Consider the following 111481-nt stretch of genomic DNA (forward strand, 5'->3'; position numbering starts at 1 on the left):
CGTACGAGATAAGCGCCATTACCATCGCTGTAGAATAACTCACCCGTGAAGGGCTGCGACATCATTCCCGCCTTGGCATCGCCATCAACAGTCAGCCCCAGAAGCGTGCCCCAGACCGGCAGGCCGGAAATGAAGGCGCGGGTTCCGTCGATAGGATCGATGACCCAGACATGGCTGCGGTCGATATTCTCCGGCCCGTATTCTTCCCCAAGAATACCATGGTCGGGAAAAGCATTGCCGATAACTGCACGAATCGCACGCTCCGCCGCCCGATCCGCTTCGGTTACCGGATCGAAACCGACGCTATATTTGTTGTCGATTTCCGTCAGCTGACGAAAACGCGGAAGTGTTTCGCGCGCTGCGGCAGCAGCCACTTCAGAAAAAAATGCCTTGTCGATCAGCAACCCCGAACTCCTGTTTCCAAGACATGGCGCATACTTGTGCAAACCATGCTAATTTTGCCTACATAATGAGCATACTGAAATTAGCTCAAAAAATATGCGCATTTTCTTGACGTTAACGCCATTCAGACGTAACTTAATTCCCAGACAGGTTTTCCTGTCGATGCCTTTCGGGGCATTTCCTCCCTAGTCTTTGACCGCGCTCGTATCGTTCGGGCGCGGTTCTTTTTATCTGCGAGAAGCGCTCGACGGAACGAATTATTCCGCAGCCAGAGGCGGCGCGATAAAGAGATCATCCGGCAGGGATGTCAGGTCGCTCAGGAACCCGTGCAGATCGGTACAGAGCGTTTCGAAACCGGCAAGCTTGTGCAGGTTCTGCTCGTTCACATAGAGACTGCGATTGATCTCGATCTGCAGGGCATGACAGGCCATAGCAGGCCGTCCGTAGTGCTCCGTGATAAACCCGCCAGCATAGGGCTTGTTGTGTGCGACGGTGTAACCCAGATCCTGCAGCAGATCGATGGCAGCCTGCGTCAGCCTTTCGCTGCACGACCGACCGAAACGATCACCGACAATGAAATCCGGACGCGATTCGATTTCGCCGGGTCTTGCGCCGCCAGGCATCGAATGACAATCAATCAGCACCGCATAGCCAAAACGCTGGCGCGTGGACTGAAGCAATGCATCAAGCGTCTGGTGATAAGGCTTGTAGAGGCCCTCGATGCGATAGAACGCTTCGGCGAGCGGAATGCGCCCCGGATAGATCAGCTGACCTTCGCCGACCAGTCGCGGCACTGTGCCGAGCCCGCCTGCAACGCGCGCCGACTGGCTATTGGCGAAAGGCGGCAACGGCTCGGCGAACATGCGCGGATCGAGCTCATAGGCTTCACGGTTCACATCGAGAAAAGCACGCGGAAAATGCGCCTTGAGCAAGGGAGCACCGAGCCGCATGGCCGAAGCAAAAAGTTCATCGACATAGCAGTCTTCCGAATGGCGTATGCTCAAGGCGTCGAGACGCGAGGCCTCAACGAACGAATGCGGATAGTAACGCCCGCTATGCGGTGAATTGAAGACAAACGGAATACGCTGTTCCGCCGGAGCGCATATCTCGAAGGGCGGTATCAGACTAAAATCGCGCTCCAAACTCATTCTTCACCCGTTTTCGACCGGAACATTCAGGCCACCCGACAACAATCCACGTCAGTAACGCAATAAATTACGTCAGACAGCCCATGCGTGCAAATGGTCGGAAGACGAATCTTGCGCCCCTTGCACGGCGTGCATATGCGACAATCCTGTCACACTGAACAGCTTGTTGCCAAATACACGCCATAACAATTAACATTCGCGCGAGCATTCATTCCATATTTACCAAAGAAGCGTTTTCTACGGTGGATATTGAGTCGTTAAGGGTCAGCTTTTGGGCGATGAACACGACACAGAATTCGGACGGAACAATGAAGAGAATCCTTCTAGCTGAAGATGACAATGATATGCGCCGCTTCCTCGTCAAGGCGTTGGAAAAAGCCGGTTATCACGTAACACACTTCGACAATGGCGCGAGTGCCTATGAAAGATTGCAGGAAGAGCCTTTCTCCCTTCTGCTGACCGACATTGTCATGCCGGAAATGGACGGCATCGAGCTGGCGCGGCGCGCGACAGAAATCGACCCGGATCTGAAGATCATGTTCATTACTGGATTCGCCGCTGTCGCCCTCAACCCCGATTCGGATGCGCCGCGCGACGCAAAGGTGCTTTCCAAACCATTCCACCTGCGTGATCTGGTAAACGAAATCGAAAAAATGCTGATCGCCGCCTGAGGCGATCCCGCAGATTCGCGGCCCTTTGTTTTGTCATCAACAAAAAGACGAAAAAACTTCATAAAAGGGCATTGACGGGCGCAACGCGATATGGTGTATGCGCCACATCGAATGGGCGTGTAGCTCAGCGGGAGAGCACTACGTTGACATCGTAGGGGTCACAGGTTCAATCCCTGTCACGCCCACCATTCGATCTCCTTGAAATTGTTAAGATAATTTGTGCAAACTGAACGTTTGCGCCCAGAATGAGTTTAACTTAGCAACACGCTAGCAACTTGAAAATTATGATAGCTTTTTGGTACTAACGCAGACAAACGCCGACTCCTTAGCGCGGCTGATTTTCCCTGACGTTCCTTCTGACGATCGGTATTCAATCGTCACATCTCATTGCCAGTCGGGATACTACCCGTCTATCGTGAAATCCAGCAGTTGATACCGATATGATGATCCGGGAGCAAAGCTCGCAATCAGCACACGGCCTTTCTCATGAAATGCTGCATCACATTTGATTAGCGTAGTACTGATGCCACGCTCGCCTATGGGCCGTTCATTGGAACCATTTGGACGGGCCTTTCGTTTTTCCTGTTTCTCTGGCCTTGGTGCTGATGTCTACAGAGAATGGATTGGGTCCATTTCGACCCGAGAGAGCGACAATGAGAAATTTTGAGAAAGCTCGTGTCCAAATGGTGGAGCAGCTTGTCCATCGCGGTATCCATGACACGCGCGTGCTGGAAGCGATGGGCACGTTGGCTCGTGAGAAATTCATCGATGAAGGCTTTATCGAGTTTGCCTATGAAGACACACCTCTACCAATCAAAAATGGCCAAACGATCTCACAACCATATATGACTGCCTTTATGATTGCATCGGCGCATCTGGGTGGGGGTGAACACGTTCTCGAAATTGGAACAGGCTCCGGCTACGCTGCGGCGATCATAGCACAGATTGCCGGTCAGATATTTACTGTCGAACGGTATTCCACCCTTGCCGAAGCCGCGCAACAACGCTTCGAAGACCTCGGCTGCGATAATATCCATGTGCGCACGGGCGACGGCAGCAATGGTTGGCCAGAAGAAGCTCCTTTCGACGCGATAATTGTTGCAGCGGGTGCTCCGGAAATCCCCTCCCCGCTCAAAGAGCAGCTCAAACCAGGCGGGCGGCTCATCATACCGGTCGGCAGTATGGCGGGTACCCAGCGCCTTTTGTGCATCACCCGTAAATCTACGGAGGAATTCGACGAGGAAGATCTCGGCGGTGTGATGTTCGTACCGCTTGTGGGAAATAAGGCCTGGCCCGACATGAACTGATATGATTTTGGCCGCGAAGAACGGGAGAAGACCATGATAGAAAACGGATACAAACTTCACAAAAATGGCGATGGTACGTGGTCGGTGATTGACGCTTTCAAGGGTAATCCGATCACGTTCGAAGGCAAGCTGCAGATCGCATTGAACGAAGAAGAGGCAAAGCGGGTTCTCGACTGTCTCAACAGACAGAATCTCGAACGCCACCCCGAAGACGGCAGCGGACGATTACCTTGATCCCTCAGCGCGCTTGAAACACGAAGTGATCAAATGGGGCTATCTTAAATAGTCTGGAAGCGTATCGTCGATGCTTCGGAAAGGAGAAGGAGATGCCGCTCTTCAACGAAGCGAGCCGCATTTATAAGCCAGAAGAAGTGAACTTCATGCGCAGCTGCTTTTCCAACGCCGCGATCATTCTTGAAGAAAGCGACTGGGAATATGCTGCGACTGACCTTTCGTCTGCAATCGTTATGCTTTACCAGAACGGGCTGAGGGATTTGAACTACATCGCGGAACTGGCGGCGCGACTTGCTCACAAGAGATATATGGAGCGTCACCCTGATACGCCCGTCGCAGCGAATGTGAACGTTCTGCCCGGTTCGAAGGCTCCTTCCTGAATTCCGAACCGAACTAGGGTTTGCGGGTTAGTTGCAATCAGGAATTCTGCTCAGCATCTATAAACTTGTTAAAGCGGCTATCCTCCGTTTCTTCGTAGAGAAAAGCCAGCTTTCTATCGTCAAAGATGGCGAAGAAATCATCCCAATTGATTTCCTCCAGATTCTGGTCTTTTTCTGCGAAATCGATACGCAATAGACCGCCTTCACTACCGGTTTCCACCATTGCGGGCCGCCCATTTCGGTCTTCAACCCACTGGCGGATCTCATCGTGGTCACGTGTGATCTGAGCCATGGTTCTACCCTTCCGCTTTAAATTTCTTTGCTTCTTCAAGCAATTTTTGTCGATCTCTTCCAAAACGCTCGATCAACTGCCGAGCCTGCAGCGGAGAAATATCCGAGTTCTCGGCCAGGAACTTGATGTCTTCATCATCCGTCAGTGGGGTAGTTGATTTCTCGTTCATGATTGATCCTCATTTCTGGTGAGCGGGCGCCTGCACCGGCTGGTCGCCGCCCGTGCCGGTCTCTGGTCGGTCATTTTCTACCGGCGGCTTGGTCTTCTGGTCGGCGGAACCTATGGCGGGAGGTGTCTGGATGCCTTGCTTTTGCGTTACCGATCCACCACCGGTCAGGCTCCACCCGAGAAGGAGAAGGAGCAGAACTGCCACTATGACTAATACGAAGCGCGGAAAATATCGGAGCGCTCGCGGCGAAGCCTGTCTCTCCCCTCGTTCACGTTCTGATCGCTTGTTCATGACCACATCCATGAGACTATAAAATATCCGATGACAACCACGGCAATGATGAACCACCAGACCATGTAGGCTGGACCTTCACGCATCTGCGTAGTTTTTCTTGCGGATCGCGCATTCTCTTTCGGTGGCCATGCGCGCAGGCCGGACGCATGACTGGAAGCATTGCTATCATCGGGTTTTACCGGAGCCGCTAACGGCCGTGTCCCGTGATCTTCAGCCGGTTGAGCGCTGCCGCCAGCCTCTGCATCTGTTTCCATTGGCGCTACCGCAGGATCAAAGCCGGGAACCTTGTCGCCGGTTTTACCCCGTTGGATCGCGCCTCTTGCGCGAGCGCCAGAGCTTTTATCCGGTGGAACTGTTTTCATCATTATGGGCCTCTAAGCTCCAACCATGAGGAAAACCAATTGTTCCGCAGAATTTCATTGCTTCAACCTTGCCATTTCCCGCTCCATCATTCGGTGCTCCTTTTCACTCAATGAAACAATCCGAGGTTTGAAAGGTTGGGCCGCCGTCTCAATAAACGGAGGTTTCCATGAAACACGATCCGAAAACCGGCACCACCGATCAGAAGCCGAAATGGGAAGGCCCGCCGGAAAACCGGCCTCGTGGTTACGAACCCGCTGACGACGATCCCGCAAAGAAACGCGATGCCGCGGGGCACAATCTTGCCGATCCTGACCGCAAAAACCTTGCTGATGCGTTGAGTGAACCCAAGCACACCAGGAGAAAGGGAGGTGGAAAATGACAGTGTCTTCCCTTCCTCCCCTCAAAGCTATCGCGCTCAATGCCACCTTGAAGCGAAGTGCAGACCAGAATCCATCTTCGACCGACAGGATGCTACATTATCTCGATACACATCTTGTTCCTTATGGCGTGCAAACGGAGCATGTGCGGCTGAGTGAATTCAACATCGAACCCGGCGTTACATCGCGCGAAAGCGAAGACGACGAGTGGCCGGCACTCAGAACCAAAATCCTCGATGCGGATATTCTTATTTTCGGCACGCCGATCTGGCTCGGTCAACCATCAAGCATCTGCAAGCGCGTGCTGGAACGTATGGATGCATTTCTTTCAGAGACCGATGATGCCAACCGAATGCCGTCTTACGGGCATGTCGCCGTCGCGGCAGTGGTTGGGAACGAGGACGGGGCACATTTCGTGTCATCCCAGCTCTATCAGGCGTTGAACGATGTGGGCTTCACCCTGCCTGCCAACGGCGTAACCTATTGGGTGGGCGAGGCGATGCAATCAACCAATTTCGTCGATCTGGGAGAGGTACCCGAAACAGTCGTTTCCGCTACCAAAATACTGGCTGCCAATTGCGTACATCTGGCACGATTGTTGAAGGCCGCTCCTTATCCCGGTTCAGAATAACAGGAGGGTGGCGCGCAAAGCATTGTCGGCTGGCCCGGATTGACCGGCCCGGGTGATGGATGTTCAGGTATAGGAAGGGGCGGTATCTGTTCAGGTTCGTCGGGACTGAACGGCCCCTTATCTGGTTGCGGAATGGTCTCCGGCGGCTCAACCGGAATGCCTTCAGGTTCATTTTCAGGAATTTCCGGCGGGTCGGACGCTGCCCCGGAACCCGCAGATAAAGCGATCGTCCACCATTCAGCGATATAGATTTTCACTGGTCCCTCCCTTGTCCAAAGCAGGTTAAGTCCGATCTGGTTTGCCGTAAGCCTTGCGCAATTCTTCCTTGGCGGTTTCCAGCACTTGTTTGCGCGTTTCCGGCAAGTTCTTGCCAGCGCGGTTGATGTAGAAGGTCAGCATGGACATGGCCGAGCGAAACGGTTCCGCCTTGCGTTTGTGGCTCTTGTCAGCCGAGCGTTTCAGGGAAGCTGCGATTTCCTTCGGATCATCCTGCTCGAACACATGCGGTTCGATATCTAACGCGTCGCTGTGTTCGGTCACGTCGGCTGACCATTTCTTTGCCTGGACCATATCAAAACTCCTCTGTTGCAAGTTTCGATAACCGTCGAGGGCAGTTCATGTTCCCCTTTCACTGCTCTGCAGCCGTGACCCAGGATTACGCGCAGCTTCGCAAAGCTTCCTGCTCTTATGGAACAAAGTATCTGCCAGCTTGTTCCGGACCATTATTAACCACCCGGGTCTTCGCAATGGAGAAAGTACAATGTTCAATACTGACCCTTCAAACTGCGGGTTGCTCTTTTTCAACAAAGATCGAGTCGGCGCGGGCGAACCGTCCCAGCGCGAAACACGGGACCATCAAGCACGCCCGACGCATGAGCAGTCCAACGCACCTGGCAATCCACACCAGCCCCAACCGAACGATCCGCAAAAGAACTTCGATTTTGACGACCCCAATGGCGCACGTCCGAATGACCTTGCCAATCCCGGTCCGCGTGTAATGAGACGCGAACGCAGCGATCGAGACTGACCGACCCCTTACAGGAGATGTAAGATGCCTGCGAAATCCAAAGCACAACAACAGGCTGCCGGCGCGGCCTTGGCTGCAAAACGTGGAGACAAATCAAAAAGTCAACTCCGTGGAGCATCCAGGGAAATGGCCAAGTCCATGAGTGAGAAAGAGCTCGAAAAATTGGCCTCCACCAGACAGAAGGGCAAGCCGGAGCATAAGTCGAAGTCCTGACAAAACGGACAGGAAATAACGATGATTATCCTGAAGTGGCTTGCCGTCATCATGTTCGCCGCCGCATTGTTCGGGCTGGGAACCCTGTTCATCACATCGGACAAGGGGGACGTCACTCCAGAAAGTCCCACCCAACCGTCCAGCTCCCCGACGCAACCCTGATCGCGACTGCTCGCCTGTTTTTTTCGATCGCGCGAAACAAAATTATTCCTAGCGGGTTAGGTGCGCCGTCGTCGCAATTTTCAACCGCACGACAAGAACAGTTCATAACCACAAGGAGGAGCCGGAAATGGCCAGCACCAAGCAACGCAATCTCGATGACCTATTCTACGACACGCTCAAGGACATTTATTATGCGGAGCGTAAGATATTGAAAACGCTTCCCAAAATGTCCCGAGCGGCCACTGATGAAAAGCTCAAGAACGCGTTCGAAAAGCACCGGGAACAAACCGAAGGACATGTCGAACGTTTGCAGCAATGCTTCGAGATTCTCGGTAAGCGTGCGCAAGGCAAGACCTGTGATGCCATTGAAGGTATTATCGCTGAAGGAGAAGAGATCATCGAAGAGTTTTCGAATAGTCCCGCCCTTGATGCCGGTTTGATATCTGCGGCCCAGGCGGTCGAACATTACGAAATCACGCGTTACGGCACATTGAAGCGTTGGGCCGAAACCCTGGGCCACAAGGATGTGGCGAAACTCCTCGACCAGACCCTGCAGGAAGAAGGTCAGACCGATAAGGACCTGACGAAACTCGCGGAGTCCTCTGCCAATCCCCGTGCGGAAGCCGCCTGAGCGCAGACTTTTCAAGACCGCTAGCGAGGTGATGACATGGAAAGTGCCCTATTCCGGGGTGATCCTACGGGAAAAATTCGTGTCGTTTGCCAGTCTTCTGACAGTCCTCACAATGTAGCCAGCGTGGAAGCGTTGGCTGCCCGCCTATGTTCGCTGACCGGCAGGCAATTGCGGCCCACCCTGCAAAGCTTTGACGAGAACAACGAAACGTTTTTCGTACCGACTTTTGCTCTGGTCCGCCAGGACGGGCACCCCGAAATGAGCATTGAGAACTTCTACGGCGGCATCGTTCACCACGGTTTTATGGCTACGAAACTCGTTACCCATCCACACTGGCACGACGATGACAATTTGCCGGAAGGTTGGGCAGGAAACTTTGCAGCTTGTTTACAGGATTGTGTTCTACCCGGCTTTTCGGTCTTTTCACATGGCCATGCACTGGATGCCGCTGGTGCCCTGCTAAAAAAGCACAAGGTTCGATTCAAAAATCCCTATGCGTCCGGCGGCAAAGACCAGACCGTCATCGAAACCGTTCGCGCCCTCGACGGATTTCTGGAAACCGTATCTGATCGCGAAATTGCGAACGGGCTCGTCGTCGAAGAGGACGTTGAAAACTCTACCACCTATTCCGTAGGACAGGTCCAGATCGAAGATCACATCGGAAGCTATCTAGGCCGTCAATATACTTCGCACGACGAGGACGGGAGTAAAGTTTATGCGGGTAGCCGTTTGCGTGTGGTGCGCGGCGGCTGGGACGCTCTGCTTCACCAAGTCCAATCGCCCGTTGCACGCAGGATCGTAGAGAATGCCAGACGTTACGATGAAGCAGCTCTTCAACATCTCGGTCTCGTTGCGTCGCGCAGAAACTACGACGTTCTTGTCGGGCCGATAACGGAAAATGGCGTCCGCTGCGGCGTATTGGAACAATCATGGCGTGTGGGAGGTGCCTCCCCTGCCGAAGTTCTGGCATTGGAAAAACTGGCGCAGGACGAAACTGTTACCGCCGTACAGGCAGTATTGCGCGAGAGCTATGGTCAGCCATCTACATTCAACGAGGACGATTTCGTCGTTTACGTCGGCGACGACGATTTCGGACGACCTCTCCACAAATATGCGCGAATAGAGAAAATCTATCATGATCCGTAACGCCACCGCCGTCAGCGTCGACCAGCACGAACTGGCCGCGACTGTCATCTCTCCGGATACCACCATTCCGGGCGTTCTATTTCTGCACGGTTGGGCCGGTAGCCAGGAACGCGATATCGAAAGAGCAAATGCGATATCCTCGCTCGGTTGTGTTTGTCTTACCTTCGACATGCGCGGCCATGGGGAATTGCTGTCCAGCAACAAAACCGTAACGCGCGGTGAAAATCTTGACGATGCTATTGCTGCATATGACCGGCTGGCCAGCCTCAAAATGGTCGAAGACGGTTCGATTGTGGTCATAGGAAGCAGCTATGGAGGGTATCTCGCGACATTGCTGACCGAATTTCGGCCCGTCCGTTGGCTGGCATTAAGAGCCCCGGCACTTTATCGTGACCAGCTTTGGCAAGTCCCTAAAGCACGGCTCGACCGCAGTGACCTGCAATCCTATCGTTCGACACTCGTAAAGTTTGATGATAACCGCGCACTTCGACAGGCCCGAGAATTTCTTGGCGATGTACTGCTGGTCGAGTCCGAACACGACATCATCGTCCCACATCCCACGGTCGCAAGTTATCAAACTGCCTTCATCAATTCTCAATCGTTGACCGTTCGGATGATAGGTGGCGCGGATCACGCACTTACCGGAGACCATCATCAAAAGGTCTACAATCAGCTTTTGACCCGTTGGATCAGAGAAATGGTTCTCGGAGCACGCTAACGGAACAATGTAAGGGTTCATTGGTTGGGACAGTCCCTCAGAAACAAGGGAGCCAACGATGAAACGGTCTATTCGAAATCTCGCAGGCGCAGCCTTCTTGCTGCTCGCACCAGCGGCGTTTGCCCAAACTACACCTACTGAAGAACCTCAGACTCCCGCAGTTACCACGCCCGGAGAGAAAAATCCGAAGGCACCGGTGCCTGGGCAGAACAGTTTTACCGAGGATCAGGCAAAGGAACGCCTGACCGAAGAGGGGTTCAGCAACATTATGAATCTTCAACTCGGCGAAGATGGCATCTGGCGCGCCGAAGCCGCGCGTGACGGTCAGCCTGTCAAAGTTCTTCTCGACTTTCAGGGAAACATCACCACGCAGTGACCGGTTGTAGTCGCAACACCATAAAGGAGATGAAAATGGCTTATATCACGGGTCTATTCGACAATCACGACGAAGCCGTCGATGCCGTTAGAGCGCTCGAAGAAGCCGGGATTCCGGCTGAAAATATCAGCCTGATTTCGAATAACACAGATGGTCGATATGCAGGCGAGGCCCTGAAGGACGAAGAGAGCGCAGTCACAGGTGCTGAAACCGGCGCCGGTCTTGGTGCAGTAGCAGGCGGTGGTGCCGGGCTGTTGACCGGGCTGGGCCTGCTATCCATACCGGGTGTCGGTCCGGTCGTGGCGGGCGGTTGGCTCACCGCCACACTGGTCGGACTGGTCGGCGGAGCGACTGCCGGCGGCGTCGCAGGCGGTATTGTGGGCGCTCTCGTGGAAACCGGCGTGCCCGAAGAAGAGGCGCAGGCCTATAGCGAAGCCATTCGCCGTGGCAGTACTCTGGTTGCCGTTCGTTGCGATGAGACGGAGCGAGAGAAGGTCGAAGCTATTCTTGATGATTGGGCGCGGGTCAATATCGGCCAAAGACGCGATGCTTATATCGAAGAAGGATGGGAGAGCTTCAATGCGTCGGGCGCGCCCTACACTGCGGACGAAATTGAACGCGAACGTCAGCGCTGGGGCTAGGCGGATTGACTATGAAAGAAGTAGATCCGCGCAAGGCCCGTCAAGGTTTGAATGGACGGCGTATTCTAATGATACTCATTTCCAGCCTGATACTGGCCGTGATTGTCTGGGGCGCAGTCGAATTTTACGGGAAAATGCGCCCCGGTCGCGGTTTCATGGATGACAATAGCAAGCCGCCTGCATCCACGGAATCACAGACGCCGCCTTCGGCAACAGGTCGGCGATGACAGTACCAGCAATCACCCGTCGCCAACAGAATCTTGAACAAGTCTGCGCGGAAGCGCGGACTTGTCGGCGTTGTGAGCTCTATCAAAATGCAACACAGACGGTTTTTGGCGAAGGGCGCACCGGCGCCCGAGTTTTCTTTGTTGCCGAACAACCTGGCGACAAGGAGGATATTGGAGGAAGGCCCTTGATTGGCCCTGCAGGTCGGCTCTTCGATGCCTGCCTAAACGAAGTCGGTATCAAACGCGAGCGATGCTATATTACCAATGCGGTAAAACACTTTCGACATACACAGCGCGGTAAAAGACGCATTCACCAGCGCCCGTCAACCAGCCACATTGAAGCTTGTCGCTGGTGGCTCCAGCAGGAAATTGAACTGGTTGAACCCCACATCATCGTTGCGCTGGGCGCAGTTGCCGCCCGTTCCCTTTTCGGAAAGCCGATGAAAATCGCAGCGATACGCGGCATCCCTCTCGAGTTCGAGAACCACCTTATCCTTGTGACGATCCACCCATCCTACCTGCTACGCTTACGTGCCCAGAGCGGCTTTGATCGCGAACGGGCGATGTTTCTCAAAGAACTGGCCAAAGTCGCGGAGTTCGAGCGCGCCGCCGAAACGTGAAGTTTATTACAGTCATTTTCCCGGAACATCATTTGCTCTGTCTTGTTAGGCTTATGTCACGCGCGACAAATTCCACTCCCAACAATCAATGGTCTAAAACCACTGAAAGGAAAGAGAATGGCACAGAACCACACGCAAGGTGGCACACACGAACAACACGTGAAAGCCGGCCAGCAAAGCCACAAGAACGATGGCAAGCATGCGAGCAGCGGAGGCGGCGACAAGCAACAGCAGCAGACGTCTTCCCGTGGGGGAACCCATGAGCAGCATGTAAAGGCAGGTCAACAGAGCCATAAGAATTCGTAATTCAAAGGGGCGGTCTCGTGCCGCCCCATTCTCAAACCGGACTTTTGTTCGGAAAGGCTAAGACGATGTCTTTCAAGCCAAATCCCGACTACATGCTGGAGCCGGAACATCTCGTTGAGATGATACCGGCTTTGCGCGCGTTTTCCCGCACATTTTACCGTCAGAAAGAAGATGCTGAGGATCTTGTTCAGGAAACATTGTTGAAAGCACTGGCCAATCGAGAAAAATACGTTCCCTATTCGCCCCTGAAATCCTGGCTTTTCACCATCATGCGCAACACGTTCTGCACGCGTATTCGCATCCAGAACCGTGAAGCACCGGGCGTAAGCGAGTGCGTTTCACCCATAGCTTCAGTCAAAGCCTCGCAGGAGCTGACGCTCGAGGCGCACGACGTGCAAACAGCAATGGAAACCCTGCCTCACAAATATCGCCGCGTTCTGGCATTGGTAGTGTTGGAGGGCAAAAGCTATGAACGAACGGCCCAGCTTTGCGATTGCTCGATCGGAACGGTGAAAAGCCGCCTGCATCGCGCTCGTCATAAGCTCCACGATATCGTGGAACGCGCCTAGATGATGTTATCCAGGCATTTGCATTCGCAAAATCGCGTTGTGGTTCGTGATGCGAAATCAGCACGAGACATCTTGTCATTCGGTTTCAGACATGGCCAACTGTTTGTAATGATTAGATCTAGCGATGATACAATGCGTTTATTCTCAGGAAAGCGCATTTTGGTTTTTGAAGATGGTTTTCTGCTTTCAGAGGAAGCAGGAGCCTGTCTGACGAAGGCTGGCGCTGTCGTTCTCGGTCCGGTAAACACGGCTTATCAAGCACTGTATTATCTGGAACGTGAGAGGGTAGACGCTGTTGTTATGGATGTCACTCTGGAACCGGAAGCGGTGCTTCCGGTTGTCGCCGAACTGGAACAGAGCGCCATACCCTTCATATTCGCCCTATCAGACAACCCCATCCTGGACAGCCTGGGCTTCGCAGGATTTGTACTCAGCGCGCGCCACAGAGACCTGTCCACAATAGCGGAAGCATTGTTTCTTCATTGTAACGTGGAACATTAATAGTCCTCCCAAATCTATTGATCACTGTTTCTCCTTCAAATGCTTCTGAACGCCTGGAACAAGCAGCGTATTTCGTTGTTAGGGCGACAGGGTGAAAAGGAAGGACAAGCCGATATGGAAAGCCAATATCCCAAGCCACCATTCGAAACAAAGCAGCAACCGATGCCGGGCATAACCAATAAGATGAATCCGAAACCGGATCACGGCGAAACAACTTATAGCGGTTCGGGGAAACTGAAGGGGTTGAGGGCAATCATTACTGGAGGAGACAGCGGCATTGGTCGTGCGGTTGCGATTGCATTTGCACGGGAAGGCGCGGATATCCTGATTGCTTATCTGGAAGAGGATGAGGATGCACTGGAAACCAAAGCGCTTATCGAGAAAGACGGTCGAAAAGCCGTCTTGATGAAATGCGACATCCAGCATGCCCAAACCTGTCGCGACCTGATTGATCGTGCGGTAGGCGAACTAGGCGGAATCGATATTCTGGTGAACAACGCCGCTCATCAGGCAAGTTTCTCCGAACTCGGTGATATCAGCGACGAAGAATGGGAGCTAACATTTCGCGTCAATATTCATGCGATGTTTTATCTGACAAAAGCGGCCCTTTCTCATATGAGACCCGGCGCTGCGATCATCAATACGGCTTCCATCAATTCAGATATGCCGAATCCAACTCTTCTGGCCTATGCGACGACAAAGGGTGCGATCCAGAATTTTACCGCTGGGTTGGCCCAGCTTCTTGCAGAAAAGGGAATCCGTGCCAATGCGGTCGCGCCCGGCCCGGTTTGGACCCCACTCATACCGTCGACCCTTCCTGAGGACGCGGTACGGAATTTTGGCAAACAGACGCCAATGAAAAGACCGGCCCAACCAGCGGAACTCGCTTCCGCATATGTCATGCTGGCAGACCCGCTATCGAGTTTCACGTCCGGCGCTACAATAGCAGTCACTGGCGGCAAGCCGATTTTGTGATGCGTACTCGTTCGCTTTGCGGCCATGGCTCCATTGCATTGTTATTTTCGTGGATCAATCAGGGCTATGCCGCATTCCGGTCGATAGGTCCGCACCATAGTGCTGGTATTTTCCTTAATCATTACTTCGAGCGTCGGCCGCACCAAGGCTTCAATCAGGTGCCCGCCTTTCGCCTCACCGTTACGCATTCCCAAAACCACATGCAAATGAAGAATCGGACTGCCCTCTTCGCCCAAAGCGCAATCACCCAGCAAGCTGAGTACCTCGCACTGCTCGTCAAGTTCGATCCGGTGATAGTCTTGTCGCTCAAGGTCGAAAAATCCAAGCGTAGCGCGTCGGAAAGCTCCAATCGCGGTCACCGAGGCTGCCGTTAAATCCCTTTTCTGGACAAACCGGGTAAGTGTCGCGACCACCGCTTCTTCCGGAGCGAGAATGACGACGAGATCCGCTGCCCCGCTCCTTCTCCCAACAGTTTGAATTGCATTATCTGTGCCTCCTGTTTTCGAGTTTTGAAGATGCAACCAATAGCGGGACAAAAAGTTTCAGCTTGCCGTCAAAGGAAAATTCGGTCGCAACTCATTTCCAGATTTGTCCGCTACCGTACCAAAAATCATTTGCCGGATCAGAGTGTTATAGAACCCCAACCGTCAAAGAGAGTTGGGGGGCACAACGGCGAATAGCTGGTACTTTGCCCGAAGTAGCACAGATGTACGACGAATCTAAACTGCACAACCGCCTGTTGAAGAGCCTGCCTCCAGATATTCTCAATAGTATTTGTTCGTCCCTGGAACCTGTCACGCTTGAGCGTGGTCAAGTTATTGTCAGGGCCAATCAATCGATCGACTATCTATACTTTCTTTGCGGCGGGATCAGTTCGGTCATCGCCGTATCGACCAGAGGTCAGCTGGCAGAGGCTGGCATGGTCGGACGCGAAGGGTTTTCACCAACGTCAGGAGCGGTTGGCGCTACAACCAGCATTCATGAAATTATCATGCAAGTCAGCGGCTATGGTCATCGGATTGCCGTCAGTGCTGCACGAGAGGAAATCAATCGCAACAGCGTGTTTGCCAGTTTGTTGGCCCGTTACATTCAGACTTTTGCCTCACAGGTTTCTTATACTGTCTGGGCCAACGTAAACTTGCATGTTCACGAGCGGCTGGCGCGCTGGCTCTTGATGTCACATGATCGTGTTGACGGGGATGAAATTATCCTGACCCACGACTTCATCGCTCTCATGCTCGGTGTAAGACGCCCCAGCATTACGACAGGACTTCACCTACTGGAAGGCAAAAAACTGGTGCGATCAGAGCGAGGCCGCATCACAATACGTGACCGTAGGGGTCTCGAAGAATTTGCTGGCGAAGCCTACGGAAAACCCGAAGAAGAATATAGCCAGCTTTTCGGCGCTCAAAACTAGACGTCATCGACAGGTTCAAATCCCTGCATCAGCCGCACGTATTCCTTTTCCGGCCAGCCATAGGCATCTCGAGCATAGCGTTCCAGCCCGTGACGATTACGAATAAAGACAACTCCTCGTTCAGACTTGATCAAGCCCAATCCTTCAAGAACATGAAGAGAATTCGTGACACTTGGCCGACGAACTGCAAGCATTATCGACAGGAACTCGTGAGTGATTGCTATTTCTTTGCCTAATATTCGGTCATCACACATCAGCAACCATCGGGCCAATCGTTGCGTGACTTCATGAATGGCATTCGAGACGGCGGTATAGGCAAGCTGAACGGAAAACGCCTCGATAGAGCGGATCATGATCCTGGAAAAACTGCGGCTTTCGTCCATCCACCGGCGAAACTTCTCATAAGGCATTTCATAACCTTGCGCAGCAACCTGAACCAGGACGTCATAAGAACTGTTTTCGACACCAGCGATTGCAGACGTTGGAATATACCCATCGAAGCCGAAAATTCCCGCTTCTGCACGTTTTCCTTCGGCGGTCGTCACAATAACCGAGCCGATACCTGTCGTAAGAAAATAAACTTTCGCGATCGGTTTCCCCGTTTCTGCAAGCACCGTCCCACGCGGAAGTTCCACATAAGTAGTTTCCTGGATAAGGGCTTCATAATCGGAGGGCGGAAGCAAAGCCAAAAGTTTGTTAGCAATGGCATTCTGTGGAGGAAACGGCATTTCGTGATCCTCATTCCATCATCATGAAGTGGAAACACCGCGGAAGGATGGTTGGTTCCGAGAAGCAATCGGTAAACGCTTTTTTCGGTACGCTACCGCACCAATGCGAAAGAACAGGTTTTAAGACTATCTAAGTCCATTAAACAGCGTATCATTGAAGCTTCGTTTCTTGATGGAGGCTGACATGCCGTTATTTAATGAAGCCAGCAGAATTTACTCATCAGTTGAAGTTAATTTCATGCGTAGTTGTTTTGCTCAATCTGCAATAATTCTCGAAGAAAGTGACCGTTCTTATTCGGCCACTGAGCTCGCAGAGTGCATAATACGACTATATGAAAGCGGCTTGCGTGATCTTAATTACATTTCAGAGCTAGCTGCAAAGCTCGCTCACTCACGATTTGAGATCCGGCATCACGATTTCGCGGCCAACACCAATCACTCGCAGAAATTCGTTTAAGCTATCGTTTCCGAAGACTCTTTTCAGCCGGATACAAGTCGCTTTCGAGTTGCGCTCTTGCTCTGTTAAGCCTGCTCTTGATCGTTCCGACCGTGCAGCCTGCCGCCATCGCAGCCTTTTCGTAACTCAGCCCGCGAAATATCACTAGGTCAAGAACGCTCTTATATGCCGGCGACAGTTTACAGAAAGCCTCCCCGACATCCTGCAATTCCATGGCCCAATCCTGTGATGGGTTGATTGTCGGTCCCTCCCAATCCTCAATTGCATCTTCGCGGCGGGATCTCTTGATCCTGGTGCAGAATGTGTTCTTCATGATCGTGAACAGCCAGGATTTGAGCGATCCATAGGGGACGAACTTATCGCGATTGCACAGAGCTTTTAATAGCGTTTCCTGAACAAGATCCTCTACGTCGGAACGCTGGTGGTACATCGTTCTGGCGAACTGATGAAGCGCAGGTCCAAGTGCCAGCAACTCTTCTTCGAACTCGGATATCGAGGGCATGTGTCTCCTCCTTCCCCAGGTAAGGTAAGGCCCAGCCAGCCAGTTAGTTCCTCCGCAAGGTCTGTCTGTACGATAGCGTACGGTTGTGAAGCGGAGCGCGATGAGCGTGGGAATCAGCCGTATTCGGCTTCGCTCGTCGCTGAAACCTCGGGTATTTCAATCTGGAACGAAAGCAATTCTGGCGGGTTCGGCATATTTGGCAGGAGTTTGGCAAATGACTATGGAAACCCAAGTCGTTTCGATGGAAGACGATGAAGCTTATTCGGTTCAGTTTTTTGACGATGAAGGAACTGCCGTTTCTGTCTACTTCCAGAACCCGCAGCATGTTCACTTGTCAACAGCCGACGCGGTGAACGAAGCAACGGCGCGGATGTTGCGTCTGCTTGAGGGAGCCTGTGGGCAAATCGTCGTAGAAAGACTTGAAGGATAACATGCCTCTGGAAACCGGGCTTCTACGCGGAGATTTGCGAGGCGGCTGCATGCATCTATGCATAGACATGCAGAATCTTTTCGGACCTGCTTCGCCTTGGCACGTGCCATGGATTGAAGCGATCTTGCCCAATATCGTGGATATCTGCTCCCAGCGCAGTGAAGAAACGATCTTTACCCGCTTTATACCTCCAAGGTCACCCGACGCTGCCCTGGGAGCATGGAGAGGTTATTACCGCAAGTGGGAAACCCTTACTCTCAATCGTATCGATCCGTCATTCATCGACCTCGTGGACCCGCTAGGAGATTTTTCGCCGCCTGCTGTTGTACTCGATAAGACTGTTTACTCCCCCTGGACCGAAGGCTTCCTCCAGCGATATCTGCACAAAAGGCGCGTTCATACTTTAATCGTTAGCGGAGCGGAGACCGATCTTTGTGTTCTCGCAACACTATTGGGCGCCGTAGATCGCGGATATCGGGTGATCATTGTCCACGATGCAGTATGCAGCGTTTTCGATCAAACCCACGACGCAATTATCTCTCTTTGTCACCAACGATTTAGTGAGCAATTGGAACTCGTCTGCACGGATGAGCTGATCGACTCCTGGCGATAAGACTTGGCAAACCACGGAACTTTCAAATTGATGAAGGGTTTGACCTGCTCCCCTTGTTGTCCGCGATTATAAGCTCGCCATGGAAAATGGTACACCGGGATGACGCTTTGGTCATTAAAATTGCGGACGGCTTCACGCAGACGGTGAGAACAGTCGCAGATGCCGAGAATATATTGCTGTCTCAATGGAATAGGTTCAAACTAGATAGTCTCAGCGTCGCTATCACGGTCTGCCTTTTATGCACGCACGACATTGGGAGTACCGAAGACGCAAGACTTGCTTTCGAAATGCCGCTTCGATGTCAAGAATTCTGGCTTAACTCTTTGGCTGAGCATGACCTTTCAGAATCCATCTCAAAGCGACCTAAACACGTCAGATACCCATCTGTCAGCCGTTTAATAAAGCTCATGACGCGGGGGACTAGAATTAAGCATTCCTGAGCCAACTAAGTAGAGTCAAAAAGACGACCTTCACCCTGCAACTGGCGAAGAGGGGCAGAGAATTTCGCAACAAACCCTTCGGTTCCATAGTCAGCGTCAACCTCACCGGCGCCTAACAGTCCCATTTTTATGAGCTTGGAACCAAACCCGGTCTTAGTTGGCGCGATAACAGGTGGCCCGCCAAATTCAGCCCAACGCAACGAGAAAACTGCATCATCCTGTTTTTTTGACACAGCTACTTCCAACAGCACATGACCCTCATTGTTTGAAAGAGCGCCATATTTGATCGCATTGGTGGTCAGTTCGTGAATTAGAAGCGACAGCGTTGAAGCTCCTTTAGGGCCGATCAGCACATCCGGTCCGCTTATCTGTACGCGATCCGCCACCGCCAGCGCGTTTGTTATTCCGCTCACAATCTGACGAAGCGAACCTTCGGAGCTTTTGCCCAATCGTAACACATCGTGTGCATTTCCGAGTGCAAACAGGCGTCTGGTAAAGGTGTTGATCACTTCTTCATCAGCATTGTTATTGAAAGTCTGACCAGCAATCGCCGCTACTATGCTAAAGGTATTTTTGATCCGATGAGCGAGTTCGGCATTCAGTATGCGAGCATGTTTTTCCGCTTCAACCTTTGTCGTGGTCTCGATGACAGTATCCATCATGCCGGCTATTTGTCCCCGTTCATTATAAATCGGGCTATAGCAGAAGGTAAAATAACATTGCTCGGGGTATCCGTGCCGATCGATGACCAAGGGAAAGTCTTCAATGAAGATGGCTTCACCCGCATAGGCCTTCTGGACCATCGGTTGAATTTCATCCCAAGCCTCGGCCCAAATATCGCGGAATGAAGCTCCCATGCAGTTCTCTTTCTCACCGAGAATCTGTCGGAAGGCATCGTTATAAATCGTGGTGAATTCCGGTCCCCAGATAATGGCCTTTGGGAAATGCGAAGCCAGCATCATCTGAACCGCGGTTATCAGAGAGGTGGGCCAGTTTTCTGGCTTTCCGATTGGATTGCTGTTCCAATCCAACATCCGGATTTCATCGGCCGACTGTCCACGCGCATGCAAGAAAAGCACTGCACTATCCATAAATTTTTCCATACCGGTATGCGGAAGATTCAAAGGCGACCAAGGAAAAACATATTGGATTCAAAGCGTAAATGCCAGGCGAATGTTACTCATGAGACTTCGCAACAAAAAGGCGACCTCGTGGGCCGCCTTTTCATATCTCTGAGATAATGCTTGTCAAAACTTGTAAGCTACACCTAAACGAACGTCATGTGTTTTGAACTTGTCTTCGACACTTACATCCGTGCCAAAATCAAAGTCCTTCTTACCATAATCAGTGTAGCGATATTCAAGGCGCAGAATGAGGTTGTCAGTAGCAGCGTAGTCCACACCCGCACCGGCCGTCCAGCCAGTATAGGTTTTGCTTTGCGATACGCTGATTTCATCCACACCGTCCGTTGCTGAAAGCGTGTTTTTCACACTACCGAATGCAACACCGCCCGCGATATAGGGCATGAAGCGATCAAATGCGACACCGGCCCGTGCGCGAACAGCACCCGACCACCGCAACTTGCTCTCAAGGTCACCAGCAATATCTCCGTCAGTAGCGCTGTAGTTGTCCTTTAGATTATTATAAGTGATATCGCCGTCGACACCGAGAATGAAGTTATTGCCGACATCAAAGTTATAACCGGCATAAAGACCACCGAGAAAACCGTCCGGTTTCACACGGAAAGCATCTTCGAATTCCGATTTTCCCCACCCGTAGCCGATCTGCCCACCAATATAAGCGCCAGTCCAGCTAAAATTAGGTTCAGCAACGATTACCGGCGCAGGCTCCTCAACGATAGCGTCAGCAGCTTTCGCACCCGTTGTAGCAATAAGAGCAACAGTTGACGCCAAAAGAAGAGACTTAATTTTCATGGCATTTCTCCGTGACCTAATAGCCTAAGGTTATTTCGTTATTTAAAAGATAACTCATAGATGAAATATGTCTGTAGTATTAATGTCACAACCAGATCGAGAGCCGACATTTCGCCACCTACTGTTAAAAGCAGTTAATTAAGTCTTTCCGCTAACCTAAAACATGTTGATCTAGCCATCATGATGACCAATGGCGTTCTGTGCCTGCCAATCCATAACCGCATCGTGCCGCGAGATCGCGAGCCGTCAACAGCCATCGTCATCCGTTGGTCAGCTCTTTTCCGCATCGATGAAAAGTAGCCATTTCAAAGTGCGACGCTCGGCATCGCTAAGTTCGGGCGCAACTAGCCGGATAGCTCCAGCGGCATCGATCTGCGAGCCAAGTTTTCCGGCCAGCCAGTGTTCGGGGATGGCAGGATGTATGTAAGACTGCCGGCATACCGTTCTTGTATTGCCGAGCATGTGCGCAACCTTATCGATTGCGCTATTAAGCCTTTGCTTTTGCGCCCTGTCACTGTCGGGCAAATCGAGACAGCGTAGCAACTCAAGGGCAGTTGCCGTTGCAGCCCAAGTTCGAAAATGCTTCGACGTGAAATCGGACCGCATAGTCACTCGCAGATAGTCATTTATATCCTGAGAGGAGACGGGACAGCGATCACCCGCCCCGTCAATATATTGAAATAACTGCTGCCCAGGCAGTTCCTGTATGGAGCGTATGATACGCGCAATTCGTTTATCGGAAAGCTTGAGACTCCACATTTTGCCCGATTTGCCAGTAAATGCGAGCCGCAATCCGCCACGCTCATCCCGCAAATGCCGATTGCGAAGCGTAGTGACCCCAAAGCTCTTGTTGTCACGTGCATAATCTGGATTTCCGACCCGCAGCAATAGTCGATCCATCAGCCAGATGACGGTCGCAACGACCTTTTCACGACAGAGCGAGCGTCGCCGCATATCGATATCGACCACTTTGCGCAGTCGGCTGAGTGCACCGGCGAAATCTGGCAGACTTGAAAATTTGGTTTCCTCCTGCATCGCCATCCACGCGGAGTGATAACGATATTGCTTTCTTCCGCGCGTATCACGCCCGGTTGCCTGTATATGTCCGCGCTGATCGCAACATATCCAGACATCGTTCCAAGCAGGCGGAATGGCAAGCTTAGCAATCCTGTTTCGATCCGCGACTGAAATCGCCTTTTTGTCAAACCGAACATAACGAAACCCGGCTCCACAACGCAGGCGCCTAATTCCCGGCGCGGTGTCGCTGACATGGACCAACCCATGAGCAGCATTGTTTTGTAGCAGCGGAACAGCGGAAGACTTTTTAAGCAATTTGCAACCCCAGTCGTACTTTCCTTGCCGAATAACCACTACAAACCACAACAGGTTCCCAGACGGAAAAAATCTAATCGGGAACTATCGGGCTTCAAACAGGTTATCCTGTTCTTCCGGAGGATCAGTTCGTGCCCCACGCTTTCTGGAAAGGCTATCTCAAACTCTCGCTCGTCACCTGTGCAGTGGAGCTGACACCTGCGACCAGCGAAAGCGAGAAAGTGCGCTTCCACACCCTGAATGTTGAGACCGGCAACCGAGTGATCAGCCGATACGTGGATTCGGTTACGCACAAGCCAGTGCGGGATGATGACGAGGTCAAAGGGTTCGATAAAGGTGACGGAAGTTATGTCATTCTTGAAGAGGATGAGCTGGAGGCTGTGGCGCTTGAGAGCACAAGAACTATAGACATCGACAAGTTCGTACCGAGGGACAGTATCGGCTGGATCTGGTACGACAAGCCGCATTATCTCGCGCCTTCCGACAAGGTGGGCCAAGAAGCCTTTTCCGTCATCCGGGAGGCAATGGTTAAAAGCGCAGTCTTCGGTCTGGCCCGGCTTGTCATGTACCGACGCGAAAGAGCAGTGCTTCTCGAACCGCGCGGTCGCGGAATTGTTTTGTGGACGTTGCGTTTCGGCGATGAAGTGCGGAATGCCACCGACTACTTTTCCACTATTGAAGATAGCAAACCCGACAAGAAGCTTCTTTCCATGGTCCGCAGGCTCATCAAGGGCAAGACAGAAGATTGGAAACCCGATTTTCTTCAGGACCCAATGCAGAAGAACCTTCAGTCGATGATTGCTGCAAAGAAGAAAAAGAAAACGGCATCGGTATCGAAGCCGCGCAAGACGGCACCTGAAACCGAAGGCAATGTTATCAACATCATGGATGCCCTACGAAAAAGCCTTGCCGGTGAAAATACAAAAAGCTGATGCGAAGAGTTCTGCCTATTTCTTCAGCTTAGGCAGCGGCGTTTCCGCGCTGCGAAAATCCTGCCAGGGATCGCTATTCAATGCGGCCAGCCGGTTCGGCGTGTTGACAATAGTAAAATGGACGGGGCCTATTGCTGACGTCACTTCGTCCCACCCAAGCGGCATGGAAACTGCAGCACCAGGACGTGCCCGCGGCGAATAGGGTGCTACAGCAGTCATGCCGCGCTGATTGCGCAGATAATCAATAAGAATTTTGCCTTTGCGCTTGGCCTTGGAAATCGTCGAAACATAGCGATCAGGACTGTCTGCAGCCATCTGGTCGGCAATAGCCTTTGTAAAGCTCTTGAGGGCGTCCCAGTCGACCTTCGGCTTCAATGGCGCGACCACATGTAGTCCCTTGCCACCGGACGTTTTAACAAACGTCTTCAATCCGAGTTTTTCCAGACGTTCCTTGGTCTCGATTGCGGCTTCGATCACGCGCGACCATGGAACGCCCTCACCCGGATCGAGATCCATTGTCAACGTATCCGGTAGCTCCCAATTTTTGAGCGTAGAACCCCAGGGGTGAATTTCCAGCGTCGCGGCTTGCACCAGACCGATCAGCCCGTTGAAGTCCCGAATGCTGATATAAGGCTCCTCTTCCTTGTTCTCTGGATCTTGAACTTCGATAATATGTTCATTCAACCCCTTCCACGCGTGCCTTTGAAAGAAGTGTTCTCCGTCAATTCCGGTTGGGCAGCGTAACAATGCCAGGGGGCGGTTGACGATGAAAGGTTCGATGCTGGACCAGATAGCGGAATAATAATCTGCGAGACCCTGTTTTGTGACACCTTCGCCCGGCCAGTAAACCCGGTCGGGATGTGTGAGCTTCACGTCGATCTCCTCGGAGCCTTTACTGGAAATACGGGGTGACATGGTTTGCTTCTCCCATATGACGTCCTTGGCAGCCTTATCGTCTCGTACCCCCCTGAAGGACGCGTGACGCAATCGCTTATCGGCAGTCCAGGCACGAAATTCGATTTCCGCTACCAGCAGCGGCGTAACGAACTTGGCTCCGCGCCTTTCATCTGCCGTCAGCGGCACGGCGAATGGGCTCCCTCCCTGCCGCATGGCTTGCAGCCGTTTGTAAAGTTCTTTTGCAATCCTGACCGAAAAGCCTGTTCCCACCCGGCCTACGGGAACCAGCCCCTTCTTATCCTGTACACCCAAAAGGAGCGAACCGATTGCCGCTCGCGTTACCGTCGACGGAACATAGCCTGCAATGACGAATTCCTGTCGTCCAATGCATTTCGACTTACGCCAATCGTTGCTGCGACCGCTTCTATAAGATGCCTCCCTGAGCTTCGACACAATGCCCTCAAGGCCAAGTCCGCAGGCATTCTTCAGTACCGCAGCCCCATCGGCATCAAAGGCCTCGCTGAAGCGAAGTGTTGACGATGATGCAGAAATTAATTTTTCGAGCAACGTTTTGCGCTCAACCAGAGGCGTCTGGCGAAGGTCTTTGCCATCAACATGCAGTAGATCGAAGAGGTAATAAACGAATCGATCAGAACGTCCCTCCCTTAGATCCTCTTGCAAAGCTGAAAAGTCAGACAGTCCCGACTGGCTTTCGACAACGATCTCCCCATCAAATATGGCTTCGTTCACGCTCGTACCAACAAGATCTCTGGCAATCTGCTGGCCAAATTTTTCAGTCCAATCCAGTCCCCCACGCGAATAAAGGGCGACCTTGCCCCCCGCAATATGAGCCTGGATGCGATAACCGTCGAACTTGATCTCGTGAAGCCAGCGGTTTCCATCTGGAGCAACTGATACGAGCGTAGCGAGCTCAGGTTTGACGAAACTCGGCATCGGTCGCTTCTTCGCATTTTTGATATTTGCGCCCCCACCATCCCCTTGAGCGTTCGACTTTTTGTTGATCGAACCAGTTTTCGATGACCATCCTGGCGCTTCGTGTTCGACATCGGCGATGGCGCGGCCGGTTTTTACCGATTTCGGCATCTCTACAAGAATGTCAGGTTCACCAGGATTTCTGGAAAATTCGTCCTCCCCCTTGATGAGGAGCCAATTCTCTCGCTTCTCGTCTGGCTTTCCGTGCATCCGGATCAAATGCCAGCGACCTTTGAGTTTTTCCCCTGTGAGCTCGAACTCAAGATGCCCTTTCTTGTATTGCTGATGTGCATCAGCAGTGGATTTCCAACGCCCTGTATCCCAGACGATAACTGTACCACCACCGTACTCGCCTTTAGGGATCGTGCCTTCGAAGTCCGCATATTCAAGCGGATGGTCCTCCACATGCACGGCCAGTCGCTTTTCGCCAGGAACAAGGCTTGGACCTCGCGTCACAGCCCAACTTTTCAGCACGCCATCCATCTCAAGGCGAAAATCATAATGCAGTCTGCGAGCATCATGTTTTTGCACGACAAAGAGCTCGCGTTTTGTGCGCGAAGACTTACCGCGCGGCTCGTTAGTCAGGGTAAAATCGCGTTTCCTGCGATAGGTTTCGAGTGACTGTCCCATGATCAGCCGGCCTTTTTTCTAGACTTTGTTCCAGATGCCGCCCCGGACTTGGCTTTGCCTTTTATTGCTTTGGTCGCCGCCTGCCCGACCCGACCTAGGTTTGCACTCTTGCGAAGAGCCTCCTTGAGATCGATAACCTCGGCAGTCTTCGGCGCAGCCGGCTTCTTGAGCGGCTTCCCCTCAATCTTCGCCTTTATCAAATCTGCCAGTGCTGCATCGTACCGGTCATCGAAGCCTGCGGGGTCGAAACTGCCCATCTTGGTGTCGATAATATGCTGCGCCAGGTCGAGCATTTCTTGATCGAACTTGAAAATGCCCAAGTCGGCAAATGCCTCCGCTGCCGCTCGTACCTCATATTCGAAATTGAGCGTCGTGGCTATCAGACCATCATCGTCGGCACGGATCAGAACTTGTCGCGCGCGGCGGAAAAGGACAGTCTCGGCAATTGCGGCTACATTTTCAGATTTCATACCCTCGCGAACGAGTACGAAACCATCGCTGTCGCCGACTGGGGTAAGATAATATGGCCGGTCGAGATAGACATCGTCGATTTCGTCGCATTTGACAAATCGGGTGACATTCAGCGTCTTGTCGCTTTCGGGAATGGCCGCGGCGATTTCCGCTTCGTCGAAACTCAAATAGGTGCCCGACGACACTTCATAGCCCTTGACCTGATTTTCCCGCGGCACCGATTTGCCCGTGTCACCGTCAACAAATTCCCGGTTGAGGCGGTTTCCGGTCTTGCGATTTATCAGATTGAATGACACACGATCAGACGTTGATGCCGCTGTGAAAAGTGCAACGGGGCACAAAAGCTGATCAATTTTCAACTGCCCTTTCCAGTTTGCACGGCGTGCCATCGATTTAGCCCTTCTTCCGCTAAGCGCCATCTTCGCCTGGCTTGGTACCACCAGTGCGCTTCAGATAGTGTGCATATGCGAAGCCGCTTACGAGAAGCACTGGCAGTCCCACCAGAACAATCCAAAACAACAACTCACCCATCTCACTCTCCCCCTATGTTCGTTGAAGACATAGATTTTGCTGCGTGAGACAAACTCGGAGAACGCCGCAATTGTTCCGATATTGCTTAGCGACGCGTAATTATAAATATTCTATCTATAATGATAATTGAAGAATCCATGATGTTATCAGAGTTATCTAGAAAAAGCTCGATCACATCTAGCTTTTCAAAAGGGATGAAATCGATCCTTTTGGCAGATACTGAAAGAGCAAAGCCTTCAACAAATTACAACATATGGCAAAATCACGTTTTTGCCATATGTTGTTTCACGGTTGTGATTTAGACTATTTCAGTTTATCCAATTTAAACTTAAGCATCCGCTGCTTATCTAGTCCAGCTTGTAGAACAGTTTGAGTATATGCATCTCCCGCAGGTTTTTTATAGGCACCGCGCTGCGAAAGCTCATTTAAGATGCATCTATATTCATCAGAGTTTATGCGCGCATATCTGTCCATCGCCTTCGGATATACGAATAAGCACGCCCTTCCATTCTCGTCTCTCCTGAACCCGTGTTGCACCTCGCTTTGTGAAACCGGGCTACCCTTCGTGACTAGTGGAAATTTCTTATGATCCATTGCGAAATCTAGAAACGCGTTAAGCTTCGTTACAATCTCAGAATTCGGCTGAGACATGTTGCAAATAGCTACGCTACAGAGGTTCTTCATGGTTTGATAGTAATCTCCAGGCAATAGCTTGTGACGATGAGCCATACGAGCTGTCGCTGCAAGAAAAGCAAAATGTTCCGCAACGCGTAAATTTTGCGGAAGCATTTCTCTACCCTTCAATTTTGGATGGTTGCCCACATTGGCTAAAAACGCTTCTTCCGTTTTCCTTACAGCCGCTGCAACTTCCTCTCGTTTCTGCTGAGAGAGACTTTTAATCCAGCGTGGGAAAAGACGTCCATAATTCTTCTCGATAGTTTCTTTGACCTGGTTGAAGAGACTGATCGCTCCAATGCCGTCTTCGTCTTTCAGTAAATCAAATATTCCCTTTTCATTATCCGGCAGCGGCAGATCAATGAGACGAACCATATTTCCATTTTCAAATTTGAGCTTCGGTGATTTGAACATATCCTTCAGTGTCTCTTCGCTTGAGAAAAGCTGAATCGAATACAGTGGGCTTGTCGAGCTTGTTGAAAGCACGGTGTGCCGTGTCGCGCCATCATTGTTGTTGAACGTCAAAAGCCTCAGTTTCTTGAAAACCTCAGTTTCATCTCCCTGAATTAGCTTTAAATCCGCAAATGGCGTGCAGATGCCACTAAAAGCAGATTGATTTGACGTCGAAAAGACGTCGGAATTGTCTGGGTTGATGAGTGCGGATTCCGACGGATTGGTCACTGTTGAAAGGTTCACACGCAGCGCAAGCGTTTTGCCTCGACTGGATTCTCCAGAAATATTGAAGCTAACACCGCCCTCTCGCCCCAAAAACGCAGCAAGCGGTGGAGCCAGCGCCGCTACCAATGAGAGCCTCAAATAACGCGAGTATTTTAAAGGTTCTTTGAGCCCGGCCCAGTACTCACTGGTCTTTCCTCGAGCTGACGCACCGTGGTTTAGCTTATTGTCAGGATCAAATCGAACCTGTTGAACGGCTTTCGCATCCGCATTCTGCCCAGTGGGAAAAAAGCCGTAGCGACAAATGAAACCGTCAGGCCGCCATGACGCCTTTTTCACTATTGTGACTGTTTCCGAATCCTTTTGCTGAAGCATCCGCTCTACTTGGCTTCCAAAGTTTTTTATGTGTGGCAAGCCCTTGTTGGTCAGCACAGATTTCAACTTCTGGATGTTGCTCAGTAAGCCCCGTTCAACACGTGTCTGCTTGAAACCTTCGTGCGACGAGGTTGGGTGCTCAATCGTCACCATGATGTTTCCCGTGTCCTCATAAATTTCCTGTCGGACGATTTTCAGTTCATTACCTGCATTTTCGAGATTCATTTTTATGTCCTGTAAGTTGTGCACCCGTGCACCCAGTCGAAAAAGACCGGCTTTGCGGTGTCGTGCACGGGTGCACGGGTGCACGGGTGAAAAAACAGCAATGTGAGTGTTGTAATTTGATTGCGTGTGGCTAAAAACGACACGTTTCATAGGCATAGTGTACGGCCCATTACCTACACCCAGCACCAGTCACGGCCTCCTTAGCTTCACTCGTTTAGCTTTAGCCGTTCGGACGCGACGCTTTATCTTTTGCACAACCTTCAGTTTCACCTTATCGCTTAACAGAAATTGGTCATGCCTATAATTAATGCCAATAGACACCCATCGATCACCAGTTTTTATGTCGCCATAATTAGAAATTAGCTCGCCCAAAAGCTTCGGGTAAGGAAACTCGGGGCTACCGTACTGCGCACCCGGAGCACTTGTTTTGCGTCGCTGTTTAAGCGGCTGCTTACAGACGTAAGTGGCCGCGCGAAGAAACGAGGTGACAGACGGATTTACTTGTCGCACTTCTAGCGGCTTGTTAGCTTCATCACAAAGAACGCCAGTTCCCCCTATGGCCTTACGGATAGCGTTCCTAGCCAGCCCAGAAACCATCAGGTGAATGTGAAAAGGCTTGGCATAAGGTTCGTTATCGACCAAGTTGAAGACCGTTTCGACACTGCCGAAAGCCAACACGGGTGTGTTTGTTTTTGTGGATGAAAGAGCCTCGCAGATTTTCTCGACGACTGGGTGATCGTTAAAATATCCAAACCTTGTGAAATCTCCAGGAGCGATGTTCCAGTCTTTTACGATAACGGTCACCATGTACCATTTCAATTTTCGTAGTTTGTTCTGGGTCACAAAACGTACCAGACGCAAGCGAAACAGGCGCTCACACACGGGACAGAATCCGGAATTGCACCTGCCATTATCAGCGCAGGTTTCAAAAAACATTACTGGGTCAGTCACGTCATTTTGCAAACCGTCGACTGCATTGCAGATGAGCCTGCGTTCTCTACGCGCTTGTTCAAAGCTTTCAAAATTCGCTGGAACGAGCGTGCCCTTAATCCGACGCAGCCCGAGCTTATGCTCGCGCGACTTTATATGATCGATCATTTCATGGGCGAGTTTCACCGCTTCAGCGTTCTCGTAAGATGCCAAATGCTGAAGGAGCTCGTCCTCGAATTCGTCGATACTAACTTCGTTGGCTTGAGTTCGAACTGCTTTTTTCATCGTAACTTCCTTTTGGTTTGGCTTGCAAAAGGAAGGAGTTCGGTACGAAGAAGGCAGAGGCTTCATGGCGTATCGACCCACAATCCCATGCAAACTGTTGCATTTGATTGATGGTCGAAGCACCAACTCCATCTGCGACGCCCTCAGCGCGTCTATTGCGGATGAAGCAGTGTGTGAACTTGGCTTCGGTTATCAGTCCGTTGCGCTCACACAACTTGTGCCACCATGACAGTGGCTCGTTGTACCTCTGAAAAAGTCGTCACTGAGTTATTGGCGACTTAGATGATAGAGATATCGGTGTTCTTGTCGTTGCTGTCAATCGGCTGAGCCAATTATTTTTTGCCTTCATTTATTTTAGCTTTTACTGATATTCATGACGATAATGCTTCCCGGCTGAACATGAGCTCGCCGCTTGTGCGGTTCGATGAACTCTTGTGGCCGAAGCGCTGACCTCGGCAGTCGAAACAGACGATCACTGTCAAAAAGGTAAGCGTGTTGGTCATCGAGTTGCTTGACCACGCACCAATGGTCGAGCGTTCCATATATTGCAGCAAGCACCGCCGTGTCGGGCTGACACAAGCAGGCTTCGATCGTCCCAAGGGTTTCCTCAGCCTCAAGTGGCTTGCTCTGGGCAAACGGTCGTCGAAACAGCAGCTCGATTTTGTGGCGCTCACGCATGCGGTCACGAGCGATGTGCGTGAGTGCGATCATTGTATAGAGCGTGACCCCATGGCTAACTAACTCAAGGTCACCCCGGTTCTTAATGGCGTGATTGGTGAGTTTTCGAAACAGCCCTTCCCAATGCTCGCCTTTTGCAGAAAGCGGTTCATTGCGCAGGGCCCAACGAATGCCGTTGATGAGGGCGTAAACGCCGCAAAGTGAATCGAGGCTGCCCTGGAGATAAGGCCTGAGCTTTGACCGTTGATTATCCGCCATGATTGCGAGCCACTGCTTAATATTCATCAGCGAGCATGATGGTCATGACCCGGACCGTCACATTCGGGTCTGCCTTGTCAGGTGAATGCATCGACAAGCTCTCGTCGTAATAGTCGATTTTCCAAAACACCGAATGCTGGGCAATTTGAACAAAGCCGAAGTCATGCTCGGCATGGGGATCGTTTTCCTCGGTGAAACTGTCAAAGCTGCGAATAGCTTGAACAATGTCGTATATCTCTGTTTGCTGAAGTGCCGCGATCCCTTGTGTCATCACAATGCGACCGCCGATCCCGTATTTGCGCAAGCGATCATTGAGCGCTGTGACGATTTGAGATTGCAATATGTTCTTGTTTTGTTCTTTGTAGTTGATCATGCGAGGGTCTCCTCAATTTAGGATGTGGGTTCATTTCATGATTGATGGATATGGGTGACTGAGCGATACGCTCAGATCATGCGAACGAGCTTCCGCTGCGCATCGCTATCGCCGTCGATATAGGCTTGGGTGGTGGTGATCGATCGATGACCGGCGAGAAGCTGTACATCACGCAGGGATCCACCGGCCTTGTGAACAAGCCTTGCAGCCTGCGTGACAAAGGTTCGTCGCCCTGAGTGCGATGAGCATCCTTCCAAACCGGTGAGCGTATAAATATGCTTAAACCAGTTGACGACGGATTTTGCTGACATTGCCCTACCCCGCTCGCTCAGGATGACAGGGCCACTCAAATCGCCCCTACTCTTTGCGAGCTTTTGCAAAGCTTTTCGAAGATCAGGGTGTATCGGCACGCGCCGAGGATGAGCATTTTTTGTAATACGACCCGGCAGGTTGATGGACGTGCCGAGTTTGTTGTTGGCGTCGAGCAGCATTGACCATTCGATCTTGGCGATTTCGCCTGCACGAAGTCCAGCCTTGAAGCTTAAAAGCAACATGGCGGCATTTCGGTCAGGATGTCGGAGGGCATTTGCTGTTCGAAGCGCTTGTTTTATTTGAGTTGTATTCACCGTGCGGGCTTGCCGGTGCTGCGCCATGATGGGCCTCGACTTGACAAACGATGTCGGCATTAAAGCCAAAAAATCATCGTTTGTCAAGCCGACCATAAAAATATAGAAGTAATATCAATATCTTACGTATCTTCACTCAGTTAAAAACAACCCCATTCACCCCACACAATGCCGGGATATTTTCATGATTGGCCATCACAAAATAGGTGAAGGTTTTCGCGTCAGGACGGTAGTTGCTATAAAATGGCGTATAGCCGGTATAGGCGCCAAACTGGTTCTTGCCATTGACAAAGCCGCATACAACGTAGGTTCCGTCTGGCATTTCAGCAGCGGCAAGATTTCTGTAACGAGCGGATGTCTCGTCGCGAAGGCGTAGTCCGATCAGCTGTTTGACAGCGTTTTCGTCAGCAGAGCTCAACGTGATCGGCTTACCCCTGGCTATTCTCTCCATCGGGCTTTTGTGCTGATCTGCCAGTTGGCGCATTTCTTCAGACGACTTTTTACGGTCTAGCTCATACTCGGCTGCTCTCCGTGCCTCTTCTTCCTGCTTTTTCCGTTGGCGATTAGCCATACGCTTCTGCCAAGTAGAGCCATCATCCTCCGTAGCGACTGCAGCCGCATTCGTGCTCTGCAATGCAGTCGTCTTCTCTCCTGCTTGCGCGGATCCCAACTTTTCGACATGGCTGACCGCATCGATCCATTCCCGGTCCTCGTTGAAGTCCCCTTCAATCCGGCATTCATCATCCATTTGGCAGAATTTGAAGATTTCCCTGCCGACATTGGATTGGGTCAGGAAACCATAGGATTTCCCACCGTCATCGCCACTCACCTCTATAGCGCTGTCGGTCGAACCAACCACTATTCGTCCGATGGTGCTCTTTCGAACAATACCTTTTCCAGGGAATGGTTTGTTGACGCTTTGCTGGCGTTCACCAATTTTCCACGCACATATAGTTGCCGTTGCGCTTTTCCAACAAGCTCCGTCCTGCTGCATATAACCGATGACAATTTCAGGCTTACTATAGCTGCCTTTGCCCGCGTTCCAGTAGCCAGTATGAACAGTCGAGACATGGTCGACATTCACAGCAGCCGAGTACTTGCCCGAATAAACAGTGAAGCTGCCACTTTTATCGGCTCGCCAATGGCACGCGCCATCAGCATATGTTTCGCCGCCGACCGCAATGAGACAATCAATGGCGGAAAGATTGGGCGTTGAATTTGCAGTTTCTGTTGAATGCGGGGCGTTATCATCATCGGCTTCAATCTTTGATCGAGCGTATTCGGCGATCTCTTCAGCCGTCGGCAATGGATAGAATGGCGATGTGATCCCAGCGGTTTGCGGCAGGGTTTTAGGATCACATAGATTCAGCACTGTCAGCTCGCCGCCGCTTTTAAAGGAAAACCGCGTCGTACTTTCAACCATGTAGCTATCTTCCCCCATTTCGACGTCATCGAGATTGCGTCCGCAGGTTTGCTTCACCCGATATTGCGACTGGCCAGCTTTCTCGACATTTTCGAAGCGACAAGCGGAACTGGGCCAGTTCAGCGATTTACTATCCGTATAAATGACGCTCGGCCCCAGGCCGTCAGAGCAATTGCCGTCAGCAGTGGCATAGAATCCTGATTGTATCGGCAAGCTGAAGGTCGAAGCCCCCATACCGCCCTCGGCGCAGGACCAAAGCATATCCAGCGCATTGCTCGAGCCTTTGAGCGAAACGTCATACGTTTCCTTGTTGAAGGATATGCGAACTCGAGCCGCCGTACGGATACGGTTTTCAAGGCTGTCTTCCCCTGCCCCTGATGGCACGACCACTTTATTCTGGAACGACGCACTTACCGTTGTAGCAATGGGCTGATCGTTATCGAATGTGATCGTTCCCTTCCACTCCGTTCCTTTTTCAAGGCGCCAATCAGCTGACACCAACCCGATCTGGAAAGTCTCGTTATTGTTTACATATATAATGGCATGCACATTGTTCTTGACGTGACGCCCCATGACGCAGCCATTTTCGGGGTCTTTTTGCTTTGGAAAAGCAATCCAGCCGTTTTCCTGGAAGATAATTTGCGGTTCGTTGGCGTAGCTCACTGAAGGCACTAGGATGCTCGCAGCAAAACTCAGCGAGGCGATCAACGATCTGAACAAAGACCCATGACCAAGAGCAAGCGTTGACTCTTTTGGGTTTTGGTCGCGTTCAAGCGCTGGCACAGAGGGGTTCTGCTCCATATTCATGTCTACTCCGTTGTGTGAATGTAACGATTGAGGATGGGCGCTTTGAGTGCGGTATATTCTTCCGCCGATATCGCCCCGCTTTCAAATAGCGACTTCAAACGCCGCAGCTTTTGCACAATCTCGGCGTCAGAAAGAGTGTTCGGTGGGGCCGGATCGTTATTCGACCTGCCCGTCGAAAAAGTGCTCGCATTGCTGCCCATACTTGGATCGACGCGAACATCGACTGGGTCATTGACGAAGAGATTGATGCCGCTTTCGCCGCCATTGCTGCCATCTTCGCTGATGTGTGCGTAATGCATTGCCCACACCAAGGCTGCGACCCAACCGACAATCGTGCCGCCGAAAGCAAGATTGACGACGAAAATCAGCCAACGATTGGGATGCTGACGCCGAAAGGCAACAATGGTCGGAATGAATATGACGGCCAGAATGACAATAATCGCAGCGATGAATGCAAGCGCCAAAAGCGCGGTTTGCATATCGCCCTGCCCTGCCCAGGCGCGTTCTGAAAACGCTAGGGTTAATGTCGATGATAGGCCAAGCAGCGGCAATTGCCGCTGCAATGATCTAAAATATTTCCCCATGGCACCGCCTCACCGTGATGGGCGGGTGAGCACATTGGCTTTCAACTGCTTGAACTCATCCTCATCAATCGCCCCCGAGGCACGCAATGATGCGATTTTCTCCAGTTGATCGAGAGAATGTGCGGGAGTTGCTGTTGCTGGCTCAGTTCCAGCAGAACGTTCGTGCGGTTCATATCCCGGCATCGCGTCAAATCGGTTGCGGCCAGGCGATGATGGCAGGCACATGAAAATCAGCACAGCAAGCTGACCAATCAGCGGCACGAACACCGCCAGTAGCCACCAACCTGATCTGTTAGTGTCGTGCAGGCGACGAACGCCCACAGCGATCGATGGAACCAAGTGGGCCAAATACACCAAGCCGGTAATTGCCCCCGCAGGCTCATCAGTGGTCGTGTCGCCAAAAACCTGATCGATCATCAAGGCAACGATCAACATTCCGAACAATACCAGGCTGAACAGCCAGTACTGCGAGCGCGTCGCGCGCCCCGAAAACACAGCATACTGCCGCATGGCATTCACATAATGATGCATGATTACTCCCCCAAGATGGTGTCCAAATGTGCGAAACGGCACGCCTTCAGCTGTGCGTAAGTGCTGAAGGGTGCCGCCAATGATTAATATGTCGAATATATACGATGGATTAACGAGGATCAAGGTGGTCGCGTTCGGGCATGAACGCACGCACCCGAATTGCTTGGAATTTAAGGCAAATACGCTCGAGCCAGGGCATTACGCAGGAAAACCTGGCGGTCGATGCAAATGTTGATCGCACCGCAATTAGCGGCATCGAAACGGGTGACTATAACCCCACTATCGATTTGCTCGAGCGACTGGCTGAAGCGTTGTCGGTCGACATTGTGGATTTGGTTTCCAAAGTGCCAGAAGGAGCTGAAGCGCCCCGCCCCATGCGTGCAGGCCGTAAACCAAAGCGCAGTTAGCAGCGTAGTTGCACCGCAACTTTTACCCGCCCACTTGATCAAGCCCCTCCTCTCAGCACACGCCGCGACAGCACAAGCAGCCGCGCACCCCTTTGATGTCCGTTTTACATATTATAGTTGATAAACTTATAGTATGTAAAGTGCCAACAATTCACGCATGGATGTGCGAAAAATCGTTGGCGATAATGTTGCCCGGATACGAAAAGAAAAAGGGCTGACACAGGAACAAGTGGCGGAGCGTTCAGGCTTCAGCCAGCAGTATTTGAGTAGCCTTGAACGGGGACAGCGCAACCCAACAATTATAACGATTTACGAGCTTTCGTTGGCGCTTGGAACAACCTATTCCAATCTGATTTTGCCGGGAAATACCGAAGGTCATTAGTCTTATCATATGCAGTTTAGTCTGTAGGTATTTTCGATTTGAAAGCACTTTCAATTGGTTATGCGCCTGGTAATTCGTGAACAGTGCATTTTTAATTCGTATCTTTCGAACGCACAACCAAATGGCGTTGACGATTCTGAGCATTTGCAGTTTAGAGTCGTCAACGGCAGAACTTTTAGAGGTTGAGATGGCGGAATACGAAGTTTGGGCAACAAACGACCCCTTCGAGTGGACCCAATTACGTCTGGCGACTGACGACCGGGAGAAAGCCATAAACAAGGCGCATGAAATTCTAGAAAAAGGCCGCTTTCGATTTATCGCTGTCGACCACAATGGCACAACAATTTGGTCAAATGATCCCGAAACGCCAGCAACCTCTGAATAGCAGGCAGCATTATCACCGGGATGTGACAAAAGTCAGCTTTTGCCATATGTTTACTGATCAACAGTTTTCACGTCAGCTTCGCGCGCAATTGCAGATATTACCGTAGGATTTACACGCATTCCAAAGCGGTCATTCCGCTTTTTTGCTGCTAACGACCGTGAAAGGGTGGCTTGCTGCTAGTCCGCTTCTGGCCGCCCAAGCTGGAAAAGCTGTCGTTCAGTTGGCCGTCGAACTTCGGCAGGAATGCACCCCAAGTCCGGACAGCCAGCATCGCTGATACGCTTTCCAAAAAGCAGACGCTTGTTCAGGGAAATTTCCCGAGCGCTTAAACTGCCGGGGTGTTCACTGCGTTCGCCGGCATTGGCCGTATCGGCCCGAACCATGCACCGCAGGCAATTTTCAAGCATGAGGGCGGCCGCGCTCTCGCCAAGCACCATCGTCAGTTCGCTTTCCACTGCCTGGAGCATGTTGGGCGCTCGACCGACAAGGCTCTGATCGAGGTGTGGCGCGATGCCGGCGAATTAGGCCGCACATCCGTACCAACGCTGCGCGCGACTGAAGCGCCTCGGCCAACGCGAGTATATCCGGATATAAATCTAAAATTCCGACGCAATTCTATTGTCTGTTCTATCTATTTCATCCTAGTAAGCCACGGAGCTGCTGTATAATATCTGGCCATGATACGGCATCTAGATTTGAGGTTTGAAGGAAGTGGCTGCGCCGCCGCACATTGGTTGGATCAAGGACACGGGTGAACGTCGACAGACGGCATGCGGGAAAGAAATCCAAATCTGGGAACTCGATCCCGTTGACGACCAAGCCGTTCTGTCGGCGTGGGCGGCACATTTCCGACATCATTACTGCGCTGACGCTGATCTTCCGGCTCTCGTGGACGGCACGGGCAAGAGCAAAGCCGAGTTTCTAAACACGATATTGTTTCCCGATGCGAAGGTGGCACCCGGCCCAAGCCTTCGATCAGGTGACTTTAGCGAGATACTGGTCGCCGACTTTATCGAGTTCATATTGGGATATTGGTGCCCTCGGGAGCTTCGGTATCAGGATCGCTGGAATCGACAGGACTCCACCAAGGGCTGCGATATCGTCGGCTTCAAGTTTGTGAGTAACCAAGGCGAAAACGCGAACGACGAGCTCTACATCTTCGAGTCAAAGTCCGGGTTGTCAGCGACAAAAAACAATCGGCTTCAAGACGCGGTCACGGACTCGATGAAGGACCACCTTCGCGAAGCCATGACGCTGAATGCGATGAAGCAGCGCCTTCTGGTGCGCGGGGAGACCGCGCAGGTTGAGGCCGTCCAGCGATTCCAGAACGAAACCGAGCGGCCCTTCCGTCGCATCAACGGGGCAGCCGCAGTGTTGGACATCGATGTCCTCGCGACAACGAAGCTGGAGGAGACCGACGCGAACGGGCACAAGAACGCGGCAAACCTGCGGCTGCTCGTCATTAAGGGGCCCTCCCTGATGCAACTTGTCCAAGCCCTTTACGAAAGAGCGGCTAATGAAGCCTAGAGCAATCGCGACCAGAGTGCTTTCCACAACGCGGGCGCGGGCGAAAATGCACGAGTTCCGCGTCGCCCCGGAGGATTTCATTGAACTATACCGGGACCCATCGACGCTATTCGATCTGGCAGTGGGTATCCTCGGTGACGTGGCCGCCGTCACCGCCCATCAGTTTCGCGAAGCCGACGGCGTGGAAGGGTTCAATCCGGATGTCGAGCCGGTGAGCTGGGATGGCGAAGAGTTTACCGTATCGGAAGGTCTTCGCTTCGCTTCAACGTTCTTCGACGCCTACCTGAATGCCAAGCTGGACGAGACAATTTCGGTCGAATTCTCGCTTCTTTGCGCAAGCGCCTATTATCTCAACAACAGCGTCGGCAACGCGACTGTCATCGTCAACAAGATGGATGCACCACCGCCGGACTTTGCCGCCGGGTTGGCTCGCCTGGTCTACAAGATTTTGCTCAACGACTTTTCGCCGATCGATGCGGGCTCCGATCGGGTGAATGCCGTCCTCGCCGGCATGAACGGTTTCATGACCTTCGCATCAGGCGTACCAGAGGTGTCTGCCGCCTGCGACGCGCTCCGGGAAGTGGCTTATCAAAACGGCTCGCCCCGCGAGCTGCTCTACGCGGATTTGGCAGCCGCAGCTTGTGCAACCAAGCTCCGAAACGCGTCGCGCACGATCCTTCCTGACGCGTCGGGTCTCGATGCCGCCGCGTGGCAACCCGCGCTCGGAAAATCTCATTTCCCGATCGAACTGTGGCCTGCTCAGCAACGAATAGCATCCGCTGGCCTGCTGCAAGGCCGCTCCGCTGTCATTCAAATGCCGACGAGCGCCGGTAAAACCCGTGCAACAGAATTGATCATCCGCTCGGCCTTTTTGTCGCAACGGGCGTCGTTGGCCGTGATCGTCGCCCCCTATCGCGCGCTCTGTCACGACATCAGAGGCGATCTTGTGACGGCATTTGCCGGAGAACCCATCCGTCTGGACGAGGCTTCGGACTCTTTTCAATTCGATATCCAGCTAGAGCAAATTCTTGCGGTGAATACGGTCCTGATCGTGACGCCGGAGAAGCTGCTTTACATGCTGCGACGCGCGCCGGAGCTGGTCGATCGCATCGGCCTCGTCATCTACGACGAAGGCCATCAATTTGATGGTCTCACGCGCGGGCCGACGTATGAGCTTCTCCTTACGTCCCTGAAATTGACCCTGCCCGAGGCGACGCAGGTCATTTTGATTTCAGCCGTGATCGGGAATGCCAACACGGTTGCGGAATGGCTGGTTGGAGACCCGGAAGCCGTCATCGATGGCGCAGGCCTGCTCCCCACGTCGAAAAGCATAGCATTCGCGAGCTGGCAGGATGCCAGAGGACGCCTTGAATATGTAAGCCCGGCTGACCCCGAAGAAGGCGAATTCTGGGTTCCTCGCATCATTGACGACTTTCCCCTGAACCTTCGCGGGCGCGAACGGGTTGTTCAACGGTTTCCTGCCAAAACGAAGGGCGGCGAAGTCGGCTTATTTCTCGGGCTCTATGTTGTCGGCAACGGCAGCGTCGCGGTCTTCTGCGGCAAGAAGGATAGCGTGACGACCGTCTGTCGGCGGGCCGTCGACATTTTTGATCGCGGCGCAAATTTGCCGAAGCCCGTAGATGTGTCGGACGCGGCGGAAATCGAGAAACTCAGACGTCTGTCCGAAGCACATCTTGGACCCGATGCTGTGGCGACAAAAGCGGCGGTCCTCGGGATATTCGCCCATCACGCGGATACGCCCCAAGGCCTTCGGCTATCGATCGAGCATGCCATGAAGGTGGGTCTGGCCAAATTTGTGGTCTGCACCTCCACGCTTGCGCAGGGCGTCAATTTCCCTCTGAAGTACCTGATCGTCACCTCCACACGCCAAAGTGCGGCGAGCATCATGGTGCGCGACTTCCAAAACCTGATGGGTCGCGCGGGCCGCGCCGGAATGCACACCGAGGGAAGTGTGATCTTTGCAACCCCGTCGATATTCGATCAGCGCAACGACTATAGAAACCGTTGGCGCTGGAACGAGGCGAAGGAGCTGCTGGACGCGTCCAAGTCAGAACCGACGAGAAGCAGCATCCTCAACCTGTTCGACGATTACGAGCAGCGGCAGAAAGACGCGCCGCCGGTGGTCCTGCCAATTCAACCCCAATGGCTCGACCTGGCTTTCGCGGACCAGGCCCGGATCGAGGTGGTGGTGCAGGAAGCGCTCAACATACAGCCGCTCATAAGCGCGGCTGAATTTCGGAAATTTATCGAACGCCGGGCACGGGCGATCCAGGCCATCGCGGCTTTTCTCGTCGCGAATATGACATTTCTGGAAGAGGAAGGTCAGGATCGGGTTTCAGACCTCGCCTCGCACACGCTGGCCTATCACCTGGCACCCGAGGAGGTTCGCCCTGCCCTTGTCGATGTATTCAAAATGATCGCTGACGCTATCGCCGCGAATACGGACGGCGACCAGCGAGCGGTGATCCGGAAGTCGCCGCTGCCGCCAGCGATCATCGCCGAGCTACAGGCTTGGCTTGCCGAGAATGCGGCGGAGCTTCGCGCGGCGATCGAGGCAGACCAGTTACTGCAAGTGGCGGGCGAGAAGATCATATCCTGGAACTCGGCCCCCTCCATCCGATCGTTGTCCGACGATGGCTTTTTACCCGAGGCACTGGCGGATTGGGTCGCAGGCCGCCCCTTCCACCATATCCATGCGAAGATGGCGGCGCTGGGCATCCGGGTCAGCGGCGATCATGCAACCGTCGAGGACGCTGTCGCCCTCTGCGAGGGGGCCTTTGCCTATGACTTGGCGATGATCACCGCCTCCCTCGCCGACTTCGCCGAGCCGGTGGACGAAACCCTCTTCAACGGCTTCTCTAGGCTCCAGAAGCAAATCAAATACGGGCACAGCGATCTAGCCGCTATCGCTTTCATGGAGTCGGGTTTTGCCGACCGGGTGGTGGCAAACTTCCTCTCGGTTTTGTGGAACAATGTGCGTGACCGAGACGGGGTGCGCACAGTCTGTCGGCATGAGGCAATGCTTCCGGCACTGGCGGCGTATCCATCGTATTTCTCATCGGTTGCGGCCGAGATTGCTGCATAGGGTTCATGGCCTGCCATCCCGTAAAGCTGCATCTCAAATGCGCCGGACCGTATGCGCCAAAACGTATTCAGGCTTGGCCGGGATTGGGTCAGCAGACGAATGACAGCTTCATAAGGCTACCACGCTGCTGGCGGACAAGTCCGCATCAGGCGAAATCCGGCCGTTGTTCGATCGGCCTGCAACAATGTTCGGTCTTGCGGTCTGCCGATCAGTTAGCGGTCAGGCTGCTACCGGCCCCAATTCCGCCATTCATGTCTCTCGGATGGATGACCGGTTTCGGGTGCCGACGAAAACTCCCCAACGGCCGCAATGGCGTCGCAACCGGCCGATCGGCAATGCGCTTTAAAGCGGACATTCGCTCGAAGCAAGGCACTGTCTGTTTTGGGGCCTGTAGGAGCCCCTGTGGTCCTCGACGTTGGAAACTCCTGCCAAAGTTCGGGATGTGGGTCGGCTATCGTTAACGGAAGCTGCGTCTGCTCCATAGATCTTTTGACAATGGATAGGGCGTATTGCCGCCAGTCTGCTGGACTGGCGACCGTTTGCTGTTTAATCGTCGAGTCCACCCAATTTGACCGCACCGCCCGCACTGCCGACAGGACAGTCTGCATAAGCTGAAAAAGCTCAAATACCACTGAGGCTAACGCGAACCTCTGCTGCGCGAGCGAAACCGTCCAAGCCTGGATATATGCGACCATGGGAAAGGCCCATTGCGTCTAGCTCTGCAATAGCAGGACGAGCATCTCCAACAGGTAGCGTGTATTGAAGCAACTCGACTTCTCCCTCAGGAAACTGCGAAACGTATTCCTCTAAGGAGTCCGCCGGATTCTTTAAATGGGTGAATTTACCTAGTTGATTTTTGATCCGCGGATTCCAAATAGCTGGAACCTTCACGATTGGACATCCTTGATCTTCTGTCCATGCAGAATTCGAGGCGTCAAGCATCCAAACGGCCACATATTTTTGAAGATTCAATGCGGTGAAGCCATCAGGTTTACGATAACCATATCCTTGGCGGACATGACCGCTAAAAGCAAAAAACGCTGCTACAAAGGGGCTTTCTGTCCAATCGAGTAACCTTGTTGGCAGGCCATGGTGCTGACCCAGCCCCAACATGGATGTTGGGTTGCTGCGGAGGCTGTCAGGCATATCTTCCAACTCGCACTCGGCAGTAAACTCCTGAAGCAATCTTCCTGCTACTGTATTTTTGCTTCCTCGCTCACCTGTGTACCAACGATCAAATGTTGTACTCAATTTCCAACCATCGGAACCTTGTCCACGGAAAAGAAATTGTCCTTTCCTAAAAATTCCATCATGAGAGGAATCAGCAATAATCCTGTTGCGGAATTCCTCCCAAGAACCGCATCCAATTTGTCGAACATTTTTAGATATTACTCGTTCCCCGCGAAAAATGCACAACGTGTATGCTCCATTTCTTTCTATTGAAAATAGCTTATGGAGGCATGATTAAAGCGGAGATATGAAAGAATTGTTTCTGTGAGGCTCAACCTATATTCCTCAATCCTTGGGATTGGTTTTTGGGCAAAATACGTTTGCGTGCCACATGTTATTTCTTCCAAAGATTAGCTTGAAACCCTGTCTACGCAGATCGATGACAGCAGGCACCTGAGTTAACTGCGATTGGCTTGCGACGTGAAGAGTATGGCACACACTCGCTCCGGCGAACGAAAGCAGCTATGATCTAAAAGGCTACTGGCAACTTTCGCGCAATCCAAATCCTGCTCGAACACACCAAGATTGAGAATACGGTCAGATATCTTGGTGTGGACGTAGAGGATGCTTTGGTATTAGCAGAGCATACTGAGATTTGAATCTAAATGGCCCTGCTAGAGTGGAGCCATATATTGCCTCACATAGGTGAGAATACGCTTACAAAGCGGTTAAGCGTTTTATCTCGGTCGCTGGAAGCTCCTGCGGCTTTTCTACAAAGCGCATCTGCCTTCTGTGCTTCCGCCCAGCTAGAACAAGATCGACTAAATCGACCTTTGAATGGTCGAATGCCTAATCGACGATAGACGCGGCTATCTGAATCCCATCTGCAGCCTCGTCAGCAGTGACCGGAACATCCGGGAATCTTACAATGCCTGACATTTCGATCATGGCCAAACGGCAGCGACGAGCAAATTCGTCGTCTGAAGTGCCAGAAAGATACTGTGCGGCAGCGTACAGTCGGTCGGTCGACACTAATCCGTATGACATTGATGTGGCCGAGGTGATGCACTTTTCGGTGAACTGATCCGCGCGCTCACCCGGCTTTGTCAGGCGATAACCGTTTCCGAATAGAATGCCTTTGGCCGGTCGAGTAACCTCCTCGCGCTGCAGGTCTTCGTGCAGGTTGGTCGACAGCTGACGCAGCTTCTCGATGTTTACTGCCTTGTTGTCCTTTCCTTCAGCTTCGCCGAGAAGACGGCCTTCAGCGCTCTCGAAGACTGCATCGAATTCCGATTGCCCGTCCTCATATCGTTCTGCTTTGAAGCCGAGCACCTTCAACGCGGTGATGACCGCCGCCTCCAGCCGCTTGCCCTTCTCGAATAGCAGCGCGCGTAGCTGTCCTGCGTCCTCCAGCTGGTTGGATAGATCGTCCTTCACGCGCTGGGCTTTCTCCAGTTCTGTCTCTGCCTGGAGCAATTGCTGGCGAAGCTCGACCTCGGGGGCGAGTGCGAACTCGTCAGCCGACGCCCATTCGGGTTGCGGCGTTTTCTCACCGTCGTTGGCAATTGCCTTCGATAGAGCGACTATCTCCCCAATTAGTGACGCGCTGAATTGCTGGCCTGCTTGAGACCAGACCCAATCGCCATCTTCATTTTCTTCGCTAAACTCGTCCTGGTCGAAATCCATGTCGGGAAGGAGTAGAAGCGCACCGGTGGAGACCTTGCTTCTCAGAAATAGCCCCACGGGGATGTGCCCGGTCTGTGTTTGAACACACACACCTTTGCTGGTTACTGGCCAGACGACGTTATACCGTGAGTGTTTTCCAAACTTGTGCCAGTACGCCGCGAACAGTTCTTGCGTGCCTTGGCTGAGCGTCATTGAAGATCCCTGCGTCTCAGTCCATTTGACCGCGACCGGAAGCGCATTGTAGCTTGTGCACAATTCGACGTGTCGCGTCACCTTTTGATTGCGACCAGTCCCGGAAGTGGATTTCGACCCGGTCGCGACATACACCTCGGCTGGCGGGGAAAGAAAGGCAACAACTAGTTTGCCCGCGTCTACAGCCTGCGTGATTTCCCTTCGCCAGTGCGCGCACGCTTCCCGGAGCGCAAATGATTTACGGTCATTCAAGCAGAGTTTACCGAGATACTCGTCATTGCCATAGTCGAAGGTAGTGATCTGGGAAATATTAGGTCTGAAGAGGACGATGTCCCAATCGAGGAGCGAGTTTTTATCACTAAAAGTTGTGCTCTCGACGTTGTCCCCCACCAAGTCGAAGCCGACGCTCAAAATTTTCTTAGGCATGCAACTCCGCCGTCCCGTTGATTTATCCGAATGTACTGTCGGCGAAACAACCATTCAATATTGCGGGTTGCGTTCACCCCCAAAAATGTGACCTTTGAGGGTAAAACTTGCTACAGCTGTGTGGTGGTCAGTGAGTTGCCCTGAAAAGCAATCTCACCTTGACCGTGTTAAGCCCAGTCATGCCTAAAAAGTCGCGAAGTGATCACATGTTAAACTGCCCAGATCAGAGGCATCGTTCCGCGCCGAAAAGGGGAAGCAAACTTCAACTTTTAATCACTTCCCGCTTCTGGCCCGGGAATGCACCGTAGCACGCGTGACTACGACGAATGTCTGCTTACTTACGTCCGCCGTCAAGGAGCTGCCATTCCGCTACCGGCCCCTTTCCGGTCAATATGAACGCTAGTTTGACGCGACCACATATGGCAAAATTCACCTTTTGCCATATGTCATACACTTCACTGTACCTGTGCACTATCGGCACTTTTGCCATGTCTTTTACAGAGGATCTTTCCACAGCCGTTCGTATAGTTAGGTCTAACCTTTAATCCCGGCACAATACCGCGCTCGAAATGCGGCATGGGGGTAACTCCACCGTGGGTTCGAATCCCATCCTCTCCGCGATATGCTTCTTTAAGTTTCTGATTTTAAGTGTTTTCTTGCTGGTCATCTTCTTGGCCATCATTCAGCCCATACTGTTCAATTGGATCTTCTCGGTGTAATTTTTTCACGTCAGCGTGTTTCGCCATGAGAATATTCTGATACGCATAAAAGCACATCCGGTGAAATAGTCCTTAATGGTGCAACATATTTGAGCTCAACTGGACCACCCAAACAGCGCTCTATTTTCGCCCGCGCTGGCGCTCAACGCAGGTCTTCGCATCCTTTCCCGGTGCGCATTCGTCTTCCTCTTTTTTCACGCGGCCCTGCTTCTGTGGCTCGGAATTTAGCGGAACGTGAACCGCATCTGGGTCAGACGGCGGCTGATTAGGAGACGGTGGTGGATTGCCTGGCACCTCTGGTTCTTGCGTGCCTGACTGTGTCGGCATACCTGATTCCTGTGCAACTGCTATATTCGGGGCAATCAGTAGTAGTGCAAGAATGAGTAAGTTTTTCATTTTCCTACTCCGAGTTTAAATCATGGAATTGCCTTACATCTTCACTCCGCATCTTACGAAAGAAGGGCCTATTGAACTTTAGAAGAGCCTTGTTCGCCGCTGTTCTGAGGAGACACCCCATAATAATAAGGTGTTGCGAAGATAAATCCCAAGATCACAGCAACGGCTAAAATTAAGAACAATATCGACTTACGCATTCATTTCTCCTGTCCAAGACAGACTAAACGAACCGCCACCATTCGGGTTCCGTCCTCTCGACAAACATCTGAAGCGCACTATTTGCCGAAAGCGAAAATATTCAGGGGATCAGGATGTCCAGTTCGGAAGAGACGGAGCCGACAGCAGACGGGCTGAAGGAAACACTTCCATCGAAGTCAGCCGCCATCCACGAGCTAATCCGACGTGATGGTGAGAAAGAAATCAACCGAGATGCAATGGCGCTTTTCTGGTCAGCCATTGCAGGCGGAATTTCTATGAGCACATCCATGATCGCTCGGGGAATTCTGGAGACTTACCTTCCAGACAGCGATCTTTTCTTCCTTGTGAGCTCCGCAGGATACACGGTCGGGTTCATCATCGTCATCATCGCCAATCAGCAGCTATTTACGGAGAATACGATCACTCCCGTCTTGCCATTTATGACGGAACCGACGCTGTCTCATTTCGTGAAAATGATCAGGTTGTGGACCATTGTTCTCTTCGGGAACTTGATTGGCGGTGCAATTGCAGCCTTCGTTATGGTTAAAATGCCGATTTTCTCGGACGAAGTGACCAGGACGTTTGTTGGCATGGGTAAGCACCTTATGGCCAACAGCAGCAATGAACTATTCAGTAAGGGAATAATGTCAGGCTGGCTTGTTGCTACGTTGGTCTGGATGCTTCACAGTACAAAGCAGGGGCACCTAGCATTAATCTTTCTCATCACATACCTCATAGCTATCGGCGATTTAACACACATCGTAGTGGGTTCAATTGAGGTGCTATTTTTACTTATGATTGGAGAAGTCACCCCGTTTGATAGCATCTTTAAGTTCGGGCTCCCAACTTTGTTCGGGAACGTCGTTGGAGGAACTTTCATCTTCGGATTAATTTCGCACGCACAGGTGCGTGCCGACGAATAGTCAGGCGGTTCAGTCATACTACGCAGCAAGCAGCGCCTTTGTTTTCGGTGAAAGGTGCGCTCAAGCAATCCATAGACATTCTTCAAATTCAGTTCTGGGAATTCCAGGCGGAAGCGAATGGGCAGATAGCCATTCTAGCGCGTTTGATAATCACCACAATTAATTTGCTACGCCGACCTCATTGAGCGTCGGCGATGACAATTCAGGCCCCTCCACATCAAGGCGTCATCAGACCAGGGCTCTTGCTCTACGAAATGCAGCAGAGATTGATGCTTGGCAGAAACCAGCCCCGGCGATGTTACCGCCGCCAGCGGCTCTACGCTTTCGCGCGCCACTGGGATCATCAACCCAGTACAATAATCCTGAAGGGTTCAGCCCTATCAACATACCCGATTACTTCGATCAGCGCCTCCAAAAGCGCCTCGAACACACTTTCTTGTCTATTGTAAGTCTTATCCATGCCGACCATCTACGCACGTGATACATACCGTAGCTGACGTGACGACGTGACGTCCTCTTGCTGCAAGCGATAGGCACACAACGGATGCCGCGGTCAGTTGTCGCGCACGTAAGCGTTGCCCGCGGGATGTCTCGTAGAGTTTGCGGTAGAATACGGCTTCCGTGCTACGGCTGTTTGGTCTGGACGTGCTTGCCTTCGCACTGTTGATCAAGAGTCAATTGCTCTTTAATTCGTTGCAAGTATCGGGATCAAACCTTGGCCCCCAGTCAAGTGCGCCACCGGGCGGTCAGCACCAAGAAATCTTCGTTTGGAACAGTTATAGTTTCAATGCGTTCCTTAGGAAGGAACAGTAGGGAGGAGGAACGATGAACAATAACGAGATGAAAGCCTGCATTGATGCATGTTTAGCTTGTTATCAGACATGCATCGGAATGGCGTCCACACACTGCCTCGAAGAAGGTGGGGAACATGTCGAACCCACGCACTTTCGAACCATGCTTACTTGCGCCGAAATATGCAGGAGCTGTGCCCATATCATGCTCTTGCGGACGCCTTTGCACCAAGCGGTATGTCGAGCCTGTGCTGAAATATGCGAGACCTGCTCCAAGAGCTGCGAGGCACTCGACGGGATGGACGAATGTGTCGCCGCTTGTGATCTATGTGCCGCGACTTGCCGGGAAATGGCCGCTTAATGGCCAGGCATAATATGCAAAAACTCGAACAATTCCTTACTGTTCGCCGTTTCGGTCCGATAATTTAAAAGGAGAATCTTATGGCATGGCACCCCGAAAGCATGCTTTCCGAACAGATCTACGCACGCGCAGAGAGGTCAGCAGCCTATCTTCCCGCCTGTCAGATCATCTCAGCAATTTATCCAGCGCGACTGATGACGCGCTCGCATCAACGAAAGACGCTGTAAATGTTCTCGCCGAAGATGCACGTGAACGTGGCCAACATGTTGTACAATACGCACGAGAAGTCCCAGGCACCGCTCCGCGTGGGTTTCTGTTGGTCTGGTGGCCTTAATGGCCTACATGCTCATGAAGGGCAGACGCAGCCGTTGACGGTACAATCGGCGGGCAGCCTACCGCAATAGGCCTAACCGCCGAAACAGCAGCCGGAGGAGAAACCGCGCTAGGGAAGTTACTCCGGTCGTGAACGGGGGCATAGAACGCCCAGTAAAAAGGCCTGCGCACGGCGTTCCAATTAGTATATGCCTTATTCACCCCGGTGGTGACTTGAATGCGCGTTACCGACAATCAGGCTGTTTCTTATTGTTTGTCAAATATGTCCCCATAAAGCCTTCAAGAACAGTCAGGACACGACAAACAAGGGCCTTTTTCTGAAATCTCGGCGGCTCGGCTAGAATGCCCATCTTGCTCGCCAATTCCACCTAACGTCTGCCCAAGGGAACAGCATCTTCAACCCGGTCTAGCAGCGCGCCCAGGCCGAACTAATGCCTGCTAGAACAGGTATAGCCGCTGGCCAGTTGTCATAAATTGGGCTATTTCGCGTCGTAAGACGTCACGTTCAACAGCCCTTTGATATGCTCGCTGACGTCCTCCGCAGCCGCAAGCAACGCGCTGTCCGGACGATGTATATAGCGAGAAGTAACGCCTCTTCCCTTGTGCCCTAACAGTCCAGCTATTGTGCCATCAGAATACCCACACCCCGAAGCAAAAGACGCATACGTATGCCGGAGAGTATGGCAAGTGACATTATCCAATTCCGCTGTTTGAAATATTCGGGCAGCCTCACGTTTCGTTCCTTGATACGGGCCGTCTCCCCTTGCTCCAGGGAATACCCAATCTGAACCAGACAGTTTATCGATGTTCGATAAGATTTTCGTTGCTGCGCTACCAATTGCTCTGAGACTTTGTCCCGTCTTCGTGTCCCCGAGACGCAAACATCGCTGAGATAAATCGACTTCAGACCATCTCAAAGAAGCAATTTCGTTTAGTCTGCATCCCGTCAACACAAGTAGATGAACGACTGTCAGAGCATAACGATGAATTGCTTTTTCATTACAATCGCGTCCGGCAGATAGCACCTTTCCCAGTTGTTTCAGTTCTACTTCTGATAGGAATCTTTGCCGTGGCTGTCCTCGGTATCTGCGAACCCTGTGAACAGGATTGTCGCGGATCAAGCCTTCATCGACTGCCCATGTCATAATCCCTGACAGCAAATCCGCGACGCGAGCAGCAGAACCTGCACCGCCAGTTACAATTGCTCTGCCGCGGGTCCCAGTTTTGATACTCGTAGCTGTTTTTCCCACCGTGATATCGTGGATCAGACGCTTGACAACTTTAGAATCCACCTCGATCACATGCTTCTTTCCGATAAGTGGCTTAATGTGTCGCTCAATGCGACCCACATCAATCTGAAGCGTCGACTCCTTCTTAGGTCGGTGAAAGCGAGTTAAAATGGCACCTGCACGGGCAGCTTTCATATAATCGTCGCAGAGTTCCGCGACAGTCAACGGACCTTCAGCAGATCGTTGTTCGTCTCTCGCGGCCGCCGGGTCGCCACCTGATGCTACCAAGCCTAGAAGGCGTTTTGCCTCGAGACGAGCTGTTTCAACGGTCCATGGTGATCCATACTTTCCAATAGACATCCATCGCGAACGCCCTCGAACGCTATACTTGAGAATAAACACTCGAGCGACGCGCTGCCGCCTCACCCCAAAACCTGCCACGCTACCCCTGCCGTCATCCCACAAAATTGTGTCGGGTGTCAGGCCGTCTACGTCGTTTTTCGTAATTGGCATATCAAATCCTAGCAACAGATTAGCAACTTTCAGCACATGATTTGAACAGAATATTCGGGAAGATCAAGGATGCGCATAAAATTTTTATTCATTAAATACAGTAAGTTAGTGAAATTCCGGGAAGTATCGGGAAATAGCAAGCCGCCGTTGACATCGTAGGGGTCACAGGTTCAATCCCTGTCACGCCCACCATTCGATCTCCAAATAAATCAACTACATAGGATCAAGAAGCGCTGCGTGTATGAAGCGCTCTTCAGGTCCTCTGAACATGTAGTGATCCTATCGGTTACTTAAACTAACAGATATGCCGTCTACGGCAGAAACCACGTGACATCCCCGTCGCAATACGTGAGCAAATGGCTGTTGTTCGTCGCAGTTGACATTGCTCGAATGCAGTTCAAGCGCTCTGTCGGAATGCCGACAATCAGGCAAGCTGAATTGTTCAACGCCCCCGCGCAAGCCGCCGCTCCTGATGTTCGCTGAACTCGCAGGATATGAGCGCTAGCCGGTTATTGAATTATTTCTCACCGAAACCGCATGCCTTTTACAGGACGTCAATGCAGTGGGAAGTTAATTCCATTTCCCGTAAGAACACGCAATCTTCTTTCCTTCATTACCTACAAAAATTGTAGATTATAGACCCTCCCATAAAGGAGGATCTCATGCCCAAAACACCATCCAATTCCATCGAACTTGGCACTGAAGCGGCCAGTTTCCTCCTGAGCGACGCGAATGGTAAAGCGCACAAGCTCTCCGATTTTGAAGACGCACCGGCGCTTCTTGTCGCTTTCATCTCCAATCGCTGTCCCTTCGTGCAACTCATTCGGAATGAATTTGCATCCTTCGCCCGCGAGTATCAGAAGAAGGGCTTGCAAGTGATTGCCATCAACAGCAACGACGCCGAGACACACCCCGAAGAAAGCATTGAAGCAATCGGCCGGGAAGTCGAAGAATTCGGTTACTCGTTCCCATATCTGAAGGACGAGGAACAAACGGTCGCACTGGCTTATGGCGCGGCATGCACACCCGACCTTTTCCTTTTCGATCGCGATCGCAAGCTCGCCTATCATGGCCAGTTCGATGATGCCCGACCGGGTAACGGCAAGCTGGTAACGGGCAATGATCTGCGCGCTGCGACCGATGCAATACTTGCGGGCAAGAAACCCACAGCAGAACAAACGCCCTTGATTGGCTGCAACATCAAATGGACTGCCGGAAACCAACCGTCTCAGTTCTCCAGCGTCGCATGACAACGCTGCACGGTCACAAACCGGCATAATGTTTTCTGGAAATCTCGATGTCATTGAAGCGAAAAGACCTGATAAGCAGTGATCCGCTGCATTTGCAAACGGATGTACTCATCCTGGGAGGCGGTCCTGCTGGCGCCTGGGCTGCTTTATCGGCCGTGCAGAGCGGAGCCCAGGTCATCCTTGCTGACAAGGGTTATTTAGGTACCAGCGGCGCAACGGCACCGTCAAACACCGGCACCTGGATCGCGCCGCCAGGGGACAACCGGGCTCAGATCATCGAGCGGCGCTGGCAGCGTACCGGTAATCTTGCCGATCAGCGCTGGATGCTGCGCACGGTCGATCAAGCCTATGAAAATCTGCTCAAGCTCGCCGAATGGGGATATCCATTTCCCGATGGTGAAGATGGCAGGCTCTATATCGCCAATCTACGCGGGCCTGATTACATGGCCTTCATGCGCCGACGTGTTCTAAGGGCCGGCGTTACGGTGCTGGACCATCATCCGGCTCTGGAACTCTATTTCGACGGTGAGGCAGTTACAGGCGCGGCCGGAATAGATCGTCAGCGCGACCGCGACTGGCGCGTTGAGGCTGGCGCAGTCGTGCTTGCAACAGGCGGATGCGCGTTCCACGAACGCATACTGGGTGCCACCACCCTGACCGGCGACGGCCATCTTATGGCAGCCGAAGCCGGCGCAAGCCTTTCCGGCATGGAGTTCACGGGCAAGTATACTCTGGCACCCTTCGGTACGTCCCTCAATAAGGGGTTACCGTTTCGCTGGGCTTCGTTCTATCGGGAGGATGGCACCCCAATTCTCGATAGCGACGGTAATCATCTGCAGAACGGTATCGGCGAGCGTGAGAAGGAAATTGCCAAGGCAATGATCGACGCCCCCGTTTACGCGGTGCTTGACCAGGCAGAGCCCGCCTTGCAGGACTGGTTGCGCCGTGGTCAGCCGAACTGTTTCGTGCCCTATGACAGGATGCCGGTCGATCCATTCCGTGATCCATTCCGCGTTACTTTCCGAGCCGAAGGAACTGTTCGCGGCACCGGCGGTATTCGTATCGCATCGTCAGATTGCGCCACCGACGTTGCCGGTCTCTATGTCGCTGGAGATGCCGCGAGCCGCGAGCAAATTGCGGGAGCCACATCCGGCGGCGGCGGACCTAACTCCTCTTGGGCGATCGCCAGTGGCTGGTGGTCCGGTCAGGGTGCCGCGTTGCATGCCAAGCGTCGAAGCGGCAAGGCCTTCAAGCGCCATTCCAATCCGCTTGGTCAAGCAGGCCTGCGTCCCGTCTCGACAACCAAAAATTGGCTCACGCCGAAGGATGTCATCGACAGTGTGCGGGCTGAAGTCACGCCCTTGGAAAAGAACTATTTCCGCGAAGGCAACCGTCTGCGGGTCAGTAGCGAAAAACTCAACGCAGTCTGGAACGACGTCAAACACCATCTTTCAGGAGCAGGCCCCAATCGCCTGAAGGCGCGCGAAGCAGCAGCAATTGCAGCATCCGGACGTTGGTCAGTGGCGGCAGCACTCGCCCGCAAAGAAAGTCGCGGCATACACCGCCGAAGCGACTTCGAAGGCAACGAAATGACGTTTGCGCGACCCATCACGTTACGTGGGATCGACGACATCTCCGTCTCGACCGCGCCTTACAGTCGGCGGGAGATGGCATCTTGATCGAGATTGTTTCCCAAAGCCGCTGCGTAGAATGCGATATTTGCGTGAAGGTTTGTCCGGCCAACGTCTTCGATACGTCTGATAGTGCCCCCGTCATTGCCCGTCAGGATGATTGTCAGACCTGCTTTCTGTGCGAGATTTATTGCCCAACGGACGCGCTTTATGTCGCCGAACGCGCCGATGGCCCTCTTTCGATAACGGAGGCCGAAGCGGAAGAGCGAGGGCTTTTCGGCAGCTATTCGCGCGCGCTGGGATGGAGACGCGGGAAACCGGGTGGGTCGGAACTCGACCCGACACATCACATCCGCGTTGCACAAGTCTGAATGGAGAACCGCATGGACCGCATCACAGTAACCGACGTTCACAAAACTTTTCAGTTGAAGCCCGGTCAGTCGGTCCAGATCGAGGGTCGAAGCTCGGACCGCGTTACCGTTCTGAATGGGGTCAACCTTGCTATCCGGAAGGGTGAGTTCATTACATTGGTCGGTCCGAGCGGCAGCGGCAAATCCGTCTTGCTCGATATTATCGGCGGTCTGACCGAGGCATCCAACGGCATTGTCTCAATCGATGGCAAGCGTATCGTCAAGCCGGATCCGAAGACAGGCTACGTCTTCCAGCAATATGCCCTTTTTCCATGGCGCACCGCTCTGTCCAACATCGAATATGCGCTGGAGGTGCAGGGCGTCGCCAAGCGGGAGCGCACCGAAAAGGCGCGATACTTCCTTTCGCTGTTCGGACTCTCCGGTTTCGAAGATCGTTTTCCCAATCAGCTTTCGGGCGGCATGCAACAGCGCGTTGCAATCGCCAGAGCTCTTGCCACGGACCCGGAGGTTCTGCTCATGGATGAGCCCTTCGCGGCACTCGATGCACAAACCCGGGAGATTCTTCAGACCGAACTGCTTCGTATATGGGAAAAGATCAATACAACCGTTGTCTTTGTTACTCATTCGATTGATGAGGCGATCTATCTCGCGGACAGAATCGTCGTCATGACGGCACGCCCAGGCACAGTGAAGGAGATAATAGACATTGATCTCCCGAGGCCTCGCGGCAGCGATATCCGCGCCAGCTCCCCATTCAATGCGCACCGCAGCCGCGTGTGGGAAGCGCTTCGTGACGAAGTCAACAAGGCACAAAAAGACTGGGCGCTGTCGCCTGACTATACCCACTGAAGGAGCTGATCACCATGGCATATGTAGCCGATAAGACTGCATTCGGTACGCGCCATTCTTCCAATAGTGCGAAAGGGCGGACTTGGAATCTTAAGCGGCTGGAGTTCGGCACCTTCACATACGGCTTGCCGTTGCTGCTGGCTTTCCTGGTATTGTGGGAGATCGCGCCGCGGCTCGGCTGGCTGAATCGCATCTTCTTTCCTCCGCTGAGCGAAGTAGCGTTGGCATGGTACGCGATGCTGCTGGACGGAACGCTTACGGCCAATATCGGCATCAGCCTGCAACGAGCGGCAATAGGTTTCGTGCTGGCCGTTATCATTGCGGTACCGCTCGGCTTTCTCATGGGGCGCTATCCCCTGTTTGAAAAAGTTTCCGACTTACTGGTGCAAACGCTGCGTAACACGTCGCAATTTGCGTTGCTGCCCGTTTTCATTCTGCTGCTTGGTATCGGCGAAGCGTCGAAGATTGCGATTACTTTCTATTCGTCGGTCTTCTTTCTGTTGATCAATACAATTTCGGGCGTCAAATCCGTCGATCCGCTGTTGTTAAAGGCGGCGCGCTCGATGGGTACATCGGACATCGATATGTTCCGGAAAGTCATCCTGCCAGCCAGCATTCCATCAATCGTCTCAGGCATGCGGCTTGCCGTCAAAGCCTCGATCTTCGCCGTGATTGGTGCAGAGATGCTGGCGGCAAAATCCGGCCTCGGATTTTTGATCCAGCAATCGCAGCTGATGATGGAAACAGCCGATATGTATGCCGGCATCATAACCATGACAGTGATCGGACTACTGGTGAACTATCTGCTGGTCTGGTTCGAACGCTGGTCCACCGCCTGGCAAGGCAATTCCGATACCTCCCACACCTGAGTTCGAACCAACATCAACTGGTCTCAAGGGGAACACCATATGACCATTTTCAATTCTCCCATCCTACGCCGCGTTCTGTTCGGGGGCCTCTCAGCACTCGTACTTGGCAGTGTAACACTGTCATCAGCCGCATTTGCCGATGAGAAGCCAAATGTGATCCGCATCGGCAGTACAGCACCCGGCCATTTGAAGTTTATCCTCGAAAGGCATAACGGCACACTTGCCAAAGAATTTGAGGAAGATGGCATCAAGGTCGAGTTTATCGCATTCACCAACGGCGGTTCTGAAGCAACAACCGCGCTTGCCACCGGAGCGGTAGAATTCATTTACACCGGCAATAATCCGGCACTCCGGGTCGCTGCGGCCGGTGCCGACGTCAAGGCCATCGGTCTTTCAAGCTTCATCAAGGAAAACGGCTCAGCGATCATCGTCAGCACAGGCTCATCAATCCAATCACTGCAAGATTTGAAGGGTAAGAAAGTCGCCTATCTCACCGGGACAGTCCGCCATTCAGTCTTCGCAAAGGCCCTCCAATCGGTCGGATTGTCGCTCAGCGACGTGGAATCTCTCAATCTCGCCTTTGATGCTTCAGGCCCGGCACTCGTACGCGGGGATGTAGATGCCGTTGTCGAAAGTGGCGACGTCGCCGCAAAACTCGTCGAAACAGGTCAAGCGCGAGTCATCCTCGATGCTTCCTCGCATCCCGAATGGTCGGCCCCGTTCTTGATTTCAGCGAATGGGGACTTCGTTCGCAAATATCCCGAGCTCGTCAAGCGCCTCCTGAAAGTCGATATCGAAACGGCGCGTTGGGCCGACGCCCATCCCGAAGAAACGATCAAGATTTTCGTTGCCGAAACAAAGTCGTCGGAAAAGTCGGTTCGTCAGACCTATCGGAACAATGTGTTTTATCAAGACCCCAGAATTACCCCCGAGGCGCTCGCGTCGCTTAAAGGCGAAGAGCAATTCATGGCCGATGCCAAACTGCTCAAGGGTTCAGTTGACTACGAAAAGTGGATTGATACCAGTTTCCTCGATGCTGCTTACAAGGAAGTCGATGGGAAGCAATCCAACTAAATTGAGTGGAGAGAAGGGAGCATGTCACAGCAACAGGCTCTCCGTGGCAGGCAGTTCTCGTTCTGTCGTGGCCTTACCGATATCCGTTTCACGCATATGCTAAAGCGACGTAGTTGCGTCGTCGGTGGGAGACACGGAGGGAAAGACCGCAGAGCGGTTGGGGGGAAAGAAGCCGGAAGTATCGAAGCGGTACGCATCGGTCTCGTCATAGGCGAGGCCGATGCATTCCTTGTTACGCTTGCTAACTCGCTTTATTTCGCCATATCGATCGCGGAACTCAGCTCTTCCACCGCCTGATCTGCCGTGAGCTGCCCGTTGAACTGACGGGTTATGACATCGAACATCGCGTTCTTGATTGCAGTTGGCTGAGCATGCGACTGCGAGAAGGAACCGAGCAGCGACCCGTTCTTGTCGGCTGCGGCAAGATCCGCAATCGCCTTCTTCCCGCATTCATCGAATGCCGTAAACGGCACGTCTGTGCGGGCAGGTGCCGAGCCCTTCACCACATTGAAGGCCGACTGGAAATTGACGTCTTCAACAGCGGTTGCAAGGGCAAGCTGCGCTTTGCGCTTGTCTGCGCCAACTTCAAAAACCGCAAACTGATCGGCATTGAAAGCCACGGAGCCTTCCGTTCCCGGAAAACGCCCGCAGACAAAATCAGTGCCGGGCTTTTTCCCCGCCTTGGTGAATTCGCCCTTGGCCCAATCGCCCATGAACTGCACACCCGCCTTGTCGTCGATCACCATCGCCGAGGCGAGATTCCAGTCACGCCCGGAGAAATTGTCGTCGACATAGGTGCGCAGTTTCGCCATCCGCTCGAATACCTGCTTCATGGTATCGCTCTTCAGGGCTTCCGGATCGAGATCGATCAGCGCCTTCTTGTAGAAATCCGGCCCAAAAGACATCACGACGCTGGTGAAGATAAGCGCCTCCTGCCAGGGCTGGCCGCCATGTGCAATCGGGGTAATCCCCTGCTCCTTGAACTTGTCGAGCAGTGCAACGAGCTCATCCCAGTTCTGTGGCACTTTTCCGCCAGCCTTGTCTAAAGCGGCCTTGTTGTACCAGGCCCAGTTGGTCGAATGGACGTTGACGGGTGCCGCAATCCAGTGACCATCATATTTCGAGAAGTGCTGAATTGCTGGCGGGATAACCTTGTCCCAGCCCTCCTTGTTGGCGACTTCGTCCAGATTGCCGAGCACGCCCTGCTCTGCCCAATCCAGAATATCGAAACCCTGCATCTGCACGGCGGCAGGCGGATTACCCGCCGTCACGCGGGCGCGCAAAGTCGTCATGGCAGCTTCGCCCGCACCGCCGGCAACTGGCATATCGACCCAGCCAATGCCCTGCTTCTGTAGATTTTCCTTGAGAAGATTGAGCGCGGCAGCTTCGCCGCCCGAAGTCCAGTAGTGAAGGACTTCGACACTGTCCTCTGCCTTTGCCAAACCAGCCCCGCCCAAGATGCTGGCGCCAGCCAGCAACATTCCCATCATCAAGCGCATTATCATGCCTCCTCGTTATGAATGGCGCAGCTTATCATGCAGCAGGCGAAACGGTACTCACTATCACGTTTAGGAATGGCCGCTGCAATCAGACACCTTGAGCTTGTTGGATTTGGTTCATATGACCTCTGATCCTCCATCCCCCGGTTTGTTCGCCTCATAAGGGAATATGAGACCAGCCAGGTTTGGCAACGATGGCATTGAGGTCACATCCTGCATCAGCCGAGGTGTTGCAGGATGACTACAGGTCATCAAACATGACTCTTTTTATCATGTAATTTCTTGCCCGTATTAATACATGAATATATCACTCATGATTGTCGAAATCATGTTGGGAATATTCTTTATGCGTTCAGATTGCATGCCTCTCCGCCGCACAATTCTGGCTGGTACATCCCTCATCGCTCTTGCCGCTACTGCAATAGCGCAGGAGCAGTCCACCTCCTCTTCGACGGAGAATGGTGCAATCGTTCTCGACAAGATTGTCATAGATGGTGGCAGCGGCGGCGTAATTGATGCGGACGGTTATGTGGCACGCAGCAGCGCAACCGGCGCCAAGATTGATACGCCGTTTGTACAGACCCCGCAGTCCATTTCCTCTGTTACCCAGCAGCAGCTTGAAGACCGCAATCCGCAGAGCTTGCTCGACGCCATCGCCTATACACCCAGTGCACGCGTTGGCGGCTACGGCTTCGATCCGCGGTTCGACTCTTTCACTGTACGTGGCTTCGACGTCACATATACCGGTGTGTTCCGCGACAATCTCCGCCAGCCCGGAGCCAGCTCCGCACTGTTCAAGACCGAACCTTACGGTCTGGAAGGCGTTTCCATTTTGCGCGGCCCATCGTCAGCCCTATACGGCGCTTCCGGTGCGGGTGGCCTGTTCAACCTGATCAGCAAGCGCCCGACCGAAACCCCGCTGCATGAGGTGCAGGTCCAATATGGCACCAACAATCGCTATCAGACCCAGTTCGATCTATCCGGCCCGGTCAAGGAAGGCGACCCGCTTTACTATCGCCTGACAGGCCTTTGGCGCAATTCCGATACCGAACAGCCCTCGGTTCCAGACGACCGCATTTACATAGCACCGGCCTTGACGTGGAAACCAGACGAAGACACGCGCCTGACAATCCTCAGCGAGTTCTCCCGTACCAAAACCGGCGGTACGGCCGCTTATTATTATGATGCCGCCACGGACAGGGTCTTCGACTTCTTTGCAGGCAATACCGCTTTCAACGACTCGGTCCAAACTCAGGGGCGTATCGGCTATGAATTCGAAACCCGCCTCAACGACACATTCGTGTTCCGCCAGAATGCCCGCCTTGCGTCGACCAAAATCGGAGCCGACTGGGCCTTTGCCTATCAGGCCAATGAAGACGATCCATTGCTTCTCGACAGCAGCGCAGGCACTTTTGAAGAGCGCCTGACCAGCTTCACTATCGATAACCAACTGGAAGCAAATTTCGATACCGGCAATTTTGAGCACAGGTTCCTGGCTGGGGTCGACCTGACAAAGCTGCAATGGAAGGGATTGAACGGCTATGGTTACACACCGCCGCTGGACACCAGACATCCGTCCATGGGACGCCCTGTAGCACCAATAGATTTCCAGACAAAAGACGTTCAGGACCAGCTTATGGCTGGCATCTATCTGCAGGATCAGATCCGCTATGATGCCTGGACCATTACCCTTGGCGGTCGTCAGGACTGGGTCAGTACCGACACGAAAAACACCGATCTGACAACCAGCACGTCCACCGATTTCGATCAGAGCGACAAGGCCTTCACATGGCGCGCCGGTGTGACCTACGAGACGCCTTGGGGCATTACGCCATATGCCAGCTATTCGACCGCTTTTTCGCCCAATGCCGGTGTAAACCAGGCAACAGGCAATCCGTTCGAGCCAACGGAAAGTGACCAGCAGGAAGTCGGAATCAAGTATCAACTGCCCAACAGCAATACCCTGTTGACGGCAGCCCTGTTCAACATCAATCAGGACAACGGCCTCTATTACGAAGTGGTTGAACTCGATACAGGCCCGGCCAACATTCAGGTGCAGCGCGGTAAACTGCGCTCACGCGGCCTGGAGCTGGAAGCCAGTACCAGTCTCGACAATGGCCTCTCCCTCATTGCATCCTATAGCTACATGCAGACCAGTATCAAGGACGGGCCGGAAGGCACAATTGGCAATGAAATCTCGTCCGTTCCGACCCACATGGCGTCGGCCTGGGCCCATTATAAATTGCCCGAGAACACTTTCCTCTACGGTCTGGGTGTCGGCGCAGGCGTACGCTTTGTCGGTTCCAGCTACGGCAATGACGAAAACACCATGAAAAACAGTTCTCGCGCTTTCGTCGATGCTGCGATTGATTTCGATTTTGGCGCCATCAAGAAGGACTATGAAGGCGTAAAGCTGCAGGTCAACGCCACCAACCTCTTCGACACGCGCAAGCCGGTCTGTTCTGCAGGTTTCTGTTATCGCGATCAGGGCCGAACGGTTGTCGGCAGCCTGAAATACTCATGGTAGCGCCAGTATGCAAAGTGAAACTCTCAGCCCCCCAAGGACTGAGAGCGCCATCTGAATTTAGAGCATTTCCAGCAGAAGTGGGAAGCGGCTTTGCGCAGGATAATGCGACGAAACAAATACTTAGAGCGGCTCCTCTTTAACTGGAACCGCTCCGGAAAGTAATGAAATGATCCGTCTTATTGTCTGTCTGACCGTAATCTGGCTGGCCCTCGGTAACAGCGCTGTTGCAGATGTCACCTATCCCATTCATGTCAAGGATGCGCTTGACCGGGACGTTACCATTGCAGCCCAGCCGAAGTCCGTGCTGCTTGGCAGCGGCTTCAATTTGATTGCATTGTCACTTATCCATCCCGATCCCGTCAGCCTGCTGGCCGGTTGGGCTGACGACCTTAAGGGCGACAACCCTGAAATCTACGCCGGTTTCAAAAAGCGCTTTCCGGAAATTGACAAGCTGCCAATCATAGGCGACGGCATGACAGTTTCGGTCGAGAAGATCGTTTCAGTCAAAGCTGATCTGGCCATTCTGTCAGACTGGCAGATGCGCAATGATGAAGGTGTACAGGCTATCGCCTATCTCGAGAAAATGGGCATACCGGTGATCGTGGTCGATTTCGGCAACCATGCACTCGAAAACACCTCAAAGAATATGCGTCTGCTGGGCGAGGTACTCAACCGCGAGGAACAAGCCAACGCATTTGCCGATTTCTATGATGAGCGCATTGCCCGAATTCGTGATCGGGTGGCGAAGAACGGTGCCGGGAGTGATGCTGGCCCGACCGTGTTGCTTGAAGCCTTTCCCAATGCAGACCAATGCTGCTACGCCTACGGACGAAGCAGCATGGGCGAGTTCATCACACTGACCGGCAGCCGAAATATCGCTGCGGACGGACCATCACAGGGAGCCATAGTTAGCAGCGAATTTATCGTTGCTGCCGATCCACAGGTTTACATCGCCACATCATCCCCGGGAGGGAAGTATAGCGGCTTTTCAATTGGACCGGGCGTCAGCGAGCAGGAAGCGCGCGACACGCTTTCAAACGCCTTGAAGAACCCTTTCCGTGCCGGTTTAAAGGCCGTGCACGATAAGCGCGTGCATGGATTGTGGAACTTCTTTAATGCCGTTCCCCTGAACATTCTGGCGGCAGAAGCCTTCGCCGTCTGGCTGCGACCGGAACTGTTCACCGATACCAGCCCCGAAGCGACACTGGCAGAGATCAACAAACGTTTTGCTGCAGTCCCCTTTGAAGGCTCATACTGGATCAGCCTTAAACCCTGGTCCACGCGGCGCAATGTCGAGTAAGCCTTTTGCGCGACATTCATCGCGCCTGCGCTTTCAGTCGTGTCGGTCAATATTCGTTTCTCATGCGCCAGACCACTGTAACTATCCACGCCTTGAGAGAGGCAGCTTGAATGGAAAGATGCCGTTTTTGAAAGCGGCGTCTAAGAATCCGTTGGCTGTTCCAGTGGTCTGATTCCGGCATTTGCATCCCTCGGATATGAGCGCCGGGCAAATGTCGGAATCAAAAAGACCACTAATAACCCTATGAATCTAGTGGATTTTTCGAATTTGACGCTTGAAACGAGATTTGTATCGGACGGGTATCAAACGTCAAATTCAATCCACTAGTGCCTGTCCGTATTGCGGGCGCGATTTACAGCGCAGCGTATCCCGATAAAGGAAGCGGAAGAAGAACGCATCGCCCGTTCCGCGCAGAAATCTGGCAAATATCGCAACCAGCAGAACGGAGAAAATCAGCCTGCCGAACAGGACCACATAGATATCCGCACCGAGAGCCACCACGATCAGCGTATCTTCGATCAGACTGTGGCAGAGCCCCATGAAACTCGACGCGAGAAAGACGTCCCGAGGTTGGATGTGTCCGCGCTGCGCTTCGCGAATGATGAGGCCACCGCCATAGGATAGTCCCAGCACCAGCCCCACAACGGTCAGTGGAGCGGCATCCTTCGATATGCCGAGCAAACGCAACAAGGGTGAGAGAAGCAGGTTGAGAAAGCGCGTCACATTGAGCGCATCCATCGTTCTCAACACCGCCACCAGACCAAGCAGAACAACAAATATCCAGACCAGCGTAGATGCCGTATCGGCGACGAAGCTGCTCCAGCTTGAATCATAATGGCCCGGCACCCAGCTCGGCGCCGCCGGTTCTGCCAGCCAGCCGGTATGGCTGGAAATCAGCTTGATCCCCCATGCAAAGAAAAGCCCGCCGCCAAGCCGGATCAGTGTCGAGACGATCAAACGCGGGCCGGCCTTTTGCACGATACGCTGTTCGATAGGAAGAGCATGGGCGAAGAGGAAAAGCGAACTGAGGATTGTCACCTGTGCCGAGGTCAGCGTGTCGACCGGCAAGACAGCGAACATCACCACTGCCCCGCTCCACACTCCGACCAGAAGGTTCATCGCCCAGACAAAACCTGCCTCCGGAGGCAGCCCCACGAACTGCATGACGGGAGCGAAGGCAGGTGAGATGGCCTTGATCAAGCCCATCTCGATTGCAAACTGCGTCAGCACCATCACCGGCAGCATGATCTTGATCAGCGTCCAGTAGACGCTGATCGCCTCGCGCAGGATAACCATGCCGAATGCTGTCAGTCGCTTTGCCGATTCCCCGGCCATTCTGTCCCCTCCGCTTTGTCCGGAGCGTGCGACGTCTCAGGCCGGTTCGCGCGCAACGGATTGCGTCTTCGCCGCGGTGACCGTGGCGATCTGCGTCTCCGATACAAGCGTTCCATTGGAGAAAACGCGCAAATGCGGTGTTCCGCCGGCCACGAAGCCGTCGATGCTTTCGGCTTTGGCCAGCAGAAAATCAGCCCGTGCGCCCCGATGCAAGCCATAATCCTTGAGACCCATGAGTTTTGCAGGGATTGCGGTAATCATCGCATAGGCAGTGGCCAGTTCATCGCCCTTAAGATGACCTGCAAGCAGGGTCCAGCGCGCAATTTCCAGCATGTCGCCAGAGCCGGTCGGAACGAATGGATCTTCGATATTGTCCGAGGCCGTGGCAATAGGCACACCGGCGCGCACGATCTCTGCCACCCGCGTCAGCCCGCGCGGTGGCAGCTTGTCGCAATCGCGCGCTTGCAGATAAAGATTGGCCGCCGGCAGCGTGACCACGCCAAGTTTCAACGCGATGATCTGTTCCAAGATCGCTTCGAAATCCGGCCGGTCCATCGCACTGAGAACCGAAGCATGGCTAAGCACGGTACGTGCCTCCAGACCATAACGGCGGACCCGCTCGAAGACGGCGTTGAAAAGCGGGCGTTGCGGGTTGAGATGTTCATCGAGATGCAGGTCGACTGGACGGCCATGCCGTGCAGCAGCGGCGAATAGGATATCGAGATAACGCTCCGGGTCTTCCGCCACTGCGGGCGTGCCCCCCACGGCATCGGCCAGCGCAACCGCGCGATCGATATTGGCCTCCAGCCAGTCGAGATCCTGCCCCGGATGCGGGATCATGAACGCCACAAGCTGCAGCTTCGCCCGGTCAGCCCAGTCCGACCGTAATTTCGCCAGAGCTTCTATGCCATTGAAGCCCGCATCCTTGTCCACATTCACATGACTTCGGATAGCTCTGGTGCCACGGTTGAGACAACGCTCAATGGTTCGGGACGCCCGCTTGAGAATGTCGTCAGGCGGGGCCTGCCGCGCATATTTCGCAAAAGCGTCGCGCGCGCCCTGCAACGTGCCGGATGGGTTGGGTGCGAAACGCAATACGCCGGTCTTGTCGAGATGCTGATGCATGTCCACCAGACCCGGCGAAACGATGCAGCCTGCCGCATCGATAAGCTGCATATCGCCTTCAGGCTCGATGTCGGGTGCAATATCCAGGATGATGCCCTTCTCCGAAATCAACATGTCGGCCTGTCGGACATCGCGGGCGCCGACAGCAACCAGTCCTCCCCGGACAAGGCGGCGGCACGGCGCATTGGATTGCTGGAACAGATTATCCATCGTGAACCTCACTATCTGAATGGAGCTGAAAAGGTAAAACGGGCGGCCCCGCAGGCCTGCATTCCACAGCCTCTATAGCGGGCGGATGCAAACCTCTGGCGTGCAGGCCGGGCTCTCTGCCCGGCGCCGCAGATGGTTGTGCTCAGCCACCGTTGGTCTGGGACTTCGCCTCGGCCAGATGACCGTCATGATGGCTTTCATGAACCTGATTGCTGTCGCCCAATCCGTTGAGGACGAGATTGAGCGTAACGGAAACCACGCAAGCAACCACAACGCTCGAATGCAGGATGGACTGCGTCCAATCCGGCAATTGCTGGAACAGGTTGGGAGACATGATCGGGATGAAGGCGATAGCCAGCGTCAGTGCAACGATCAGGATATTATACTGATTATTCGCGTAATCGACCTTGGACAGGGACTGGATACCAGCCGCAGCTACGATACCGAACATTGCTACCGCTGCTCCACCGAGCGCCGGCGCAGGCACCGCCGCAAGGACTGCTCCGAACTTGGGAAAGAAAGCGATGACGCACAGCATGAAACCGCAGAGCGCAACAACCCAGCGGCTGCGCACACCGCTCAAAATGACCAGACCGACATTCTCCATGTGAGCAATGAAAGGAAAGCCCGCGAAGACCCCTGCAACCGCACTGGCAAGGCCATTGGCACGTACACCGTCGGCGACCTGCTCAGGCGTAACATCCTTGTCGACGATCTCACCGATTGAAATGAACAGCCCCATGGATTCCACTGTCTGGACGATCATCACGATCACAATCGTCATGAACGGCAGGACGGCGAAAGTCGGCAGTCCGAAATGGAATGGCGTCGGCACGGTCATCCAAGGGGCGGTTTCTACCGGGTTGAAATTGCCCATTCCCAGAAGAAAGGCGACCAGAGCGCCCGTACCCATACCGAAAAGTACAGCCAGATTTTTCAGGAGCGGCGATCCGAACCTATTTAACGCAAGGATAACGATCAGCACCAGTAACGCCACGCCCAGAAAAGCAGGGTCGCCAAAATCCGACTGGCCACGTCCGCCGCCTGCCCACTGATAGGCTTCCGGCAGAAGCTGCACGCCAATGGCGGTGACAATACAGCCCGTGACGACGGGCGGAAAGAAGCGACGCAGATGCCCGGTAACCGGTGCGATCAGCATGATGAAGATACCGCCTGCAATCACGGCACCGCAAATGCCCGCTATCCCCACCCCCGGCATGGAGCCGATAGCGATGATCGCCGAGACACTGGAAAAGGCGACCCCGTTCATGATCGGAAGACGGACGCCGAAACGCCAGAATCCTATGGTTTGCAGTAGCGTCGCAATACCTGAACAGAAGAAGGTGGCACTGATCAGGAGGATAGTTTCCTCGGAACTGAAGCCGAGCGCATTGGCGATAATCAGCGGTACCGCAACCGATCCCACATAGGACACCGCAACGTGCTGCAGCGCCAGAGTGAGTGTTTTCTTGGCAGGTAATATTTCATCGACTGGATGTATTGCAGATGTCATCGTTGTTCCCCTTATTGAGTCAATTTCCAACGACTTGTGGCCGTTCCTTTCGTGACGTCTTGTCTTGACGTTTTCATTGCCTGTTCCATCAAACCGGCTTCGGAAATCATCCCCGCACCAAGCGATGCAGCAGATAAACTCCCGGCTCCGAAGCCGGTCAATTGCCGGTCATTATGCCCGACATGCTTCTATGCGGGCCTGCAACGAAGCCCGGTCGAGATTGCGCCCGATGAAGATCATCTTGTTCGAGCGTTCATCCCCTGCCCATGGATGATTGGGGCGGAATTCGATCTCGTTGTGGACGCCGTGCAGGACATAGCAATAGTCATCGTCCTGAACGGAAAAGATGCCTTTCATTCGAAACAGATTCTCGTTGTTCTGTCGCTTGAGTTCCTGCACCCATCGCGAAATTTTCTGCGGGTCCATATTGCCCGGAAGTTCGATGCCAACGGACGTGACCGACGTGTCATGGGTATGGCTGGCATCCCCGAGCCATGCGTGTTCATGACCGTGATCCTCGTGGTCATGAACGTGCCCATCACCATGGTGATTATGATTGTGCACGTGCCAGTCGAAATCGATCTCGGCAGCCATCTTGCGATTGCGATCGAAGGCCGCCAGTCCCAGGATCTTGGTGAGATCGATCTGCGCATAGCTCGACAGCACGATATCCGCAGTTTCGTTCAGCTGGCGGATGCGTCTGCTTACATCGGCAATATCTGCGTCCTGTGCCAGGTCCACCTTGTTGAGCACGATACGGTCTGCACAGACGATCTGATCGACCGCCTGATTGTCAATGCCATCCAGATGGATATCGTCCAGATGCTGGCGAATATGTTTGACGTCGACCAGCGTTATGACTCCGTCGAGATTGGTTTCATTGCGGATCGGATCATCGAGGAAGAAGGTCTGGGCCACCGGATAAGGATCGGCAAGTCCGCTCGTCTCGATAATAATATGATCGAGACGTTCCGGTCTTGCCAGAAGCTGGCGTATAACCCGCAGAAGATCGTCACGTGCCTCGGCCACACAACAGACGCAGCCATTGGTCATTTCGAAGATTTCTTCCGTGCTGCCGACGACCAGATCGCCATCAATGCCGATTTCCCCGAACTCGTTCTCGATCACAGCGATCTTCATGCCATGATTTTCCTTCAGAATGTAGTTCAGCAACGTTGTCTTGCCGGAGCCGAGAAAGCCGGTAAGCACGGTGACCGGAATCTTGTCCTTGACTGTCTTCAACATCGTTCTTCTCCCTTGGATTATCGTTGTCAGGGCATTTTGAGCCATCGCCGCACGCCACCCGTCTCCAGATCGAAAAGATCCAGAACCCGGCCAACTGTGTGATCGACCATCTCCGCGATGCTTGCGGGTCTGGCATAAAAGGCGGGAACAGGGGGCGTCACGATGGCGCCCATTTGGGTGACGGTCAGCATATTGGCGATATGGGTCTGCGTCAGCGGCGTCTCGCGGGCCAGCAGCACCAGCTTTCGCCGCTCCTTCAACGTGACATCGGCTGCCCGACTGATCAGGCTCCCCGACAGGCCATGCGCAATTTCCGCAAGCGTTTTCATCGAGCACGGCACCACGACCATACCCATGGTTCTGAAGGACCCGCTCGAAATGCTGGCAGCCATATCGTCGGATTTGTAGAGATAGCTTGCCAGCTCGCGAATATCAGCGAGTTTGTAGTCGGTCTCGTGGGTCATGGTCAGAAGCGCCGACCGGCTCACCACTACATGCGTTTCTATCTGGAGCTGCTGCAGGATTTCGAGAAGGCGAAAGCCGTAGACGAAGCCTGACGCACCGCTGATCCCAACCACCATGCGCGGGCGGTAGTCGTGTGGTCGTGGAGAGACGGCGTTCATGACGGCGTTCCCGTTGGTCTTATTCCGGTCAGACCGCCCAGAAGATCGCGCGCACGCCCGAGCGCATCGTCGCCAATCACGGCACGAATGCCATGAAAATCAGGGCTTCGCGTTGCATCGAGCGCCAGCCGCGACGTCGTACCGTCAGAACTTGACGATGGATCGAGCGGACTGCCGGGCAGACCGTCAATCGTGAAAAGATCACGATGCGGTTGGAAATGCGTGGCCATTGCCCACAACACCTGACTGTCCTGCGTGACGTCTATATCGTCATCGACGGCTATGACCGTTTTCAAATAGGGGTCCCAGCCAAGAAGACCCAGCATCACCTGGCGCGCTTCGCCGGGCCGACTTTGCTTCAACGCGACATAGCAGTGAAAATGCGTTCCGGAGGTGGGATAGTGCAGCCTCGTTACCGAGGGGAACCGCGCTTTCAGCTTCTCGAACATTTCAGCTTCCCGCGGCAGGCGGGCAAGGTTGAGATGCTCGTCCGTCGCACCGCCCACGACATCGACCAGCCAAGGCGCCCGACGACGCATGACAGCCGTTACGTGAAACAGCGTATTGGTCGACCGGTCCGAAGAATAGCCAGAGAACTCGCCAAATGGTCCTTCCTCGACATGTGCATGGGGATCAAGATGCCCCTCCAGCACATATTCTGCCGCCGCCGGAACACCGATGGCGTAGCGTGGTGTTCTGACCAGACGCAACGGCTCGCGCATCAGCCCGCCGGCAACAGCACGCTCATCTGCACCGAATGGCAACCGCGCGGAAGCAGCCAGCATGAAAAGTGGATGTGCTCCAACCACCATCGCCACCGGCAGCGGCCGACCGGTTTCACGCGCCGTCTGATACATGCGCCATAGATGCCCGCGCGAATGCAGGCTCGTTGCCAGTGCCGACTGGGAGTGCCGCATCGACCTGTGATAACTGAGATTGGCAATGCCGGTTTCAGGATCACTCGCAACAATGATCGCATTTGTGATGTAGGGGCCGCGATCACTCTCGAAATGCCGGATCATCGGAAGTTTGTCGAGATCGACGTCCTTGCTTTCGTCGACCTGTTCCATCACCGGGCCGTCGGCGACATATTCAGGCTCGATCGGAGCATTGGCGCGTTTCTGGTACTCGCCATGCAGCTCGGAAATACGCGTCCCGAAAATGCGGGCTATCCTTTCGCGCGATGCAAACACATTCGTGACCAGCAGCACCTCGCTGCCCGGAACCTGATCGCAGACCAGCATCGGTGTCCTGCCCTTTTCAGCCAGCGTCGCCACCAATGCGGTGACATCGCGGCCGTCCTGCAGGGGCTCGCGGATATGAACGACGTCATCGGGATAAAGTTGCCGGTAGACGTTCGCGAAACTCTGAAAATCCTGTGTTCCCGTCTTGGTGACTGAATGCAGCTCGTTCATGACTCCTCCCGATGTCATTTCCTGAAATGTGCGGGGTGCGCATGCACACCCCGCACAGCGCCTCAGACGTAGGTGGCCTTGAGACGCTTCTCCGCTTCCGCCAGATCCTTGGGAGGCTTGGTGGGTTCGATACCGATGAGACGGGCTATGTTGTTGCCCAGATAGTCTTCAAGAATATCTTCGCTGAGGTTCATACCCTGCGGCTCCGGCGAACACAGAACCTCCAGCTCGCGCAACCACATGCCCGGATTGTTCGGCGGCGAATCCGTACCGAACACGATCTTGTTCGGCGGCAACTGCTTTGCAAACTCCACGATGCGCGACTGGAAGCACCAGCCGGATTCGCAATAGACATTCGGCGTGTCCATCGCCATCCAGAACGCTTCGAACGAATAGTTGCCGCCCGTCTGTATCCCGAAATGGCCGATGATGAAGTTGACCATCGGAAATTCGCGAATGATGGGATAGAACTGCGTCGGGATCGAATAGGGGCCGTCACCCGTATGGATAAGAACGACGACGCCCAGCTCCGCACATTTCTTCATGGCAGGCCGCAACCATTCCAGTGCGCGGTCCGGGCGATAGCCATGCATGTTGGAATGCAGCTTCAGCATCTTGAAGCCATATTCCTTGACATGGAATTCCAGTTCCGCGGCGCCGTTTTCCGGACCCCACCGAGGATTGTAGTTGAAGTTGCCGATGAAGCGGTCCGGATATTTCTGGCAAAGCTCGGCGACATAGGACATGTAGTCACGAATGCCGTCGCGTCCGCGGCGGTTGCCATCGCGGTAGCCTGTATTGCCGGGCGGCGGCTGAATGAAGCCCATATCGATCCGGCGTGGCTTGCCGTTGATCATATACGGACCGTCCATGAGCTTCAGCATGCGTTCGCCGGTAAACGGCTCACCGGTATGACGCCAGGCCTCATCGACAAGATTGGTTGGATGCAGATGGGTATCGATAATCATGTGGATTCTCCGCTGAACTACGCAAGGGTCGCCAGGTAGTGCTTGTTTTCGATGCCATGACGTTCAAGTTCTGCGACTGCATCCTGATAGGTGGCGGGCGGAGGTGTTGGCTCCATGCCCAACATTCGGGCGAGATTGTTGCCGAGGTAATCCTCAAGCGTGTCCTCGTCGAGATTCATCCCTTGCGGCGGTTCATGGCAAAGCACTTCGAGCAGATTCAGCCACATGCCCGGTTCGTTAGGCGGCGTGTCTGAACCGTAAAGGATCTTGTGCGTCGGCAAATCCTTGGCAAATTCAACGATACGCGACTGCAGACACCAGCTGCTTTCACAGAACACGTTCGGATATTCCATTGCCCATTGGAAAGGCTCGAAACAGTAGACCCCTCCGGTCTGCACACCAAAGTGCGCCATGATGAAATTGATGTCCGGATATTCCTTGATAAGCGGAATCCACTCCGTCGGAATACTGTAGGGGCCATCACCGGTATGCAGCTTGACGAGCACACCCAGTTCCCGGCATTTGTCGAGCGCTGGGCGCAGCCAGTCCTTGGCACGGTCAGGCCGATATGCATGCATATTGGCTTGCAGTTGGACCATGCGGAAACCATGTTCCTTCACATAGCGCTCAATGGCCTCGACCCCGTTCTGCACGCCGCAACGCGGATTATAGACGAAGCAGCCAATGAACCGGTCCGGGTGTTTTTGAACCATTTCAAGCGTATAGGCCATATAGGCATCGATGGACTGACGCCCGTCTAGCTCCCCATCTGTCCACGTATAGATGGTGTTGCCCTGCGGCGGCTGGATGAACGCCTTGTCGATGCGACGTGGTTTGCCGTTGATCGTATAGGGGCCGTCCATCATTTGAATCAGGCGCTCGCCGCTGAACGGATCGCCATCATGCTGCCAGGCCAGATCGACCAGATTGGTCGGATAGCAACTGGTATCGATGATCATTGATTGGTCTCCTTTTCCCGGTCGTGAAGGACCGATCCTCGAGAAAACCAACTGCGTCCCCCTTTGGTGCGGCAACCGTTCGCCAGGCGACGGCAGGCCTATTTTTCGACGGCAGTGATTTTCGTCACTGCCCACTATCGCCACATTGATGGTAAGACGTACAATATCACTTTCAGTGTATGGTGAGACGATTTCGATATGGTCGAATCCGGCGCTGAAGCTCAGAAACGCCCATCAGGAAAGCGGATCACAATAAAAAAGCCGACCCTAAGGCCGGCCGTAGCTCTTCTGGGAAGGTGGACCGCCGCAGGCGATCACTTTGAAGACTGTTTGGTCCAGTCAAACAGCATGGTTGTGCTGAGAACAGCGAAGATAAGAATGATATCGAACACGTAAACCTCGAAAATGGGAAGCCGCGGGCCTTGTTGAACGGGCAAGGAGTTTACCGGTCAGCATCCCTTGAAGATCTCCCAGATCTTCATCCCCACGCCTGACACGGGTCTCATAAACGCAAGACGGCGATGAAATCAAGCCGCGTTTTGCGATCATTCCTATTCGGGACGTTCGTGAGCAGAGCCGACAGCAAGCCGCGTCCAGCAACAGAGTTTCGTATTTTCAAGGACTATCGCCCCTCCCCCTTTGAGACGTACAGTGTTGTTTGTTCCGGTTGGCGAGAGGTTTTCGATATGGCTTACAATCATCTGAAACCGTTCGATCTGCGAACACTGCGTTATTTCCTGGTCGTCGCGGAAGAACTCCATTTCGGTCGCGCCGCAGTCCGTTTGAACATGTCGCAGCCTCCTCTCAGTCAGCAGATCAGACAACTGGAGGACCGTCTCGACGTCGTGCTGTTCAAACGCAGCCATCACAATGTCGAACTGACTGCAGCGGGACTGGCTTTGAAGGAGCAGGTTCCCCTGATCTTCCAGCAGTTGGAAAAGGCTGTTGTCACGACCCGTATGACAGCTGCGGGCGCCATCGGTCGACTGGACATTGGCGTAATCAGTTCTTCGCTGGTCGGTATCATTCCCAGAGCGCTCGATATCTTCACCAGCCGTTATCCGGATGTCGACTGGCAGCTCCATGAATTAACGCCAGCGCTCCAGATACAGGGACTGCTTGAGCGTCGCATCGATGTTTGTCTTTTTCGCATGCCGCCGCATCAGGACGGCCTGCACCGGGAAATCATCATGCAGGAAGCTCTCATGGTAGCCATGCCAAGATCGCATCCTCTCGCCAGCCAGAACAGCGTCTCCTTGATGCAACTGAAAGATCAGCCGTTCGTCATGTTCGGCCTGCATCAGTCGAGATTTGCAGATTTCCTCTATCAGTGTTGTGTCAAAGCCGGGTTCGCGCCGAGAATTCGCCAGCAGGTTGTCGAGGTGCAATCGCTTCTGAGCCTTGTGGGCGCCAACATCGGCGTCGCCCTGTTACCCGCCAGCATGCGGCAGCTTGCGCAGCCGGAAGTGGTTTTCAAGCCAATTCATCCCTCGCCGCCGGAAATCCCTCTATATGCTACCTATCGTGCCGGGGACACGTCGCCGACGTTGATGCGCTTTCTGGCAATAATCAGCGAACTGATAGCCGAACACCGGATAGAGACGGGCTCCGATGAATCAGACCGACAAATCCAATCGGTTTTTGAGGCGCAGGAGAGCAACACAGATTGAAGGCAACAGCGTCCTTTATAAGGACGCGCAAAGAGACGGGGGCTGAACAATGTCCAGCCCCGCTTGTTCGTTCTTATTTTGCTTCGATAGCCTGAAGACCGGCCAGAGCACATTCCGCATCGGTTGCACCTGATGGTGCACCGCCGACGCCGATGCCACCGACCAGCGCGTCGCCGATCTTGATTGGCAGTCCGCCCGCCTGAATGACGAAGCGAGAATCCATATCCCGCATGCCATTATTGGCTGGCTTCGACGCGATAAACTCTGCAAGTTCACCGGAATCGCGCCCCAGAGCTGCCGACGTGAACGCCTTTCCTTCAGCGCTATTGCCGGTATGCGGGCCGGAAAGGTCGGCCTTGAGCAGAACCTTGGTCGATCCATCGCGGGCCACGACTGCGACGCTCACATTATTGCCCTTGGCAACGCAGGCATCCAGCGCAGCCTGTGCAGCCTTCGTTGCGAGATTAAGCGGCAGATAAGGCGTGGTGGGAAGCGTTTGAGCGAAAGCGGTAGCCGGAGCCATCGACAGGGCGATTATTGCAAGTTTACGGATCATGGTCGTTCCTCGGTTGTGATGAGGAACATTTAGTTGCCGCCAGCATCCAGCGAAATCCGTAGCATTTACGATCTTATCGGTAGTTCTACGGATTTGGCTGGCCCTCCAGCCACAAACGGGTCATTTCTGCTTGCGAGGTTGTGCCCAGTTTCGCGCCGATGGCCGCACGGTGGCTGTCAATCGTGCGCGGCGACAGTTCAAGACCATCGGCAATTTGCCGGGTGGTAAATCCTTGCGCGATACGGTCAAGAACCTCGCGTTCACGTGTTGTCAGCGTATCCAGCAGTGCCAGCGTTTCGGCTCTCAGCGCCTTGCTCCCCAGCCTGTGTTCAAGCAATTGCTGCGCCTTCTGGATTGCATCGATCAAATCCTGCTCATCGACTGGCTTGGAAAGATAATCCACCGCGCCATTTCGAAAGGCGCGACGGCAGGCTTCGATATCGCCATGGCCAGAGATGATGATCACCGGCCAGTCGATTTCCTGTCCGGCTAACAGCTCCTGAAGTTTCAGACCCGTCATGACCGGCATGCGGATATCAAAAATCATACATCCCGGTTTCAACCGTGGCAGTTGGGCCAGAAATGCAGAAGGATCGGCAAAACTTCTGACCTCGATGTCTATGGTCGACAAAAGAAGGCCAAGCGACTTTCGTACTGCTTCATCGTCATCAACGAGATAGACCGGCTGAACCATCCTCTTAACTTCCCGCATCTTCAGCAATTGGGAGCACAACGCGAAACAGCGCGCCGCGCTCCTGTGGAATATAGGAAATCTCGCCGCCAAAACGCTCCACCAGTCGCTGGCTGAGCGCAAGACCGAGACCGGTTCCTTCCGGACGGCTTGTGGTAAAGGGGGTAAAGAGGCGCGGCAAGAGTTCAGGGGCAACACCGGGGCCATTGTCCGCAATTTCCAGAATGGCGACCGATCCGTCAGCTTTCAGGGATGCATTTACCCGCCGGTCCTGATCGTCGTCATGAAAAGATTCAATCGCGTTGCGCAGGAGGTTGAACATCACCTGCTCCATTTCCACCGGATCAACTGCAGCCATCAAAGGTGTTTCCGGCATCACAAGCTCAACTTTGACATTCTGCCGGACAGCTTCCGAAGCCAGCAAGGTCTGGACGTTTTGAAGCGACAGGCGCAAATCGGCAGGCGCCGTCTGTCGCCGCTGCGGACGAGACCAGTTGCGCAGCCGATCCAGAATGGCCGATGCACGGCGCGCCTGATCCACCATATCATCCAGCGCTCCAGCGAGAGCCTCCGTATTGTTGCGGACCAACAAGCGGCGGCCCGCCTGCGCGCCAGCGAGAATTGCCGTTAGGGGCTGTGTCAGTTCATGCGCCATGCCGCTTGCCATTTCGCCCATCGTGTTGACACGCGAAGCGTGAGCCAGCCGGGCATCAAGGCCGCTCAGCTCCGCCCGACGTTCCGCATGGCGTGTGCGTTGTGTCTGGCGAACAATAACCAGCCCGCCGAAGAACAGCAGATTCGTGAGGGTGAGAATCGCAATCAACTGGTCGAATGGCAACAGATCGGTCCACCCCATGGCGAGAGCCGTCTGGAAAAGAAGCGGCTGTGTGGCACTGCCCAGTTTCTTGGAAAAGCGCGCTTCGCCGAACGAGGCCGGGCTACTGAACAGAACAGTTCCGTCGGGCATGACGAGGCGTCGGGCAACGCCTTCACGGCTCCAGAATGCGTCGTCCGAGGTAATCAGGCTGCCAGCATTGATCGCGAGCGCCAGGCCGTCATGCGGATTATCCGTATTCGGGCTGCGTTTTACGATCAAATAATGTCCGGGCCGTTCTGCCGGTGCCAACAGTTCGGGAACGCCACGGGATGAGCGAGCCACCGCCCGTATGGCGTCGGCCAGTTCCGGTTCCAGTTTTCTGGTGCCAGTCACTGGGACAGTTGGCTCCATCGGCACCAATTGAATCTCATCTATGCGCGGATAGAAACGCGTGATCGTTGCCGCTACTTCGACGAAAACATCGTCCTGCGAGAGATCGGCCGTTCGCGCCTTGGATTGAGCAATCGTCGAAAGCGCCGTCAAATGGGCATCGTGCTGGTCAGCACGTTGTGAAGCCTCACGGTGCAATGTAAAGCTGGCGGCCTGAAGTTCGGACAACAACGCGGCACGCTGATAGACGACAAGGCCACCTATCGCCAGAATATTGAACAGCAACCACATGAGGATCGGGAGCGCCGCAGATCGGATGCTTCTGGTGTGGAGGTTCATAAATTGCATCCCGGTATCAGTCGCTGTTCAGACAGAATATCGCACCAACTGATAATCATAATATTATTAAGTCTTCTGAGGTTATTGGAGTTTCACGAGGCTGGCAAATGCGGTGTCTGCTGGAAAATTATGGTTTCACAGCCGCTTGAAAAGCCCCTGCCAGTTTTTTGACCGCGCTTTCGATTTCTGTTGGCGTATAGGCCGCAAATCCCATCAGGAAACCGGCTCTTCCATCCCCGGCGGCGTAAAGCCCGGACAGGCCGAGGAGTTTAATGCCGACACGTTGGGCGGCAGCAACAGCATTACGCTCCGATAGAGCGCCGGCGAGCAGGCAAGACATTTGCAACCCTCCGGCAGGTACTTGTGGCTCTACAAAATCCGCCAGATGTTTTTCGATCAGTCCGGCCAGTAGATCGCGTCGTTCAGCATAAATGCCGCGCATGGCCCGGACATGGGCGCCAAAATGCCCGCCCTCCATGAACCGGGCAAGCGTCAACTGCGCGATCGGTGCGGAATGTCCGTCGAGCAGGGTGCGGGCAACGGTCATCGGTCTGACCAGTTGCGGCGGCAAGACCATGTAGCCGATACGCAGGCCCGGAAAGAGTGATTTGGTGAAAGTGCCGATATAGATTGTCCGGTCATGCCGGTCGAGGCCCTGCACGCAGGCCGTCGGTTTGCCAGCGTAGTGAAACTCGCTGTCATAATCATCCTCGATAATCCATGCCTGCTGGCGGGCGGCCCATTCGATCAGTGCCAGACGGCGATCCAGCGACAGGGTCGCACCAGTTGGGAACTGGTGCGAAGGCGTGAGAAACACCGCCTTGGCCTTGTTCGTTTCGCTTACCATCCGCTCAATCACAATGCCCTGATCATCCACACCGACCGGGACAGATTCGAGACCTGCAGCGTCGAACGCCTTGCGTGCACCGTAATAGGCCGGGTCCTCGATGAAGAGGCGGTCACCGGGATCGAACAGCATGTTTGCGCATAAAGTCAGCGCCTGTTGCGAGCTGGTCAGGATCAGCACCCTGTCCGGCGTCGCACGGCCGCCGCGTTCCAGGTTCATGTATTCGGCGACGGCGCGTCGCAAGGGCTCGGTTCCCTGCGGATGGCCATGGAGCAAGGCCTGCGTACCGATTTCCTTCAACACCTGCCGCTCCAGACGCTCCCACAGCGGAAGCGGGAAGTTTCGGGTTTCGGGAACACCATGAGCGAAAGGCCGTGGCGCCAGCAGCTCGCGCACACCCCCGCTACGAAACATGATCGCGCCGCGCTTGCTCAGATTGGGCGCCTGATTGCGCAAAAGCGCATCGCGCTGGGACACGCTGTGTCCAGGCGTGAATTCCGTTATCTGCGCCACAAAGCTGCCGCTGCCCACCCTGCGGTCGATGAAGCCCTCCGCATGCAGCTGCGCATAGGCCGCCTCAATCGTGTCGCGGGACACGCCCAGCGATTTGGCGAGACCACGCGAAGCCGGAAGCGCCTTTCCCGGTCCAAGGGCTCCATCAACGATCAATTGCCTGATTGATCGTTGAATGCGGGCGTGGAGAGGCATGACCGCATGGGCGGGATGGGCAATCCACGCCTTCACAGATTCAAGTTGGGAATGCTTGAACAAATGGTCTGGTCCTAAATGGCAAAATGGATGGGAATATCAGGCCATTAAACGACTAATTGTCAAGACATCTTGTCGGCCATGCGCCTCGATTCCCAGGAGGTTTACCAGAATGGTTTCATCCCGTGCATCAACTTCAAAAATCCGCCTAAACGATCTCACCCATCCAATCGTGGCCGGGCTGATCTCCGTCATCGTCAACTATGGCGGCACATTCATTCTTGTTTTTCAGGCTGCAAAGGTCGCGGGACTGAGCCCGGAACTGACGGCCTCCTGGGTCTGGTCAGTTTCCATCGGCGTCGGCCTGACCGGTCTTTACCTTAGCTGGCACTATCGCGAGCCGATCATTACCGCCTGGTCGACCCCAGCCGCTGCCTTTCTTGTCACAGCGCTTGCCACCACATCCTATGCCGAGGCGATCGGAGCCTACATGATTTCGGCTTTCGCCTTCATTATCCTCGGTGTGTCGGGCTATTTCGAGAAAGTCATCAAGCTGATACCACCGGGCATTGCTGCAGGCCTGCTTGCTGGCATCCTTCTGCAATTCGGAATCGGAGCCTTCGGCGGCGCCACTATTGATCCATTGCTGGTCGGACTGCTGATTGTTGCCTATGTCGTTTTGAAACGGCTATCCGCTCGCTATGCTGTCGTCGGCATTCTCGTGCTCGGGCTGGCTTTTCTGCTTCTGCAAAACCGGCTCGACCTGTCTGGACTGCGGCTGGAATTTGCAGCTCCGGTTTTCACCATGCCCGAATTTTCTCTCAATGCCCTGCTGTCCGTCGCGCTGCCATTGTTCCTCATCACATTGACGGGGCAGTACATGCCGGGGATGCTGGTTCTACGCAATGACGGCTTCAAGACCAGCGCCAATCCAATTGTCACCGCAACTGGTCTCGGTTCGCTCATCATGGCCCCCTTGGGATCGCATGCTTTCAACATTGCAGCAATCACGGCGGCAATCGCGACCGGACCCGAAGCACACGAGGATCCATCCAAGCGCTGGATCGCCGGTATTGCGGCGGGCGTGTTCTACATTCTCGTCGGCATATTCGGTGTGACGCTCGCCGCTGTCTTCATGGCCTTTCCGGCAAGCTTTATCACAACACTCGCAGGTCTGGCCCTGCTGGGGACGATAGGCAGCAGTCTGGCTGGCGCAATGTCTGACCCCACGCATCGCGAGGCAGCGCTGATCACCTTTCTGGCGTCCGCCGCGAATATCAATCTCTTCGGTATCGGCGGCGCGTTCTGGGGGCTGATAATCGGACTTGTTGCCTATATCGTTCTCAACGGTCGCCTGCCCCGCCGTGAACGGGCCGAACTGAGCATGAGCGAAGGAGCCGCGAAATGACGACAGAAATCAAGGGAATGACCACCTCCATCATTTCAATCCAGAGCCAGGTCGTGCACGGGCATGTCGGCAACAGCGCTGCGGTTCTGCCCATGCAGGCCCATGGGTTGAATGTCGCTGCGGTTCCGACGACTTTGCTGTCAAATAACCCGCATTTCGAAACCATGCGCGGGCGCGTTCTCGAATCCGAGCTCGTCGGCGACCTCCTGCGCGGCGTGGAAGAACGCGGACTGATTGAAACAAGCCGCTATATCGTTTCCGGCTATCTCGGCTCTCAGGCAAACGGGAATGTTGTCGCCGCGTTTGTCGAACGCGCGCGCATGATCAATCCGGACATCAAATACATTTGCGACCCGGTGATGGGCGATATGAATCTGGGCATTTTCGTCGCCGATCAGGTGGTGGAATGTATCATCGACCGGCTCGTTCCGCTGGCCGATCTGTTGACCCCCAACCAATTCGAGCTGGGCCTTATTACGCGTACCGAAGTGATGTCCTGGCCTGCGCTTGAGACGGCAGCCGCTCAGGTGCAGGCGCTTCGCGGTGCAAGGCTGGTCGTGACAGGTTGCAATCTGGCGGACACGCCAGACGGCTTGCTCGAAAATATTGTCTTCGACCACGAAACCTGCACGCGGCTGACCTCACCGCGCCTGCCGATCGTTCCGGTCGGGACCGGTGATCTTTTCACAGGCCTTCTGACCGCCAAACTTACGCAAGGAAACACGCTGGTCGAGGCAGCGCGCGGTGCTGCTGCGACCGTGTCTGAAGTCCTCCGGCTCACCATGGAGGCTGGCGAACATGACATGCAGCTTGCCAGTGTCATCGATGTCCTCGGCTCCTAGAGCATTTTCTGTTTTGATTGAATCATTGGAAATGCTCTAGGGGCCGTCAGAACCGCTCTTCGTCCCTGACAAAAGTGCCCGATCCATGTCTGCGCACGACAATTCCGGCAAAAACCAACATGCCGATTGCCTCTCTCAAGGTGGCACGAGAAACCTTGAGATCATCGGCCAGATCAGCCTCGTTTGGCAGGCGCTCGCCTCTGCTCCATCGCCCTTCAAGGATCGCAAGCCGCACGCTTTCCGCAACCTGGATCACGAGCGGCTGCCTGTCCAATGGGCGCAGCCATTCTGCTGGCCCATCTTGTACCATCTCGTCTTTTGCCATGCTCAACCCGTCTGCGTGGCGGTGTCGATTGTGGAAAGCCGCATCGCATAGCGGCGCGCCAGAACAGCGCCCACCAGAATCTGAATCTGGTTATAGAGCATGATGGGTAACACGATCATGCCGAAGCCTGGCAGACCAGCGAACAGGACCTGCGCAAGTGGAAGCCCGGATGCCAGGCTCTTCTTGGACCCACAGAACACAGCCGCGATCTCATCTTCACGGGTAAAGCCCAGCCAGCGCGAACCAAGCATCGTAAAGCCAATCACGCCCGCCAGAAGAACAACGCAAAGCACAATTGCCATAATGAGCCCGGAGGGCGGCAAGACCTGCCAGAGCCCCGCGGTGACCGATTGAGAGAAAGCCGAATATATGATCAGCACAATCACGGACTGATCGTAATTCTCCAGCCAGTGCTTGCGCGTCGAAAGGAATGACCCAAGCCAACGATGGCAGGCTTGTCCCAGACCGAACGGCAGCAGCAATTCAATCACCACATCGCGCAAAGCCTGCCCCAAATCGATAGACCCGGATGAACGCATGAAAATCGTCATCAGAAGCGGCGTCAGCAACAATCCGAAGACATTCGACCCGGCCGAATTGCAAACCGCAGCAGGTACGTTGCCCCTGGCCATGGCGGTATAGGCAATAGAGCTAGAAATTGCCGAAGGCAGAACGCCCAGATAGATGAAGCCAAGGACCAGATCAGACGGCAGGATGCTTTCGGGAACGAGCCGCAAAGGCTGCACGATCAACGGAAAAACGATGAATGTCGTCGCAAAAATAAACCCATGCAATTGCCATTGCTTCAAACCCGAAATGATCGCCTTGTGAGACAGGGCCGCTCCATGGCCGAAAAACAGTAGGGCAACGCCGATAGTTCCCAGCATACTGACAACGTCTGCTGCATTGCCAGTCGCAGGAAAGAGAGTTGCCAGAACAACCGCGGCAATCATCAAAATCAAAAAAGGATCAAGGCGCATCTATTCATCCACCATTGGTTCGTCGGCCATTCGTCAACTTGACCGACCGTTGCATGGGGGATAGGTCTCTGCGCAATTGGTCTACAAATTGGTATGGAGCGCCGCCGGATGACAGATCGCATGCCGACCACCGAAGCGATGCAACGCATGCGGAAGCTGCTCGCGGAAAAGAACTTCGGCCCGCAGGATAAGATCCCGCCCGAGCGGGCTTTGTCGACGACACTCGGCTGCAGCCGCGAAACGACGCGCAAGGTGCTACGGCAGCTTGAGATCGAAGGCCTGGTTTGGCGTCATCAGGGCAAGGGCACCTTCATGGGCCCGCCCGCCTCGAACATCGAACGGCCCCTGGACCGGATCATCGAATCCGCATCCGCTCAGGACCTCATGGATGCAAGGCTGGTCTATGAGCCAGCCCTTGCCGCAGCGGCGGCCCAATATGCCACGCAAGATGACCTCGCCTCCTTGCGCAAGCTTGCGCTGGCGACGGGTACGGCTCGTGACTGGCGGGAATATGAACGCCTGGACGATGCCTTCCACAAGGCGGTTGCGCGCGCGAGCGGAAATGCGCTGCTGGCCGCGATCTTCACTTCGCTCGCCTCGGTCCGGGGACGTTCGACATGGCAGCGCAGACATGATGCGATCTTTCGGGAGGCCCGTAAACGCGAATATGCGACCGAGCAAAGCGCGATGCATCTGGCAATCGTCGATGCAATCGAGGCACGGCAAAGCGACCGTGCTCACCACGCCATGCAGGCTCACCTGGAAGCCATCCGCACGCTGGCCCTAACATCCCGCTGACACAGATCAACCCGCCACCGTAATCGACGGCGACGGGTCTGAGAAGCGTTGAAATAAAGTCACCTACAGGCTGTTCACCAGACGGTGCGAGACGTTTTTCACAACCGTATAATGATGCAGTCCTTCGGCACCGCCTTCGCGGCCAAGTCCGCTATCCTTGACGCCGCCGAACGGGGTTTCGGCAACCGAAGCTTCAAGCGTATTGATCGAGACGTTTCCAGCTTCCAGCCCCGTCATCAGACGATCCACATTTTCCGCAGAATTGGCAAAACCATATGCCGCCAGACCGAACGGAAGCGAATTCGCCTTTTCAATGGCCGCATCGAGAGATGCAACGGGATTGATGAGCGCCAGCGGACCGAACGGCTCCTCCGACATCGCGCGGGCATCGTCCGGCAATTCAGCCAAGGCCGTTGGCGGGAAGAAATAGCCATTGTTCTTCAGGCGACGACCACCGAAAAGCAGTTTCGCACCTTTCGCCTCTGCATCGCTGACCAGCTCTTCCAGCGCCATAACGCGGCGATCATTGGCAACAGGCCCCATCTGGACGCCCTCATCCATGCCGTTGCCTACACGGATCGATTGCGCCGTTTCGATGAAGGCCGCAGTAAAACGTTCATAATGGCTTTCATGAACGAAGAAGCGTGTCGGCGAGGTGCAGACCTGACCCGAATTACGGTATTTGCGACGCGCCGAGGCGATACCCGCGACGACCGGATCTGCATCCTCGCAAACGATGACGGGGGCGTGGCCGCCAAGTTCCATCAGAGCCGGTTTCATATGGCGCGCAGCGATTTCGGTCAGATGTTTGCCGACGGCAGTTGATCCGGTGAATGCAATCGCCCGGATTTCGGGGCGCGGGATGAGGAACTGCGAAATATCGGCAGGAACGCCGAAGACCAGGTTCAGCACACCGGCTGGCAGTCCTGCATCCTCGAATGCGCGTGCAATATGCGTTACCGCCGTCGGTGTTTCCTCGGAAGCTTTCAGGATAATGGAGCAACCGGCAGCCAAGGCGCCTGCAATCTTGCGTGCTGGCTGGCTCATCGGGAAATTCCACGGTGCAAATGCTGCGACCGGACCAATAGGCTCGTGCACGACGATGTAGCGAATGCCGGGCGCGCTCGGAATGACGCGGCCATAGAAACGAATGCACTCGCCAGCATCCCATTCGAAGAATTCACAGCCGCGAATGACCTCAAGCCGGGCTTCGCTGATCGGCTTCCCGTTTTCCAGCGTGATCGCGCGTGCGATCTCTTCCTGCCGTTCGCGCATGAGCGCCGATGCTTTCATGATGATCGCGGCACGGTCCGCAGGCGCAGTGTTGCGCCAGACCTGATAGCCGTCCCACGCAGCCTGAAGGGCTGCCTCCAGATCCTCGCGCTCCGCGACCGCAACCTGCCCGATTTCGGTCTCGTCGGCTGGATTGATAATGGGAAGCGTATTGGCAGTCTTGCGCCATTCACCGCCTATGAAAAGCTGCACGTCGGATTTTTGCATCAGAAAGCCTCTGCAATCTAAAAATTCGGGCCACGCCCTGATCATCGTTACAGTCAGAATGGGATGTTTTAATTCATGCGACAATTCATCTTAAAACCATATATCCATGAGGATAATCGCATAAGTTAACACAAAAGCTGGCAAGTTTTGCCCGCACGAAACCACCAGCCGCCCATCGCTACGCGGCCGTGCAATTTCTTTTGGAAAGCCGATCAGAGTACCGATCCGATCGAATCAGATCGGCGCTCCAAATTTTTGCTTTGAACCGCGCATCTTTTCCGAAAGCCTTTTCACACTTTTCGGGATGCGCTCTAACACTACAGTTGCAAATTCGTCAGGCCGTGGCGAAAAGAGTGATTTTCGAGTACCGGAGCGAAGCGTACTTAAAAGTACGTGAGCACCGGAATGCAGACAAAACGCTCTTTGCAGCCCGGCATCACGAAGAATGCAACTGTAGTGCTAACCGATGTTGCGAATACCGGTTAGCAGAGCCTGCGACATCTCGGTTTCGCGCGAGCACCAATCCATCAGAATATTGTAATGGTTCCGGTTAGCGACCTTGATGGTCTTCGCCTCTCCGCCTGCTGCAGTCCACCTTTCAGCATAGGCAAGCGACTGACGCTCGAAGCCGTCTGCCTCATGCTCTGCCCATGCCACCGTAATCGGACAGCCCCGCACGGGAATGTGACGGATCGGGCTGAGTTCATCGACATCAGCGGCACCGAGATTCAGCCACTCCTGCGGGAAAGTCGCCGCCAGTGGCGCAAGCTCGAAAAGCCCGCTGACCGGCATGGCAAACTTCACAACATCCGACGGCAAACCGAAATCGTGCTGCCAGCCTTCCGCAAGAAGCGCTCCGGCAAGATGACCGCCCGCCGAACTTCCCCCGACCGCTATCCGGTCGGGATCGAGACCATATTCCCGTCCGTGGTGCCAGACGAAGGCAAGTGCCGCGCGCACCTCCCGCGTAATTTCCGCAAGGGTGACTTCCGGCGCCAGACGATAATCGACGACAACGGTTGCAATGCCTTCGGCCGCGAGCATTCCCGCCATCATGGCAGAATCTTCCTTGGACAGAGCGCGCCAGTAACCGCCGTGAACAAACACGAAGACTGGACACGGTCCACTCAGGGAAGGCGGGCCGAAAATATCGATCCGCTGTCCGCTTTCTTCGTCATAGACCACGTCGAAATGCTGGCCCCAATCAGCCCGGGGCGCAATACTTGCCTCACGATAGCGCACCATTTCGGCGGCAAAGGCTTCCGGTGAAACCGTGGCCTTGGCATTGTAATCGCGATCAAGTCGGGCAGGGTCGAAACCTGCTTCTTCAGTGAGCGTTATCATGCGTTGAACACGCTGATGACGTTAGCCACATTCGCAGGCTGTTCAAGCGTCGGGAAATGGGTCGTTCCGGGCAGCTTCCGAGGCTGGAACCACGGATTGCGCGCCGCAAAATCCACCTGTGCCTGCGTATATTCCGGCTCGAATGGCTGCGAATAGATATGGGTGACCGGACGGTTTTCGGCCATGGCCGCCATGCGCTGCATGGGGCTGCCCCATTTGCGATAGGCTTTGCCGATTTCCCGCCCCGAGCGCGCCCACATTTCATAGGAATAGCCCGCCATCTCGTTGTTCACGTGATTGACGATATCGGCATTCTTCGTGTCGCCGATCCAGTAGTCGAAGAAACCAGAACGACCATTCTCCCAGACCTGCCGGTCCTGAATACCGTCGATCAGTTCGAAGAAGGTTTCATTCGGCTGGTTCATGATCCAGTCGATAACAACCGATTTCGGCACGCGGCTTGATCCCAGCCGGTCGGTGACTTCGATATTTGCCCAGCCGCCATGAGAGGTCGAGACGGGAAGAAAGGTCTCAAGCTCCAGCACGTCGACGAAAGCGACAAGATCGTCGGCTTGCTGGTTGATGTCGAAATCGCCGTCATGGTCGCGATGGTCGCCGTGACCGCGCCAGTCGAAGCGGATGACGCGATGATCTTTCGCCAGTTCCGGCACGAGTGTCTTGAACAGGCGGTGATCCTGGCACCATCCAGAAAGCAGCACAATGGCCGGGCCGCTTCCGGTTTCATCCCAGGAAAATACATTGTTGCCAATTTTCATCGAGTTCATGGAAATCTCCATCATCCGGCGTTTCAGGCTGCGCCTGTTGGAATATGCAAAGCGGTCTTCATGCGTTCCGCACCAAGCGGAGCGCATTTCCCGGTAATTTTCAGCACTTGCGAGCGCACATCGTCGGGCCAGTAATTCATGTCGCCCAGCCGCTCCGCAGTATCCTGCGTGTGTTCGGTCAGCGGGCGTTCACGCGCCTCCCAGGCTGCCAGCGCTTCGCTTACATCCGCATGTTCGTCCAGCGCAACCGCCAGTCCGAGCGCATTCATCAGAGCGCAACCACCGCCTTGTCCGAGATAAGGTGGCATCGCATGGGCACCATCGCCGAGGATTGCCACCCGGCCCTTGCTCCATGATTTCAGCTTCAGGACTTCGAATGCGTCCCACCGCCCCGCATCACCGAAACGAGCGATCAAAGATGCAAGATGCGGGAAGCTTTCGGTCCAGAGCGCGGTATCGACCGGTGTGCGATAGGCCGCCTCGTCTTCAACCGATGCACAGAGCGCGATGTAGAGATCAGTCTCGCTGGCGGGCGTGTAAAGAATACGGCGCGAGCCGGAGAAATGCTCGATATAGCGCGGCAGATCTTCAACGGGAGCGTCTGCGCTATCACGCTTTATCATCATGCGCACGGCACCGTAGCCAAGCGGCTTTCGGTACATCATGAGATCAAGCGAATCCCGAACCTTGGAATTGATGCCATCCGCCCCGATGACCAGATCGGCAGCAAGGCGCTTGCCATCGGCCAGCAGCAATTCACCCTCGGGCGTTGCGCCGACAGCTTCCGCGCCGGTGACGACTTCAACGCCCGCGCGACGCGCAGCATTGAGCAATGCCGTCAGCAATGTTTCACGCAGGATCGTTATAAGGCGCGCTGGTCCATTGCCATTGATTGGAATCTCTTCCATCGTTTCGTTGCGGTGATCGCGCGTATGGAACTCCGGTCCCTCATGAGCGCCGATCACGGCCTCGTCGTAAGCGCCGAGGGCCTTGAGCACATGCAGGCCATTGCTCCAGATATAAATCCCGGCGCCGAAAGTGCGCAGATTGGGCGAGCGCTCGTGCACCCTTACGCTCCATCCGCGTTGGGCGAGCGCTGTAGCAGAAGCCAGCCCCGCAATGCCTGCGCCAGCGATCTCCGCGTGACGTTTCGTCATTCCAATTCTCCTCAACCCATTTCGGAAAGAGATTTCCAAGTCCTGCCGACAAAGGAAAGTGAATTCTGACCGCGACAGATATGAGGAAATAGAATATCTGTGGGCAGACATATCCTTGAGGAGGCGATATGGCATTGCTCACCAATCATCTGACGATCCGGTATATCCGCATCATCGATGCGATCGAAGAGGAGCGCAGCATCGCGCGCGCAGCCGACCGGTTGAACGTTACCCAATCCGCAGTCACCAAGGCGTTGCAGGAAATCGAAGCCCTGACCGGATTGCGGCTTTTCACGCGCACCAACAGGGGCGTTGTCCCGACCCATGCGGGCATGCAACTGACCACGGATGCAAGACGTCTCCTGGCCCATCTGATGGTGGCCGAACAAAATCTTGCCGATCTGCGCGACGGCACTGGCGGACGGCTGGCCATCGGAACCCTGCTTTCTGCATCTGCCGATCTGCTTCCCAGAGCCATCGCCAAAGTCCGGCGCGACAATCGCCGTATCGTGGTCAAGGTCGTGACGGGAACGGATGATGTCCTGATGCCAGCATTGCGGGCGGGTGAGCTGGACATGGTGATAGGCCGCCTTTCCGAGCGGCACGAACCGGTCAATCTCGTACAAGAGGTCCTGATTCCGGATAATGCCGTCGTCGTCGTGCGCCGCGACCATCCATTGACGCTGCGCCCCGCACTTCGCCTTCATGATCTGATTGAATGGGACTGGATCTTGCCGCCCAAGGAAACCAATCTCCGCCTTCAGATTGACCGCACATTCCGCGAGGAAGGCGTTCCGCCGCCTGCACAATCCGTTGAATCCGTCTCGCCGCTCATCAACAAGGGACTGCTTTTGCAGGCAGACTATATTTGCGTCATGCCCGCGCAGGTGGCGCGGATTGAAGAAGCGTCGGGACAGCTTGCCATCCTGCCGGTTCAGCTTGGCGCAACCTCCGGCTTTCTTGGGATCACCACGCTTCCTGAAAGCAACCGGTCGGCCACGGCAGACCTGTTCATTCAGGTGCTTCGGGAAATTGCCCGAACAGGTTAAGGCAGGTTGAAGACAGGCCCCTCCCATCCTCAACGCACCCTTCTGATATTCCTGAGCCTCATAGCAGTGCGAAGAGTGTTCAGTTTACGGACTTCAAGTTTCAGCATGAAATGACCGGCAAGACCTCCTGTCCGAAACAGCGTTTTCAAGCGCGGGACAGAGAAAAGGTCGTGAAGGGCAATCAAGAGAGGAACTTTCATGCTCAAGCTTTCACTGCTTGGTGCTTCGGCACTCTGTCTATCTCTGGCCGGGACTGTCGCGGCCTTCGCCAAGGAACCCGTCACCATCGGCATGATCACCACCTTGTCCGGCCCTGCCGGTTATCTCGGGCAGGACATTCGGGACGGTTTCCAGCTCGCAATTGATCAGAATGGCGGTGAACTGGGAGGCAAGCCGGTTGCGCTCAAGGTCGAGGATGACGGCCTCAAGCCGGGCAATGCCAAGCAAATTGCCGAAGCCATGTTGTCCGAACAGGGCGTAAAACTCTTTACCGGCATGGTCTTCGCCAATGTCGCCGGTGCGGCTCTGCCGGATATTCTCGACGAAGGCGGCATCTATATCAGCCCCAACACCGCCTCTGCCGAATTTGCAGGCAAGGAATGCCACCCCAACTATTTCGTCAGCTCCTGGCAGGATGACAGCCAGGGAGAAAGCGCTGGCGCGCTGGCGCAATCAATGGATTATCCTTCGGCATTCCTGATCGCGCCGAATTATCAGGCCGGGCGCGAGACGATGGATGCGTTCAAGCGCTTCTACAAGGGCAAGATCGTCGGCGAAGTCTATACCCAGATGGACCAGACCGATTTTGCCGCTGAAATCGCGCAGATCCGTGCTGCAAAGCCAGCGATGGTCTATGAATTCGAACCGGGCGGTATGGGCATTGCGTTTCTGCAGCAATATCAGCAGTCAGGTCTGCTGAAAGAAATCCCGATGGTCGTTCATCCTGCATCGCTCGATCAGGTGATCGTGAATGTTGTCGGAAAGGCAGCCGATGGCGTGCGGGTGACCAGCCACTGGAACGACGATTTCGACAATGCGGAAAACAAGAAATTCGTTGCGGCCTGGAAAGCGAAATTCGGGGATCGCCCGATCACCTATTATGCCGCACAAGGCTATGATGCTGCGCTGATGATGGGGGCCGGACTTGCTGGCGTCTCGGGTGACGACATCGATGCCAAGACATTCCGCAAGGCGTTGCTTTCCGCACAAATTCCTTCCGTGCGCGGAGAATTCAAACTCGGGCCGAACCAGCATCCCGTTCAGGATTGGTATGCGCTCGGCGTGGCCGAAGGTGCCAACGGCAAGCCCTATCTGAAGACCGAGAAGAAAGTCCTGACCGCGCATGGCGATATCTATGCCGCACAATGCAAGATGGATGCGGAATAAGACTTACGAATAGAAGAAGCCCCGCTACTGCGGGGCTTTTCGTTAAGCGAGTGTGTCAGATAACCGTCGTGGCGACACGGTTCTCAATCGCGCGCACAAGGTTGAGCGCGGTCATTTCGGACGATTTAGGATTGGTCGCAAGCGGGCCGTTTTCAAAACGCAGATGCATCCGACCGAAATCGCCTTCGGCAATGATCTCATGCGTGTTGAGGCGCGCTGCCGGGTCCGCAACCAATGTGACGCGGGTACGATCAAGACCAATCCCCGCGAGTGACGTAATCACCGCAACATTGGCATTTTGCGGAAAGGCATCCGCAGCCTTGCGGGCCGTATCCGTGAAGAAGACCGTGGCCTCACTGATTTCGTCAAGCCGCACCAGTTGGGCGGCCTGCGTGCCCGCCCATGCTTTTGCGGGCTTGATGATGCGATGCTCGACATTTTCAATCGAAAGCCGGCTTGCAGCCGAAAGCGCGTCGATGCCGCCGAGCGCACCGGGTGGAATAATAAGCTTCGCGCCGCTGGCCCCAGCCGCATCCTTCAGCCTTTGAAACAGGGCATCGTCAACGAAAGCCGATGTTGATGAAACCGCAAAATCCATTCCAGCGGAAAGCGCCGCCTCGCCCCACGGCAAGACACTGGGGCGACCTGCCGCCTCCACCACAAGACTTGCGCCGGTGGTAGCAAGCTCGGCAGGATTTTCGATGAGCACGGCACCGGCAGGCAGTCCGTCACGGAATGCCGCCCGGTCACGCACCGCCACCGCGCCGATCCTTACGGCACTATTTCGTTCGGCGAGAAGGCCCGCAACCCGCTTGCCGATAGCGCCCCATCCAACGAGGGCGATTGTCTCAGATACCGACATAAGCATGCACCTGCTCACGGTCGCGTTCGAGATCGGCACTCGTCCCGCGCCAGACCGTTCGGCCTTTCTCGACAATATAATGGCGGTCCGCCAACTTCTTCAAAACCGCGATATTCTTGTCGATCAGGAGGATCGACTGGCCCATTTCGCGCAATTGCATGATGCAGTGCCAGATTTCCGTGCGGATGACCGGAGCAAGCCCTTCCGTCGCTTCATCGAGGATCAGAAGATGCGGGTTGGTCATCAATGCACGACCGATAGCCAGCATCTGCTGTTCGCCGCCTGAAAGCGTGCCCGCCGTCTGATCCGCCCGCTCCTGCATACGCGGGAAAAGCGCATATATCTTGCCGAGATCCCACGGTGACTGCCGCTTGCAGCGGTTCGATGCGGTTGCGACCAGATTTTCACGCACGGTCAATGTTGGGAAAATCTGCCGTCCCTCCGGCACAAGACCGACCCCCAGGCGCGCGACTTTTTCCGGGCTGTAGCTGGTCGTATCGCGCCCCGCGATCTGGACCTGTCCCCCTTTTGGAGCGAGCAGACCCATCAATGTGCGTATGGTGGTGGTCTTGCCCATGCCATTGCGGCCCATGAGCGTGACCAGTTCCCCCTCATTCACTTCCAGCGAGACGTCGAACAATACCTGAGAATGGCCATAGGCCGCCTGAAGTCCTTCGATTTTCAGCACAGTTCCTCCTCCCCGCCGAGATAGGCTTCCCGCACAGCTTCGCTCGCCCTTATGTCTTCCACCGTACCTGTGAGGATGACACGGCCATAGACCAGCACCGATATGCGGTCAGCAAGCGCAAACACCGCCTCCATGTCGTGCTCGACGAGGAGCATCGAAACCTTGCCGCGCAGCCCCTGCAAAAGCTCAATCATTTCCTGGCTTTCGACATGGCCGAGACCAGCCATCGGTTCATCGAGGAGCAGAAGCTTCGGCTTTCCGGCCAGCGCCATCAGCAGTTCCAGTTGCTTGCGCCCACCACTCGACAGATCGCCTGCAAGCTTCTCCGGGTGATTGGCCAGACGGCTTCCGGCAAGGATTGCATCAACTTCACGCCAGATGGCGCTGCGGCCTTTCAGACTGTCGAGAATCCGGAAATTATGCCCCTCACGCGCCTGCACCGCCATCGCGATGTTCTGGCGCACGCTCATATCGTTCAAAAGCGTCGATATCTGGAATGTGCGTCCCAATCCGCGTCCGACACGTGTGGCGGCAGGCAGTTTGGTAATATCCTCTCCCATCAGGCTGATCGTCCCCGATGTGGGCGTCAGCTCACCGCAAAGCTGGTTGATGAGTGTGGACTTGCCGGCGCCGTTCGGGCCGATCAGGGCATGGATATGCCCTTCCGTAACGTCGAGCGTCACATGATCCGTCGCGACCAGACCAGCAAAGCGCTTCACCAGATCGCGGACCTGCAATATTGCAGTCATGCTGGCACCTCCACCTTGCGGTCTTTGCGAAACGGACGGCAAAGCGCGCGCCAGCCACCGACAATACCGCCCTTGGTTCCCAAAACCACAACGAGCAGAATGATACCCATGGCAAGCTGCCAATGTTCCGTCCAGGAGGCGAGATAGGTCTGCAGGATCAGGAACGCAGCCGCTCCCCAGATAGGCCCGAAGAACGTGCCGACCCCGCCCAGAATGACCATCACCATCAACTCACCCGATTTGGTCCAGTGCAGCGTGTCCGGGCTTGCAAAACGCATGAAGATGGTGAGAAGCGCGCCAGCCAGACCAGCGCCCATTCCGGCAAGGACAAAGCCGTAAAGCTTGTAGCGATAGGTTTCGATCCCCATGGCTGTCATGCGCCGCTCGCTCTGGCGAATGCCGGAAAGCACCGCGCCATAGGACGAATGCACAACCCGCCAGAGGAAACCGAAATACAGGATCATCGAAACGAGGATGACATAATACATCGTCGTCTTGTCACGCAGGCTGAGGCCGAAAAGATCATTTGCCCGGCGCACGATGATACCGTCTTCGCCGCCATAGGTTTTGAGCGAAACGAAGAGGAAGAACAGCATCTGGGCAAAGGCGAGCGTAATCATGATGAACTGCACGCCGGAAGTGCGCAGCGCCAGCGCACCGATGACCAGCGCGGCAAGACCCGCCACCAGCATCGCCGCCGGAACGGTGATCAGAAACTGGTCGGAGCCCGGAATGAAGCCGAAAAGCATAGTCTCCTCGGCGTGGTGAAAATAAAGAATACCCACGACATAGGAGCCAATGCCGAAGAAGGCGGCATGACCGAAGGAAACCATCCCGCCATAGCCGAGGATGAGATTAAGGCTGGCCGCGGCGATGGCATAGATCATGATCCGGGCAACAAGGCTGGATGCAGCCGTCTGCCCCAGCGCTTCAGCGCCGAAGGGAAAAAGTGCAAGCACCACGCAGCCGAGAAGAACAAACAAAAAGCGATATGACATGATTCAGGCTCCCACCGGAAAGAGGCCTCTCGGGCGGAACAGAAGAACAATGGCCATCAGCAGATAGATGCCCATGGAGGCAATCCCGACACCCAGAGCGTCAGCCTCAGCCCCGGCCATGAAATGGCGCAGAATGGAAGGCAGAAAGGCGCGCAGGCAGGTATCGATGATGCCGAGCGAAATTCCCGCGATGAAGGCTCCCTTGATCGAGCCGACGCCGCCAATAACCACGACCACGAAGGTGGCAAGCAGGATCTGCTCGCCCATGCCGACCTGAACGGCAAGGATCGGCCCGGTCATGAAACCGGCCAGGCCCGCAAAGGCAGCGCCCAATGCAAACACCAGCGTGTAGAGCAGGCGGATATCCACGCCGAGCGCGCGCACCATGTCGCGATTGGTCGACCCTGCACGGACCAGCATGCCGATGCGGGTGCGGTTGATGAGCAGATAAAGACCGCCAGCGACCAGCAGGCCAGCCACAATGATGAGCAGCCGGAACGGCGGATAGCTCAGGCCTGAAAACAGCTCTATCGGCTGCGAGAGCGATGCGGGCAATTGCGTGAAAATCGGCTGGCGGCCAAAGATCAGCACCGTCAGCTCATTGAAAATCAGAATGAGCGAGAAAGTCGCCAGCACCTGATCCAGATGATCGCGCTGATAGAGCTTTCGCATGATGCCAAGCTCGATCACGATACCGGCAATCGTCGCGGCCAGAATGGCTGCGGGCAGGCCCAACCAGAAATTTCCGGTCTGCACCGCCACCCAGGTCCCGATGAACGCACCGATCATGTAGAGCGAACCGTGAGCGAGATTGATGACGCCCATGATCCCGAAGATCAGCGTCAGCCCTGCCGCCAGAAGGAACAACATGACGCCGTAGAGAAGGCCATTCAAAAGCTGCTCGAAGATGAGTGTCATTGGAGAAAACGACCTTCATGAGAAATGAAAAGAAGCGTGGCGCGCGCTTTCGCGCGCGCCGGACGGTGGCTGTCAGAGTTTGCACTCTGCAGAATAGGAATCACCGTAATTTTCGATCAGCTTCTTCTTGATCTTGGTGGTCGGGTTGCCATCCTCGCCCTTGACGACATCAAGGAGATACCAGTCCTGCAACGGATGCTGGTTCGGACCGAAGGCAAAATTGCCGCGTACCGACTGGAAGTCAGCCTTCCGCAGCGCTTCGCGCACCGCATCCATATCGTCAACGCCGCCGGTCTGCTTCAAGGCAGAAGCAATCAGACGAGCCACGTCGTAGCCTTGCGTGCCGTAATAGGTCAGAGGCCGGTCAGGATAAGCGGCCTTCCACTTTGCCACGAGTTCCTTGCTCGCCGCATTGTCCATATCCGGGCTCCAGTGGCTGGTGGCCATGATTCCGACCGAAGCGTCACCCAGTGATTTGAGGATCACCGCGTCGCTGGACGGCTCGGAAAGAACCATCGGAATCTTGCCGAGAAGACCGGCCTGCTGATATTGGCGCATGAACGCAATGCCCATGCCGCCCGGATGAAACTGGAAGACCACATCGGGGTTTGCGGCGCGAATCTGCGCCATCTCAGCCGAATAGTCGGTCTGGTCGAGCTGGGTATAGATTTCACCGACAACTTCGCCCTTGAACCGGCGCTTGAAGCCTGCCAGCGCATCCTTGCCTGCCTGATAGTTCGGCGCAAGAATGAAGGCGCGCTTGAAACCTTCCTGTTCCGCAGCAATGCCCGATGCCTCATGGAGCGAGTCATTCTGCCAAGAAACCACGAAGTAATTCGCATCGCAGCCCTTGCCCGCCATGTTCGACGGCGCTGCGTTGGCACTGATATAAATACCGTCATTGTCGATGATATCCGGCACCGTTGCGCCGGCTACATTCGAGAAGATGATGCCGGTAAAAAGCTTGACGCCGTCTTCCGACATGAACCGCTCGGCGATCTGTCGTCCGTTACCAGGCTTGGCGGCATCGTCCTCGACCTTCAGTTCAACCGGCACACCGCCGAGTTTGCCGCCTTCGGCATCGATAGCGAGCTTCATGCCATCGCGCACGTCCTGACCGAGATAACCTCCCGGACCTGACAAGGTCGTAATCACGCCAATCTTGACCGGTTCGGCAGCGGCAGCACCAGTCGTCAGCCCCGCCAGCAGGCCGATCATCAGGAGTTTGTTTTTCATTTCATTTCCCCTTGTCTTTTTATGGATGGGCGCCCGGCAGTTCCGCCGGGCATGCCTCATCAGAGCGCAACCCAACCTTCCGGCGGGTTCTTGCCGGGGTGGACGGTGTTGCAATGTGGGCAGGTCCGCAGCTTCTCATCATTGTAGAAAGCAGCATAGAGCGGCGGCAGATCCTCGACGATGGATTCCAGATCCACTTCGGCGCGATGGACGAGGCCGCTGCATTCGAAGCAGTACCATTCGACGGCATCGAGTGCGCCTTCAGGACGGGCCGGTTCGATCACCAGACCGATGGAGCCTTCCTGCGGGCGCTGCGGCGAATGACGGATATGCGCTGGCAGAAGGAAGATATCGCCCTCGCGGATCGGCACATCGTAAAATTCGCCCGTCGACGTGTCATGCAGCTTCAGCAGCATGTCGCCCTTGAGCTGGTAGAAGAACTCTTCGACCGGATCGTCGTGGTAATCGGTGCGCTTGTTCGGGCCACCGACGACCGTGACCATCAGGTCCGCATCCTTGAACACCAGCTGATTGCCGACGGGCGGCTTCAGCAGGTGCTTGTGTTCATCGATCCATTTTTGAAAATTAAAGGCGCTGAGTTTTGTCATTCTTGTTCCCCTTTTCGGTTCGATCAGGACAGTTTGAGACCGCAGCCGTCAAACGCCTCCCGGATTGCGCGTTTTTCGGCATCGGTCAGCTCAAGCATCGGCGCACGAACAGGTCCACCAACCTGGCCGAGCAGCTCCTGCCAGTATTTTTGATGCGAAGTGGGCTTTTCAGCCGGTCGCGTCGACTTGAAGGCATGGCGGACAGGCTCAAGGCTCTGCCAGACGGCGCGCGCCTCGGCCTCTTTGCCCGCAAAGGCCAGATCGGTATAATCGCGCATGCGGCGCTCAAACTTGGTCTGCAGCGTATAGGGCGGCGAAGAGCAGAGATAAAGCTGCCAGCCCAGTTCGAGAATATTATCCAGCCATTCGTCTTCCGATGCGGTCGAGACGAGAATGCGGTCGCCTGCAAGTTCCGTGAGCTTGCGATACATGTCGCGCGGAACCGAATATTTGATCGCGACGACCGTTTCGATGTCGGCCAGACGATTGCAGAGTTCCGGGCTCATGAGATAGCCGCTGTCGGGATGCGACCAGAGTGCAAGGCCGATATCCACCTTCGAGGCAATCGTTTCATAGTAGCGCAGCAGCGTTTCGTCCTGTGCGCGCAGGAAATGCAGAACAGGTGCATGGACGACGATATAGTCCGCGCCGCAGGCCTGCGCATGCTTGGCCAGATCGATAACCACGTCCATGTTCTGGTCCGAGCAGGACATGATCGTCTGTGCCTTGTCACCTACTGCCGAGACAGCCAGATCGAACATGCGCTTGCGCTCGTCAACCGACATCGAGAAGAATTCGCCCTGCTTTCCCGCGACGAAAAGTCCGTCAATGCCCAGATCGTTGATCCAGTGGTCGACATTCTTGCGAAAGCCGCCTTCATCGATCGATCCGTCCTGATTGAAAGGCGTGTTTGCCGCAGCCCAGATACCGCGCATCGTAGCGCGCGAATGGGCCTTGGCGTTCTGACGGTCATACTTCATCGGAATCCTCGCTTCGGGGGCGGGTCACTCCAAACCCGCGTCTTCCTGATCGAGCCTGACTTTCTTTCATTCGGGAAGTCTTGTAAGTAGAATATATTCATAAACAAAAACTCATAAGTGAGCCGATGCGCCCCACTCTCCGCCAGATCGAATGTTTTCAGGCCGTGGTCGAACTGGGAAATTTTTCCCGCGCAGCCGAACGTGTCAGGACGACCCAGGCCAATCTTTCCCACACCATCCGCGATCTGGAGACGGTGCTGGATACACGGCTGTTCGACCGGACGACACGGCGCGTCAGCCTGACGGATGCAGGACGTGCCTTTGCTGAAGGCGCACTTGCCGGTCTTGCCGAAATTGACCGCGCGGCCGAAGTGGTGCGCGATCTGGGGAAATTGCGGCGCGGTCAGGTCAGCATCGCCGCCCCGCCATTGCTATGCACGACAGTGCTTCCGCGTCTGGTGCGCCGTGTGGCCGACGAACATCCCAACCTCGTCATCAAGATCGAGGATGTCGGACCGGATATCGTCATCGAACAGGTTCGCAACGGGCGTTGCGATCTTGGCGTCGGCACCTTTTCCGGTGAGGACTCGGATGTTGAAAGCCAGACGGCACTGCGCGATCAGTTGATGGTTTTCGTGTCGCCCGATCACGATTTCGCCGGATATGAACAGGTCCGTTGGACCGAACTCGACAATCAGCCGATCATTACGCTGACCCAGAAAAGCAATATCCGGCTTTTGACCGAAATCGGCTTCGAACAGGCAAAGCTGGCGCTTAGACCGCACATGGAGGTCAACCAGATTCACTCGGTGTTGTCGCTGGTCGAGGTCAATGCCGGTATCGCTGTACTGCCCGCCTATGCCTTCACCGCTCTGCGCGGTCGCGGCATCGTGGCTCGCCCGTTGACAGACCCCGCCATCGTGCGCGAGGTGCGCCTCATTACGCCCCGCGACCGCGAACAGTCAGCGGCAACTGTCGCCGTGCGTTCGATCCTGCGGAACCTGCTGCGCCAGATGATCCCGGAGATGCCCGGAACCGGCAGCGCCAGCTAGTACACGGCTCCTGAACCTTTTGAGCTTGCTTCGCGAGCCTTTGCGCGCTCATATAAAATTGCACCGCTGTTTAGAATCAGCTGGAAAAGTCGATACTGAACAACACACCGCCGAAGGTCGGTCGCGTCGCCAGCAAGGGAATGCAGCCTCATGAATACATACGGAAAACTATTTTCAGCCGCGCTGGTCGCGGCTGCGCTCAACAGCACGGCAGTCGGACAAGTCTTCGCCAAGACATTGATCTATTGCTCCGAGGCATCTCCTGAAATGTTCGATGCGGCGCAGACGACATCCGGCGCCGTGTATGACGCTTCGGCGCGCAATGTGTCCAATGGACTTATCAAGATCAAGCGCGGCTCGACGGAACTGGAACCCGGCCTCGCGGAAAGCTGGGACGTTTCTGCCGACGGCAAGGAATATACGTTTCATCTGCGAAAGGGCGTGAAGTTTCACACCACAAGTTTTTTCACACCGACGCGTGAATTCAATGCGGACGATGTCATCTTCACGTTCGACCGTCAGGTAAACAAGGACAATCCTTACTACAATCAGGGCGCATGGCCGCAATTCGGGGCCTATTCCTTCCCTTCGCTGATCGAGAAAATCGAAAAGATTGACGATCACACGGTCAAGTTCGTGCTGGCGCATCCCGAAGCGACCTTTATCTCGACGCTGTCGCTGACATTCGCCGTCATTCAGTCCAAGGAATATGCCGACAAGCTCGTCGCGGAAGGCCGTATTGAGGAGTTCAGCCAGCAGCCAGTCGGAACCGGCCCTTATCAGTTCGTCGCCTATCAGAAGGATAGCGCCATCCGCTATCAGGCCAATCCCGATTACTGGGCAGGCAAGCAGAAGATCGACAATCTCATCTTTGCGATCACACCGGACGCGGCAGTGCGCTATCAGAAGCTGAAGTCGGGCGAATGCCATGTCATCGCCGCTCCCAATCCCGCCGATATTGCGGAAATGAAGAAGGACCCGGCAGTCGAAATGCTGCACAAGGAAGGTTTGAACCTTTCCTTCCTCGCCTATAATACCCAGCAGAAGCCGTTTGACGACGTACGTGTCCGCAAGGCGCTGAACATGGCGGTCAACAAGGCCGCGATCATCGATGCGGTCTATCTCGGCTCGGCAGTCGTTTCAGTTAACCCATTGCCGCCGAGTGTCTGGGGCTACAACAAGAACGTCAAGGATGATCCCTATGACCCCGAACAATCGCGCAAGCTGCTCGATGAAGCGGGCGTCAAAGACCTGAAGATGAAGATCTGGGCCATGCCCGTGCAGCGGCCCTATATGCCGAACGCGCGCCGCGCAGCCGAACTCATGCAGTCCGACTTCGCCAAGGTGGGCGTGACGGCGGAAATCGTCACTTATGACTGGGGTGAATATCTCAAGCGTTCGCTGGAAAAGGACCGCGATGGCGCCGTCATGCTTGGCTGGACCGGCGGCATCGCCGACCCCGACAATTTCCTGGCCGCACTTTTGAGCTGTCAGGCGATCGGCAGTGCCAACCGCGCAAACTGGTGCAATCAGGATTTCGAGAAGCTCATTCAGGCCGCCAAGCTGACGACCGATCAGGCCGAGCGCACCAAGCTCTATGAGCAGGCGCAGGTCGTCTTCAAGGAACAGGCTCCCTGGCTGACCATTGCTCATCAGATTGTCGAGCAGCCAATCAGCAAGAAAGTCAAAGATTTCCGCATCGATCCCTTTGGCGGCTATCTTTTCGAAGACGTCGATATCGAGGAATAAGTCTTTTCCTGCGCCGGTTCGATAACTGGCGATAAATTCCGGGTAGCGGGCATTGAGCATAATCCGACCGGAGTGAAACGAGGATCGGTAAGATTATGCTTTGAAAAGAAAAATTTAGAGCGCCGATCTGATTCAATCAGATCGAAACGCGCTCTAAACGCCCGCTATTCTTCTTTCACGCCCCGTTGGAGTGCGTTTCCGACCAATAGCCGAGAAAATATGATGGATATCGTAGACCGCTTTCTAGCCTATACCCGCATCAACACGACCGCTGTGCCGAATGCAGGCAAACTCCCGTCGAGCGAGGGACAAACCGATCTCGCAAAGTTGCTCGCCAGCGAAATGCGCGCCATGGGAATGGACGTTGAAGAGCGTGACCACTCGATCGTTGTCGGCACATTGCCTGCCAATGTCTCGAATGCCGATCGGCAGTATCCGACGATTGCATGGGTCGCCCATCTCGATACGTCCAGCGAATATACGACTGACACTCGCGCCCATGTGGTCGATTATCAGGGCGGGGATATTCTGCTCAATGAAGCGACTGGCGCCGTCATGCGGCGTGCCGAATTCCCCGAGCTGGAACGTTACGTCGGGGACAGGATCATCGTGACGGACGGCACCAGCCTGCTCGGCGCCGATAACAAATCCGCCATCGCCGAGATCATGCATGCCATGCAGGTTCTGACCACTCACCCCGAAATCGAGCACGGCATGGTCAAGGTGGTCTTCGTTCCCGATGAGGAAATCGGGTTGCTCGGAGCCAAGGCACTCGACGTCGCGTCACTGAAAGCCGATTTCGCCTATACGCTCGATTGCTGTGCGGTTGGCGAGATCGTGTATGAGAACTGGAATGCCGGTGAATTCCGCCTCACCTTCAAGGGCCAGCCGGCCCATCCGATGTCGGCCAAGGGCAAGTTGCGCAATGCCATTCTCTATGCCCAGCAATTCATTTCAATGATGCCGGGCGGCGAGCGCCCGGAATATACGGAAGGCACCGAAGGCTATTATTGGGCCAAGGGCATTCAGGGGACCGTTGCCGAGACCAGCCTGATTATCGACATCCGCGATTTCACGAACGACGGTTACGAAACACGCCGTGCGTTCATCGAGAACCTCGCCGCAAGTTTCAACCAGCTCCACGGCGACGGCACGGTTCACGTGGACTACAAGGCTGTCTACCGGAACGCCGCCGAAAGCCTGCAGGGCGAAAATCGCTACCCGGTCGTGCTTGCCCTTCAGTCCATGAAGACAATAGGCGTGACACCGACACCGCTGCCGATGCGCGGCGGTTATGACGGTGCGGTGCTGTCCGAAAAAGGGCTGCCATGCCCGAACCTGTTCTGCGGCGCGCACAACTTCCACTCGATTTACGAGTTTCTGCCAGTCGGTTCGCTTAACAAGGCCTCCGAAATGGTCATTGAAATACTGAAAAGCGCACGGATCACCGACAAAAGCGCGGTTTGATGCAACGCAGATGTTGAGGAGACGTGAATTCATCTCGTCTCCTCGCTCTGTCTGTGCCTTCGGCTACCGGCAAAGCGGTATTCGACACTAGAGCATGTCTCCCGAAACTGGGAACCGGTTTCAGGATAAAGACATGCGTAAAAACAAACAGATAGAGCATTTCTAATAATTCAGTCAAAACAGGAAATGCTCTAGTATCCTATTGCGGCGCCTGCGACGGCACGGCTGTCGATAGCGCCATAATAGCGGTTGTCGCCGCCTTTTTCGATGGCTGCCATATCCTTGCCACCGACAAGAATGCCTGCTGCCTCACCCCAGACCGGCCAGTCATGATCCTCACCGACGGTATAGCCCATACCGGTCAGCAGCCTGATCGTATCCGGCGAAAGCGCGTTCGCTTCCATATAGACCCGGTCGGGCAGCCACTGGTGATGGATGCGCGGGGCGTCAATCGCTTCCTGAATGTCCATACCGTGATCGATGACATTCATGATTGCCTCGAGCGTGATCGTGATGATGCGCGATCCGCCGGGACTGCCGATGACCATGAATGGCTTGCCATCCTTCGACACGATGGTCGGGCTCATCGAGGAAAGCGGTGACTTGCGTGGTTCGATGGCGTTGGCTTCGCCTTGTATGAGGCCATAGAGATTGGCCACGCCCGGCTTGATCGTGAAGTCGTCCATCTCGTTATTGAGAAGAATGCCGGTACCCTCGGCTACCTTGGCCGTGCCGAACGATCCATTCAGCGTATAGGTCACGGCGACAGCATTGCCATCCTTGTCCACGATGGAATAATGCGTGGTTTCGTTGGACTCCTTGAATTCGGCTGGTTTCAGCGCTTCGCTGACACCGGCACGATAAGGGTCGATACGACTGCGAATTTCTGCAGCATAGGCCTTGCTGATGAGCTTCTCGATTGGATTTTCGACGAAATCAGGGTCGCCCAACGCCGTGTTGCGGTCCACATAGGCATGGCGCATCGCTTCCACCATCAAACGCGTGGTTTCTGCCGAGCCGTAACCCAGATAGGAAATCGGATAACCCTCAAGCACGTTCAGGATTTCACAGATGATCAGTCCGCCCGAAGAAGGCGGCGGCGATGAAACAATGTCATAGCCGCGATAGCTGCACTTCACCGGTTCCAGCTCTCGAACCTTGTATTGCTCGAAATCGGCCTTGGCGAGAATGCCGCCATTTTCCTTGCTCGACTTGACGATCAGATCGGCAATATCGCCCTGATAGAAGGCTGCCGGGCCTTTTTCCGAAATGGCTGAAAGCGATTTCGCCAAATCCGGCTGGACAAGCTTTTCACCCAATGGAATCGGTTTTCCGTCTTTCAGGAAGATCTTGGCAGCTGCCGGGTCTTTCGCCAGTCTTTCATTGCCATCGGCAAAGGAGAGAATATCGCCCAGCTCCAGCGTAAAGCCGTCCTTGGCAAGTTTCAGTGCCGGGTCGATCAACTCCTCGCGCTTGCGGGTGCCATATTTTTCGCGTGCTTCCTCAAGGCCTGCCACCGTGCCTGGCACGCCGATGGCGAGATAGGTTTCAGTACTGGCGCCTTCGACCGGTTTGCCATCCTTGTCCAGATACATGGTCTTGGTGGCAGCGAGCGGCGCGCGTTCACGAAAATCAAGAAAGGTACTCTTCCCGTCCTTGAAGCGGATGGTCATGAAGCCGCCTCCGCCGAGATTACCGGCCGTCGGATAGACAACCGCCAGCGCGTAGCCGACCGCGACAGCCGCATCGACGGCATTGCCGCCGTTCTTCAGCACATCGATACCGACCTGCGAGGCAAGATGCTGGGCCGTAACCACCATGCCATTCTGGCCTTCTGCCGGCGCTGGTGATGCCGCGTAAGCCGAAGGCAGATGGCCTGCAACGGCAATGACTGCGGCAAGGGAAAGCGATTTCAGTCTGTAATGCTGCATGTCTTTCCTCCCATGTGTTCTCCCGAATGGGAGTCCGACAACAACGTCCGCAATATCTTGCGCAAAAGCAAGCGGGAGAAATTCTATCCAGCCGAGCTTGCGGATAGAGTGCGGAGAGATGATAATGCGCAGTATTCGGTTCAGATGCTGCCAGAATTGCAGCCGAACCCGATGCCCCCGCCAGCTCCTTTCTGGCCATTTGGGCAATATCCCCATTCCATTTCAGACGATGCGATCTCACCTTGCAGGAGAAATCCATGACCTATGCTCAATGCGCATGCGGAAATCTGACAGTGACGCCTCACCAGCCACCACAATTGACGGCTTTGTGCCACTGTTTCGCCTGCCAGCGAAGAACTGGCGCGCCGTTCAGCGCGAATGCCTTCTATGCGATAGACTGCGTTGAAATTTCAGGCACATCGACAGAATTCGTTCGTATCGCAGAAAGCGGCCGCAAGGTCCGGATGCACTTTTGCCCGGCTTGCGGTTCAACCGTTTATTGGCTGCCCGAAGCTGCCCCATCCCTGATCGGCGTAGCGGTTGGTACATTTGCCGATCCGGCTTTTGCCCCGCCCACCCTGTCAGTGTTCGAACAATCGAAGCATGAATGGGTGTCTCTCGACGGGGCAATCAATCATTTTCAACGCTTGCCGGACAGCAATTAGAGCATTTCAATCATTGGAAATGCTCTATCTGTTTGTTTTTATGCATGTCTTTATCCCGAAACCGGTTCCCACTTTCGGGAGACATGCTTGAACGATGCCCGCCCGGAAACCGCCCTTGGAAATCGTCAAAAGATGACGATCATTCTTTCAGAATTTTACCCACCAGCGGCTGCCAGTGTTCGTAACAGCGTCGAGAAGGTGAGGGAGCGGTTTGTGTCCGGTTGATTGTCGCTGAGGCCGTCGTTTCGCGACAGCGACTTGCGGACATTACTCGGGCTATAGCCGAATTGCTGCGTGAAGGCCCGCGTGAAATTGGCCGCCGTATCGAAGCCAAACAGTTGCGCAATATCGGACACTTTGCGGTTTTCCGATGCATCGGCAAGCATTTCATGTGCCGCAAGCAGCCGCTTCTGGCGGATATAGCTAAGCACCCCACCCGAGCCTTCGAACAGTTGATAGAGATGTGTGCGTGAGACGGCGAGTTCCTTGCTTAGCGCATCGGGCGTGAGTTCACGCGACAGGAGGTTTTTCTGGATGAAGCGCCTGGCTTTGGTCATCAGCCCCAGAGATGCATTATGCTCGCTCATATCGCTTTCCCTCACCAGAGGGGCGATGGTGTCGAATACGAGCTGCCGCAGGGCGTCGCGCAATTCCGGCAGGTCTTCGCTTGTTATATGGCCCAGCCCCGCCTGGATCGTCGATACGAAGTCGATCAGCAGCTTGGCGCGATAACCTCCAAGCGTCGCATTATTGCAGGCTTCCGGCATGCCGCCCAAAGCGGCGAACTGATCGACGGGAATAATCAGAAGCACCACTTCCGTTGCCAGCGCACGACCACGAAACGGATAGCCAAACGACCGGATATTGATCATGCCGGGCTCGTTTTCCGCCACACGGCCATCCACGGAGGTCCAGGTGCGGCCACGACGCAAAAAGCTGATCTGCCAGTGGTCGATCGGGCTGAAACGAACCTTTTCCGCCGTACGCTCATAACTGAACGACGGAACGCTCTGCTCTATCAGCAGCATTCCATGCAGATTCCAGACTTTCTGGGTAACAGCGAAGCCATCAGCGGCATTGACGCCATCGGGCATACGCACCTCATAGAGAGGAGCTACATGCTGTTGCCATGCAGCGAACTGGACGGCAGGTTCAAGCTGTTCAGTCGTGAATACCAGCGGGGCCAGAATATTGGCGCTTCGGGCGTCTTCGCCAAGCGGCGCAAGCGGCAGCCGCGCTGACTGGCGGCGCTCCACAAAATCGGGCTTCAGATCACGCGTAGCCTTGTCGCTCGGGGATGTCACGGCAACTCCCTCAACCAACCCGAAGGCTCAAGCCGCGGAGACCGCAACCCAAGTCCCTGCGTGGATATTAGCATTTTCGCGCATAAAATCAAAATAAGCCGGAACATTATCAGCCAGGTAACCGTTCAGGCCTGTAGCCGATATTCCTCTTGCGCGGCGAACACCCGCATCACCGGCTTCGTCCCGGATTTGACCGGAAGCATTGCAGATTTCAGAACCGCCTGTGAAACAGGTTGTTTACGTCCCATTTGATGAAAATTTTCATGAAAATCCGGCCAGAATATTAAAACGCATCCGATAGAAAGCACGGTAATAACAACCGGAGGCAATCGCATGAACAATGTATTTGCATATGCTGTACGCCGCGACGGCTTGAAATGGGCTGCCGCTATCGTCGTAGGACTGTCCGCTTCATTTTGCCTGACGGCAGGTGCAGAAGCCAAGGATATCCGCAAGCAGAAAAGCGCAACGGTCTCCGTTTATCTCGCCAAGTTCGAGATTGGCAGTCAAGCTCGCTTCAACAAGCCCGCATCCGCGAAGGTCATCAAGGTTTCCGCATCGCAATATGCGACCGGCACATCCTATGTCTGCACGCCAAGCGGCTTCGGCCAGAAATCCCGCTGCTTCATCCGCGACTAGTGGATTGAATTTGACGTTTGATACCCGTCCGATATCAATCCTGTTCCAAACGTCAAATTCGAAAAATCCACTAGATTCATAAAGTTACTAGTGCACGATCTGGCCACCGCGAAACGGCTTTCGGGAGACGCTCCAAGGCATACCGGCTCGCCAGAACTCGATACTGATCAGCGAGCCGGCATGCTTGCCCGGCGATCATATCATCTCGCCTTGGCTTTCATGATTGCCAGTCCCTTGCTGATACGGTCACCGCGCAACAGCTTGGCTGCCTCATCGGTCGGGCGGGGGGGATTGTTGCGGAAGACATACCAACTGCCCCCCAGCGAACGCTTCTGATAGATGACGCCGTCCTGTTCGCGGTGGAGGAAGCAGGTCGTATCGCTGCTGCTCCCCGTCTTGCTGACCCAATAGGCCTGAAGACAGAGCTTGCCGCTGTCGGTGGCATACCAGCGCCCCTGTGCATAGGACCAGACCCTGCCCTTCTGCGACCAGGCGATGAAACGATGTCTGTCGGCAGAGAAATAGCCACCGCCATCCTTCCATTTCCATGTTCTGCCGGAATAAAGCGCCTCAAGCGCCCGGGCTGAGAGTGGTGACGCCGCAGCAGCCTTGATGGCAACCGGATCTTCGGTCTTCGGCTTCGGCGCCGCATCGGCAGCGCCTGCCAGAAGAAGCACGGACAGCGCCGCGCTGACGGTTCTCAAACGGATCGAAAACATTGTCGTATTCCTGTTCAGACGTTAGAGCATGATTAAAACGGGACGCATTCGCGTCTCCGGATCAATCAAGCGGATGGTTCGCAACCCGCCAGTCAGGCCGCCCGACACCACGTGGCCACGGATAGACTTCGCGGTCATTGAAGTAGACGGCCGCTGTCAGTTTCGGGAATTCGGGCTGCGGCTTGTTGGTCTCCTGTGCCCAGGCGCGGACATAGGTATCGCTTCCCTCATAGCCGAGCTCGGCGATGACAATCGGCTTCTTGAAACCCACAACCCGGTCATATCCGGGCTTTGCCCGTTCGACGAAGGTGGATGCGCGCCCGAGTTCCAGCATATCGTAGGTTTCGTAGCCGAACACCGACAGGCCGATGACATCGACATAGCCATCGCCCGGATAATAGGCCTCAAGCCCCTCTTCACCCTTCGGCGACCACATATATTTGGCGTGCGGCAGTGACTTGCGGCAGACACTGACAACATGCTGATAGGCGCGGATATAACCCTCAGCCGGCCAGTAGGACCAGGTGAACTGGCCAGCCTTGTCGTCCATTTCCTGCGCCCAGCGAATGGTGACCGGGCTCTTCAGCTTGGAAGCAGCAGAACAGACGGCAGCCATGTTTGAATCGTAGCGGCCACGCACGATGCCGCTCAGAAGATCATCTGGCGCAACGCGCCAGTCGCGAGCCCATGACCAAGGTTCGATGGTGATCAGCAATTCGCGGCCCCGTTCCTGCGCATAGGCATCGGCGGTCGACAGGCTGGTCAGGTCCACATCTTCCCAGGGCAGGAACAGATGCTCGATGCGGGAATTTGGATCGTTGGTGAAATCCCCGTGCGGATCATAGGCCCCGAACGTGATGGATTGCGGGGTTATGACCGGGCGCTTGTCATGGAACATGTTGCGCGTATCGACATTGGCACCCGAGACACCGCTTGCCGCGTAAACAGCAGTTGAAAGCATCCCACCGCAAAGAATGGCCGTTGCTATTTTATATGAGGTTTTCATCGCCGCCTCCTTTATTGCGTTGGCGATTGCGCGACGGGCAGCGCCAGATTCAGCGCTTCCGTTTTTGGCGTTATTGTTTCGATGGAGACGAGCTTGCGCGCTTCGTCATCCTTGTTTCCGCCAGCGTGGCGGAAGACATACCAGACACCGTCCGGCTCGCGTTTCTGATAGATCGTCCCATCGGCAATGCGGTGGGAGAAACAGGTCTTGTTCGGGAAGACGCCCTGATCCAGATGCCATTTCGCATCGAAGCACATCTGGCCCGACCAGGTGATCCGCCAGCGGCCTTCAGCCCAGGCCTTGCCCTTGTCGCCATCGATGCGGGCGGTGAAACGGCGGTTCTGGCTTTCCATCCGGCCAGCGCCATCGGCCCACTGCCAGTTCTTGTCGCGATAGAGCACGTAAAGCTCTGCAGGTGTCATCACACGGGCGCCATCGGGCAAACCATCTGCCGTAGCCGTTGCCGCACCGGCTGGCGTGCCGAGCCCGGCCAGCAGGACAAAGAGTGTGAGAACGCCTCTGCTCCTGTCCATGCGCCAGCCATACCGGGACCGTTGGCCTTCAAACATCGAATGTTTCATTTGAACCTCCCACGACCTTCAGGTTGCGCGCACCCGCCAAGGGTTCTTGCGATTGACGGATGCGCGCGTGCGGCAGAACGTTTGTTGGTCTTGTTTCCTGCCGCTGTTGAACGGGACGACCGATTGTCGAAATCCGGAAGCCCAGATTTTCGGCAATCGCCGGTGAAAAGACATTGCGCAAATCGACGAGCACCGCGTCCTGCATGACCTGTTTCATCCGAACGAGATCAAGCTTGCGAATGCTGTCCCATTCGGTCACGACCACCGCCGCATCGGCTGTGTTCAGACAATCATAGGGGTCGTCACAAAAATCGACATCGCTGAGAAGACGGCGTGCATTCTCCATTCCTGCCGGATCAAAGGCCCGAATTCTGGCACCGAAACGCTGCAAGGTTTCGATAAGCGGAATGGACGGCGCGTCACGCATATCGTCCGTATCGGGCTTGAATGTCAGACCGAGAACGGCAATCGTCCGGCCTTCGACACTACCGCCGAGCGCATCCAGAACCTTCAGCGCCATGCGACGCTTGCGCGCTTCATTAACGGTAACCGTTTCCTCGACCAGCCGCAGGGCGACCCCGTGATCCTGGGCAGTGCGCAACAGCGCTATCGTATCCTTTGGGAAGCAGGAACCACCATAGCCCGGCCCCGCATTGAGAAAGCTGGTGCCGATACGCTTGTCCAGCCCCATGCCAAGCGCCAGCTCGGTGACATCGCTGCCGACTTCCTCGCACAGATCCGCCAGTTCGTTGATGAAGGTGATCTTGGTAGCGAGAAAAGCGTTGGCCGCATATTTTATCAGCTCCGATGTCCGGCGCTGCGTAATCACGATTGGCGTCTTTCCAGCTTCAAGCGGCGGAGCATAAAGGGCGACAAGCACGGAACGTGCGCGCTCGTCCTCCACCCCGATGACGACGCGATCGGGCTCCAGAAAATCGCGGATAGCCACACCCTCGCGCAGGAATTCCGGATTGGACGCAACGGAGAATGTGCCCGGTCGGCGAACCGAGCCGATGATCTTTTGCACCACATCGCCGGTGCCGACCGGAACGGTGGACTTGACCACGACGACGCTATAGTCGTCGATCAATGGCGCAAGCTCGCGGGCGGCCATATAGACAAAGGACAGGTCCGCATCGCCGTGTCCGGCACGCGCTGGTGTACCGACTGCGATGAAGACAAGCTCCGCGCCCTTGACCGCTTCCGCCAGATTGGTCGTGAAGCTGAGCCGGCCAAAGGCGAAGTTGCGTTCCACCAGCTCATCCAGCCCCGGCTCGTAGATCGGCACAATGCCGCGCTCCAGCCGGGCGATCTTCTGGGCGTCCTTGTCGACACAGACGACCTCGTGTCCCCATGCTGCGAAACACGTGCCACTGACCAATCCGACATATCCCGTACCGATAACAGCGATCTTCATAATCGTCGCGCCTCTTTCGCCTAGTTCTCTGTGCTGGCAGCATCCGTGCGCCAGCGTGGATTGAAAATTGTCCGGTGGAGATCGCGTCCGCCCACACCGGCACCGGCGACCGAGAAGCGGTCGTCAAATATCGTGAAGCTTTTCGTGCCCCAGCTCAGTGCCTCGATGCCGTCGCGTCCGCGTTCAACAGTCGTGAAGCCGGTCAGCGCGACCAGCGCCGTAAAACTGCATGCCAACACCGGTCGATAGAGGCGGCTTGTCATCCGCACCCGATTTTCGCGGGTGTGCTGGATCACGATCATCGCCATCAGGAACAGGTAGGAACACGCATTAACGATGGCGAAAATGAAGAAGCCCCGCGTTTCATGAGCATCCCTGACGACGAGCACCGGCAGGATGGAGAGACCGGAGATCAGCGCATAGGGAGCGATCACCCGCAACGGGACCGGATCGACCTCGGATGAGCCCTTCGGCGTGACACGAAAATCGACAAAGGAACCGGTCAGCCAGTCGCGGAAGGCTGCGAAGGTGCCAGCCAGAGCCCAGGGCCACCGCGCCAGCAGGAACAGCATCGCTTCCCAGCTGAAAATCCTGCCGTCGACCGGACGGAATGTCTTGCTGGACCGCCACCAGAATGCCAGCACCAGGGTCACGAGCGAGAGCGGCAGGAAGTGCATCAGGAAGGCAGGATAGGTAACGCTGACGAAATTATCGCCATAAGCCAAAATGACTATCGGCAGTACGAATGCCAGCGCCAGAAAGAATGCATAGAGCGGATACCAGAGCTGCGAGAACAGGAACTGGAGCTTCAGGCGCAGCGGCAGCCGCCCGATCAGCTTCGGCGTATATTGCAGCAGGATCATCACAAGGCTGCGCGACCACTGGAATTCCTGCGTCACGAGATCGGCGAAGGTGCGCGGGCCGTCACCATGGGCGATGGCGTCCAGCGCATGGACACCACGCCAGCCATGCGCGTTCATGAACAGGGTCGTGGAATGATCTTCGGCCAGTTCCGGCCCGAGACCGCCGATTTCCTTCAACGCTGCCGTGCGCACCGCATAATGGGAGCCGATGCAGAGCGGGGCAAAGCCGCCATTGTAACCGGCTTGCAGCGAGCCATGCATGCTGGCTTCCACATAGAGACGTCCGCGCGCCGACCAGCTTTCATGCGCATTGCGATCACAAATGCTCGGTGCGGAAACATAACCGACAGCCGGATCGGCAAAAGGCCGCAGGATATTGAAGAGATAGCCCGGTTCAGGCACATGGTCGGCGTCGAGCTGCGAGACGAAATCATAGCGCTCATAGCCATAGTGATCATAGAAGAAAGCAAGATTGCCTTCCTTGCACCGGGTACGGCGCGGCCAGGTCTGCCGATGATAGTCGGCGCGGCCCTTGCGCGTGGAAACGAACACGCCATGCTCACGACACCAGGCAAGCGTCGAGAGCGAAGGGTCCTCATCGGCAAGCCAGGTATCGTGCGGCACATCCTGCGCCAGCATGGCGCGCAATGTTTCAGCCACGACCTCGAAGGGCTCTGACGGAGCCTTGGTGACGACCATGGCGACGCGGCTTCCGGCAGGAATGCGAAGCGGGCCGGTCGGGCGCGCTGCGTGGAAGAAAACCGTGATGAAGTAAAGCGGCAGGATCGTGATCCACGCCAGGAGTGCCGTCACCAGAATGGAGCCGAGCAGATGATTGTGCTTTGCGCTGATGAACCACCATTGCCAGAAATAGGCGATGGCGAGGGCCCACAGGACGATGCCCACCACATATTCCGCCCGCTTGCGGCCAGTGAAGATGGGCGCCAGCAATGGTTCCGTTTCGCCTGTATCGCCATCAATGACTGGATGAAGTTCGCGCCGTGTCATGTCCGCATCTCCAGACCAAAGAAGGGCGCAGCCGTGCGAATGATCGTGTCGAGATCGGAATGGAGCGTGCGAAAGCCAAGCTTCGCTGCCGCTTCAGCCGGATCGGCATAAAGCACCGGCGGATCGCCTGCCCGGCGCGCACGCATTTCGACAGGCACCGTGCGTCCGGTCAACCGGTCTATCGCATCCACGATTTCCTTGATGGACGTTCCGCGCCCGGTTCCCAGATTAAGGACCAGATTGCCGCCGCCATTCAGGAGATGTTCGACTGCAAGCACATGTGCCCGCGCCAGATCGACCACATGAATATAGTCGCGGATGCAGGTGCCATCCGGCGTTTCGTAGTCGTCGCCGTAGACTTCCAGATAATCCGCCATGCCCGCCGCAGCCAGCATGGCGCGCGGTATCAGATGAGTTTCGGGATCGTGCTTTTCGCCCAGTTCGCCATCCAGATCGGCACCGCAGGCATTGAAGTAGCGCAGCGCCGCATAGGGCATGCCATAGGCTGACGAATAGTCGGCCAGCATATGTTCCGCGATCAGCTTTGTGCGGCCATATGGATTGATCGGATTCTGCGTTTCGCCTTCGCGGATCGGCAGCACATCCGGAATGCCGTAAGTGGCGCAGCTCGATGAGAAAATGATCGGGCGTCCGCCTGTCAGGCGGCTGGCCTCCAGAACGGACTGGATGCCGCCGACATTGTTGCGATAATATTTTGCGGGGTCCGTGACGGATTCCCCCACATAGGCCGAGGCCGCAAAGTGGATGATGGCTGCCGGATCAAAGGTCCTGATGGCAGCGATAAGCTGCTCCTGCGAAAGCGTGTCGCCCTCGACAAACTCGCCCCAGCGCACGGAAGACCGGTGACCCGTCGTCAGGTTGTCATAGACGACCGGCGAAAATCCACTTCCGTGCAGAAGCTTGGCCGTATGGCTGCCAATGAAGCCGGCGCCACCGGTGACGAGTATGGTCCGCCGTGTCATCTCGCCACCTCGAAGAGTTCGCCCGATGGCCTGACCAACTGGCGTTCGAAATAGGCAATCGTCTGCTTCAGTCCTTCGGCCAGCGCAATTTGCGGCTCCCAGCCAAGCTCGCGCTTGGCGAGCATGATGTCCGGGCGCCGCTGGCGCGGATCATCGGTGGGCAGAGGACGATAGACAATGCGCGAGGATGAATTTGTCAGTGCAATGATCTGCTCGGCCAGTTCACGCACGGTGAACTCGCCCGGATTGCCGATATTGACGGGCTTTTGAACCTGGCTGTTCATCAGCCGGCTGAAGCCTTCGATCAGGTCATCGACATAGCAGAAGGAACGGGTCTGGGAACCATCGCCATAGATGGTGATGTCTTCACGCTTGAGCGCCTGAACGATGAAGTTCGACACGACACGGCCATCATCGGGCCGCATGCGCGGGCCATAGGTATTGAAGATGCGCACAATACGGATATCGACGCCATACTGCTTGTGAAAATCGTAGAACAGCGTTTCGGCGGAGCGCTTGCCTTCATCATAGCAGGACCGGGGGCCGAACGAGTTCACATTGCCCCAATAGGCTTCCGGCTGCGGATGTGTTTGCGGGTCGCCATACACTTCCGATGTCGAAGCCTGAAATATCCGTGCCTGATAATGCGCTGCAAGCTCGAGCAGATTGAGCGAGCCGATAACGCTCGTCTTCATCGTATGCACCGGATCAGCCTGATAATGCGGCGGCGATGCAGGACATGCGAGATTATAAATCTCGTCTACCGGCAGATCGATCGGGTTAACGATATCATGGCGCACGAAGCTGAACGTGTCGTAACGCAGGAG

116 protein-coding genes, 1 tRNA gene and 2 pseudogenes (2 of these 119 running past the window's edge) are annotated in these 111481 nt (G+C 54.8%); 53 read left to right on the forward strand and 66 right to left on the reverse strand.

The features are described 5' to 3' along the window. Together hisN and F9K94_RS06005 are read right to left on the reverse strand one after the other, a co-directional pair. Positions 1 to 404: the 5' portion of a histidinol-phosphatase gene (hisN, locus tag F9K94_RS06000; protein ID WP_151644279.1), read on the reverse strand. Its footprint begins 382 nt before the window's first position; 404 of the gene's 786 nt are visible here — the first part of the coding sequence; it begins with the start codon at positions 402 to 404; the stop codon falls past the left edge of the window. A gap of 255 nt (positions 405 to 659) precedes the next feature. After that, a complete protein-coding gene (locus F9K94_RS06005; RefSeq protein ID WP_151644281.1) occupies positions 660 to 1550 on the reverse strand; it encodes an N-formylglutamate amidohydrolase in 891 nt (296 codons plus the stop codon). Between the two features lie 308 nt (positions 1551 to 1858). Between F9K94_RS06005 and cpdR the strand changes: the two genes are divergently transcribed. From cpdR to F9K94_RS06030, 5 genes are all read left to right on the forward strand, one after another. Beyond that, positions 1859 to 2221: a cell cycle two-component system response regulator CpdR gene (gene cpdR / locus F9K94_RS06010; protein ID WP_002966536.1), complete on the forward strand. Its 363-nt coding sequence runs from the start codon at positions 1859 to 1861 to the stop codon at positions 2219 to 2221. A gap of 113 nt (positions 2222 to 2334) precedes the next feature. Further along, a tRNA-Val gene (locus F9K94_RS06015) sits at positions 2335 to 2409 on the forward strand. A gap of 465 nt (positions 2410 to 2874) precedes the next feature. After that, positions 2875 to 3528 (forward strand): protein-L-isoaspartate(D-aspartate) O-methyltransferase, encoded by a 654-nt coding sequence (locus F9K94_RS06020; protein WP_043061996.1) that lies wholly within the window; start codon positions 2875 to 2877, stop codon positions 3526 to 3528. A 33-nt stretch (positions 3529 to 3561) separates the two neighbouring features. After that, positions 3562 to 3762, forward strand: a complete 201-nt coding sequence (locus tag F9K94_RS06025) for a hypothetical protein (RefSeq protein WP_036588034.1) — start codon at positions 3562 to 3564, stop codon at positions 3760 to 3762. Between the two features lie 92 nt (positions 3763 to 3854). Then, the gene (locus F9K94_RS06030; protein WP_151644283.1) at positions 3855 to 4142 is read left to right on the forward strand and encodes a hypothetical protein; all 288 of its coding nucleotides are present in this window, start codon (positions 3855 to 3857) and stop codon (positions 4140 to 4142) included. Positions 4143 to 4179: 37 nt separating this feature from the next. Here the strand turns inward: F9K94_RS06030 and F9K94_RS06035 are convergent, their stop codons facing one another. Both F9K94_RS06035 and F9K94_RS24380 read right to left on the reverse strand, forming a co-directional pair. After that, positions 4180 to 4434 (reverse strand): hypothetical protein, encoded by a 255-nt coding sequence (locus F9K94_RS06035; protein WP_043061994.1) that lies wholly within the window; start codon positions 4432 to 4434, stop codon positions 4180 to 4182. Between the two features lie 4 nt (positions 4435 to 4438). Beyond that, the gene (locus F9K94_RS24380) at positions 4439 to 4603 is read right to left on the reverse strand and encodes a hypothetical protein (RefSeq protein WP_086000501.1); all 165 of its coding nucleotides are present in this window, start codon (positions 4601 to 4603) and stop codon (positions 4439 to 4441) included. An 18-nt stretch (positions 4604 to 4621) separates the two neighbouring features. Between F9K94_RS24380 and F9K94_RS24385 the strand changes: the two genes are divergently transcribed. Then, the gene (locus F9K94_RS24385; RefSeq protein WP_155269254.1) at positions 4622 to 4816 is read left to right on the forward strand and encodes a hypothetical protein; all 195 of its coding nucleotides are present in this window, start codon (positions 4622 to 4624) and stop codon (positions 4814 to 4816) included. Positions 4817 to 4890: 74 nt separating this feature from the next. Here F9K94_RS24385 and F9K94_RS06045 read toward each other — a convergent pair whose 3' ends face one another. After that, positions 4891 to 5262 carry a hypothetical protein gene (locus tag F9K94_RS06045; protein ID WP_151556389.1) on the reverse strand — a complete coding sequence of 124 codons (372 nt, stop codon included), beginning with the start codon at positions 5260 to 5262 and terminating at the stop codon, positions 4891 to 4893. 164 nt (positions 5263 to 5426) lie between these two features. Between F9K94_RS06045 and F9K94_RS06050 the strand changes: the two genes are divergently transcribed. Then, on the forward strand, positions 5427 to 5639 hold the full coding sequence (locus F9K94_RS06050) for a hypothetical protein (RefSeq protein ID WP_012093577.1): 213 nt from the start codon (positions 5427 to 5429) through the stop codon (positions 5637 to 5639). Then, the gene (locus F9K94_RS06055) at positions 5636 to 6268 is read left to right on the forward strand and encodes a flavodoxin family protein (protein ID WP_012093578.1); all 633 of its coding nucleotides are present in this window, start codon (positions 5636 to 5638) and stop codon (positions 6266 to 6268) included. Before F9K94_RS06050 ends, F9K94_RS06055 begins: the two co-directional genes overlap by 4 nt. On the opposite strand, the gene F9K94_RS06060 is transcribed toward F9K94_RS06055, so the two are convergent. Further along, the gene (locus F9K94_RS06060) at positions 6250 to 6525 is read right to left on the reverse strand and encodes a hypothetical protein (protein ID WP_012093579.1); all 276 of its coding nucleotides are present in this window, start codon (positions 6523 to 6525) and stop codon (positions 6250 to 6252) included. The two genes, F9K94_RS06055 and F9K94_RS06060, sit on opposite strands and share 19 nt — an antisense overlap. A gap of 25 nt (positions 6526 to 6550) precedes the next feature. Continuing rightward, complete coding sequence (locus F9K94_RS06065) at positions 6551 to 6838, reverse strand: DUF3175 domain-containing protein (RefSeq protein WP_012093580.1); 288 nt, start codon at positions 6836 to 6838, stop codon at positions 6551 to 6553. A 190-nt stretch (positions 6839 to 7028) separates the two neighbouring features. Here F9K94_RS06065 and F9K94_RS06070 point away from each other — a divergent pair, with 190 nt between their 5' ends. The 14 genes from F9K94_RS06070 to F9K94_RS06130 all read left to right on the forward strand — a co-directional run bounded on the left by F9K94_RS06070 (position 7029) and on the right by F9K94_RS06130 (position 14380). After that, a complete protein-coding gene (locus F9K94_RS06070; protein WP_036588037.1) occupies positions 7029 to 7295 on the forward strand; it encodes a hypothetical protein in 267 nt (88 codons plus the stop codon). A gap of 24 nt (positions 7296 to 7319) precedes the next feature. Continuing rightward, positions 7320 to 7508 carry a DUF3008 family protein gene (locus F9K94_RS06075; protein ID WP_043061992.1) on the forward strand — a complete coding sequence of 63 codons (189 nt, stop codon included), beginning with the start codon at positions 7320 to 7322 and terminating at the stop codon, positions 7506 to 7508. Positions 7509 to 7529: 21 nt separating this feature from the next. Continuing rightward, positions 7530 to 7670: a hypothetical protein gene (locus tag F9K94_RS24390; protein ID WP_192799276.1), complete on the forward strand. Its 141-nt coding sequence runs from the start codon at positions 7530 to 7532 to the stop codon at positions 7668 to 7670. A gap of 127 nt (positions 7671 to 7797) precedes the next feature. Then, complete coding sequence (locus F9K94_RS06080; protein ID WP_012093582.1) at positions 7798 to 8301, forward strand: YciE/YciF ferroxidase family protein; 504 nt, start codon at positions 7798 to 7800, stop codon at positions 8299 to 8301. A gap of 36 nt (positions 8302 to 8337) precedes the next feature. Then, the gene (locus tag F9K94_RS06085) at positions 8338 to 9447 is read left to right on the forward strand and encodes a DUF3182 family protein (protein ID WP_080692087.1); all 1110 of its coding nucleotides are present in this window, start codon (positions 8338 to 8340) and stop codon (positions 9445 to 9447) included. After that, positions 9437 to 10165, forward strand: coding sequence for an alpha/beta hydrolase family protein (locus tag F9K94_RS06090; protein ID WP_036588041.1), 729 nt, complete (start codon positions 9437 to 9439; stop codon positions 10163 to 10165). Before F9K94_RS06085 ends, F9K94_RS06090 begins: the two co-directional genes overlap by 11 nt. 58 nt (positions 10166 to 10223) lie before the next feature. Beyond that, complete coding sequence (locus F9K94_RS06095; protein WP_012093585.1) at positions 10224 to 10541, forward strand: PepSY domain-containing protein; 318 nt, start codon at positions 10224 to 10226, stop codon at positions 10539 to 10541. A gap of 35 nt (positions 10542 to 10576) precedes the next feature. Further along, positions 10577 to 11182, forward strand: a complete 606-nt coding sequence (locus F9K94_RS06100; protein WP_012093586.1) for a hypothetical protein — start codon at positions 10577 to 10579, stop codon at positions 11180 to 11182. An 11-nt stretch (positions 11183 to 11193) separates the two neighbouring features. After that, positions 11194 to 11409, forward strand: coding sequence for a hypothetical protein (locus F9K94_RS06105; RefSeq protein WP_036588045.1), 216 nt, complete (start codon positions 11194 to 11196; stop codon positions 11407 to 11409). Further along, complete coding sequence (locus tag F9K94_RS06110; protein ID WP_012093587.1) at positions 11406 to 12029, forward strand: UdgX family uracil-DNA binding protein; 624 nt, start codon at positions 11406 to 11408, stop codon at positions 12027 to 12029. The genes F9K94_RS06105 and F9K94_RS06110 overlap by 4 nt, the downstream gene beginning before the upstream one ends. 117 nt (positions 12030 to 12146) lie before the next feature. Next, positions 12147 to 12335, forward strand: coding sequence for a hypothetical protein (locus tag F9K94_RS06115; RefSeq protein ID WP_080514361.1), 189 nt, complete (start codon positions 12147 to 12149; stop codon positions 12333 to 12335). A 65-nt stretch (positions 12336 to 12400) separates the two neighbouring features. Further along, entirely contained in the window at positions 12401 to 12904 is a 504-nt protein-coding gene (locus F9K94_RS06120; RefSeq protein ID WP_043061987.1) for an RNA polymerase sigma factor, read from the forward strand. Then, positions 12905 to 13405 carry a response regulator gene (locus F9K94_RS06125; protein WP_235920573.1) on the forward strand — a complete coding sequence of 167 codons (501 nt, stop codon included), beginning with the start codon at positions 12905 to 12907 and terminating at the stop codon, positions 13403 to 13405. A gap of 114 nt (positions 13406 to 13519) precedes the next feature. Further along, positions 13520 to 14380: an SDR family oxidoreductase gene (locus F9K94_RS06130; RefSeq protein ID WP_151644285.1), complete on the forward strand. Its 861-nt coding sequence runs from the start codon at positions 13520 to 13522 to the stop codon at positions 14378 to 14380. A 41-nt stretch (positions 14381 to 14421) separates the two neighbouring features. Here the strand turns inward: F9K94_RS06130 and F9K94_RS06135 are convergent, their stop codons facing one another. Continuing rightward, positions 14422 to 14916 (reverse strand): PPC domain-containing DNA-binding protein, encoded by a 495-nt coding sequence (locus F9K94_RS06135; RefSeq protein ID WP_235914749.1) that lies wholly within the window; start codon positions 14914 to 14916, stop codon positions 14422 to 14424. A 170-nt stretch (positions 14917 to 15086) separates the two neighbouring features. Here F9K94_RS06135 and F9K94_RS06140 point away from each other — a divergent pair, with 170 nt between their 5' ends. Beyond that, positions 15087 to 15797: a Crp/Fnr family transcriptional regulator gene (locus F9K94_RS06140; protein ID WP_012093593.1), complete on the forward strand. Its 711-nt coding sequence runs from the start codon at positions 15087 to 15089 to the stop codon at positions 15795 to 15797. On the opposite strand, the gene F9K94_RS06145 is transcribed toward F9K94_RS06140, so the two are convergent. Together F9K94_RS06145 and F9K94_RS06155 are read right to left on the reverse strand one after the other, a co-directional pair. Then, positions 15794 to 16525: a Crp/Fnr family transcriptional regulator gene (locus F9K94_RS06145; RefSeq protein WP_151556391.1), complete on the reverse strand. Its 732-nt coding sequence runs from the start codon at positions 16523 to 16525 to the stop codon at positions 15794 to 15796. The two genes, F9K94_RS06140 and F9K94_RS06145, sit on opposite strands and share 4 nt — an antisense overlap. A 458-nt stretch (positions 16526 to 16983) precedes the next feature. Then, the gene (locus tag F9K94_RS06155; RefSeq protein ID WP_012093596.1) at positions 16984 to 17484 is read right to left on the reverse strand and encodes a sigma-70 family RNA polymerase sigma factor; all 501 of its coding nucleotides are present in this window, start codon (positions 17482 to 17484) and stop codon (positions 16984 to 16986) included. 100 nt (positions 17485 to 17584) lie between these two features. On the opposite strand from F9K94_RS06155, the gene F9K94_RS06160 reads away from it, so the two are divergent. Together F9K94_RS06160 and F9K94_RS06165 are read left to right on the forward strand one after the other, a co-directional pair. Further along, entirely contained in the window at positions 17585 to 17914 is a 330-nt protein-coding gene (locus F9K94_RS06160; RefSeq protein ID WP_151556393.1) for a hypothetical protein, read from the forward strand. Between the two features lies 1 nt (position 17915). Then, positions 17916 to 18527: a cysteine hydrolase family protein gene (locus F9K94_RS06165; protein ID WP_151556394.1), complete on the forward strand. Its 612-nt coding sequence runs from the start codon at positions 17916 to 17918 to the stop codon at positions 18525 to 18527. Positions 18528 to 18972: 445 nt separating this feature from the next. On the opposite strand, the gene F9K94_RS06175 is transcribed toward F9K94_RS06165, so the two are convergent. The 3 genes from F9K94_RS06175 to F9K94_RS06185 form a co-directional block, all read right to left on the reverse strand. Beyond that, positions 18973 to 20058, reverse strand: coding sequence for a PAS domain-containing sensor histidine kinase (locus tag F9K94_RS06175; RefSeq protein WP_036588059.1), 1086 nt, complete (start codon positions 20056 to 20058; stop codon positions 18973 to 18975). 156 nt (positions 20059 to 20214) lie between these two features. After that, the gene (locus tag F9K94_RS06180) at positions 20215 to 20901 is read right to left on the reverse strand and encodes an outer membrane protein (RefSeq protein ID WP_151556396.1); all 687 of its coding nucleotides are present in this window, start codon (positions 20899 to 20901) and stop codon (positions 20215 to 20217) included. 270 nt (positions 20902 to 21171) lie between these two features. Beyond that, on the reverse strand, positions 21172 to 22284 hold the full coding sequence (locus tag F9K94_RS06185; protein ID WP_012093600.1) for a DNA topoisomerase IB: 1113 nt from the start codon (positions 22282 to 22284) through the stop codon (positions 21172 to 21174). An 80-nt stretch (positions 22285 to 22364) separates the two neighbouring features. Here F9K94_RS06185 and ku (F9K94_RS06190) point away from each other — a divergent pair, with 80 nt between their 5' ends. Continuing rightward, a complete protein-coding gene (gene ku, locus F9K94_RS06190; protein ID WP_012093601.1) occupies positions 22365 to 23165 on the forward strand; it encodes a non-homologous end joining protein Ku in 801 nt (266 codons plus the stop codon). 15 nt (positions 23166 to 23180) lie between these two features. On the opposite strand, the gene ligD is transcribed toward ku (F9K94_RS06190), so the two are convergent. From ligD to F9K94_RS06240, 11 genes are all read right to left on the reverse strand, one after another. Further along, the gene (gene ligD, locus F9K94_RS06195; protein WP_151556398.1) at positions 23181 to 25685 is read right to left on the reverse strand and encodes a DNA ligase D; all 2505 of its coding nucleotides are present in this window, start codon (positions 25683 to 25685) and stop codon (positions 23181 to 23183) included. Between the two features lie 2 nt (positions 25686 to 25687). Continuing rightward, complete coding sequence (gene ku / locus F9K94_RS06200) at positions 25688 to 26545, reverse strand: non-homologous end joining protein Ku (RefSeq protein WP_012093603.1); 858 nt, start codon at positions 26543 to 26545, stop codon at positions 25688 to 25690. A gap of 19 nt (positions 26546 to 26564) precedes the next feature. Next, positions 26565 to 26687, reverse strand: coding sequence for a hypothetical protein (locus F9K94_RS24815; RefSeq protein WP_255412162.1), 123 nt, complete (start codon positions 26685 to 26687; stop codon positions 26565 to 26567). A 303-nt stretch (positions 26688 to 26990) separates the two neighbouring features. Next, positions 26991 to 28637 carry a DUF927 domain-containing protein gene (locus F9K94_RS06205; protein ID WP_112813563.1) on the reverse strand — a complete coding sequence of 549 codons (1647 nt, stop codon included), beginning with the start codon at positions 28635 to 28637 and terminating at the stop codon, positions 26991 to 26993. A 189-nt stretch (positions 28638 to 28826) separates the two neighbouring features. Next, positions 28827 to 29852, reverse strand: coding sequence for a hypothetical protein (locus tag F9K94_RS06210; RefSeq protein WP_151644288.1), 1026 nt, complete (start codon positions 29850 to 29852; stop codon positions 28827 to 28829). A gap of 354 nt (positions 29853 to 30206) precedes the next feature. Next, positions 30207 to 30815, reverse strand: a complete 609-nt coding sequence (locus tag F9K94_RS06215; RefSeq protein WP_151644290.1) for a hypothetical protein — start codon at positions 30813 to 30815, stop codon at positions 30207 to 30209. Continuing rightward, on the reverse strand, positions 30805 to 31161 hold the full coding sequence (locus F9K94_RS06220) for a DUF3768 domain-containing protein (protein ID WP_151644292.1): 357 nt from the start codon (positions 31159 to 31161) through the stop codon (positions 30805 to 30807). The genes F9K94_RS06215 and F9K94_RS06220 overlap by 11 nt, the downstream gene beginning before the upstream one ends. A 71-nt stretch (positions 31162 to 31232) precedes the next feature. Then, positions 31233 to 31814 (reverse strand): tyrosine-type recombinase/integrase, encoded by a 582-nt coding sequence (locus F9K94_RS06225; RefSeq protein ID WP_151644294.1) that lies wholly within the window; start codon positions 31812 to 31814, stop codon positions 31233 to 31235. 109 nt (positions 31815 to 31923) lie between these two features. After that, the gene (locus tag F9K94_RS06230; RefSeq protein WP_151644296.1) at positions 31924 to 34017 is read right to left on the reverse strand and encodes a hypothetical protein; all 2094 of its coding nucleotides are present in this window, start codon (positions 34015 to 34017) and stop codon (positions 31924 to 31926) included. Positions 34018 to 34019: 2 nt separating this feature from the next. Further along, a complete protein-coding gene (locus tag F9K94_RS06235; RefSeq protein WP_094513210.1) occupies positions 34020 to 34496 on the reverse strand; it encodes a superinfection immunity protein in 477 nt (158 codons plus the stop codon). 114 nt (positions 34497 to 34610) lie between these two features. Continuing rightward, positions 34611 to 35132, reverse strand: coding sequence for a DUF805 domain-containing protein (locus F9K94_RS06240; protein ID WP_151645304.1), 522 nt, complete (start codon positions 35130 to 35132; stop codon positions 34611 to 34613). 140 nt (positions 35133 to 35272) lie between these two features. On the opposite strand from F9K94_RS06240, the gene F9K94_RS06245 reads away from it, so the two are divergent. From F9K94_RS06245 to F9K94_RS06255, 3 genes are all read left to right on the forward strand, one after another. Then, complete coding sequence (locus F9K94_RS06245) at positions 35273 to 35539, forward strand: helix-turn-helix domain-containing protein (protein WP_151644298.1); 267 nt, start codon at positions 35273 to 35275, stop codon at positions 35537 to 35539. 157 nt (positions 35540 to 35696) lie between these two features. After that, positions 35697 to 35921, forward strand: coding sequence for a helix-turn-helix domain-containing protein (locus tag F9K94_RS06250; protein WP_151644300.1), 225 nt, complete (start codon positions 35697 to 35699; stop codon positions 35919 to 35921). Positions 35922 to 36042: 121 nt separating this feature from the next. Continuing rightward, complete coding sequence (locus tag F9K94_RS06255) at positions 36043 to 36306, forward strand: hypothetical protein (protein WP_151644302.1); 264 nt, start codon at positions 36043 to 36045, stop codon at positions 36304 to 36306. A gap of 176 nt (positions 36307 to 36482) precedes the next feature. Here the strand turns inward: F9K94_RS06255 and F9K94_RS06260 are convergent, their stop codons facing one another. Next, the gene (locus F9K94_RS06260; protein ID WP_151644304.1) at positions 36483 to 36773 is read right to left on the reverse strand and encodes a hypothetical protein; all 291 of its coding nucleotides are present in this window, start codon (positions 36771 to 36773) and stop codon (positions 36483 to 36485) included. 235 nt (positions 36774 to 37008) lie between these two features. Here F9K94_RS06260 and F9K94_RS06265 point away from each other — a divergent pair, with 235 nt between their 5' ends. Next, positions 37009 to 37833 carry a hypothetical protein gene (locus F9K94_RS06265; RefSeq protein ID WP_210250246.1) on the forward strand — a complete coding sequence of 275 codons (825 nt, stop codon included), beginning with the start codon at positions 37009 to 37011 and terminating at the stop codon, positions 37831 to 37833. A gap of 46 nt (positions 37834 to 37879) precedes the next feature. Beyond that, entirely contained in the window at positions 37880 to 40939 is a 3060-nt protein-coding gene (locus tag F9K94_RS06270) for a DEAD/DEAH box helicase (protein ID WP_192799455.1), read from the forward strand. A 621-nt stretch (positions 40940 to 41560) separates the two neighbouring features. On the opposite strand, the gene F9K94_RS06275 is transcribed toward F9K94_RS06270, so the two are convergent. Continuing rightward, on the reverse strand, positions 41561 to 42355 hold the full coding sequence (locus F9K94_RS06275) for an FRG domain-containing protein (RefSeq protein WP_210250247.1): 795 nt from the start codon (positions 42353 to 42355) through the stop codon (positions 41561 to 41563). A 212-nt stretch (positions 42356 to 42567) separates the two neighbouring features. On the opposite strand from F9K94_RS06275, the pseudogene F9K94_RS24650 reads away from it, so the two are divergent. Further along, positions 42568 to 42768 (forward strand): annotated as a pseudogene (locus F9K94_RS24650) (integrase); the annotation flags it as partial. Between the two features lie 190 nt (positions 42769 to 42958). Here F9K94_RS24650 and F9K94_RS06280 read toward each other — a convergent pair. Together F9K94_RS06280 and F9K94_RS24820 are read right to left on the reverse strand one after the other, a co-directional pair. Beyond that, a complete protein-coding gene (locus F9K94_RS06280; RefSeq protein ID WP_235920574.1) occupies positions 42959 to 44413 on the reverse strand; it encodes a hypothetical protein in 1455 nt (484 codons plus the stop codon). 1183 nt (positions 44414 to 45596) lie between these two features. After that, positions 45597 to 45725, reverse strand: coding sequence for a hypothetical protein (locus tag F9K94_RS24820; RefSeq protein WP_268906954.1), 129 nt, complete (start codon positions 45723 to 45725; stop codon positions 45597 to 45599). Between the two features lie 114 nt (positions 45726 to 45839). Between F9K94_RS24820 and F9K94_RS06290 the strand changes: the two genes are divergently transcribed. Further along, positions 45840 to 46649 (forward strand): formate/nitrite transporter family protein, encoded by an 810-nt coding sequence (locus F9K94_RS06290; RefSeq protein WP_151644310.1) that lies wholly within the window; start codon positions 45840 to 45842, stop codon positions 46647 to 46649. 167 nt (positions 46650 to 46816) lie between these two features. On the opposite strand, the pseudogene F9K94_RS24920 reads toward F9K94_RS06290, so the two are convergent. Together F9K94_RS24920 and F9K94_RS06310 are read right to left on the reverse strand one after the other, a co-directional pair. After that, positions 46817 to 47005: pseudogene (locus F9K94_RS24920) on the reverse strand (transposase); the annotation flags it as partial. 1608 nt (positions 47006 to 48613) lie between these two features. Then, complete coding sequence (locus F9K94_RS06310; RefSeq protein ID WP_151644314.1) at positions 48614 to 49876, reverse strand: tyrosine-type recombinase/integrase; 1263 nt, start codon at positions 49874 to 49876, stop codon at positions 48614 to 48616. A gap of 662 nt (positions 49877 to 50538) precedes the next feature. On the opposite strand from F9K94_RS06310, the gene F9K94_RS06315 reads away from it, so the two are divergent. Genes F9K94_RS06315 through F9K94_RS06345 form a run of 7 tightly spaced genes read left to right on the forward strand, consistent with a single transcriptional unit; the run spans position 50539 to position 56217 of the window. Next, on the forward strand, positions 50539 to 51126 hold the full coding sequence (locus tag F9K94_RS06315; protein ID WP_061347592.1) for a thioredoxin family protein: 588 nt from the start codon (positions 50539 to 50541) through the stop codon (positions 51124 to 51126). Positions 51127 to 51173: 47 nt separating this feature from the next. Next, a complete protein-coding gene (locus F9K94_RS06320) occupies positions 51174 to 52805 on the forward strand; it encodes an FAD-dependent oxidoreductase (RefSeq protein WP_061347591.1) in 1632 nt (543 codons plus the stop codon). Beyond that, on the forward strand, positions 52802 to 53128 hold the full coding sequence (locus F9K94_RS06325; protein WP_061347590.1) for a 4Fe-4S dicluster domain-containing protein: 327 nt from the start codon (positions 52802 to 52804) through the stop codon (positions 53126 to 53128). Before F9K94_RS06320 ends, F9K94_RS06325 begins: the two co-directional genes overlap by 4 nt. Before the next feature lie 12 nt (positions 53129 to 53140). Then, complete coding sequence (locus F9K94_RS06330; RefSeq protein ID WP_151644316.1) at positions 53141 to 53977, forward strand: ABC transporter ATP-binding protein; 837 nt, start codon at positions 53141 to 53143, stop codon at positions 53975 to 53977. A 14-nt stretch (positions 53978 to 53991) separates the two neighbouring features. Continuing rightward, positions 53992 to 54846, forward strand: coding sequence for an ABC transporter permease (locus tag F9K94_RS06335; protein WP_151644318.1), 855 nt, complete (start codon positions 53992 to 53994; stop codon positions 54844 to 54846). Positions 54847 to 54885: 39 nt separating this feature from the next. Further along, positions 54886 to 55920 carry an aliphatic sulfonate ABC transporter substrate-binding protein gene (locus F9K94_RS06340; protein WP_061347587.1) on the forward strand — a complete coding sequence of 345 codons (1035 nt, stop codon included), beginning with the start codon at positions 54886 to 54888 and terminating at the stop codon, positions 55918 to 55920. 21 nt (positions 55921 to 55941) lie between these two features. After that, complete coding sequence (locus F9K94_RS06345) at positions 55942 to 56217, forward strand: hypothetical protein (protein ID WP_151644320.1); 276 nt, start codon at positions 55942 to 55944, stop codon at positions 56215 to 56217. Here the strand turns inward: F9K94_RS06345 and F9K94_RS06350 are convergent. Next, entirely contained in the window at positions 56172 to 57419 is a 1248-nt protein-coding gene (locus tag F9K94_RS06350) for an ABC transporter substrate-binding protein (RefSeq protein WP_151644322.1), read from the reverse strand. The two genes, F9K94_RS06345 and F9K94_RS06350, sit on opposite strands and share 46 nt — an antisense overlap. Positions 57420 to 57765: 346 nt before the next feature. On the opposite strand from F9K94_RS06350, the gene F9K94_RS06355 reads away from it, so the two are divergent. Both F9K94_RS06355 and F9K94_RS06360 read left to right on the forward strand, forming a co-directional pair. Beyond that, a complete protein-coding gene (locus F9K94_RS06355; RefSeq protein ID WP_151644325.1) occupies positions 57766 to 59946 on the forward strand; it encodes a TonB-dependent siderophore receptor in 2181 nt (726 codons plus the stop codon). A 166-nt stretch (positions 59947 to 60112) separates the two neighbouring features. Further along, a complete protein-coding gene (locus F9K94_RS06360; protein ID WP_151644327.1) occupies positions 60113 to 61246 on the forward strand; it encodes an ABC transporter substrate-binding protein in 1134 nt (377 codons plus the stop codon). Between the two features lie 315 nt (positions 61247 to 61561). Here F9K94_RS06360 and F9K94_RS06365 read toward each other — a convergent pair whose 3' ends face one another. From F9K94_RS06365 to F9K94_RS06400, 8 genes are all read right to left on the reverse strand, one after another. Next, positions 61562 to 62581: a nucleoside recognition protein gene (locus F9K94_RS06365; protein ID WP_151644329.1), complete on the reverse strand. Its 1020-nt coding sequence runs from the start codon at positions 62579 to 62581 to the stop codon at positions 61562 to 61564. Positions 62582 to 62617: 36 nt separating this feature from the next. Continuing rightward, positions 62618 to 63916, reverse strand: a complete 1299-nt coding sequence (locus F9K94_RS06370) for an amidohydrolase family protein (RefSeq protein ID WP_151644331.1) — start codon at positions 63914 to 63916, stop codon at positions 62618 to 62620. Positions 63917 to 64058: 142 nt separating this feature from the next. Beyond that, positions 64059 to 65429, reverse strand: coding sequence for a nucleobase:cation symporter-2 family protein (locus tag F9K94_RS06375; RefSeq protein WP_151644333.1), 1371 nt, complete (start codon positions 65427 to 65429; stop codon positions 64059 to 64061). Positions 65430 to 65600: 171 nt separating this feature from the next. After that, positions 65601 to 66674 carry a CobW family GTP-binding protein gene (locus F9K94_RS06380; RefSeq protein ID WP_151644335.1) on the reverse strand — a complete coding sequence of 358 codons (1074 nt, stop codon included), beginning with the start codon at positions 66672 to 66674 and terminating at the stop codon, positions 65601 to 65603. A gap of 26 nt (positions 66675 to 66700) precedes the next feature. Then, entirely contained in the window at positions 66701 to 67297 is a 597-nt protein-coding gene (locus F9K94_RS06385; protein WP_061347580.1) for a UbiX family flavin prenyltransferase, read from the reverse strand. Beyond that, on the reverse strand, positions 67294 to 68712 hold the full coding sequence (locus F9K94_RS06390) for a UbiD family decarboxylase (protein ID WP_151644337.1): 1419 nt from the start codon (positions 68710 to 68712) through the stop codon (positions 67294 to 67296). The genes F9K94_RS06385 and F9K94_RS06390 overlap by 4 nt, the downstream gene beginning before the upstream one ends. 62 nt (positions 68713 to 68774) lie before the next feature. Continuing rightward, positions 68775 to 69680, reverse strand: coding sequence for an amidohydrolase family protein (locus F9K94_RS06395; protein WP_010660438.1), 906 nt, complete (start codon positions 69678 to 69680; stop codon positions 68775 to 68777). A gap of 17 nt (positions 69681 to 69697) precedes the next feature. After that, the gene (locus F9K94_RS06400; protein ID WP_151644338.1) at positions 69698 to 70639 is read right to left on the reverse strand and encodes an amidohydrolase family protein; all 942 of its coding nucleotides are present in this window, start codon (positions 70637 to 70639) and stop codon (positions 69698 to 69700) included. A gap of 686 nt (positions 70640 to 71325) precedes the next feature. On the opposite strand from F9K94_RS06400, the gene F9K94_RS06405 reads away from it, so the two are divergent. Continuing rightward, the gene (locus F9K94_RS06405; RefSeq protein WP_061347577.1) at positions 71326 to 72309 is read left to right on the forward strand and encodes a LysR substrate-binding domain-containing protein; all 984 of its coding nucleotides are present in this window, start codon (positions 71326 to 71328) and stop codon (positions 72307 to 72309) included. A gap of 73 nt (positions 72310 to 72382) precedes the next feature. Here F9K94_RS06405 and F9K94_RS06410 read toward each other — a convergent pair whose 3' ends face one another. From F9K94_RS06410 to pdxR, 4 genes are all read right to left on the reverse strand, one after another. Further along, positions 72383 to 72865 carry a GlcG/HbpS family heme-binding protein gene (locus F9K94_RS06410; protein ID WP_061347576.1) on the reverse strand — a complete coding sequence of 161 codons (483 nt, stop codon included), beginning with the start codon at positions 72863 to 72865 and terminating at the stop codon, positions 72383 to 72385. An 85-nt stretch (positions 72866 to 72950) separates the two neighbouring features. Beyond that, complete coding sequence (locus F9K94_RS06415) at positions 72951 to 73559, reverse strand: response regulator transcription factor (protein WP_151558495.1); 609 nt, start codon at positions 73557 to 73559, stop codon at positions 72951 to 72953. A gap of 4 nt (positions 73560 to 73563) precedes the next feature. Further along, positions 73564 to 75102 (reverse strand): sensor histidine kinase, encoded by a 1539-nt coding sequence (locus tag F9K94_RS06420; protein ID WP_151644339.1) that lies wholly within the window; start codon positions 75100 to 75102, stop codon positions 73564 to 73566. Between the two features lie 127 nt (positions 75103 to 75229). Continuing rightward, positions 75230 to 76720 carry a MocR-like pyridoxine biosynthesis transcription factor PdxR gene (gene pdxR / locus F9K94_RS06425; protein ID WP_151644340.1) on the reverse strand — a complete coding sequence of 497 codons (1491 nt, stop codon included), beginning with the start codon at positions 76718 to 76720 and terminating at the stop codon, positions 75230 to 75232. Between the two features lie 109 nt (positions 76721 to 76829). Between pdxR and F9K94_RS06430 the strand changes: the two genes are divergently transcribed. Together F9K94_RS06430 and pdxY are read left to right on the forward strand one after the other, a co-directional pair. After that, on the forward strand, positions 76830 to 78065 hold the full coding sequence (locus F9K94_RS06430) for a benzoate/H(+) symporter BenE family transporter (RefSeq protein ID WP_151644342.1): 1236 nt from the start codon (positions 76830 to 76832) through the stop codon (positions 78063 to 78065). Beyond that, the gene (gene pdxY, locus F9K94_RS06435; RefSeq protein ID WP_151644344.1) at positions 78062 to 78907 is read left to right on the forward strand and encodes a pyridoxal kinase; all 846 of its coding nucleotides are present in this window, start codon (positions 78062 to 78064) and stop codon (positions 78905 to 78907) included. Before F9K94_RS06430 ends, pdxY begins: the two co-directional genes overlap by 4 nt. Positions 78908 to 78953: 46 nt before the next feature. Here pdxY and F9K94_RS06440 read toward each other — a convergent pair whose 3' ends face one another. Together F9K94_RS06440 and F9K94_RS06445 are read right to left on the reverse strand one after the other, a co-directional pair. Continuing rightward, entirely contained in the window at positions 78954 to 79232 is a 279-nt protein-coding gene (locus tag F9K94_RS06440; protein ID WP_061347570.1) for a GntR family transcriptional regulator, read from the reverse strand. 2 nt (positions 79233 to 79234) lie between these two features. After that, on the reverse strand, positions 79235 to 80212 hold the full coding sequence (locus tag F9K94_RS06445) for a bile acid:sodium symporter family protein (protein ID WP_151644346.1): 978 nt from the start codon (positions 80210 to 80212) through the stop codon (positions 79235 to 79237). 108 nt (positions 80213 to 80320) lie between these two features. Between F9K94_RS06445 and F9K94_RS06450 the strand changes: the two genes are divergently transcribed. Next, positions 80321 to 81010, forward strand: coding sequence for a FadR/GntR family transcriptional regulator (locus F9K94_RS06450; protein WP_151644348.1), 690 nt, complete (start codon positions 80321 to 80323; stop codon positions 81008 to 81010). Positions 81011 to 81073: 63 nt separating this feature from the next. Here F9K94_RS06450 and F9K94_RS06455 read toward each other — a convergent pair whose 3' ends face one another. The 4 genes from F9K94_RS06455 to F9K94_RS06470 form a co-directional block, all read right to left on the reverse strand. After that, positions 81074 to 82510, reverse strand: coding sequence for an NAD-dependent succinate-semialdehyde dehydrogenase (locus F9K94_RS06455; protein WP_061347567.1), 1437 nt, complete (start codon positions 82508 to 82510; stop codon positions 81074 to 81076). Positions 82511 to 82969: 459 nt separating this feature from the next. After that, positions 82970 to 83854, reverse strand: a complete 885-nt coding sequence (locus F9K94_RS06460) for an alpha/beta hydrolase (RefSeq protein ID WP_151644350.1) — start codon at positions 83852 to 83854, stop codon at positions 82970 to 82972. Then, entirely contained in the window at positions 83851 to 84639 is a 789-nt protein-coding gene (locus F9K94_RS06465; protein WP_151644352.1) for an alpha/beta hydrolase, read from the reverse strand. Before F9K94_RS06465 ends, F9K94_RS06460 begins: the two co-directional genes overlap by 4 nt. A gap of 23 nt (positions 84640 to 84662) precedes the next feature. Continuing rightward, entirely contained in the window at positions 84663 to 85796 is a 1134-nt protein-coding gene (locus F9K94_RS06470; RefSeq protein WP_010660600.1) for an FAD-dependent oxidoreductase, read from the reverse strand. Between the two features lie 128 nt (positions 85797 to 85924). On the opposite strand from F9K94_RS06470, the gene F9K94_RS06475 reads away from it, so the two are divergent. Next, entirely contained in the window at positions 85925 to 86845 is a 921-nt protein-coding gene (locus F9K94_RS06475) for a LysR substrate-binding domain-containing protein (protein ID WP_151557429.1), read from the forward strand. A gap of 198 nt (positions 86846 to 87043) precedes the next feature. Continuing rightward, positions 87044 to 88231 (forward strand): ABC transporter substrate-binding protein, encoded by a 1188-nt coding sequence (locus F9K94_RS06480; RefSeq protein WP_151644354.1) that lies wholly within the window; start codon positions 87044 to 87046, stop codon positions 88229 to 88231. Between the two features lie 55 nt (positions 88232 to 88286). On the opposite strand, the gene F9K94_RS06485 is transcribed toward F9K94_RS06480, so the two are convergent. The 8 genes from F9K94_RS06485 to F9K94_RS06520 form a co-directional block, all read right to left on the reverse strand. After that, positions 88287 to 89093: an aspartate dehydrogenase gene (locus F9K94_RS06485; RefSeq protein ID WP_151644356.1), complete on the reverse strand. Its 807-nt coding sequence runs from the start codon at positions 89091 to 89093 to the stop codon at positions 88287 to 88289. Further along, entirely contained in the window at positions 89080 to 89781 is a 702-nt protein-coding gene (locus F9K94_RS06490; protein WP_151557434.1) for an ABC transporter ATP-binding protein, read from the reverse strand. The genes F9K94_RS06485 and F9K94_RS06490 overlap by 14 nt, the downstream gene beginning before the upstream one ends. Further along, positions 89775 to 90530, reverse strand: a complete 756-nt coding sequence (locus tag F9K94_RS06495; RefSeq protein ID WP_061347559.1) for an ABC transporter ATP-binding protein — start codon at positions 90528 to 90530, stop codon at positions 89775 to 89777. The genes F9K94_RS06490 and F9K94_RS06495 overlap by 7 nt, the downstream gene beginning before the upstream one ends. Continuing rightward, on the reverse strand, positions 90527 to 91528 hold the full coding sequence (locus F9K94_RS06500) for a branched-chain amino acid ABC transporter permease (protein ID WP_151644358.1): 1002 nt from the start codon (positions 91526 to 91528) through the stop codon (positions 90527 to 90529). Before F9K94_RS06500 ends, F9K94_RS06495 begins: the two co-directional genes overlap by 4 nt. A 3-nt stretch (positions 91529 to 91531) precedes the next feature. Continuing rightward, positions 91532 to 92446 carry a branched-chain amino acid ABC transporter permease gene (locus F9K94_RS06505; RefSeq protein ID WP_061347557.1) on the reverse strand — a complete coding sequence of 305 codons (915 nt, stop codon included), beginning with the start codon at positions 92444 to 92446 and terminating at the stop codon, positions 91532 to 91534. A gap of 72 nt (positions 92447 to 92518) precedes the next feature. Further along, positions 92519 to 93682 carry an ABC transporter substrate-binding protein gene (locus F9K94_RS06510; RefSeq protein WP_061347556.1) on the reverse strand — a complete coding sequence of 388 codons (1164 nt, stop codon included), beginning with the start codon at positions 93680 to 93682 and terminating at the stop codon, positions 92519 to 92521. Positions 93683 to 93741: 59 nt separating this feature from the next. Then, entirely contained in the window at positions 93742 to 94290 is a 549-nt protein-coding gene (locus tag F9K94_RS06515; protein ID WP_061347555.1) for a 3-hydroxyanthranilate 3,4-dioxygenase, read from the reverse strand. Between the two features lie 23 nt (positions 94291 to 94313). After that, positions 94314 to 95270 carry a dihydrodipicolinate synthase family protein gene (locus F9K94_RS06520; RefSeq protein ID WP_151644360.1) on the reverse strand — a complete coding sequence of 319 codons (957 nt, stop codon included), beginning with the start codon at positions 95268 to 95270 and terminating at the stop codon, positions 94314 to 94316. Positions 95271 to 95395: 125 nt separating this feature from the next. Here F9K94_RS06520 and F9K94_RS06525 point away from each other — a divergent pair, with 125 nt between their 5' ends. The 3 genes from F9K94_RS06525 (at position 95396) to pepT (ending at position 99538) form a co-directional block, all read left to right on the forward strand. Continuing rightward, positions 95396 to 96322, forward strand: a complete 927-nt coding sequence (locus F9K94_RS06525; protein ID WP_061347553.1) for a LysR family transcriptional regulator — start codon at positions 95396 to 95398, stop codon at positions 96320 to 96322. Positions 96323 to 96472: 150 nt separating this feature from the next. Next, entirely contained in the window at positions 96473 to 98071 is a 1599-nt protein-coding gene (locus F9K94_RS06530) for an ABC transporter substrate-binding protein (RefSeq protein ID WP_151644362.1), read from the forward strand. A gap of 219 nt (positions 98072 to 98290) precedes the next feature. After that, positions 98291 to 99538, forward strand: a complete 1248-nt coding sequence (pepT, locus tag F9K94_RS06535; RefSeq protein ID WP_235920575.1) for a peptidase T — start codon at positions 98291 to 98293, stop codon at positions 99536 to 99538. 191 nt (positions 99539 to 99729) lie between these two features. On the opposite strand, the gene ggt is transcribed toward pepT, so the two are convergent. Beyond that, positions 99730 to 101469, reverse strand: coding sequence for a gamma-glutamyltransferase (gene ggt / locus F9K94_RS06540; RefSeq protein ID WP_151644364.1), 1740 nt, complete (start codon positions 101467 to 101469; stop codon positions 99730 to 99732). A gap of 257 nt (positions 101470 to 101726) precedes the next feature. Between ggt and F9K94_RS06545 the strand changes: the two genes are divergently transcribed. Continuing rightward, positions 101727 to 102134 carry a GFA family protein gene (locus tag F9K94_RS06545; RefSeq protein ID WP_151644366.1) on the forward strand — a complete coding sequence of 136 codons (408 nt, stop codon included), beginning with the start codon at positions 101727 to 101729 and terminating at the stop codon, positions 102132 to 102134. Positions 102135 to 102289: 155 nt separating this feature from the next. Here F9K94_RS06545 and F9K94_RS06550 read toward each other — a convergent pair whose 3' ends face one another. Continuing rightward, positions 102290 to 103438 (reverse strand): helix-turn-helix domain-containing protein, encoded by a 1149-nt coding sequence (locus F9K94_RS06550; protein ID WP_151644368.1) that lies wholly within the window; start codon positions 103436 to 103438, stop codon positions 102290 to 102292. 333 nt (positions 103439 to 103771) lie between these two features. Between F9K94_RS06550 and F9K94_RS06555 the strand changes: the two genes are divergently transcribed. Then, the gene (locus F9K94_RS06555) at positions 103772 to 104077 is read left to right on the forward strand and encodes a hypothetical protein (RefSeq protein ID WP_061347548.1); all 306 of its coding nucleotides are present in this window, start codon (positions 103772 to 103774) and stop codon (positions 104075 to 104077) included. A gap of 200 nt (positions 104078 to 104277) precedes the next feature. Here the strand turns inward: F9K94_RS06555 and F9K94_RS06560 are convergent, their stop codons facing one another. The 7 genes from F9K94_RS06560 to F9K94_RS06590 form a co-directional block, all read right to left on the reverse strand. Further along, positions 104278 to 104796 carry a DUF995 domain-containing protein gene (locus F9K94_RS06560; RefSeq protein ID WP_151644370.1) on the reverse strand — a complete coding sequence of 173 codons (519 nt, stop codon included), beginning with the start codon at positions 104794 to 104796 and terminating at the stop codon, positions 104278 to 104280. A gap of 61 nt (positions 104797 to 104857) precedes the next feature. Then, positions 104858 to 105802, reverse strand: a complete 945-nt coding sequence (locus F9K94_RS06565) for a glycoside hydrolase family 26 protein (protein ID WP_151644372.1) — start codon at positions 105800 to 105802, stop codon at positions 104858 to 104860. An 11-nt stretch (positions 105803 to 105813) separates the two neighbouring features. Continuing rightward, positions 105814 to 106371 carry a DUF995 domain-containing protein gene (locus tag F9K94_RS06570; RefSeq protein WP_407922037.1) on the reverse strand — a complete coding sequence of 186 codons (558 nt, stop codon included), beginning with the start codon at positions 106369 to 106371 and terminating at the stop codon, positions 105814 to 105816. Next, positions 106364 to 107800: a UDP-glucose dehydrogenase family protein gene (locus tag F9K94_RS06575; RefSeq protein ID WP_151644375.1), complete on the reverse strand. Its 1437-nt coding sequence runs from the start codon at positions 107798 to 107800 to the stop codon at positions 106364 to 106366. Before F9K94_RS06575 ends, F9K94_RS06570 begins: the two co-directional genes overlap by 8 nt. Before the next feature lie 20 nt (positions 107801 to 107820). After that, entirely contained in the window at positions 107821 to 109671 is a 1851-nt protein-coding gene (locus tag F9K94_RS06580; protein WP_151644377.1) for a glycosyltransferase family 2 protein, read from the reverse strand. Continuing rightward, positions 109668 to 110654, reverse strand: coding sequence for a UDP-glucose 4-epimerase GalE (galE, locus tag F9K94_RS06585; protein ID WP_061347542.1), 987 nt, complete (start codon positions 110652 to 110654; stop codon positions 109668 to 109670). Before galE ends, F9K94_RS06580 begins: the two co-directional genes overlap by 4 nt. After that, on the reverse strand, positions 110651 to 111481 hold the 3' portion of the coding sequence (locus F9K94_RS06590) for a UDP-glucuronic acid decarboxylase family protein (RefSeq protein WP_081104545.1). It continues 138 nt past the right edge of the window; the window shows 831 of its 969 coding nt (coding positions 139-969); its start codon lies off the right edge, out of view; the stop codon is at positions 110651 to 110653. Before F9K94_RS06590 ends, galE begins: the two co-directional genes overlap by 4 nt.

This window comes from Brucella tritici (genome assembly GCF_008932285.1).
Taxonomy (GTDB): domain Bacteria; phylum Pseudomonadota; class Alphaproteobacteria; order Rhizobiales; family Rhizobiaceae; genus Brucella; species Brucella tritici.

Excerpts from the sequence above, each read along its gene's own strand:
- F9K94_RS06230 (WP_151644296.1), bottom strand. The coding sequence starts at position 34,017 with ATGAATATGGAGCAGAACCCCTCTGTGCCAGCGCTTGAACGCGACCAA.
- F9K94_RS06575 (WP_151644375.1), bottom strand. The coding sequence starts at position 107,800 with ATGAAGATCGCTGTTATCGGTACGGGATATGTCGGATTGGTCAGTGGC.
- F9K94_RS06440 (WP_061347570.1), bottom strand. The coding sequence starts at position 79,232 with ATGGCAAAAGACGAGATGGTACAAGATGGGCCAGCAGAATGGCTGCGC.
- F9K94_RS06395 (WP_010660438.1), bottom strand. The coding sequence starts at position 69,680 with ATGATTATCGATACCCATCTGCATCCAACCAATCTTGTCGATGAGGCC.
- F9K94_RS06360 (WP_151644327.1), top strand. The coding sequence starts at position 60,113 with ATGATCCGTCTTATTGTCTGTCTGACCGTAATCTGGCTGGCCCTCGGT.
- F9K94_RS06470 (WP_010660600.1), bottom strand. The coding sequence starts at position 85,796 with ATGACGAAACGTCACGCGGAGATCGCTGGCGCAGGCATTGCGGGGCTG.
- F9K94_RS06105 (WP_036588045.1), top strand. The coding sequence starts at position 11,194 with ATGAAAGAAGTAGATCCGCGCAAGGCCCGTCAAGGTTTGAATGGACGG.
- F9K94_RS06160 (WP_151556393.1), top strand. The coding sequence starts at position 17,585 with ATGAGCGTGGGAATCAGCCGTATTCGGCTTCGCTCGTCGCTGAAACCT.
- F9K94_RS06400 (WP_151644338.1), bottom strand. The coding sequence starts at position 70,639 with ATGATCATCGATACCAGTTGCTATCCGACCAATCTGGTCGATCTGGCC.
- F9K94_RS06365 (WP_151644329.1), bottom strand. The coding sequence starts at position 62,581 with ATGGCCGGGGAATCGGCAAAGCGACTGACAGCATTCGGCATGGTTATC.
- F9K94_RS24380 (WP_086000501.1), bottom strand. The coding sequence starts at position 4,603 with ATGAACGAGAAATCAACTACCCCACTGACGGATGATGAAGACATCAAG.
- F9K94_RS24390 (WP_192799276.1), top strand. The coding sequence starts at position 7,530 with ATGATTATCCTGAAGTGGCTTGCCGTCATCATGTTCGCCGCCGCATTG.
- F9K94_RS06140 (WP_012093593.1), top strand. The coding sequence starts at position 15,087 with ATGTACGACGAATCTAAACTGCACAACCGCCTGTTGAAGAGCCTGCCT.
- F9K94_RS06055 (WP_012093578.1), top strand. The coding sequence starts at position 5,636 with ATGACAGTGTCTTCCCTTCCTCCCCTCAAAGCTATCGCGCTCAATGCC.
- galE (WP_061347542.1), bottom strand. The coding sequence starts at position 110,654 with ATGACACGGCGGACCATACTCGTCACCGGTGGCGCCGGCTTCATTGGC.
- F9K94_RS06445 (WP_151644346.1), bottom strand. The coding sequence starts at position 80,212 with ATGCGCCTTGATCCTTTTTTGATTTTGATGATTGCCGCGGTTGTTCTG.
- F9K94_RS06485 (WP_151644356.1), bottom strand. The coding sequence starts at position 89,093 with ATGTCGGTATCTGAGACAATCGCCCTCGTTGGATGGGGCGCTATCGGC.
- F9K94_RS06465 (WP_151644352.1), bottom strand. The coding sequence starts at position 84,639 with ATGAACTCGATGAAAATTGGCAACAATGTATTTTCCTGGGATGAAACC.
- F9K94_RS06345 (WP_151644320.1), top strand. The coding sequence starts at position 55,942 with ATGTCACAGCAACAGGCTCTCCGTGGCAGGCAGTTCTCGTTCTGTCGT.
- F9K94_RS06120 (WP_043061987.1), top strand. The coding sequence starts at position 12,401 with ATGTCTTTCAAGCCAAATCCCGACTACATGCTGGAGCCGGAACATCTC.
- F9K94_RS06210 (WP_151644288.1), bottom strand. The coding sequence starts at position 29,852 with ATGAAAAAAGCAGTTCGAACTCAAGCCAACGAAGTTAGTATCGACGAA.
- F9K94_RS06315 (WP_061347592.1), top strand. The coding sequence starts at position 50,539 with ATGCCCAAAACACCATCCAATTCCATCGAACTTGGCACTGAAGCGGCC.
- F9K94_RS06415 (WP_151558495.1), bottom strand. The coding sequence starts at position 73,559 with ATGGTTCAGCCGGTCTATCTCGTTGATGACGATGAAGCAGTACGAAAG.
- F9K94_RS06420 (WP_151644339.1), bottom strand. The coding sequence starts at position 75,102 with ATGAACCTCCACACCAGAAGCATCCGATCTGCGGCGCTCCCGATCCTC.
- F9K94_RS06340 (WP_061347587.1), top strand. The coding sequence starts at position 54,886 with ATGACCATTTTCAATTCTCCCATCCTACGCCGCGTTCTGTTCGGGGGC.
- F9K94_RS24815 (WP_255412162.1), bottom strand. The coding sequence starts at position 26,687 with ATGGGTGAGTTGTTGTTTTGGATTGTTCTGGTGGGACTGCCAGTGCTT.
- F9K94_RS06495 (WP_061347559.1), bottom strand. The coding sequence starts at position 90,530 with ATGACTGCAATATTGCAGGTCCGCGATCTGGTGAAGCGCTTTGCTGGT.
- F9K94_RS06130 (WP_151644285.1), top strand. The coding sequence starts at position 13,520 with ATGGAAAGCCAATATCCCAAGCCACCATTCGAAACAAAGCAGCAACCG.
- F9K94_RS06235 (WP_094513210.1), bottom strand. The coding sequence starts at position 34,496 with ATGCAAACCGCGCTTTTGGCGCTTGCATTCATCGCTGCGATTATTGTC.
- F9K94_RS06350 (WP_151644322.1), bottom strand. The coding sequence starts at position 57,419 with ATGCGCTTGATGATGGGAATGTTGCTGGCTGGCGCCAGCATCTTGGGC.
- F9K94_RS06005 (WP_151644281.1), bottom strand. The coding sequence starts at position 1,550 with ATGAGTTTGGAGCGCGATTTTAGTCTGATACCGCCCTTCGAGATATGC.
- F9K94_RS06570 (WP_407922037.1), bottom strand. The coding sequence starts at position 106,371 with ATGTTTGAAGGCCAACGGTCCCGGTATGGCTGGCGCATGGACAGGAGC.
- F9K94_RS06145 (WP_151556391.1), bottom strand. The coding sequence starts at position 16,525 with ATGCCGTTTCCTCCACAGAATGCCATTGCTAACAAACTTTTGGCTTTG.
- F9K94_RS06310 (WP_151644314.1), bottom strand. The coding sequence starts at position 49,876 with ATGCCAATTACGAAAAACGACGTAGACGGCCTGACACCCGACACAATT.
- F9K94_RS06370 (WP_151644331.1), bottom strand. The coding sequence starts at position 63,916 with ATGGATAATCTGTTCCAGCAATCCAATGCGCCGTGCCGCCGCCTTGTC.
- F9K94_RS06070 (WP_036588037.1), top strand. The coding sequence starts at position 7,029 with ATGTTCAATACTGACCCTTCAAACTGCGGGTTGCTCTTTTTCAACAAA.
- F9K94_RS24820 (WP_268906954.1), bottom strand. The coding sequence starts at position 45,725 with ATGCGTAAGTCGATATTGTTCTTAATTTTAGCCGTTGCTGTGATCTTG.
- F9K94_RS06430 (WP_151644342.1), top strand. The coding sequence starts at position 76,830 with ATGGTTTCATCCCGTGCATCAACTTCAAAAATCCGCCTAAACGATCTC.
- cpdR (WP_002966536.1), top strand. The coding sequence starts at position 1,859 with ATGAAGAGAATCCTTCTAGCTGAAGATGACAATGATATGCGCCGCTTC.
- ggt (WP_151644364.1), bottom strand. The coding sequence starts at position 101,469 with ATGCAGCATTACAGACTGAAATCGCTTTCCCTTGCCGCAGTCATTGCC.
- F9K94_RS06080 (WP_012093582.1), top strand. The coding sequence starts at position 7,798 with ATGGCCAGCACCAAGCAACGCAATCTCGATGACCTATTCTACGACACG.
- F9K94_RS06035 (WP_043061994.1), bottom strand. The coding sequence starts at position 4,434 with ATGGCTCAGATCACACGTGACCACGATGAGATCCGCCAGTGGGTTGAA.
- F9K94_RS06280 (WP_235920574.1), bottom strand. The coding sequence starts at position 44,413 with ATGCCTAAGAAAATTTTGAGCGTCGGCTTCGACTTGGTGGGGGACAAC.
- F9K94_RS06065 (WP_012093580.1), bottom strand. The coding sequence starts at position 6,838 with ATGGTCCAGGCAAAGAAATGGTCAGCCGACGTGACCGAACACAGCGAC.
- F9K94_RS06095 (WP_012093585.1), top strand. The coding sequence starts at position 10,224 with ATGAAACGGTCTATTCGAAATCTCGCAGGCGCAGCCTTCTTGCTGCTC.
- F9K94_RS06245 (WP_151644298.1), top strand. The coding sequence starts at position 35,273 with ATGAACGCACGCACCCGAATTGCTTGGAATTTAAGGCAAATACGCTCG.
- F9K94_RS06410 (WP_061347576.1), bottom strand. The coding sequence starts at position 72,865 with ATGATCCGTAAACTTGCAATAATCGCCCTGTCGATGGCTCCGGCTACC.
- F9K94_RS06030 (WP_151644283.1), top strand. The coding sequence starts at position 3,855 with ATGCCGCTCTTCAACGAAGCGAGCCGCATTTATAAGCCAGAAGAAGTG.
- F9K94_RS06090 (WP_036588041.1), top strand. The coding sequence starts at position 9,437 with ATGATCCGTAACGCCACCGCCGTCAGCGTCGACCAGCACGAACTGGCC.
- F9K94_RS06500 (WP_151644358.1), bottom strand. The coding sequence starts at position 91,528 with ATGTCATATCGCTTTTTGTTTGTTCTTCTCGGCTGCGTGGTGCTTGCA.
- F9K94_RS06205 (WP_112813563.1), bottom strand. The coding sequence starts at position 28,637 with ATGAATCTCGAAAATGCAGGTAATGAACTGAAAATCGTCCGACAGGAA.
- F9K94_RS06515 (WP_061347555.1), bottom strand. The coding sequence starts at position 94,290 with ATGACAAAACTCAGCGCCTTTAATTTTCAAAAATGGATCGATGAACAC.
- F9K94_RS06375 (WP_151644333.1), bottom strand. The coding sequence starts at position 65,429 with ATGACATCTGCAATACATCCAGTCGATGAAATATTACCTGCCAAGAAA.
- F9K94_RS06020 (WP_043061996.1), top strand. The coding sequence starts at position 2,875 with ATGAGAAATTTTGAGAAAGCTCGTGTCCAAATGGTGGAGCAGCTTGTC.
- F9K94_RS06545 (WP_151644366.1), top strand. The coding sequence starts at position 101,727 with ATGACCTATGCTCAATGCGCATGCGGAAATCTGACAGTGACGCCTCAC.
- F9K94_RS06560 (WP_151644370.1), bottom strand. The coding sequence starts at position 104,796 with ATGTTTTCGATCCGTTTGAGAACCGTCAGCGCGGCGCTGTCCGTGCTT.
- ligD (WP_151556398.1), bottom strand. The coding sequence starts at position 25,685 with ATGGGACAGTCACTCGAAACCTATCGCAGGAAACGCGATTTTACCCTG.
- F9K94_RS06110 (WP_012093587.1), top strand. The coding sequence starts at position 11,406 with ATGACAGTACCAGCAATCACCCGTCGCCAACAGAATCTTGAACAAGTC.
- F9K94_RS06290 (WP_151644310.1), top strand. The coding sequence starts at position 45,840 with ATGTCCAGTTCGGAAGAGACGGAGCCGACAGCAGACGGGCTGAAGGAA.
- F9K94_RS06045 (WP_151556389.1), bottom strand. The coding sequence starts at position 5,262 with ATGATGAAAACAGTTCCACCGGATAAAAGCTCTGGCGCTCGCGCAAGA.
- F9K94_RS06335 (WP_151644318.1), top strand. The coding sequence starts at position 53,992 with ATGGCATATGTAGCCGATAAGACTGCATTCGGTACGCGCCATTCTTCC.
- F9K94_RS06115 (WP_080514361.1), top strand. The coding sequence starts at position 12,147 with ATGGCACAGAACCACACGCAAGGTGGCACACACGAACAACACGTGAAA.
- F9K94_RS06380 (WP_151644335.1), bottom strand. The coding sequence starts at position 66,674 with ATGTTGAAGACAGTCAAGGACAAGATTCCGGTCACCGTGCTTACCGGC.
- F9K94_RS06225 (WP_151644294.1), bottom strand. The coding sequence starts at position 31,814 with ATGGCGCAGCACCGGCAAGCCCGCACGGTGAATACAACTCAAATAAAA.
- F9K94_RS06475 (WP_151557429.1), top strand. The coding sequence starts at position 85,925 with ATGGCATTGCTCACCAATCATCTGACGATCCGGTATATCCGCATCATC.
- F9K94_RS06530 (WP_151644362.1), top strand. The coding sequence starts at position 96,473 with ATGAATACATACGGAAAACTATTTTCAGCCGCGCTGGTCGCGGCTGCG.
- F9K94_RS06050 (WP_012093577.1), top strand. The coding sequence starts at position 5,427 with ATGAAACACGATCCGAAAACCGGCACCACCGATCAGAAGCCGAAATGG.
- F9K94_RS06385 (WP_061347580.1), bottom strand. The coding sequence starts at position 67,297 with ATGAACGCCGTCTCTCCACGACCACACGACTACCGCCCGCGCATGGTG.
- F9K94_RS06250 (WP_151644300.1), top strand. The coding sequence starts at position 35,697 with ATGGATGTGCGAAAAATCGTTGGCGATAATGTTGCCCGGATACGAAAA.
- F9K94_RS06405 (WP_061347577.1), top strand. The coding sequence starts at position 71,326 with ATGGCTTACAATCATCTGAAACCGTTCGATCTGCGAACACTGCGTTAT.
- F9K94_RS06555 (WP_061347548.1), top strand. The coding sequence starts at position 103,772 with ATGAACAATGTATTTGCATATGCTGTACGCCGCGACGGCTTGAAATGG.
- F9K94_RS06255 (WP_151644302.1), top strand. The coding sequence starts at position 36,043 with ATGGCGTTGACGATTCTGAGCATTTGCAGTTTAGAGTCGTCAACGGCA.
- F9K94_RS06505 (WP_061347557.1), bottom strand. The coding sequence starts at position 92,446 with ATGACACTCATCTTCGAGCAGCTTTTGAATGGCCTTCTCTACGGCGTC.
- F9K94_RS06025 (WP_036588034.1), top strand. The coding sequence starts at position 3,562 with ATGATAGAAAACGGATACAAACTTCACAAAAATGGCGATGGTACGTGG.
- F9K94_RS06125 (WP_235920573.1), top strand. The coding sequence starts at position 12,905 with ATGATGTTATCCAGGCATTTGCATTCGCAAAATCGCGTTGTGGTTCGT.
- F9K94_RS06270 (WP_192799455.1), top strand. The coding sequence starts at position 37,880 with ATGCACGAGTTCCGCGTCGCCCCGGAGGATTTCATTGAACTATACCGG.
- F9K94_RS06455 (WP_061347567.1), bottom strand. The coding sequence starts at position 82,510 with ATGCAAAAATCCGACGTGCAGCTTTTCATAGGCGGTGAATGGCGCAAG.
- F9K94_RS06460 (WP_151644350.1), bottom strand. The coding sequence starts at position 83,854 with ATGATAACGCTCACTGAAGAAGCAGGTTTCGACCCTGCCCGACTTGAT.
- F9K94_RS06175 (WP_036588059.1), bottom strand. The coding sequence starts at position 20,058 with ATGGATAGTGCAGTGCTTTTCTTGCATGCGCGTGGACAGTCGGCCGAT.
- F9K94_RS06565 (WP_151644372.1), bottom strand. The coding sequence starts at position 105,802 with ATGAAAACCTCATATAAAATAGCAACGGCCATTCTTTGCGGTGGGATG.
- F9K94_RS06510 (WP_061347556.1), bottom strand. The coding sequence starts at position 93,682 with ATGAAAAACAAACTCCTGATGATCGGCCTGCTGGCGGGGCTGACGACT.
- F9K94_RS06220 (WP_151644292.1), bottom strand. The coding sequence starts at position 31,161 with ATGATCAACTACAAAGAACAAAACAAGAACATATTGCAATCTCAAATC.
- F9K94_RS06165 (WP_151556394.1), top strand. The coding sequence starts at position 17,916 with ATGCCTCTGGAAACCGGGCTTCTACGCGGAGATTTGCGAGGCGGCTGC.
- ku (WP_012093603.1), bottom strand. The coding sequence starts at position 26,545 with ATGGCACGCCGTGCAAACTGGAAAGGGCAGTTGAAAATTGATCAGCTT.
- F9K94_RS06215 (WP_151644290.1), bottom strand. The coding sequence starts at position 30,815 with ATGAATATTAAGCAGTGGCTCGCAATCATGGCGGATAATCAACGGTCA.
- F9K94_RS06355 (WP_151644325.1), top strand. The coding sequence starts at position 57,766 with ATGCGTTCAGATTGCATGCCTCTCCGCCGCACAATTCTGGCTGGTACA.
- F9K94_RS06155 (WP_012093596.1), bottom strand. The coding sequence starts at position 17,484 with ATGCCCTCGATATCCGAGTTCGAAGAAGAGTTGCTGGCACTTGGACCT.
- F9K94_RS06075 (WP_043061992.1), top strand. The coding sequence starts at position 7,320 with ATGCCTGCGAAATCCAAAGCACAACAACAGGCTGCCGGCGCGGCCTTG.
- F9K94_RS06520 (WP_151644360.1), bottom strand. The coding sequence starts at position 95,270 with ATGAAGTATGACCGTCAGAACGCCAAGGCCCATTCGCGCGCTACGATG.
- F9K94_RS06390 (WP_151644337.1), bottom strand. The coding sequence starts at position 68,712 with ATGAACGAGCTGCATTCAGTCACCAAGACGGGAACACAGGATTTTCAG.
- pdxY (WP_151644344.1), top strand. The coding sequence starts at position 78,062 with ATGACGACAGAAATCAAGGGAATGACCACCTCCATCATTTCAATCCAG.
- F9K94_RS06260 (WP_151644304.1), bottom strand. The coding sequence starts at position 36,773 with ATGCTCCAGGCAGTGGAAAGCGAACTGACGATGGTGCTTGGCGAGAGC.
- F9K94_RS06180 (WP_151556396.1), bottom strand. The coding sequence starts at position 20,901 with ATGAAAATTAAGTCTCTTCTTTTGGCGTCAACTGTTGCTCTTATTGCT.
- F9K94_RS06580 (WP_151644377.1), bottom strand. The coding sequence starts at position 109,671 with ATGACACGGCGCGAACTTCATCCAGTCATTGATGGCGATACAGGCGAA.
- F9K94_RS06525 (WP_061347553.1), top strand. The coding sequence starts at position 95,396 with ATGCGCCCCACTCTCCGCCAGATCGAATGTTTTCAGGCCGTGGTCGAA.
- F9K94_RS06100 (WP_012093586.1), top strand. The coding sequence starts at position 10,577 with ATGGCTTATATCACGGGTCTATTCGACAATCACGACGAAGCCGTCGAT.
- pepT (WP_235920575.1), top strand. The coding sequence starts at position 98,291 with ATGATGGATATCGTAGACCGCTTTCTAGCCTATACCCGCATCAACACG.
- F9K94_RS06240 (WP_151645304.1), bottom strand. The coding sequence starts at position 35,132 with ATGCATCATTATGTGAATGCCATGCGGCAGTATGCTGTGTTTTCGGGG.
- F9K94_RS06330 (WP_151644316.1), top strand. The coding sequence starts at position 53,141 with ATGGACCGCATCACAGTAACCGACGTTCACAAAACTTTTCAGTTGAAG.
- F9K94_RS06085 (WP_080692087.1), top strand. The coding sequence starts at position 8,338 with ATGGAAAGTGCCCTATTCCGGGGTGATCCTACGGGAAAAATTCGTGTC.
- F9K94_RS06320 (WP_061347591.1), top strand. The coding sequence starts at position 51,174 with ATGTCATTGAAGCGAAAAGACCTGATAAGCAGTGATCCGCTGCATTTG.
- F9K94_RS06480 (WP_151644354.1), top strand. The coding sequence starts at position 87,044 with ATGCTCAAGCTTTCACTGCTTGGTGCTTCGGCACTCTGTCTATCTCTG.
- F9K94_RS06450 (WP_151644348.1), top strand. The coding sequence starts at position 80,321 with ATGACAGATCGCATGCCGACCACCGAAGCGATGCAACGCATGCGGAAG.